The 114,060-nt window shown below is 53.0% G+C and carries 112 protein-coding genes, 1 tRNA gene and 1 other RNA gene (2 of these 114 running past the window's edge); 50 read left to right on the top strand and 64 right to left on the bottom strand.

Going from position 1 to position 114,060, the window contains the following annotated elements:
* The 18 genes from ACUVOF_RS08635 to ACUVOF_RS08550 form a co-directional block, all read right to left on the bottom strand.
* A protein-coding gene (locus tag ACUVOF_RS08635; RefSeq protein ID WP_447043962.1) for a major capsid protein crosses the window boundary here: on the bottom strand, nucleotides 1-552 show its 5' portion. Its footprint begins 495 nt before the window's first position; 552 of the gene's 1,047 nt are visible here — the first part of the coding sequence; the start codon lies at nucleotides 550-552; the stop codon falls past the left edge of the window.
* Between the two features lie 56 nt (nucleotides 553-608).
* Nucleotides 609-959, bottom strand: a complete 351-nt coding sequence (locus ACUVOF_RS08630; protein WP_447043961.1) for a head decoration protein — start codon at nucleotides 957-959, stop codon at nucleotides 609-611.
* Nucleotides 960-995: 36 nt separating this feature from the next.
* A complete protein-coding gene (locus ACUVOF_RS08625) occupies nucleotides 996-2,219 on the bottom strand; it encodes a S49 family peptidase (protein ID WP_447043960.1) in 1,224 nt (407 codons plus the stop codon).
* Between the two features lie 39 nt (nucleotides 2,220-2,258).
* Nucleotides 2,259-3,926, bottom strand: coding sequence for a phage portal protein (locus ACUVOF_RS08620; RefSeq protein ID WP_447043959.1), 1,668 nt, complete (start codon nucleotides 3,924-3,926; stop codon nucleotides 2,259-2,261).
* Between the two features lie 3 nt (nucleotides 3,927-3,929).
* On the bottom strand, nucleotides 3,930-4,151 hold the full coding sequence (locus ACUVOF_RS08615) for a hypothetical protein (protein ID WP_125748323.1): 222 nt from the start codon (nucleotides 4,149-4,151) through the stop codon (nucleotides 3,930-3,932).
* Nucleotides 4,148-6,070 (bottom strand): phage terminase large subunit family protein, encoded by a 1,923-nt coding sequence (locus ACUVOF_RS08610; RefSeq protein WP_447043958.1) that lies wholly within the window; start codon nucleotides 6,068-6,070, stop codon nucleotides 4,148-4,150. The genes ACUVOF_RS08615 and ACUVOF_RS08610 overlap by 4 nt, the downstream gene beginning before the upstream one ends.
* Before the next feature lie 22 nt (nucleotides 6,071-6,092).
* The gene (locus tag ACUVOF_RS08605; protein WP_447043957.1) at nucleotides 6,093-6,647 is read right to left on the bottom strand and encodes a hypothetical protein; all 555 of its coding nucleotides are present in this window, start codon (nucleotides 6,645-6,647) and stop codon (nucleotides 6,093-6,095) included.
* Nucleotides 6,648-6,763: 116 nt separating this feature from the next.
* A complete protein-coding gene (locus tag ACUVOF_RS08600; protein WP_227405042.1) occupies nucleotides 6,764-6,943 on the bottom strand; it encodes a hypothetical protein in 180 nt (59 codons plus the stop codon).
* The gene (locus ACUVOF_RS08595; RefSeq protein WP_447043956.1) at nucleotides 6,903-7,334 is read right to left on the bottom strand and encodes a hypothetical protein; all 432 of its coding nucleotides are present in this window, start codon (nucleotides 7,332-7,334) and stop codon (nucleotides 6,903-6,905) included. Before ACUVOF_RS08595 ends, ACUVOF_RS08600 begins: the two co-directional genes overlap by 41 nt.
* Complete coding sequence (locus ACUVOF_RS08590; protein WP_447043955.1) at nucleotides 7,331-7,654, bottom strand: phage holin, lambda family; 324 nt, start codon at nucleotides 7,652-7,654, stop codon at nucleotides 7,331-7,333. The genes ACUVOF_RS08595 and ACUVOF_RS08590 overlap by 4 nt, the downstream gene beginning before the upstream one ends.
* Before the next feature lie 35 nt (nucleotides 7,655-7,689).
* Nucleotides 7,690-8,268 carry an N-acetylmuramoyl-L-alanine amidase gene (locus ACUVOF_RS08585; protein WP_447043954.1) on the bottom strand — a complete coding sequence of 193 codons (579 nt, stop codon included), beginning with the start codon at nucleotides 8,266-8,268 and terminating at the stop codon, nucleotides 7,690-7,692.
* A gap of 258 nt (nucleotides 8,269-8,526) precedes the next feature.
* Nucleotides 8,527-8,904, bottom strand: coding sequence for a hypothetical protein (locus tag ACUVOF_RS08580; RefSeq protein ID WP_447043953.1), 378 nt, complete (start codon nucleotides 8,902-8,904; stop codon nucleotides 8,527-8,529).
* Nucleotides 8,905-8,956: 52 nt separating this feature from the next.
* Entirely contained in the window at nucleotides 8,957-9,289 is a 333-nt protein-coding gene (locus ACUVOF_RS08575; protein WP_447043952.1) for a hypothetical protein, read from the bottom strand.
* A gap of 319 nt (nucleotides 9,290-9,608) precedes the next feature.
* Entirely contained in the window at nucleotides 9,609-11,330 is a 1,722-nt protein-coding gene (locus ACUVOF_RS08570; RefSeq protein WP_447043951.1) for a DUF5906 domain-containing protein, read from the bottom strand.
* Nucleotides 11,330-12,355, bottom strand: coding sequence for a PriCT-2 domain-containing protein (locus tag ACUVOF_RS08565; RefSeq protein ID WP_447043950.1), 1,026 nt, complete (start codon nucleotides 12,353-12,355; stop codon nucleotides 11,330-11,332). The genes ACUVOF_RS08570 and ACUVOF_RS08565 overlap by 1 nt, the downstream gene beginning before the upstream one ends.
* Complete coding sequence (locus ACUVOF_RS08560; protein WP_447043949.1) at nucleotides 12,355-12,558, bottom strand: TraR/DksA family transcriptional regulator; 204 nt, start codon at nucleotides 12,556-12,558, stop codon at nucleotides 12,355-12,357. Before ACUVOF_RS08560 ends, ACUVOF_RS08565 begins: the two co-directional genes overlap by 1 nt.
* Nucleotides 12,551-13,060: a phage regulatory CII family protein gene (locus ACUVOF_RS08555; protein ID WP_447043948.1), complete on the bottom strand. Its 510-nt coding sequence runs from the start codon at nucleotides 13,058-13,060 to the stop codon at nucleotides 12,551-12,553. Before ACUVOF_RS08555 ends, ACUVOF_RS08560 begins: the two co-directional genes overlap by 8 nt.
* A gap of 202 nt (nucleotides 13,061-13,262) precedes the next feature.
* Entirely contained in the window at nucleotides 13,263-13,490 is a 228-nt protein-coding gene (locus ACUVOF_RS08550; protein ID WP_447043947.1) for a hypothetical protein, read from the bottom strand.
* A 20-nt stretch (nucleotides 13,491-13,510) separates the two neighbouring features.
* Between ACUVOF_RS08550 and ACUVOF_RS08545 the strand changes: the two genes are divergently transcribed.
* The 14 genes from ACUVOF_RS08545 (at nucleotide 13,511) to ACUVOF_RS08480 (ending at nucleotide 23,890) form a co-directional block, all read left to right on the top strand.
* Nucleotides 13,511-14,266: a S24 family peptidase gene (locus ACUVOF_RS08545; protein WP_447043946.1), complete on the top strand. Its 756-nt coding sequence runs from the start codon at nucleotides 13,511-13,513 to the stop codon at nucleotides 14,264-14,266.
* Between the two features lie 115 nt (nucleotides 14,267-14,381).
* Nucleotides 14,382-14,579 (top strand): hypothetical protein, encoded by a 198-nt coding sequence (locus ACUVOF_RS08540; RefSeq protein WP_447043945.1) that lies wholly within the window; start codon nucleotides 14,382-14,384, stop codon nucleotides 14,577-14,579.
* Complete coding sequence (locus tag ACUVOF_RS08535) at nucleotides 14,576-14,920, top strand: hypothetical protein (RefSeq protein ID WP_447043944.1); 345 nt, start codon at nucleotides 14,576-14,578, stop codon at nucleotides 14,918-14,920. Before ACUVOF_RS08540 ends, ACUVOF_RS08535 begins: the two co-directional genes overlap by 4 nt.
* Nucleotides 14,917-15,243, top strand: coding sequence for a phage antirepressor KilAC domain-containing protein (locus ACUVOF_RS08530; RefSeq protein WP_447043943.1), 327 nt, complete (start codon nucleotides 14,917-14,919; stop codon nucleotides 15,241-15,243). The genes ACUVOF_RS08535 and ACUVOF_RS08530 overlap by 4 nt, the downstream gene beginning before the upstream one ends.
* A 99-nt stretch (nucleotides 15,244-15,342) precedes the next feature.
* Nucleotides 15,343-15,702 (top strand): hypothetical protein, encoded by a 360-nt coding sequence (locus ACUVOF_RS08525; RefSeq protein ID WP_447043942.1) that lies wholly within the window; start codon nucleotides 15,343-15,345, stop codon nucleotides 15,700-15,702.
* A 58-nt stretch (nucleotides 15,703-15,760) separates the two neighbouring features.
* A complete protein-coding gene (locus ACUVOF_RS08520) occupies nucleotides 15,761-16,561 on the top strand; it encodes a DUF2303 family protein (protein WP_447043941.1) in 801 nt (266 codons plus the stop codon).
* A gap of 81 nt (nucleotides 16,562-16,642) precedes the next feature.
* Complete coding sequence (locus tag ACUVOF_RS08515) at nucleotides 16,643-17,299, top strand: hypothetical protein (protein WP_447043940.1); 657 nt, start codon at nucleotides 16,643-16,645, stop codon at nucleotides 17,297-17,299.
* Nucleotides 17,296-17,541 carry a hypothetical protein gene (locus ACUVOF_RS08510; protein WP_447043939.1) on the top strand — a complete coding sequence of 82 codons (246 nt, stop codon included), beginning with the start codon at nucleotides 17,296-17,298 and terminating at the stop codon, nucleotides 17,539-17,541. Before ACUVOF_RS08515 ends, ACUVOF_RS08510 begins: the two co-directional genes overlap by 4 nt.
* Nucleotides 17,538-18,107, top strand: coding sequence for a hypothetical protein (locus ACUVOF_RS08505; protein ID WP_447043938.1), 570 nt, complete (start codon nucleotides 17,538-17,540; stop codon nucleotides 18,105-18,107). The genes ACUVOF_RS08510 and ACUVOF_RS08505 overlap by 4 nt, the downstream gene beginning before the upstream one ends.
* Nucleotides 18,104-19,825 carry a DNA cytosine methyltransferase gene (locus ACUVOF_RS08500; RefSeq protein ID WP_447043937.1) on the top strand — a complete coding sequence of 574 codons (1,722 nt, stop codon included), beginning with the start codon at nucleotides 18,104-18,106 and terminating at the stop codon, nucleotides 19,823-19,825. The genes ACUVOF_RS08505 and ACUVOF_RS08500 overlap by 4 nt, the downstream gene beginning before the upstream one ends.
* 245 nt (nucleotides 19,826-20,070) lie before the next feature.
* Entirely contained in the window at nucleotides 20,071-21,228 is a 1,158-nt protein-coding gene (locus ACUVOF_RS08495; protein WP_447043936.1) for an Arm DNA-binding domain-containing protein, read from the top strand.
* Nucleotides 21,229-21,729: 501 nt separating this feature from the next.
* Nucleotides 21,730-21,918 carry a hypothetical protein gene (locus ACUVOF_RS08490; protein WP_447043935.1) on the top strand — a complete coding sequence of 63 codons (189 nt, stop codon included), beginning with the start codon at nucleotides 21,730-21,732 and terminating at the stop codon, nucleotides 21,916-21,918.
* Nucleotides 21,919-22,215: 297 nt separating this feature from the next.
* On the top strand, nucleotides 22,216-22,845 hold the full coding sequence (locus tag ACUVOF_RS08485; protein ID WP_447043934.1) for a hypothetical protein: 630 nt from the start codon (nucleotides 22,216-22,218) through the stop codon (nucleotides 22,843-22,845).
* Between the two features lie 58 nt (nucleotides 22,846-22,903).
* Nucleotides 22,904-23,890, top strand: a complete 987-nt coding sequence (locus ACUVOF_RS08480; RefSeq protein ID WP_447043933.1) for a hypothetical protein — start codon at nucleotides 22,904-22,906, stop codon at nucleotides 23,888-23,890.
* A 111-nt stretch (nucleotides 23,891-24,001) separates the two neighbouring features.
* On the opposite strand, the gene ACUVOF_RS08475 is transcribed toward ACUVOF_RS08480, so the two are convergent.
* Nucleotides 24,002-24,763 carry an SDR family oxidoreductase gene (locus ACUVOF_RS08475; protein ID WP_447043932.1) on the bottom strand — a complete coding sequence of 254 codons (762 nt, stop codon included), beginning with the start codon at nucleotides 24,761-24,763 and terminating at the stop codon, nucleotides 24,002-24,004.
* 181 nt (nucleotides 24,764-24,944) lie between these two features.
* On the opposite strand from ACUVOF_RS08475, the gene ACUVOF_RS08470 reads away from it, so the two are divergent.
* The 4 genes from ACUVOF_RS08470 to ACUVOF_RS08455 all read left to right on the top strand — a co-directional run bounded on the left by ACUVOF_RS08470 (nucleotide 24,945) and on the right by ACUVOF_RS08455 (nucleotide 28,616).
* Nucleotides 24,945-25,430 carry an FxsA family protein gene (locus ACUVOF_RS08470; protein ID WP_447043931.1) on the top strand — a complete coding sequence of 162 codons (486 nt, stop codon included), beginning with the start codon at nucleotides 24,945-24,947 and terminating at the stop codon, nucleotides 25,428-25,430.
* Between the two features lie 233 nt (nucleotides 25,431-25,663).
* Nucleotides 25,664-25,957: a co-chaperone GroES gene (locus ACUVOF_RS08465; protein ID WP_022523671.1), complete on the top strand. Its 294-nt coding sequence runs from the start codon at nucleotides 25,664-25,666 to the stop codon at nucleotides 25,955-25,957.
* Nucleotides 25,958-26,042: 85 nt separating this feature from the next.
* Nucleotides 26,043-27,686 (top strand): chaperonin GroEL, encoded by a 1,644-nt coding sequence (gene groL / locus ACUVOF_RS08460; RefSeq protein ID WP_113267987.1) that lies wholly within the window; start codon nucleotides 26,043-26,045, stop codon nucleotides 27,684-27,686.
* A gap of 195 nt (nucleotides 27,687-27,881) precedes the next feature.
* Nucleotides 27,882-28,616, top strand: a complete 735-nt coding sequence (locus tag ACUVOF_RS08455; protein WP_447043930.1) for an RNA methyltransferase — start codon at nucleotides 27,882-27,884, stop codon at nucleotides 28,614-28,616.
* A gap of 66 nt (nucleotides 28,617-28,682) precedes the next feature.
* On the opposite strand, the gene ACUVOF_RS08450 is transcribed toward ACUVOF_RS08455, so the two are convergent.
* Entirely contained in the window at nucleotides 28,683-30,026 is a 1,344-nt protein-coding gene (locus ACUVOF_RS08450) for a Na+/H+ antiporter family protein (protein ID WP_447043929.1), read from the bottom strand.
* Between the two features lie 199 nt (nucleotides 30,027-30,225).
* On the opposite strand from ACUVOF_RS08450, the gene ACUVOF_RS08445 reads away from it, so the two are divergent.
* The 5 genes from ACUVOF_RS08445 to ACUVOF_RS08425 all read left to right on the top strand — a co-directional run bounded on the left by ACUVOF_RS08445 (nucleotide 30,226) and on the right by ACUVOF_RS08425 (nucleotide 35,072).
* Nucleotides 30,226-31,620 (top strand): GntP family permease, encoded by a 1,395-nt coding sequence (locus ACUVOF_RS08445; RefSeq protein WP_447043928.1) that lies wholly within the window; start codon nucleotides 30,226-30,228, stop codon nucleotides 31,618-31,620.
* A gap of 54 nt (nucleotides 31,621-31,674) precedes the next feature.
* Nucleotides 31,675-32,883: an MFS transporter gene (locus ACUVOF_RS08440; RefSeq protein WP_447043927.1), complete on the top strand. Its 1,209-nt coding sequence runs from the start codon at nucleotides 31,675-31,677 to the stop codon at nucleotides 32,881-32,883.
* Nucleotides 32,884-33,158: 275 nt separating this feature from the next.
* The gene (locus ACUVOF_RS08435) at nucleotides 33,159-33,926 is read left to right on the top strand and encodes a DUF1538 family protein (RefSeq protein ID WP_447043926.1); all 768 of its coding nucleotides are present in this window, start codon (nucleotides 33,159-33,161) and stop codon (nucleotides 33,924-33,926) included.
* Entirely contained in the window at nucleotides 33,923-34,708 is a 786-nt protein-coding gene (gene umpB / locus ACUVOF_RS08430; RefSeq protein WP_447043925.1) for a Na,Li,K/H(+) antiporter subunit UmpB, read from the top strand. Before ACUVOF_RS08435 ends, umpB begins: the two co-directional genes overlap by 4 nt.
* A gap of 19 nt (nucleotides 34,709-34,727) precedes the next feature.
* Entirely contained in the window at nucleotides 34,728-35,072 is a 345-nt protein-coding gene (locus ACUVOF_RS08425; protein ID WP_447043924.1) for a P-II family nitrogen regulator, read from the top strand.
* Between the two features lie 18 nt (nucleotides 35,073-35,090).
* Here the strand turns inward: ACUVOF_RS08425 and ACUVOF_RS08420 are convergent, their stop codons facing one another.
* Genes ACUVOF_RS08420 through ACUVOF_RS08410 form a run of 3 tightly spaced genes read right to left on the bottom strand, consistent with a single transcriptional unit; the run spans nucleotide 35,091 to nucleotide 37,786 of the window.
* Nucleotides 35,091-36,014, bottom strand: coding sequence for a metal ABC transporter permease (locus ACUVOF_RS08420; RefSeq protein WP_447044348.1), 924 nt, complete (start codon nucleotides 36,012-36,014; stop codon nucleotides 35,091-35,093).
* A gap of 17 nt (nucleotides 36,015-36,031) precedes the next feature.
* Complete coding sequence (locus ACUVOF_RS08415; RefSeq protein WP_447043923.1) at nucleotides 36,032-36,859, bottom strand: metal ABC transporter ATP-binding protein; 828 nt, start codon at nucleotides 36,857-36,859, stop codon at nucleotides 36,032-36,034.
* A 6-nt stretch (nucleotides 36,860-36,865) separates the two neighbouring features.
* Entirely contained in the window at nucleotides 36,866-37,786 is a 921-nt protein-coding gene (locus ACUVOF_RS08410; protein WP_447043922.1) for a metal ABC transporter solute-binding protein, Zn/Mn family, read from the bottom strand.
* 170 nt (nucleotides 37,787-37,956) lie between these two features.
* Between ACUVOF_RS08410 and mntR the strand changes: the two genes are divergently transcribed.
* Nucleotides 37,957-38,430 (top strand): manganese-binding transcriptional regulator MntR, encoded by a 474-nt coding sequence (gene mntR, locus ACUVOF_RS08405; RefSeq protein ID WP_447043921.1) that lies wholly within the window; start codon nucleotides 37,957-37,959, stop codon nucleotides 38,428-38,430.
* 244 nt (nucleotides 38,431-38,674) lie between these two features.
* Nucleotides 38,675-39,454: an OBAP family protein gene (locus tag ACUVOF_RS08400; RefSeq protein WP_447043920.1), complete on the top strand. Its 780-nt coding sequence runs from the start codon at nucleotides 38,675-38,677 to the stop codon at nucleotides 39,452-39,454.
* 73 nt (nucleotides 39,455-39,527) lie between these two features.
* Here the strand turns inward: ACUVOF_RS08400 and ACUVOF_RS08395 are convergent, their stop codons facing one another.
* The 7 genes from ACUVOF_RS08395 to ACUVOF_RS08365 form a co-directional block, all read right to left on the bottom strand.
* A complete protein-coding gene (locus tag ACUVOF_RS08395) occupies nucleotides 39,528-40,529 on the bottom strand; it encodes a GGDEF domain-containing protein (RefSeq protein ID WP_447043919.1) in 1,002 nt (333 codons plus the stop codon).
* Nucleotides 40,530-40,580: 51 nt separating this feature from the next.
* Nucleotides 40,581-41,081: a hypothetical protein gene (locus ACUVOF_RS08390; protein ID WP_447043918.1), complete on the bottom strand. Its 501-nt coding sequence runs from the start codon at nucleotides 41,079-41,081 to the stop codon at nucleotides 40,581-40,583.
* A gap of 455 nt (nucleotides 41,082-41,536) precedes the next feature.
* Entirely contained in the window at nucleotides 41,537-42,643 is a 1,107-nt protein-coding gene (locus ACUVOF_RS08385; protein ID WP_447043917.1) for a hypothetical protein, read from the bottom strand.
* Between the two features lie 186 nt (nucleotides 42,644-42,829).
* On the bottom strand, nucleotides 42,830-43,639 hold the full coding sequence (locus tag ACUVOF_RS08380; protein ID WP_447043916.1) for a hypothetical protein: 810 nt from the start codon (nucleotides 43,637-43,639) through the stop codon (nucleotides 42,830-42,832).
* Nucleotides 43,640-43,671: 32 nt separating this feature from the next.
* Entirely contained in the window at nucleotides 43,672-44,379 is a 708-nt protein-coding gene (locus ACUVOF_RS08375) for a C39 family peptidase (RefSeq protein ID WP_447043915.1), read from the bottom strand.
* 78 nt (nucleotides 44,380-44,457) lie between these two features.
* A complete protein-coding gene (locus tag ACUVOF_RS08370) occupies nucleotides 44,458-45,351 on the bottom strand; it encodes a hypothetical protein (protein WP_447043914.1) in 894 nt (297 codons plus the stop codon).
* A gap of 54 nt (nucleotides 45,352-45,405) precedes the next feature.
* Nucleotides 45,406-46,167, bottom strand: coding sequence for a hypothetical protein (locus ACUVOF_RS08365; RefSeq protein ID WP_447043913.1), 762 nt, complete (start codon nucleotides 46,165-46,167; stop codon nucleotides 45,406-45,408).
* 951 nt (nucleotides 46,168-47,118) lie between these two features.
* On the opposite strand from ACUVOF_RS08365, the gene dsbG reads away from it, so the two are divergent.
* Nucleotides 47,119-47,901, top strand: a complete 783-nt coding sequence (gene dsbG, locus ACUVOF_RS08360; RefSeq protein WP_447043912.1) for a thiol:disulfide interchange protein DsbG — start codon at nucleotides 47,119-47,121, stop codon at nucleotides 47,899-47,901.
* Between the two features lie 206 nt (nucleotides 47,902-48,107).
* Here dsbG and ACUVOF_RS08355 read toward each other — a convergent pair whose 3' ends face one another.
* The 6 genes from ACUVOF_RS08355 to ACUVOF_RS08330 form a co-directional block, all read right to left on the bottom strand.
* Nucleotides 48,108-49,007 carry an MBL fold metallo-hydrolase gene (locus tag ACUVOF_RS08355; RefSeq protein WP_447043911.1) on the bottom strand — a complete coding sequence of 300 codons (900 nt, stop codon included), beginning with the start codon at nucleotides 49,005-49,007 and terminating at the stop codon, nucleotides 48,108-48,110.
* A 341-nt stretch (nucleotides 49,008-49,348) separates the two neighbouring features.
* Nucleotides 49,349-51,781: a glycoside hydrolase family 65 protein gene (locus tag ACUVOF_RS08350; RefSeq protein ID WP_447043910.1), complete on the bottom strand. Its 2,433-nt coding sequence runs from the start codon at nucleotides 51,779-51,781 to the stop codon at nucleotides 49,349-49,351.
* The gene (gene otsB / locus ACUVOF_RS08345; RefSeq protein ID WP_447043909.1) at nucleotides 51,778-53,358 is read right to left on the bottom strand and encodes a trehalose-phosphatase; all 1,581 of its coding nucleotides are present in this window, start codon (nucleotides 53,356-53,358) and stop codon (nucleotides 51,778-51,780) included. The genes ACUVOF_RS08350 and otsB overlap by 4 nt, the downstream gene beginning before the upstream one ends.
* Nucleotides 53,359-53,677: 319 nt before the next feature.
* An RNA gene (gene ffs, locus ACUVOF_RS08340) (signal recognition particle sRNA small type) lies at nucleotides 53,678-53,774 on the bottom strand.
* A gap of 52 nt (nucleotides 53,775-53,826) precedes the next feature.
* Nucleotides 53,827-53,903 (bottom strand) — tRNA-Met (locus ACUVOF_RS08335).
* Nucleotides 53,904-53,990: 87 nt separating this feature from the next.
* The gene (locus tag ACUVOF_RS08330; RefSeq protein ID WP_447043908.1) at nucleotides 53,991-54,926 is read right to left on the bottom strand and encodes a choline ABC transporter substrate-binding protein; all 936 of its coding nucleotides are present in this window, start codon (nucleotides 54,924-54,926) and stop codon (nucleotides 53,991-53,993) included.
* A 192-nt stretch (nucleotides 54,927-55,118) separates the two neighbouring features.
* On the opposite strand from ACUVOF_RS08330, the gene betI reads away from it, so the two are divergent.
* The 11 genes from betI (at nucleotide 55,119) to ACUVOF_RS08275 (ending at nucleotide 69,803) form a co-directional block, all read left to right on the top strand.
* Nucleotides 55,119-55,739, top strand: coding sequence for a transcriptional regulator BetI (gene betI, locus ACUVOF_RS08325; RefSeq protein WP_447043907.1), 621 nt, complete (start codon nucleotides 55,119-55,121; stop codon nucleotides 55,737-55,739).
* A 23-nt stretch (nucleotides 55,740-55,762) separates the two neighbouring features.
* Nucleotides 55,763-57,232: a betaine-aldehyde dehydrogenase gene (gene betB / locus ACUVOF_RS08320; protein ID WP_447043906.1), complete on the top strand. Its 1,470-nt coding sequence runs from the start codon at nucleotides 55,763-55,765 to the stop codon at nucleotides 57,230-57,232.
* Between the two features lie 9 nt (nucleotides 57,233-57,241).
* Nucleotides 57,242-58,915: a choline dehydrogenase gene (gene betA, locus ACUVOF_RS08315; protein ID WP_447043905.1), complete on the top strand. Its 1,674-nt coding sequence runs from the start codon at nucleotides 57,242-57,244 to the stop codon at nucleotides 58,913-58,915.
* 226 nt (nucleotides 58,916-59,141) lie between these two features.
* The gene (locus tag ACUVOF_RS08310; protein WP_447043904.1) at nucleotides 59,142-61,628 is read left to right on the top strand and encodes an acyl-CoA dehydrogenase; all 2,487 of its coding nucleotides are present in this window, start codon (nucleotides 59,142-59,144) and stop codon (nucleotides 61,626-61,628) included.
* Nucleotides 61,629-61,922: 294 nt separating this feature from the next.
* Entirely contained in the window at nucleotides 61,923-63,020 is a 1,098-nt protein-coding gene (locus ACUVOF_RS08305; protein WP_447043903.1) for an ABC transporter ATP-binding protein, read from the top strand.
* Nucleotides 63,013-64,113 carry an ABC transporter ATP-binding protein gene (locus tag ACUVOF_RS08300; RefSeq protein WP_447043902.1) on the top strand — a complete coding sequence of 367 codons (1,101 nt, stop codon included), beginning with the start codon at nucleotides 63,013-63,015 and terminating at the stop codon, nucleotides 64,111-64,113. Before ACUVOF_RS08305 ends, ACUVOF_RS08300 begins: the two co-directional genes overlap by 8 nt.
* A complete protein-coding gene (locus tag ACUVOF_RS08295; protein ID WP_447043901.1) occupies nucleotides 64,106-64,993 on the top strand; it encodes a carbohydrate ABC transporter permease in 888 nt (295 codons plus the stop codon). The genes ACUVOF_RS08300 and ACUVOF_RS08295 overlap by 8 nt, the downstream gene beginning before the upstream one ends.
* Before the next feature lies 1 nt (nucleotide 64,994).
* Nucleotides 64,995-65,891: a carbohydrate ABC transporter permease gene (locus ACUVOF_RS08290; protein ID WP_447043900.1), complete on the top strand. Its 897-nt coding sequence runs from the start codon at nucleotides 64,995-64,997 to the stop codon at nucleotides 65,889-65,891.
* Nucleotides 65,892-65,903: 12 nt separating this feature from the next.
* The gene (locus tag ACUVOF_RS08285; RefSeq protein WP_008956665.1) at nucleotides 65,904-66,176 is read left to right on the top strand and encodes a DUF2160 domain-containing protein; all 273 of its coding nucleotides are present in this window, start codon (nucleotides 65,904-65,906) and stop codon (nucleotides 66,174-66,176) included.
* Nucleotides 66,177-66,268: 92 nt separating this feature from the next.
* The gene (locus ACUVOF_RS08280; protein ID WP_447043899.1) at nucleotides 66,269-68,035 is read left to right on the top strand and encodes an ABC transporter substrate-binding protein; all 1,767 of its coding nucleotides are present in this window, start codon (nucleotides 66,269-66,271) and stop codon (nucleotides 68,033-68,035) included.
* Between the two features lie 124 nt (nucleotides 68,036-68,159).
* The gene (locus tag ACUVOF_RS08275) at nucleotides 68,160-69,803 is read left to right on the top strand and encodes a glycerol-3-phosphate dehydrogenase/oxidase (RefSeq protein WP_447043898.1); all 1,644 of its coding nucleotides are present in this window, start codon (nucleotides 68,160-68,162) and stop codon (nucleotides 69,801-69,803) included.
* A 93-nt stretch (nucleotides 69,804-69,896) separates the two neighbouring features.
* On the opposite strand, the gene ACUVOF_RS08270 is transcribed toward ACUVOF_RS08275, so the two are convergent.
* The 5 genes from ACUVOF_RS08270 to ACUVOF_RS08250 form a co-directional block, all read right to left on the bottom strand.
* Complete coding sequence (locus tag ACUVOF_RS08270; RefSeq protein WP_447043897.1) at nucleotides 69,897-70,121, bottom strand: hypothetical protein; 225 nt, start codon at nucleotides 70,119-70,121, stop codon at nucleotides 69,897-69,899.
* Between the two features lie 485 nt (nucleotides 70,122-70,606).
* The gene (glpK, locus tag ACUVOF_RS08265) at nucleotides 70,607-72,094 is read right to left on the bottom strand and encodes a glycerol kinase GlpK (RefSeq protein ID WP_447043896.1); all 1,488 of its coding nucleotides are present in this window, start codon (nucleotides 72,092-72,094) and stop codon (nucleotides 70,607-70,609) included.
* A 153-nt stretch (nucleotides 72,095-72,247) separates the two neighbouring features.
* Nucleotides 72,248-73,006, bottom strand: coding sequence for a DeoR/GlpR family transcriptional regulator (locus ACUVOF_RS08260; RefSeq protein WP_113268413.1), 759 nt, complete (start codon nucleotides 73,004-73,006; stop codon nucleotides 72,248-72,250).
* A gap of 125 nt (nucleotides 73,007-73,131) precedes the next feature.
* Entirely contained in the window at nucleotides 73,132-75,069 is a 1,938-nt protein-coding gene (locus ACUVOF_RS08255) for an SLC13 family permease (protein WP_447043895.1), read from the bottom strand.
* Nucleotides 75,070-75,314: 245 nt separating this feature from the next.
* The gene (locus ACUVOF_RS08250) at nucleotides 75,315-76,292 is read right to left on the bottom strand and encodes an NADPH:quinone reductase (RefSeq protein WP_447043894.1); all 978 of its coding nucleotides are present in this window, start codon (nucleotides 76,290-76,292) and stop codon (nucleotides 75,315-75,317) included.
* A 214-nt stretch (nucleotides 76,293-76,506) separates the two neighbouring features.
* On the opposite strand from ACUVOF_RS08250, the gene ACUVOF_RS08245 reads away from it, so the two are divergent.
* The 3 genes from ACUVOF_RS08245 to ACUVOF_RS08235 are packed head-to-tail and all read left to right on the top strand — an operon-like array spanning nucleotide 76,507 to nucleotide 79,600.
* Nucleotides 76,507-77,262, top strand: a complete 756-nt coding sequence (locus tag ACUVOF_RS08245) for a glycerophosphodiester phosphodiesterase family protein (protein ID WP_447043893.1) — start codon at nucleotides 76,507-76,509, stop codon at nucleotides 77,260-77,262.
* Nucleotides 77,263-77,312: 50 nt separating this feature from the next.
* Entirely contained in the window at nucleotides 77,313-78,188 is an 876-nt protein-coding gene (gene nfo / locus ACUVOF_RS08240; protein WP_447043892.1) for a deoxyribonuclease IV, read from the top strand.
* Complete coding sequence (locus ACUVOF_RS08235) at nucleotides 78,185-79,600, top strand: amidase (protein WP_447043891.1); 1,416 nt, start codon at nucleotides 78,185-78,187, stop codon at nucleotides 79,598-79,600. The genes nfo and ACUVOF_RS08235 overlap by 4 nt, the downstream gene beginning before the upstream one ends.
* A gap of 106 nt (nucleotides 79,601-79,706) precedes the next feature.
* Here ACUVOF_RS08235 and ACUVOF_RS08230 read toward each other — a convergent pair whose 3' ends face one another.
* Complete coding sequence (locus tag ACUVOF_RS08230) at nucleotides 79,707-80,141, bottom strand: hypothetical protein (protein ID WP_447043890.1); 435 nt, start codon at nucleotides 80,139-80,141, stop codon at nucleotides 79,707-79,709.
* Between the two features lie 302 nt (nucleotides 80,142-80,443).
* Between ACUVOF_RS08230 and ACUVOF_RS08225 the strand changes: the two genes are divergently transcribed.
* Nucleotides 80,444-82,162, top strand: coding sequence for a proline--tRNA ligase (locus tag ACUVOF_RS08225; protein ID WP_447043889.1), 1,719 nt, complete (start codon nucleotides 80,444-80,446; stop codon nucleotides 82,160-82,162).
* Between the two features lie 58 nt (nucleotides 82,163-82,220).
* Complete coding sequence (locus ACUVOF_RS08220) at nucleotides 82,221-82,778, top strand: lytic transglycosylase domain-containing protein (protein ID WP_447043888.1); 558 nt, start codon at nucleotides 82,221-82,223, stop codon at nucleotides 82,776-82,778.
* A 186-nt stretch (nucleotides 82,779-82,964) separates the two neighbouring features.
* Here the strand turns inward: ACUVOF_RS08220 and ccoM are convergent, their stop codons facing one another.
* Nucleotides 82,965-83,120 (bottom strand): cytochrome c oxidase subunit CcoM, encoded by a 156-nt coding sequence (gene ccoM / locus ACUVOF_RS08215; RefSeq protein ID WP_447043887.1) that lies wholly within the window; start codon nucleotides 83,118-83,120, stop codon nucleotides 82,965-82,967.
* Nucleotides 83,121-83,244: 124 nt separating this feature from the next.
* Nucleotides 83,245-83,763: an FKBP-type peptidyl-prolyl cis-trans isomerase gene (locus ACUVOF_RS08210; RefSeq protein WP_447043886.1), complete on the bottom strand. Its 519-nt coding sequence runs from the start codon at nucleotides 83,761-83,763 to the stop codon at nucleotides 83,245-83,247.
* 123 nt (nucleotides 83,764-83,886) lie between these two features.
* Here ACUVOF_RS08210 and ACUVOF_RS08205 point away from each other — a divergent pair, with 123 nt between their 5' ends.
* On the top strand, nucleotides 83,887-85,248 hold the full coding sequence (locus ACUVOF_RS08205) for an AmpG family muropeptide MFS transporter (RefSeq protein WP_447043885.1): 1,362 nt from the start codon (nucleotides 83,887-83,889) through the stop codon (nucleotides 85,246-85,248).
* 19 nt (nucleotides 85,249-85,267) lie between these two features.
* Here the strand turns inward: ACUVOF_RS08205 and ACUVOF_RS08200 are convergent, their stop codons facing one another.
* Both ACUVOF_RS08200 and ACUVOF_RS08195 read right to left on the bottom strand, forming a co-directional pair.
* Nucleotides 85,268-87,085, bottom strand: a complete 1,818-nt coding sequence (locus ACUVOF_RS08200) for an SEC-C metal-binding domain-containing protein (protein ID WP_447043884.1) — start codon at nucleotides 87,083-87,085, stop codon at nucleotides 85,268-85,270.
* Nucleotides 87,086-87,156: 71 nt separating this feature from the next.
* Nucleotides 87,157-88,404 (bottom strand): ABC1 kinase family protein, encoded by a 1,248-nt coding sequence (locus tag ACUVOF_RS08195; protein WP_447043883.1) that lies wholly within the window; start codon nucleotides 88,402-88,404, stop codon nucleotides 87,157-87,159.
* 210 nt (nucleotides 88,405-88,614) lie between these two features.
* On the opposite strand from ACUVOF_RS08195, the gene ACUVOF_RS08190 reads away from it, so the two are divergent.
* Nucleotides 88,615-90,540: a DNA topoisomerase III gene (locus tag ACUVOF_RS08190; RefSeq protein WP_447043882.1), complete on the top strand. Its 1,926-nt coding sequence runs from the start codon at nucleotides 88,615-88,617 to the stop codon at nucleotides 90,538-90,540.
* A gap of 102 nt (nucleotides 90,541-90,642) precedes the next feature.
* On the opposite strand, the gene ACUVOF_RS08185 is transcribed toward ACUVOF_RS08190, so the two are convergent.
* A complete protein-coding gene (locus ACUVOF_RS08185; protein WP_447043881.1) occupies nucleotides 90,643-91,158 on the bottom strand; it encodes an MgtC/SapB family protein in 516 nt (171 codons plus the stop codon).
* Nucleotides 91,159-91,332: 174 nt separating this feature from the next.
* Complete coding sequence (locus ACUVOF_RS08180) at nucleotides 91,333-92,238, bottom strand: LysR substrate-binding domain-containing protein (protein WP_447043880.1); 906 nt, start codon at nucleotides 92,236-92,238, stop codon at nucleotides 91,333-91,335.
* A gap of 119 nt (nucleotides 92,239-92,357) precedes the next feature.
* Here ACUVOF_RS08180 and ACUVOF_RS08175 point away from each other — a divergent pair, with 119 nt between their 5' ends.
* A complete protein-coding gene (locus ACUVOF_RS08175; protein ID WP_447043879.1) occupies nucleotides 92,358-93,059 on the top strand; it encodes an FMN-dependent NADH-azoreductase in 702 nt (233 codons plus the stop codon).
* 86 nt (nucleotides 93,060-93,145) lie between these two features.
* Here the strand turns inward: ACUVOF_RS08175 and ACUVOF_RS08170 are convergent, their stop codons facing one another.
* From ACUVOF_RS08170 to ACUVOF_RS08125, 10 genes are all read right to left on the bottom strand, one after another.
* Nucleotides 93,146-93,781 carry a LysE family translocator gene (locus tag ACUVOF_RS08170; protein ID WP_447043878.1) on the bottom strand — a complete coding sequence of 212 codons (636 nt, stop codon included), beginning with the start codon at nucleotides 93,779-93,781 and terminating at the stop codon, nucleotides 93,146-93,148.
* A 143-nt stretch (nucleotides 93,782-93,924) separates the two neighbouring features.
* The gene (locus ACUVOF_RS08165) at nucleotides 93,925-94,518 is read right to left on the bottom strand and encodes an O-methyltransferase (protein ID WP_447043877.1); all 594 of its coding nucleotides are present in this window, start codon (nucleotides 94,516-94,518) and stop codon (nucleotides 93,925-93,927) included.
* 69 nt (nucleotides 94,519-94,587) lie between these two features.
* On the bottom strand, nucleotides 94,588-94,827 hold the full coding sequence (locus tag ACUVOF_RS08160) for a hypothetical protein (RefSeq protein WP_447043876.1): 240 nt from the start codon (nucleotides 94,825-94,827) through the stop codon (nucleotides 94,588-94,590).
* 22 nt (nucleotides 94,828-94,849) lie between these two features.
* Entirely contained in the window at nucleotides 94,850-96,169 is a 1,320-nt protein-coding gene (locus tag ACUVOF_RS08155) for a S8 family serine peptidase (RefSeq protein WP_447043875.1), read from the bottom strand.
* 132 nt (nucleotides 96,170-96,301) lie between these two features.
* Nucleotides 96,302-97,081 (bottom strand): type I methionyl aminopeptidase, encoded by a 780-nt coding sequence (gene map, locus ACUVOF_RS08150; RefSeq protein WP_447043874.1) that lies wholly within the window; start codon nucleotides 97,079-97,081, stop codon nucleotides 96,302-96,304.
* Nucleotides 97,074-97,280, bottom strand: coding sequence for a ParD-like family protein (locus tag ACUVOF_RS08145; protein ID WP_113268040.1), 207 nt, complete (start codon nucleotides 97,278-97,280; stop codon nucleotides 97,074-97,076). Before ACUVOF_RS08145 ends, map begins: the two co-directional genes overlap by 8 nt.
* 80 nt (nucleotides 97,281-97,360) lie before the next feature.
* On the bottom strand, nucleotides 97,361-97,768 hold the full coding sequence (locus ACUVOF_RS08140; RefSeq protein ID WP_447043873.1) for a DUF2784 domain-containing protein: 408 nt from the start codon (nucleotides 97,766-97,768) through the stop codon (nucleotides 97,361-97,363).
* A 211-nt stretch (nucleotides 97,769-97,979) separates the two neighbouring features.
* The gene (gene nirK, locus ACUVOF_RS08135) at nucleotides 97,980-99,383 is read right to left on the bottom strand and encodes a copper-containing nitrite reductase (protein ID WP_447043872.1); all 1,404 of its coding nucleotides are present in this window, start codon (nucleotides 99,381-99,383) and stop codon (nucleotides 97,980-97,982) included.
* 210 nt (nucleotides 99,384-99,593) lie between these two features.
* A complete protein-coding gene (locus ACUVOF_RS08130; protein WP_447043871.1) occupies nucleotides 99,594-100,718 on the bottom strand; it encodes a putative sulfate/molybdate transporter in 1,125 nt (374 codons plus the stop codon).
* Nucleotides 100,719-101,225: 507 nt separating this feature from the next.
* Nucleotides 101,226-101,957, bottom strand: coding sequence for a hypothetical protein (locus ACUVOF_RS08125; RefSeq protein ID WP_447043870.1), 732 nt, complete (start codon nucleotides 101,955-101,957; stop codon nucleotides 101,226-101,228).
* A gap of 461 nt (nucleotides 101,958-102,418) precedes the next feature.
* Here ACUVOF_RS08125 and ACUVOF_RS08120 point away from each other — a divergent pair, with 461 nt between their 5' ends.
* Nucleotides 102,419-103,174, top strand: a complete 756-nt coding sequence (locus ACUVOF_RS08120; protein WP_447043869.1) for a phosphatase PAP2 family protein — start codon at nucleotides 102,419-102,421, stop codon at nucleotides 103,172-103,174.
* A gap of 288 nt (nucleotides 103,175-103,462) precedes the next feature.
* Entirely contained in the window at nucleotides 103,463-105,220 is a 1,758-nt protein-coding gene (locus tag ACUVOF_RS08115) for a sensor domain-containing phosphodiesterase (protein WP_447043868.1), read from the top strand.
* Between the two features lie 295 nt (nucleotides 105,221-105,515).
* Here ACUVOF_RS08115 and ACUVOF_RS08110 read toward each other — a convergent pair whose 3' ends face one another.
* Complete coding sequence (locus ACUVOF_RS08110) at nucleotides 105,516-105,866, bottom strand: DUF1622 domain-containing protein (protein WP_447043867.1); 351 nt, start codon at nucleotides 105,864-105,866, stop codon at nucleotides 105,516-105,518.
* A gap of 327 nt (nucleotides 105,867-106,193) precedes the next feature.
* On the opposite strand from ACUVOF_RS08110, the gene ACUVOF_RS08105 reads away from it, so the two are divergent.
* Nucleotides 106,194-106,922 carry a PRC-barrel domain-containing protein gene (locus ACUVOF_RS08105; protein ID WP_447043866.1) on the top strand — a complete coding sequence of 243 codons (729 nt, stop codon included), beginning with the start codon at nucleotides 106,194-106,196 and terminating at the stop codon, nucleotides 106,920-106,922.
* Between the two features lie 427 nt (nucleotides 106,923-107,349).
* Here ACUVOF_RS08105 and ACUVOF_RS08100 read toward each other — a convergent pair whose 3' ends face one another.
* On the bottom strand, nucleotides 107,350-108,324 hold the full coding sequence (locus ACUVOF_RS08100) for a calcium/sodium antiporter (RefSeq protein WP_447043865.1): 975 nt from the start codon (nucleotides 108,322-108,324) through the stop codon (nucleotides 107,350-107,352).
* 82 nt (nucleotides 108,325-108,406) lie between these two features.
* Nucleotides 108,407-109,444 carry a hypothetical protein gene (locus ACUVOF_RS08095; protein ID WP_447043864.1) on the bottom strand — a complete coding sequence of 346 codons (1,038 nt, stop codon included), beginning with the start codon at nucleotides 109,442-109,444 and terminating at the stop codon, nucleotides 108,407-108,409.
* 166 nt (nucleotides 109,445-109,610) lie between these two features.
* Here ACUVOF_RS08095 and ACUVOF_RS08090 point away from each other — a divergent pair, with 166 nt between their 5' ends.
* Nucleotides 109,611-110,144, top strand: a complete 534-nt coding sequence (locus ACUVOF_RS08090; RefSeq protein ID WP_447043863.1) for an invasion associated locus B family protein — start codon at nucleotides 109,611-109,613, stop codon at nucleotides 110,142-110,144.
* A gap of 600 nt (nucleotides 110,145-110,744) precedes the next feature.
* On the opposite strand, the gene ACUVOF_RS08085 is transcribed toward ACUVOF_RS08090, so the two are convergent.
* The gene (locus ACUVOF_RS08085; protein ID WP_447043862.1) at nucleotides 110,745-111,236 is read right to left on the bottom strand and encodes a hypothetical protein; all 492 of its coding nucleotides are present in this window, start codon (nucleotides 111,234-111,236) and stop codon (nucleotides 110,745-110,747) included.
* A 342-nt stretch (nucleotides 111,237-111,578) separates the two neighbouring features.
* A complete protein-coding gene (locus ACUVOF_RS08080; protein ID WP_447043861.1) occupies nucleotides 111,579-112,064 on the bottom strand; it encodes a hypothetical protein in 486 nt (161 codons plus the stop codon).
* 519 nt (nucleotides 112,065-112,583) lie between these two features.
* Here ACUVOF_RS08080 and ACUVOF_RS08075 point away from each other — a divergent pair.
* Complete coding sequence (locus tag ACUVOF_RS08075; protein ID WP_447043860.1) at nucleotides 112,584-113,510, top strand: ketopantoate reductase family protein; 927 nt, start codon at nucleotides 112,584-112,586, stop codon at nucleotides 113,508-113,510.
* Here the strand turns inward: ACUVOF_RS08075 and ACUVOF_RS08070 are convergent.
* Nucleotides 113,507-114,060 carry the 3' portion of a glutathione S-transferase family protein gene (locus ACUVOF_RS08070; RefSeq protein WP_447043859.1) on the bottom strand. Its footprint extends 73 nt past the window's final position, so only the last 554 of its 627 coding nucleotides appear in the window; its start codon lies beyond the right edge, outside the window; the stop codon is at nucleotides 113,507-113,509. The two genes, ACUVOF_RS08075 and ACUVOF_RS08070, sit on opposite strands and share 4 nt — an antisense overlap.

Genomic DNA, 114,060 nt, shown 5'->3' with positions numbered 1-114,060 from the left:
CCGCTTGTACTTGCGCAAATCAGCGATAGGGTCAGCGCCGGCGGCTGTCCAAAGCGTGGCTTCGGTCACCAAGTTTTCGGCATCCATCTGATAGTCAATGATGTCATTAACGCCATCACCGATCACATGCACCTGACCAGTAGTGAGTGCTCGGGCAATCATCCACTCTTCACGGCGACTGATACGATCATCCAGATCCTGCATATCACGACCCAGCTGATCGCCCGCACGATCCAGTGGTGTGCGTGTAGAGTAAACATTTTCCCCCGCCTGACGGGAAAGCAAGTGGCCCGCTCGCGTCGGCATTTTCGGCTTCACGTATGCAGGCTTGTAGCTACGCATTACTGAGCCGCCACGTTTCACCACTGAGCCCGGTCGGTTGGGCATGACAAAGGGCGCCATACGGCGATTACCCTTAATGATGTCAATATCGATATGCTCAGTCGGTGCCACAATCGGCTCAGCGCCAAAGAAGGTGGTCGTTAGGAAACGACGCGGGCGTGGCATACGCTCCACCGCCGCCAGCATCGTGCGTAGTTCAAATAAGTCCATGGGGTTCTCCCGGAGTAAATAAAAAGGGTTCCGCTAAGCGCTCGCTAGCCGCCCGCTTAGTGAACGAACAGCGACCAGGGGCGCAGTGCTTTGCGTACTGACGCGATGGTATGGCCTTCGCCAAGCGTTAGGGCGGCTGAGCGTAGGTCACCGGTTAGCATTACTTCCGCAGGCACCGGGCCATCGGTTGCGTCTACGTCTTCCCAGAGGACTACGCTTGGGGACTCGCTGCCATCAGTCGCGGTGGAAGCGCTCAGCTTGTACTCTTCGTCGGCGGTTACTTCGCCAAGTACGCTGCCTTCTTCCAATTTTTCGCCGGTGGCAATCATCACCGTGGCGAAGCGAACCGGGAAATCACCACCACGCAACTGACGTTGCCGGCGGGCTGTTTGCGTCATGCCAGGCATGGGCTTGCTCCTATCAGTAAAAGGTTATGCGCGGGCTTACTTGGCCCAACGCGCGGAAATGGCGTCTACGGCTTGGGCACGCTCTGTTTCAGCAGCATCGCCATCCTTAGGCGGCGTGGTGGTACCAGCTTCAGTGCTGTCGCCCTTAATGCTCTGTAGGCTAATGCCACGGTCTGTGGCTGCCTTGAACAGCGCTAAGCCGGTGGCTTCTACGCTGTCGCCATTGGCCAGGGCCGCCGCGACTTCCTTTTCAAAGCCTGGCATCGCCAAAGCCTGAATGCCGATGCAGCGCTGGCGTTCAGCTTCCGCCGCTTCAGTACGTAGCTTGTCGGTGTCTACGCTTTCAGCGGTGGCGACCTGGATAGTTTTCGGGTCGGTACCGGCCTCGATCGCTGCCTGCAGCTCTGCCGTGGTTTTCACGGTGGTCATAGTGATGCTCCTGGGTTGGGTACTGGCAGAGGAACCGGCCAGCTCGGTGATGAGGGATTCAAGGGAACCAAGGCGATCCGCCATGCCGGCTTCTATCGCCAGCGCGCCGGTCGCAATCCCACCTTGGCGGAAACGATCGTTGACCTGTTCCCGAGGGATACCGCGGTTGCGGGCCACCTTGTCGAGAAACACGTTGGCAAGCTCATCGGTTCGCGTCTGAAGTTGCGCCCGGCCCGCTTCCGTTTCCAGGTCGGGCCGCTTGTTGGGTGCGTTACTGGAAACAATTTCATAGCTCTTTTCGCCAGGGCGATCCTCACGCTTACGCAGGCTCAGCACCACGCCCACGCTGCCTAGTTGGGCGGTGTCATCCACCACCACTTCATCGGCGGCGCTGGCCAGCCAATAGCCCGCACTGGCGGCCATACCACTCACGTAAGCAATAATGGGCTTGCGGCCGCGCATGTTGAAGATCAGGTCCCCAAGCTCATTGATACCAGTGGCTTCACCACCGGGCGTATCGAATACAGGAATGATCGCTTTTATCGCGGGATCGTCGAACGCGGTCTGAAAGTCAGTCGCCAACACTTGGGTGCTGGTGGCACCGCTGATCTCAGTGAACAGGTTGGCATAGCGAAAGATCGGGCCGGTCACCGGGATCACTGCCACGCCATCGCGCACGGTGACACTGCGGGTGTTATCCAGTGATCGCCCTAGCCGTGTTTCCAGCGCTTCCACATCGCCCTGTCGATCAGCCACCGCCATCACGGTATCGAGCGCCTCGCTAGTCATCAGCCACGGGCGACCCGCCGCTAGCTCCAGTGCGGTTCTCATAATCATCTCCAAAAGGAAAACCCTGCTCAATGGCAGGGTTTAGGCGGTGTGCTGGTTAGGGTGTGAGTCTGTTTGGGCGTCGTCGTCATGAATCTTGCCGCCAATATAGAGCGGTACGCCATCCTCGTTTTTACGTTTGATCTCGCGGGCACGATCCTTGTGAACGTCTTCCCAGTCCTCACCGTGCAGCGCCATGGTTTCCAGGTGCTCATTACTGGTGCCGTTGGCGATGCGCTCCGTCGCGGCGCGGGCGTCAATCAGTTCGTTGAGTGAGCCCAGCGGCTCGCCAATCCACAGTGAACGGATATAAGCACGGCGCTTGGCCGGATCCCGATACCCTGGGAGCGTAATCATACCGTTCGCCACCATCTCATCAACGACCAGTTCATACGTAGGCTGGCACCATTGCACGGTTAAAAGGTGGCGGCGCTGCTTAACGAATTTGAATAGCTGATTGAAGGCGCCCCGAGCTGCCGTATAGCTGGTGGAGAAGTGCATTAAAATAACTTCAGCAGGCTGCTCTAGTGCCGCGCCTATCTGTTTTACGACTGCCATGAAGAAGGGATCAAATTCAGGGTTAGGCCGGTTGGAGCTAATTGGCACCGGCTTAGCGCCCTCTTCCAAATCCCAGACCGCGCCCTCGCCTAACGTCAGGTTGTCGCCTTCCGGTTCATGATCCCGGTTGCTCTGCACCACTGGCCGCGCTGGTTTGTTGGGATCGTTGCTCTGCTCATCCCACATCGTGGCACCGCCACCAATGCCTTGTTCCTCATCGGTGTCACCATGCGTAATGGCCACCGTGAACATCGCACTGATCACGGCGGCGGTTAGCTCTGCCTGGCTGAAGCGTTCTAATTTCTGCAATGCCTCCAGGATCGGTGCCAAGTAAGGAACGCCACGCACTTGGCTGGGGCGGTCCTTTTCGTTCATTAACTGCAGTATCCGCCGGCGGCCCGTTTCGGCCCCGAAAACAGGTACCCATTCCCAGTTATGCCGGGTTAGATGATCGTTTGGGTAACCGCTGCATAGCCGTACATGCGTCGGCCTGCCTAGCCGATCCACACGAATGCCATCTTGCTCGCGTTCCGTGTTTAGGATGTTGAAGGGGTTACCTACCCGCTCCGCTTCCACGAGCTGCAGCTTTAGGCCAAACAGCCCGCCTACTCGTTTATCAAACGGGGTAAAGCCAAACACATCACCGCTAGCCAGCGCGCTGACAAAGGCCAGCCGTTGCTGCATGTAGAAGTCCATCGTGGCTTCTGCATCGCATTCGTTTGGATCCTGTGCCCAAAGGGCGAAGCCGCGTGCTAACTGATCATTGAGGGCGTCGGTAGCGTCGTCATCCAGCCCCAGCACCTTGCCGTCTACATTGGGGCGAACGGTTAACCCCATGCCCACCACGTTGGTAGCGGCTCGGCTAATGGCTGCGCGGCCAAGCATGTGGTTGCGGTAGGCATCGCGGGAACGGGCAATCAGCGTTTCCCGCTCGCTGGTCGGTGTATCCTGCCGAGGGCTACCCAGGCCGGGAATCCAGCTCAACATGCTGCGAATCATGCGGCTTGCACCGCGGTGGCGAGTCTCGCTGCCTACGTTCGCTTGGCTACTGGGCTGGGTTGCCTTCAGGCGTTCAATTTCCTCCATCGCCTGCTGGGCCTGGGTCTCTGCCAGTTTGGCCCGGGCGCCGCCTAAATTCTTCAATAGGCCCATGGTTTAAAACCCCACATAGCGAATACGGTTACGGCCTCGGCCACGGGTGGCGGCTTGTTCTTTCGCAGCCAGCTTCGCGTAGTGAACTTCCATGCGCTGAAGGGTGCCCAGATCGGCGCGGGTATATTGCCGCTCTCCAAAGCGCCATGACTGCGAACCCGACAAAATCTTATCGATCGCTTCACGCACCAGGGCCAGGCGGTCGGTGTAGGTTTGTTGGGTCATACGCTTCTATTCCTCATGCGGCGACCACGCCGCTTGCTGGAGGCTTGCGGCGGCGGTACATCGGCCGGTGATTCAAACAGGTTGGTTTGGGTCAGTGTGGCTTCGAGCCGATCCCAATCGCTTGCCTTCAGCACATGGGTTCGGCAACTGCGCGCCGCGTGCAGGGCGTACACTTCGCAATCAAGCGCTTCGTTAGGCTTGCCCGCTTTCTTCTGCCAAACCTTTTTACGCGGGTTGCGCGGATGCGGCGCCTTGACCTCAGCCGTTAGCTGTTCCCAGTAGTCGGGACGTACATCTTGGTACCAATGCATACGGCCGGGGCCGGTGCCCTTAAGTCGTATGCGGGCGTCAATGAGATCCTTGGCTTTATGGGTACCGACGATAAACGGGCGTAGGCCGTACTTATCGGCCTTGGTGTTTTTGGTGTTCGTGTCGTCTGAGATTTTCGGACGGCTGAATATTTCCTTGTTCTCGCTATTGATAGAAGCGCCTTTACCCGCCATGACGCCGTGGCGTTGCCGCGCTCGAACATAGTCATAAACCGCGTCACTGGTGTGGCCGTCCGAGCTATCAATCGTCAATGCTGAAACGCGAAGTGTGGCACCGCTTTCATGCTCAAAGCCGGTGGTCAGCAGCTTATCCAGCTCAGCCCAAACCGGGTCTACCTTGTCCATCGTGTTGCCGTACATCTCGCCCCAGTAGATCAACCAGCTCTCTTCACCACGGCCCCAGGCGCGAATCACCACGGCTAAGCGGTCATGCTGTACATCGACGCCAGCCGTTACCAACAAGCCACCCCTGGGAATGGTTCTTTCTGCATACTCTTCAGCGCAATCTTTCAGCTCATCCACTTCCGGCGCATCGCCTTTGAACTGATAGGCCAAGCCCATGGAGCTGTTGGTGAATACAATCAGGTCGCTATAATCGCCCTGCTCTGCGGTGTGTTGAGCTGAAAGCCACTTCTCCATCAGCTTTGCAAAGCGTGAATCAGGAAACGTACTCAACAATTCGTTCATGTAGTAACCAGCCACGCCGCGAAACTCAGCGGTGGCCACCCAACGCCCTTTGCGCAGGTTGGCGTTCTTGTCCCGATCGTTCCACTCGCTACCGCAATGCGGGCATGCGTAAACGGTTTTCTCCGGCCTGAACGCGCCATAAATTGAATGCGGTTCTTCAGCCGTCGTCGGACATACCAGGTTATCGAAGCTCAGCTCGTGCGATTCGCCGCAATGGTGGCACGGCACCAAGCAGCGGCGTTTGTCGCTCAGCTGCATTTCCGCTTCGATCGAAGAGATACCCGCAATAGTGGGCGTGCCACCGATGATGTATTTCTTACGACCGCGGCCGTAGGTTTTGCCGCGTTCTTTCAACAGAAGGATCGAATCGCCCTGGCCTTTCAGGTTCAGGTTGCAGTCGTCAGGCTCTTCGACAAAGCCGCGGGGGCTAGGTGTCGATTTCACTGAAGATGGCGAGTTGGAGCCCACTAGTTTTAAGAAGCCACCCGGGAAGCGCTTGAACTGTTGGCGTTGCTGCAGCTTCCGCGAACGTAGGTCTATCTTGTTGCGCAGCCGTGGTGTCGCTTCCACCATCGGCTCGAATTTTTCGGCGACGTACTCTTTGGCGGCACCGTCTTTTGGGAACAAGCCGATGATCGGTGACGGGTCAATGTCGATCCAACGGCCAAGGGCGTTGCCCAGCACGCCGGATGTCCACGCGACCTGTGCTGATTTCTGACAGCACACCTCTTCTACATTGGGATCGTCGATCGCTTCGAGCGGTCCGCCGGGTAATGCCAACGCAGGGGTAACGTGAATGCTGTATTTGCCCGGCCTTGCTGTTTCAACCTCACTCATCCAGCGGTGTTTGTTCGCCCAATCAAGTGTGCTGATTCGCTCAGGGGGCGCCCATTTCTGTGCCAACGTCCGAGCCCAACGCGAGGCATTACGCTTCAATGCCCTCCGCATCTTCCGGTTCATATTGGCTGCTGGGTTCATAGCTACTCAATGTGGTTAACGCATCTTCGATGTGACGGCGGATGATCGACACATCCACCTCTTCGCCATGGATCGCCGTAAGCTCAGCCGATAATGCATCGGGCATGTTGAACAACAATTCAGCGCGGGCGGCCTCCACCATTGCGCCATACTCAACGTCTAGATCTTCGGGCATCACGAGCACGTCATCTTCTTTCAGCATCTCGCGTTCAAGCTGGTCACCGCGCAAACGGTCGAGGCGATCCTTGGCAGATTCACGGCTGGTATCGTTAGCGCGAACCAGCAGCCAGGCGAGAACTTCTGCCGGTGAATATTCATTGCTGGCACCACGGCCAGCCGACACCGACACCGGCATATCCTTTTGCTGCCAGTCCGTCAGGGACCGTTCGGACACTTCCAGCAATTCAGACAGCGCCCGCTTATTAACCGATGCAGGCAGGCCAGCCGCGTGCCAGTTAAGCAACGCCAGCTGACAAACGTTGATCAACTCAACTGACGTCATGCGGCTAACCTATTGATCAGATTAAAAGTAAGGAAGCCATGCGCACTTTTTAGCTGCACGAATTCCGCGGCTATGTTCCCCCGTATACCTTTGCACCTAGCCAGGAGGACCCACGGTTATTGCTCGCCTGCCGAACCCGGTTTAAGCAGCAGCTGATAGACCGATTCACGATCTGCATTGGCCCGCCGCCGCAGCGATTCATAGTCAGCAAGCAACTGAAGCAGGTCACGGTTGTGCGACACACGGCGCTGAGGTTCACTCAGTGGTGTCAGCAGGTGCGGCGGTACTTCCGGCATCACTAGCACCGGTACTGTCACCGTCTTCGGGGAGGTCGAGCACCCAGCTGCTAACAGCATCAGGCACAGGCTGCCCAGCCCAATCGCTAGTCGTCGCATCGTCTCTCTCCAGTTGCCGTGCCGTGTGGCGCATCATGTCCACCAGCTCATTGTCTCGCTGCAGCTGCTCATCACGCGTGGCCAGCACAGCACTCAGCGTCTCCATTTGTTCACGCTGCCAGCGCTGATGCTCCTGAAGGATTTCTACCTGATCATGCGCTCGGGCCAAACGAGACTCGGTTGCCGAAAGCTGCATCGCATAGTGGCGTGCCTGCATGCCGGCAAAGATCGTGATGCCTAAAAGCCCCGCAATCATCCAGCCCGATAAGTTACCCAGAATGCGCCTGATCATTTCAGCCACCTGCCAACTAGCTTCTCGTAGAGTTCATCTGCACGTTTACCGAACCACTCAGCACCCTTAAATGCGATCACTGCCCCAATAGCCACCGCCAGATTGATAGGCAATCCCCAGTAATGCAGAAGAGGAAACACCGCGAGCGTAAGGCAACCGCATAACGTTGCTTCAAGCCATGACTTACTCGCCTTGTTACCGGCGTGTAGCCCACGCACGAACGCCACGATGAACGACAAACCCGCCGCGTACAGCTGGGGCCAAGCGGTAGCGATGTAAGCAAGCAGTGCATGCCACAGGTTAGGGTCACGTCCCGGCATTGAATGACTCATTGTTGGATTAATAAAGGGGGGGGTCACACTGCCCGCGCTGCGTCCGAGATCACGTCCGCCACCACATCAACCAGCACCTGATAGTTATCTTTAAAGCGACGCAGATCATCAGCGTTGGATAAGAAGAACAACTCATGGATGATGCCACCGCCGTCACTCACAAATGCCAGGCGTTCGTGATAGCCCGCGTTCTCAGGCTTAGCCCCCCGGTTTGCTATGTTCAGCAGGTCAGACGTCACTCGACAAAGCTCAGTGCCTAGCGGTTTGTTATGAGCGCGGGATAACGTCTCAACGCCAGTGGCACCGGGGCCGCCACCATTGGTATGAAACTCAATGGCAATATCAGCAGCGGCAGCGATCGGTACCGCATCTCGCAACGGTAGGTTTTCACCGGGCTCGCCATCCAGTAAGTGACGAATGCCAAGATGCTTGAGCCGCACACTGACATCATCCCGGAACAGTTGAACGATATCGGCCTCTTTATAGCCGTTCGCCACGATCCCCGGCGCCGTGTCGCTATGCCCAGCGGAAAGCATGACCGTATGCCGCTGAGGTGGCCGTTGGGGCACCGCGTTTACTAGATCAATCCACCGCATGCCCATGGCCTACCTCCTAAAATAAAAATGCCCCGCACAGCCGAAGCTATGCGAGGCACCGCCCACCACGGACGGGAGCACTGGTTGTCTAGCGCCCAACAAAAAGCCCCAGCGGTTAGGCTGGGGCTTCTAGGTGGCACAATTACTAGACGGTAGCTGAATCTTGAACCTCGACTGCAATGGCATCAAGCGTCTTGTAATGCCAAACAAAAAAACTCTTTAATGCGTTAGGCATGGTTGGGCAAACGTCAAAATGATTAACGGTTAAGCCCTTTTAATCTTCCTGCAGCGGCTCCTCAGCACCTCCCTTAGCTCGATATGCAATCTGTCGAGGCGGTTATAATAAGTCCGTTCAGTCAGCCCCAGGCGCTGTGCTTTATGTTCGTTGTAGCCTTCCCAGTGGTAGTGCTCCCAAGCCAGCACCTGCAGCTCATTACTCAGGCAGCCAATGCCCTCATACACTTCCCAAGCCAGATCATCGATCACTCCATGCCCGAGTGGGTCGCGGCTGCCCTTGGGGCCGCCGTCAGGCATCACGCCCTTGAACTCCATCAGCTTGCCCAGCGGGCTGCATTGACGCATAGCACGGCACTTCCATTGATCGGCCCAATGCTTCAGTAGTTCATCCATTGCTTTAATCATTGGTTTGCTCCGTGGTGGGTCGGTTATAGCAAACGACTAATCACTCGATACCTCAGCTCATAAATGAAGCTCTGGTAAAGAGTGGTTCAACCATTCGCATCACATCCAAGTATTCGTTGGGATCGTCTCTCACCATGATTACCCAAGGTGAACTTAACCAAACATCATCTACCAAGAAGGCATAAGCGAATTCAGCAAGATGATCATTAGGTACAGGCTCAGCTCCAGGAGCAAACACGGTATATACCATGTCGATGTCTTCAACATTATCCCAGCCAGCTTTCTCAAAAAACGAATGCCCACCGTACTGCACAGTGTCGGCCAGCTTTTGCAACTGAGGGGTTACCTTAACCAGCTTCCCATTTTCAAAATGATAAAAAACCATCCTAATCTCCTCGATTTAGTAACAAACAAACCCTAGATCAAATCACCCCAACCCTAGACATACCCTAGACACTTAAATCTTTATTAATAACAGCTATTTATTAACTACTGTCTAGGGTGTCTAGGGTGTCTAGGGTTATTCCCTTATAGGGGAAAATTTAAAAGGTGTTGTGGATAACTGCATAGATAATCACGCACGTACACGCGCGCGGGCGCGTACAACCCTAGACACCCTAGACAGGCATACATAACCATTTGTTTTGTATTGGCTTTCATTGTCTACCCTTGGCAATATGTACCCTAGACATACCCTAGCAACCCTAGACATCATCAAGAGGAGACCCCCCATAAGGCTTGATCCAACCCTGGCACTTGTCCCAGCTCGCCGGGTTCCAGCCTGCCTCTAATGCCTGGTCTCTAAACGCCTTCACCAGCGCACCCAGCTTCCTACCATCGCCCAGGTCTACCCCATCAGGAGGGTTCGGGAGGAAGAAGATCGACCGCTTTCGAATGTTCTCCATGTCGTACCACCAATACTGCTTATCTGTCTTCGGCACCTGAGTGCTAACGAACAGCGAGAACTTCGTCTCGCTCATCGTGTGCTCACGGTTCTTACTGCACCACTCAAGGTAGAGATCGTGCACATCCTGCGTCCTGGCCACCGTAAAGGGAACCCCCAATATGCCCTCACGCCAAGCCACCAGGAAGTTCTCCCAGCTTGCCCGGCTCAATGCGACCAATCGCTCACGGGCAGGCGTCTTAGGTGGCCGCGTGCGTTCATCAAAGTCACCGGTGTCATAGTTCAGCAGGTAATGATAAAACGCCTCGATACCGCCGTTGACCAGCTCACGGCCTACGGCCTGGCTTGCTTCAGGGGGTAGCGTCTTTTCAGGCCAAATCACCAACATCCGCCGGTCATGCTCACTGATCGGCCACGGCATGATCTCATTGGAGAGGAACGCAGCGTTCATATAGTTGGCCTGTTCCCAACCGTTCATGAACTTAGCCTCCACGCGCATCGTCTTACCGGTGACCATGTGCTTGATCTTACCGACCTGGTTATAACGCTGGTCGCGGCTCACCACCTCCTCAAACACACCGTAAAGCTTACTTTCCTGCCACTGGTTCCAGTTCATCTCCAACTGCGCCTGGCCAACCGTCGCTGAGTACATCCCATAGATCGCACCCATCACATCGGAAAGCAGCAACGACTTACCCGAGCCCTCGATCGTAGAGTGGGCCAATACGGCAGTATCCAGTTTCGCACCCAAGTTCTGCAGCGGGTACGCCAGCCAGCAGGTCAGCCAATGCGTCGCCGCAGCGTCGTTACTGCACAACCACTGAATCAGGTACTGAATCGACTTGCACCGCTGAGGCTCAGCGACCGGCTCAAGCGGCAACCCCTCAAACGTATTGATGTACTCGCCGGGGCTTTGCGTCATTCGGGGGTCAAAGATCAGGCAATCATGGGGAATCTGGCGCCGTTCAGTCGAATTGATCCACAACGACCATGCATCGCCCAACGCCAACTGCACGGCCCTAGCCGGTAAGCGCTGCTTTAACTGCCGATCCCATATCTCCTGGGTACCGTCTAAATACACGTAACGGTCAGTAGGTGCCATGCCCAGCTTGCCTTGCCCAGCCTTCTGCTTACCCGCAAGCTTAGCTTCAGCCACCTGGTGGCGCGCCTGATCCGGGTCAATCAGCTTCTTATCGTGCCGATCTATCCACGCCTTAGCTAACGACTTACCAACGTACGCCTCAAATGCACCCCACTTGATCAGCCGGCGTTTAACTAAATCGAATACCTGCTTCTCACCTTCGAGCAATGCAAAGCGCCGATGTACAATTTCTTCGGTCCACTCTTGGCCCTCCCCCACGCCCCCCGGAGCTGCAGCAGCCATCGGCGGTACCGGGGGCTGCCATTCAGAGGGGGCCGGGGGGAGTTCTTCATCATTAGCAGCACACGCCAACTGCGCATTGATTTGTTCACGAACAGCCGAAAGGCCACGGGCAACGTGAAGATCATTCCAATCCGGCATCAGGCCACCTCGCCAAGCTCAGCGAATACTGCACGGCAACCGTATTCAAAAGCCACCGCCTCAGCTTTGGTTCTGCCGGGGTTACCCACGGTATCCACATCATCATCACCGCAGATCACTAACTCCGCATGCGGATAAAGATCCCGCAACTGGGGGACCACCCGCGCTATGTTGCCGTCATCCAGTGCCACTGCCACCGGCCACCCCATCGCCTCATGTACACTCGCACCCGTGGCGTAGCCTTCCACCACACCGATCATAGCGGGCTGCTCTTGCCAAGCGATGCGATGCCAGCAACCGCTCTTGCGTCCAAACTTAGGGAAAAGCTTCGTGCCTTTCGAATTAATCACCTGCAACGACCACAACACATCACCACCGTCATACAGAGGCAATACCGCATCACCTACGCGTAGCTGAAACAGATGCAGATGATCGGGGCGCGGGGTAGGTAGTTGATCAAAGAAATCCTTCACCTCACTACCGGCCCAAACGCTGGCGGCTTCAACCTTCGCATCAATGCTCACCAGCACCGCCCGCTTGACGAACATCACCCCATGGCTACCAACGCCCTTATCAGACAAATAAGGCGCAGTACCCTCACTGGTTAAATGTCGCTCCATGACCAGCTGGCACGCATGAGAAACCGCTTGCTGCATCTTCGCCAGTTTCGCCTGATCGGCTTCCACTTGTTCAGCGGCTTTACGGCGTCGCTCTTCCTGCTCAGCCTTCAAACGCTTCCGATCGGCGGTGCTCATTTCCTTACGCTCACGCTTCCAGCCGTTCGCGGAGGCTAGTTTAATGATGGTTCCCAAGCGCACATGGCCTGGCTGCAGGCTACGCCACACACTCTTAGCATCCGCCGCTTTGTAGCTAGCACCACCCTGACTCCACTCATCAAATGCAAAAAAGCCGTCATCACCGTATTCAGTTTTGACGGCATTGCCGATATTCACCCACATATCACGGTCATCGGCAGGGATATGAGTTAACGCCAGGCGCAGTTCGTCAATAGAAAGTAAATCCATCACCGCCCCTCCAATATCGACTGACACTCGACACACAACTGCACCCCCGGCAACGCCTTACGCCGCGCCGCCGGGATCGGGTCATCACACTCCTTGCAGATCGCACGGCTGGCCAGAGCAGAAGGCGGGTTCTGTTTACGCGCCTCCAACACCTGATCTAACCGCCACTCGATATAATCATTCGCGATATCGGCCTTATCCATTGTTAGCATCCCCATCAAACCGCTGAGCGCTCACCAGCAGCCCTTGCAGGGCGCTGATCAACTGGCCTTTCAGCTTCTTAAGCTCGGAAACCTCGCTAGGGGTATAAACCCCGTCTTTACGATGCTCGCTGATGCGGCTCAACAAATCAGAGACACGGCTCGACATTTCTGCCACCGACTCCATCAACTGCTGCTCGCTGCTGTCGTTGGTTGCTTCCTGGTACTCGAACCAATGAGCACCCGGTACCAAGGCCAGCAATGAATCCAAAATACGCGGGTCGCGGGTCGCTTCCAGCACGTACTCCAGATCGTCAACGGTCAGCTTGTGGGTATCTGCGTTAGGGTTTAGGCGATGCTGCAGCGTGGTGGCAGGCACCCCATAAACAGCAGCAATCGCCTTGCCGCCGCCGGGGTAATCACGTGCCGCGTGATACAACGATAAATTCAGGGGCAGGATTTCGCGCTCTGCGCGATCTCGTGATGTGGGCCAACGTTTAGACATGGCATTACTCCTGTTCCTATGCCATGCGCTAAAGCTCCCCAGTGGTGTATGATGGGAACTGTAGCGCACGGGGCTTTATTGGTTTGCTCTCGTGCGTTGCAAAAAGTCCAGTGAGGGCACTTGTCTGTGGTGGGCAGACCCTCTCTGGCAACCGCTGGGTAAGTTGCTTTCGAGCAGCTTATCCAGCACCTCTAACGAATCGTTAGGCGACCTCTAGCTCTTCCTTGCTTACTCCGTAATGCTGCAATACTTCCGACAGTGAAACAGAACCTTCACTGCCACGTGCCAGCGCACGCATAAATTTCAATGAAGCACCTCGGCTGCCACTGATCACATGCGCCCTTAGGTACTTAGTGGATGTGCCAACCCGCTCTGCAAACTTTTCAAGTTGGGCTTCATCTTGCTGCTTAAGGTAATCACGAAGCTGCATAGTGTTATCTCCGATGAGTCATGTCATTAAGAATGACACCTAGAGATTATAAAAGCAACACCTTAATGGTTATCGCAACCTTTGCGGTTATAAAGAAGAATAACCTCATGAATATACACGCCTTGCGATTAGAGCTGCTCCATAAAGTAATGGAACAGCGACACATGAATCTGCAGAAATTATCTGACGCACTGGACAGACATCCCAGCCAGTGCAGCAGCTTTGCGGGCAAAAATCCCAGCAAGAATATTGGAGAACGGCTTGCACGACATATCGAAGAGAAGCTAAATCTGCCTACCAATTATCTGGATGACGTTAGAAACCTCATTCACGGCGTCAGAGATAATCAAGCGGAATATAATCCAGATGATGCCAGCGTTCTGCATCCCGTTGGACATATGCTGCCTGTCATTGCAATGGCCACAGCAGGCGCCCTCAAAGAGTCATTCGAGGAAGCTGACATCGAAGAATATGTACCCGCCCCAGGCAACTGCAGCCAGTTTGCTTTCGTCTTGATACTTGATGGCATATCAATGCTGCCAGACTTTCACCCTAGAGATCGCATAGTCATTGACCCCAAGGCAGAATGGTTATCTGGTGATGTGGTATATGCACGATGCACTCAAACTGACCAAGGAACATTTAAAGAAATACGCTACGAAGATGGCGACTACTACCTATGTGCCAGAAATCCCAAGTGGGAGCCTCAATACATGAAGATGGGTGATTCTTGGGAAGTGGTTGGCAAGGGGCTTTACTTGGTCAAAAAGCTTTAATTCACCTTTGCCGGAAAAATATAACCTCAAAGATTATTAACCTTAACGGTTGACAAAACTGTTTTGGTGAACAAAACTCGTTGTCATAGCCGCCCACCACGGAGTTATGACAACGATGCAAACCAATGCCCAACCATGCCGGGTGTACATGCACCCGGCTGCAGGTAACAGCCACATCGCCATCCAGGCCATGCAACACGTCACAGGACGCGTTGCCGCACGCCTGGCTGGCAAACAATCCCGCACTATCTTTCTACTCACCCCTGAAGAAGCGGCTCGCTATCAGCGCACACCGCAAGGTGGTGCAGTATGAGCACCGTCACACCTATCCAATCGGCAGCAGCGCTTACCCAGGCACACCGTGATGTTATGGCCTACATACAAGACCTGGCCATCACTGTCAGCCTGCAAGGCGAACACGCCATAAATGCCCAGTACATTGGCCATACCCATGAGTTTGAAGTGCACGCTTATCGGCGCAATCAGCTTAAAGCGAAGAATTTCCAGGCTGACAGACGCTTCGGTATTCAGTTGCCTGGAATGCCCGTTGAGCATTGGCATGAAGACTACTCACACTCATTGATAGAGCTGCAAACCGTGGCACGCGAGCTTGAAGCCCTCCTAACCCCACCTACAGGAGACGATGCCGCATGATTCCTACCCGCTTTGAATCCCAACAGCCCGCACGCTCACTCGGCAAGCGCTACACGCTGAAAGAAGCCGCGGCGCTACTTGGCACCGGCCACATCACCCTATGCAAGCAGCTGCGCACGATCGGCATGCTGGACGCCAACAACCTCGGCACCCGCCCGCACACGAGTACGGGTCGCCTCTTCGTTGAGCTGAAAGCCTTCAAGCATGAAGGCCTAGGCACCGAAAAGCCCTACGGCAAAACCCTGGTAACAGAGCGCGGACTGCTCTACATCGCCAACCGCTTAGGTATTCGCATCCAGCGCGACGCGGCGAACGACGAATAAAGCGATGCCCGCAAGCATCACCCCGTTTCGCGATGTGGCCACCGCCACGCCGAAAACCACGGCCTAACGGCCACACCACCACGCAAGAGGAAACCAATCATGTCCACTCAATCCACCAGCACCGATATCAACGCCCTGCTAGACGACCTAGACGCCGGCATCTTCCGCGAAAAGCTAGCCCGCGCCCTAAGCGACGCCGCCCATGGTTGCGTGGCCCACGGCAAAGCCGCTGACGTCACCATCAAGTTCAGCCTCAAGCAGATCGCGGACAGCTCGCAAGTCGATTGCGCCCACAAGCTGACCTATGTGGTACCCACCGCCAAAGGCAAGCGCTCTGAGGAGAACACCACCAAGACCCCGCTATATGTCGGCAAAGGCGGCAAGCTCACGCTGTTCCCCGAGAACCAGGGCAAATTCGACTTCCAGCCGGATGCCCAAGGCACCACCCAGCGCGCTTAACCAGCGCATAGACACACCGAAAACCCACCAACGCAAACCAATGCATTAAGGAATCACCATGGATCACCAAGCCATCGACCGTATTCAATCCCTTGTCCACGCCGCGATGATCGGCAACCCAGGCACCGACGTGCCCACGCTGCTGGTACCGGAAGGCTACGCGCTGGAGTCGCTGGAGAAATACCAAGAAAACCCATCCCGCTTTCGCGGCACGTTCTCGACTGAATCAATCGAGGACTATGGCAACTACGTTAACGCGGAAGATGAAGCCCGCGTGTTTGTTGATGTGGATGCCATGCGCGCAGCCGCCTTTTTTGACCTAGGTAACCCAGGCTCACCCGGCCACGGCGAACACCGCGCCTACCTCAAGCTAGAAGCCACCGGTGCTTATGTCGCCTGCTTACAAGCCAACGGCAACAGCTTCGCCCAAAAAGAGCTAGCCCACTGGATCGAGGACTGGCACCACTGCATCACCGGGATCGACAGCAACGGCGAAGACCTCACCGCTAAACAGCTCGCCAACGCCGTGCGCAAAATCGAAATCAAAGCGACTTCTGAGCGCAGCCATGAAGAAGGCGACTGGAACACTAAACGCTCAGGCATGGACGCACTGGATGCCACCGCAGGCGATGCCACGCCGGATATCATCCGCTTCCACTGCCTGCCGTATGAGGGCCTTACCTACCGCACGTTTGAAATGCGCGTCTCGATCCTGACTGACGACATCAAGCCAAAGCTGAAACTACGCATCATCGGCCTGGAAACGGCGCAGGAAGAGATGGCGAAAGAGTTCAAGCACGTGCTCGCCAATGAGCTTGGCGCGAACACAACACTACTGCTGGGCTCATTCAGCAAGTAAGCACTAAAGCAATAGCACCCGCACGACGACCCCGCCGCTGCCCACCACTAGCGGCGGGGTTCCACCACCAGGAGCAAACCAATGCATCAACTACTTACACACCCACTATTTGAAGAACGCGAGCCCTGGGAAATTCTGCAGCCGTTCGGCTTTGAATCGAATGTTCATAGCACTGAATTACCGGACGAAGTAGAAAACCCAGAGGAGTTTGCCCAGTTTGCTCAAGATGCCAAAGCTTACATCAAAGGCTTGGATCACACGCCACCACCTGGCTTTTCCGAAATTGCCCGCTTTGAAACCGAAGATGCCGATATCGTATTCGTTTCTGTGCGCCCCAAAACACTCTTCGCGATGTCTCTGTTATGCGCCGATCCCCTCTATAGAAGCGCCAATAACATCTGCAACCCAGCCTATATCGCGGTTTACCAAGAAAGAATGAGGCAGCTTTCAGTTGAAGGTTTTATTCGGGAGGATGACGACCAGCATGAACCAGGCACCTTAGCAGTAGCCGGTACTTCTTATGCCATTAACGCAGCGGACGCTCTACAGGCTGAATCACCAGAAAGTGGTAAGGATGCCCCGGCAGCAGTCTGGCCATTCCATAAGCAATGGTGGAAACCAAGTCCTGATCCCCGCCGCAACCTAATCAAAGCAGGCGCCCTAATCCTCGCAGAAATCGAACGCCTAGACCGCACCGCCGCCAAGGCTAAAGGTAAAGCTGGGGAGGACGCGGCATGACAACCTCTCGCGAGCAGAACCAAGCTGGCCCCCAGTACCCACAATACCGCTTTGTCGAGTTCAGCAAAGTACGCCAACTCCGTGGTGCCGAAGCGGCTCGCATCGAGATCATCTACGCGCATGGCGACCATGACGAACTATGGATGTCCGCTGGCGACCTACACGGCAACATACGCCAGTTCGGCGAACATGAAGCGTTGACCGAAGCCCTAAAAGCCTACAGGCAAGGGGGCCGGGGATGAACTACGAAGCCTGGCGTATCTCTTTTCAAGACCCCGAGCAGGCTGCGAAAGCGGCCTATGAAGAAGCCCAGCGATATAAGCGAATGTTCAACATGGCAATCAACAGCATCGTTGAACTGACTGAAGCCGCTGGCATCCCCAAAGAAAATCAACTCACAGGCGGAAATTTCCAGGCGCTCAACGCGATTGAGAAGCTCAAAGAACGCCGCGAGAAATGGAAAGCCCGGGCGCTGGAAGCTGAGCAAGCCGTTCGTGAGATGGTAGTCAATGGAGAGGATATTGGGGCGGCCCATTCTGAGCACCTCGAAGTCACCGCCTGCAATGAAACGCTCAGCATCAAGGTAGGCATCGAAATCCTCTGCTATGCCGTCACAATAGGCAGGCCCTACGGAAATGGCGACATAAAAATTACCGACCGCGATAAATTTACCGAAGGGCTTGTTAGCGAACTGCAAAGCGAGTCAGAAAATGGCACTACGCCAGTCCACACAATGCTTGATGAAGCGGTAAACATGATGCTGGAGAACGGCGAAGAGGGTGTAGATTTCGAGGATGACGACTTATGAAACGACAGCCTCCCCACTGGCGCACCCAATTCGCACTCGATTACCAGGGTGAAATCAACGTAGATCTATTTGCCGGCGGCGGCGGTGCCAGCACCGGTTTAGAGATGGGCCTAAAGCGGCCCGTGCACGTGGCGATCAACCACGATCCCGACGCCATCAGCATGCACACCGCCAACCATCCCGGTGCCGAACACTACCAAAGCGATGTCTACGAAGTAGATCCAAACGCAGCCACACGCGGCCGCCCGGTAGGATGGTTACACGCCAGCCCAGACTGCACCCATCACAGCCAAGCCCGGGGCGGCCAGCCGCGCAAACGCGCTATCCGCTCACTTAGTTGGGTAGTCCACAAATGGGCAGGCCTGGTGCGCCCCCGTGTTATCTCACTGGAGAACGTCGAGCAAATACTGCAGTGGGGTCCACTCGTCGCTAAACGCTGCAAAGAAACCGGCCGTGTTAATAAAATCAACGGCACCGTAGCCGCGCCAGGTGAACAAACGCCGATCAATGAACAATTCCTGGTACCGGATAAGAAACGCCGCAGCCAAAACTGGCGGCACTTCATCGGTGGCTTGCGCGCCCTAGGCTATGAAGTCGAGTGGCGCACCATCGCCGCCTGCGACTTCGGCGCACCCACCACACGTAAACGCTTGTACCTAATCGCCCGCCGCGATGGCCAGCCCATCGTATGGCCTGCACCTACCCACGCCCGCAAACCCGCCAAAGGCCAAAAGCGCTATGCTTCGGCGGCATCGTGCATTGACTGGTCGGATCTCGGCAAGAGCATTTTCAACCGCCCGCGCCCACTCGCAGAGAACACGCTGAAACGGATCGCCAAGGGCATTGATAAGTTCGTCATCAATGCAGCTCAACCATTCATAGTACCGATCGCCAACTACGGTACTGGTGAAGTGGTGCAGCCCATTAGCGAACCCCTACGCACAATTACCGCATGGCCGAAAGGCGGCAGCTTTGCCGTGGCATCACCCTGCTTGGTCCAGCTAGCCCACGGCCAGGGTAAACCTGGTGGCGTACAACGCTGGGGAATCGGCAGCCGCGAAATTGAAGAACCCATGAACACGATCACCGCTAGCAGCGGCATGGCGGTGGCCACCGCCTACATGGCGCAAATGAATGGCGGCTTCTACGAAGGCGCCGGTCGTGCAGCGGATGACCCGTTAAGCACCATCACCGGCCGCGGTACCCAACAGCAGATCGTTACGGCCCACCTGATGGTACAACGCCAAAACCAACACGGCGCTGATGTGACGCAGCCGCTCCAGACAATTACTGCAGGCGGCCTTCATCATGGCTTGGTGCACTGCACACTTTCGCAGCAGGTAGAAGAAAACGCCCTGCAGGTGGCAGCGTTCCTTATGCGCTACCACAGTACCGGTGGGCAATGGGCGGACCTTAATGAGCCGATGACAACAGTGACGACGAAAGACCGCCTAGCGCTGGTCACCGTCTATATCAAAGGCACCCCTTATGTCATCGTGGATATTTGCCTGCGAATGCTCAAACCCCGCGAGCTCTACCGCGCCCAAGGTTTTCCCGATAGCTACATCATCGATCGCGGCCACGAAGGCAAACCCTTCACGATCACCGCGCAAACCCGCATGTGCGGCAATAGCGTCAGCCCCCTGCCCATGGCAGCACTCGCCGCCGCTAATGATCACCAAGTAGTAGAGCTCAATCACATGGAGGGCGTGTCATGAAAAAATATAGTGTTGGCATTAAGCCAGAAACGATGCCAAGCCAAGGGGCGCCTGCTGCCTGCACACTAACAGGAGGCGACCATGCTACCGATTGATCACGTCACCATTGAACGCTTCAGCGAGCTCACGGGCTACAGCGAGTTCGCTATTAGATCAAAGATCAAGCGCGGCGATTGGCGCCAAGGTGAACAGTTTTTCAAAGCCCCTGATGGGCGAATACTAATGTCACTAGAAGGGTATGCGAAGTGGGTAACCAAGGGAGCAACTACGAAGGCGTCCGTGCTGCGTCCAGCAGTAGTATCGAAATCGACTTCTACTACGAGGGCACGCGCTGCCGCGAACGACTCAAGCTTGAGCCCACCCCCGCTAACATGAAAAAAGCGGCGCGCCATCGCGCCGCGGTTATTTCCTCGATCGAAGCCGGCACGTTCGATTATCAGGTCACCTTCCCTCGCAGTAAGAATGCCCGAAAGTTCATGCGTCAGGATCGGCTAGATCACTACCTACGCCAATGGCTAAACAGCAAGCGCCCCGCACTAAAGGCTTCAACGATCAAAACCTACGACACGATCATTGAACGCCTGCTTATTCCAGAGATGGGGCATTTACTGCTAGCGGAAGTAACACGCCCCCAAGTGCGCAACTGGCTAGCGACCCTAAGCTGTGGCAATAAGCGGCTATCGAACATACTAATGGTGCTACGCTCAGCACTCAGTGACGCCATGCACGATGAGCTGCTCGATACTAACCCACTGCAGGGCTGGCACTATCGCTTGAAGGAAACACCAGGACCACGGAAAGGCCCCGATCCGTTCACACGTGAGGAACAGGCAGCGATCCTAGCGGCCGCACGCGAAAACGTACGCCCGCTGCTTCAATTTGCGTTCTGGACTGGCTTGCGCCCTAGCGAATATATCGCGCTTGAATGGGGGGATATTGATTGGCACCGCATGGAAATCACCGTAAACAAATCCATCACCGCCGCAGCCAAGGGTGAAGCAGAAGATACCAAGACCACTGCAGGCAGGCGTACCGTTGCTTTATTACCTCCCGCAGCTCAGGCGCTAAAAGCACAGATGCAATACACCAGACTTCACCCCAGCGGCCGCATCTTCCTGTGGCCACGCAGCCAGAAGCCGCTCAGCGGCGACAACGATATAAGGGAAAAGCTTTGGCGACCAGCTGTGATCCGCTCAGGCGTTAGGTACCGCACCCTTTACCAGACACGGCACACGTATGGCTCCATGATGCTATCAGCGGGAGAACCGTTAGCATGGGTGAGTAAGCAGATGGGGCATAGGGATGTGGTGTTTACGGCGAGAACGTATGCTCAATGGATACCGAACACTTCACCAGAGCTGGGATTGCGTGCAGTCGAGATGTTTGGTGATGGTCAGCTTTGAGTCAGCAATAAAGGTTAAGTGATTGATTTGGTGTGGTTGCTAGGATGTTCGAGTCTCCCCATCCGCACCAAATTCAATGCTTTAGATTGCTCTATATAGTCTGAAGCCAAGCAGATCAAGCGTATTACGCACCCTTCTTTGGTCTGCTTTCACCTGAACTGCCCCTTTTAGTGTTCGTTTTTATGTATGCCCTCTTGTATGCTTAAATCTTTGTATACAGAAAGCAATCATGCATGAAAAGCAATCACCCCAAGCTTGTTAATTTCAGAATTTACTGCATTACCATATTATTGCTCGTTGAAATGCCGCCTAGGTCGTACTGTACTGGTATAAGCTGCGCCATCGAGAGATGGTTTGTTGCTGAAGAAGCAAACCAGCAGGAACGGAGGGTAGCATGGCGCGTCTAATAACGTTACCAGTACTAGCCAATCCTGAATGGTTAGGCTATAGGCTTAGGGGTAAGACGCAATACACCTCTCAACAAGGAATCAGGAGGTTCGCATGAGAAAGTGGATTATGATGGCAGCTGCAAATTGGTTGCGTAAGCCTGAAAACCGACAGAAAGCCAAATCCGCCTGGAGCAAGTTTCGTAATCGCGATTCTGGAAAGCGTCCACCGCAACAGCCGCAAGCTACGCCGCGCCATACGACAGAGCGACGGCCTAACGACAATGGCGACAATCGTCCTTAATCCCCAAAGCACTCGATCGTTTGGGCCATTCACATAGAAATGTGCTGCATACTCAATCGTTGTTACTAAGAAGCCCCGCTGGAAGACGAACCAGCGGGGCTTTCATGTTTGGCGGTTACTTAACAACACAGCGCCACATAATGATAATAGCTCGATCTAACTGACTTGCCCCCGCTTTTCCGTTAGGCTCTGTCTGAAATACTCGCTATATTTTCCGGCAATGACTAGCTTCAAAGACTGTCTCAATGGGCGGTCTCAAAGAGCTGCCCCAAAAGACTATGAGAAGGATCTCGTGTAATGGAATGGCTTAACGATAACGCTCAAGCAATTTCCGCAGTGGCCAGCATTTGCACCCTCTTTGTCTGGGTGTTTTATGCCCAGTTGCTTTATAACGGCTATGTACGCCAGCGTCGCCCGCGTGTGATTATTAATCGCGGCAAAGGCATTGGTGTGGAGGCGATCTGCCTAATCAGCAATATGAGCAGTGAAGCCATCTATGTACAACATTTGATAACGGTGCTGCATACTCAAAAACGCAGTTATTCCCTAGACGTTGTCGAGTATCAACAGCGCGGCGGCGAACAGGAAGAAAATAGCTACCACACCTTTCAAGGCCCGCTTGCTTCTGGTGGCTATTTGAATATTCAATCCTTTGGCGACATTGTGAGCCAGATCAAAGCCTACTGGGAAATTGATGATAATTTGCTGCATGACCAAAATATCCAACTTGAAATTCGTGTCATCGCTATTTATGGTTCTGAAGATATGCCCACTGGCGCGACGCGCACCTTTAACCTTGATTTAGATGCATCGCCTAACCACCAGCTTATTCCGGTAAACGTCGATACAGATCGACTTAATAGCCGCAGTCAGCGAAAGCGTGTATTAGAATGGGCGAAAGAGATTGAGACCCATAAAGCACGCTGATCCAACACCTTCGTCACGCTGTTTTTGGACAACAAGAACCCTAGATTGAGACGCCTCGATGCATAAATTCCTAACCTTCTGCTGGCTCGGCATAATGACTACGTTAGCGGCTAACGCTTATGCTGAAGAGGAGGATAGTGACCTACCTGATTGGGCGGAAGAACGCGTTGAGCCATTTCGCGAAAGCGTAGGCAACTGGGTAGATAACACCTCGCGCCGTATTGATGGGTTCTTTGGCACAGACGACCATATGCAGGCGAAGAATGAGTCTTACCTAAGGTTTGGTCAAGAAATTGACTGGATGGAGGGAGATGGCACTAGCGGCGACACTACGCTTCGTTACCGTATTGATCTGCCCACTTCAGAAGAACGCTTGCGCTTGGTCATCGAGAGTGACCCGGAAGAGTCGCAAGGCACCCTTGAGGAGCAAGGCTCAGGACGACTTGCTAATGACCAGCGTGATCGACGCAGCTCTACGTTAGGCTTAGATTGGTTAGAAAGCCGCGACAAGCGTGAAAACTGGAGCAACCGTGTAGGTGCGGGGATTCGCCTACGTCTTCCCCTCGATCCTTACGTACGCTTTACCAGCGAGCGTCTATGGCAGCTTGGCGAAGGGCCTTGGCAGCTTGAGTCGAACAATCGTGTTTCTTGGTTTAATAATGAAGGATACTCTGCCCGAACGCGCTGGGATGTTGGGCGTCCTTTAAGTGAGCGCCGCCATTTACGGTTTATTACCAACGTTCAGTGGCGCGAAGAAGAAGACAAGCTGGAATACAGTGAGATTGCTGAAATTAATCACCGTATTAACCGACGCAGCGCCTTACGTTATTCCGCTATTGCTATCGGTGAAAGCGCGTCAAATCCACGCATGACCAATTACTACTTACAAACGCGCTATCGCCGCGACATTCACAAAGGTATTTTATTTGCCGATGTCATTCCTGAGTTACACTTTCAACGCGAGGTTAGCTACTACCCACGCTGGGCGATGACCCTGCGCCTTGAGATGTACTTTCAGCGCAAAATTAACCACGACTACTTTTAAGCTTTATGTTCAGATGACTGAATTCACGCGCTCATCTACATAAGCAACGCGGGCGGCCTTTTAGAGCCGCCCATCTATGCAGCACGCCTTTATCTTACCACGGCACAGAAACTACAGTCGTAAACCGCCGTCACACTCAATTATACGCCCAGTGAAGTAGTCGTTCTCCATAATAAAGGCAACGCTTTGAGCAATATTATCGGGCTCACCCAAATGCTTTAACGGCACGCTCGACGAAATACGCTCCAACATATCAGGGCGCATTGCAGCGGTCATTTCGGTAGCCACAAACCCAGGCGCTACGGTACCGGTACGAATACCATAGCGCGCCAACTCTTGACTCCAAGTGACTGTCAACGCATGCACACCCGCTTTTGCGGCAGCGTAGTTGCTTTGCCCCATATTACCCGCCCGGGAAATACTGGAGATATTGACGATCACACCTTCATGTCCGGCTTCAATCATCTGAGTGGCGGCTTCGCGGCCACATAGGAAAACGCCGGTTAAATTGACATTAATAACGTTTTGCCAAGCATCAAAGGACATGCGTTTTTCCACTTTCCCCTCTTTGGCCTTTACCAGCAGCGCATCCTGGGTAATACCCGCATTATTGATACAACCGCTGATCGGCCCCATTCGTTGGCCGATATCAGCAAACGCCTGAGTCACGGAAGCCTCTTCGGCAACATTGACCACAAACGCCTGGGCATCGACACCTTCAGCAGAAAGTTGCGATATCGCCTGATCAAGCGCTTCAGCGCTCATATCCAATAGCGCCATGCGCACACCCTGCTTGCCCAAGCGCAGCGCCATGGCATAACCCAACCCACGCGCCCCACCCGTGACTGCAATTACTTTATCGTTAAGTACCATTCGTGACTCCCAACAATAGATTAAACCAGCTCTCATTGTGCATTGCAGCATAGAAGAATTATTGACATAAATCGAGCGACATCACCGCTGGAACACGCCATGTTAGCTGCTTGCTATTTATATTTATGTCACCATATTACGCAATTAAGACTGTTATCGAGTCGTTTTTCTGGAGTCAGCCATGCCTATTCTTATTTTTATATCGCTCTTTACTCTTCTTGATTTTGTGGTTCTGTTTTCGATTGGCAGCCAGATCGGCTTACTCACCACCCTACTCTTAGTGCTCGGCACAGGCTTTGTCGGGCTACACTTGATTCGCAAAGAGGGTATGTCCACTTTTGCGCGGGCGTGTCAGCGTATGCAAGCGGGTGAAATGCCCTCCAGTGAGCTCCTCACTGGTGCGGCGCTGATTTTTGGCGGTGCCTTGTTAATGGCCCCAGGCTTTTTGTCGGATGCATTAGGCTTGGCATGCTTGATCCCCAGCGCGCGGCAGCTGATGTTCAAAGCACTTACCTGGCTTGGGCTTAAAAAAGTTGCTGGGCAACAGCAAGATCCCAGCGCATCATCAGCTCGGCCTAGGGAACATCAAAACAGCCAGTCCTCACAACAGGATGGCCCGATCGAGGGGGATTTTATTAGTCGAGATGAGCCCCCGCGCCGTCGTTGAGGTTTTCTTCGGAAGAAAAACAGCGAAAAAGCAATTTTTTATTACCCGCCCCCTTGAAAGGCTATCCGCAGCCCCCATTTTTCAACCAGCATACAAATTCGGCAGCGATCTAAATGGTAGCTGCCTTTAACAATGAAGACCGTCAGGCCTTCACTTCTCGCGGGGCACTCCCTCGGGAACACTTTTAGCTAACCGCCCTCATCGGGGCTTCAACCCTACTCAGGAGAACGTGAATGAATATCCGTCCTTTGCACGATCGTGTCATCGTCCGTCGCGTTGAAGAAGAGCAGAAAACCGCAGGCGGCATCGTGCTTCCGGGCAATGCACAAGAAAAACCGACGCGTGGTGAAATTCTTGCTGTCGGTAATGGCCGCATTCTGGAAAATGGCGATGTCCGTCCGCTAGACGTCAAAGTTGGCGATAACGTGATCTTTAAAGATGGCTACGGTGTCGAGAAGCAAAAAATCGACGGCGAAGAAGTCTTGATCATGAGTGAAGCCGATATTCTTGCGGTTGTTGAAGGCTAACCATCGTCGCAGCTCATCTTTTCTTTAATGAGCGCCTCGATTAATTACTTTCACGTTTTTGCATTCAATTTAGGAAGTAGAAGATATGTCAGCTAAACAAGTTAAATTTTCAGATGATGCACGTAAGCGCATGGCGCGCGGTGTTGACGTTCTCGCCAACGCTGTAAAAGTTACCCTCGGCCCGAAAGGCCGTAACGTGGTGCTGGAAAAATCTTTCGGTTCACCGACCGTCACTAAAGACGGTGTTTCCGTTGCTAAAGAGATCGAACTGAAAGACAAGTTTGAAAACATGGGCGCCCAGATGGTTAAAGAAGTCGCTTCACAGACTTCTGACGCTGCTGGTGACGGCACCACGACTGCTACTGTACTGGCTCAGGCAATTATTGCGGAAGGCCTGAAGGGCGTGACTGCGGGCATGAACCCGATGGACCTTAAGCGCGGCATCGACCAAGCCGTTGCAGCTGCGGTTAAAGAAATCCAAGCAATGTCTGTCCCCTGCACCGATACCAAGTCGATTGCTCAGGTAGGTACCATCTCTGCTAATGGTGACAAGCGCATCGGTGAAATTATTGCCGAAGCGATGGAAAAAGTCGGCAAAGAAGGCGTCATCACCGTTGATGAAGGTCGTGGCTTTGAAGACGAGCTGGAAGTTGTTGAAGGTATGCAGTTCGATCGCGGCTACCTCTCGCCCTACTTCGTCACCAACCAAGACACCATGACGGTTGAACTGGAAGATCCTTACATCCTGTTAGTGGACAAAAAGATCTCCAACATCCGTGAATTGCTACCGGTGCTGGAAGCCGTTGCCAAACAAGGCAAGCCGCTGGCTATTATCGCTGAAGATATCGAAGGCGAAGCACTGGCAACATTGGTCGTCAACAATATGCGCGGTATTGTTAAAGTAGCCGCTGCTAAAGCGCCTGGCTTTGGCGATCGTCGCAAGTCCATGCTGCAGGATATCGCTATCCTGACTAACGGCACGGTCATCTCTGAAGAAGTCGGCCTGACGCTTGAGCAAGCGAACCTGGATCATCTGGGTACTGCTAAGCGCATGACGATGTCGAAAGAGAACACCACTATCATCGATGGTGCTGGTGCAGAAGGCGATATCGAAGCACGCGTTAATCAGATCCGCACGCAAATCGAAGACACCTCTTCTGACTACGACAAAGAGAAGCTGCAAGAGCGCGTTGCCAAGCTGGCAGGCGGTGTTGCTGTTATCCGCGTCGGTGCTGCCACCGAAGTGGAAATGAAAGAGAAGAAAGCCCGCGTCGAAGACGCGTTGCACTCTACTCGTGCCGCTGTTGAAGAAGGCGTCGTACCTGGTGGTGGTACTGCCCTGGTTCGCGTCATGGCCAAAGTACAAGGCTTGACCGGCGAAAACGAAGATCAGAACCACGGTATTAATATGGCGCTGCGTGCTATGCAGTCACCGCTGCGTCAGATCGTTTCTAACGCCGGTGAAGAGCCCGCCGTTGTTATTAACCGCGTAAAAGATGGCGAAGGCAACTTCGGCTACAACGCACAGACTGGCGAGTACGGCGACCTGTTCGAAATGGGTGTTCTGGACCCGGCTAAAGTAACCCGTACTGCGCTGCAGTCCGCTGGTTCTGTTGCTGGTCTGATGATCACCACCGAGTGCATGATCGCTGAAGACCCGGAAGAGAAAGACGCTGCCCCTGATATGGGTGGCATGGGCGGAATGGGTGGCATGGGCGGCATGATGTAATGCATCCCTGAGCTCTCTGCTCTCTCGATTGCTTAACGTATAGCAATCACCAACAACCCCACCTTGTGTGGGGTTGTTGCGTTTTGGATGTTTGATTAATCGCAGACTCTGTTAGCTACCTTACCGCCCATTACACTGGGCGAACGTGCTACTATCAGCGCGATTTTTATTAGGCTATAGGGCGGGAATCAGCGCATGTTGCAGCATATCCGTATCGTACTCGTTCAGACGTTTCATCCAGGCAATATCGGTGCTGCGGCACGCGCAATGAAAACCATGGGCTTAACCGAGCTGGTACTGGTTAATCCACGCATGTTCCCTGACGAAGAAGCGACTCGTCTAGCGGCAGGCGCCACTGATGTACTGGAGAGCGCACGCGTGGTTAGCTCGCTGGAGGAAGCCGCTAACGATTGCGTTCAGGTCGTCGGGGCCAGTGCACGCTTACGTAGCCTGCCGTTGCCGCACTTCGACGAGCCCGATGAGATGGCGGAAGATGTCATTCAAAACGCTCAAACGGCACCGGTCGCGCTGGTGTTTGGCCGTGAGCGTTCGGGACTCACTAACGATGAGATTCGCTGCTGCACGCACCAAGTCAGCATTCCCGCCAATCCTGATTACGGCATTCTGAATTTATCCCAAGCGGTGCAAATTCTTGCGTATGAAGTACATCGCGCTTGGCGTAAGGGTGACGATAGCGGCTTCAGTTACCAGCGTCCACTGGAGGCAACGCCACCCAGCCGCGAGCAGTTTCTACACTTCCAAGCGCATCTGGGCCGGTTAATGCAAGAGAGCGGGTTTTTAACTCAGCCGCACGCCCGCACTGAAGAACAACTACAGGCGCTTTTTGCCCGCGCCCAGCCCAGTCGTAAAGAACTTTCGTTACTGCGCGGTCTGTTGAGTGCTTTTGAAAGTCATCTACCTGAAAAGTAATGGGCTAACTGATAGAAAAAAAGAGCAACCAAGGGCTGCTCTTTTGCTTTTCAGGCCACCGAATGTTTACAGCATCATTGCCGCTAGCCACCCAAAGCCTACTAACGGAATGTTGTAGTGCAGAAACGTCGGCACCACGCTATCCCACATGTGATCATGCTGGCGATCCACATTAAGGCCTGAGGTCGGGCCCAAAGTAGAATCAGACGCGGGAGAGCCGGCATCTCCCAACGCCGCCGCGGTGCCAACAAGCACGACAGTTGCCATTGGCGAGAACCCAAACTGGACGGCTAACGGAACAAAAATGGCGGCAATAATGGGAATAGTAGAGAAAGACGAGCCGATACCCAAGGTAATAAATAGTCCTACCAACAGCATTACCAGGGCAGCCAGCCCGCGATTATCGCCGAATAACGCAAACGCACCTGATACCAATGCATCAATTTCACCGGTGGTTTTCATCACTTCAGCGAAGCCCGCCGCGGAAATCATGATAAAGCCGATCAGCGCCATCATGCGCATACCGCTGGTAAACAGGTCATCTGCTTCACGCCATTTGAATATTCCGCCCATGGATAGCAGACCAATACCGACCAACCCGCCCAATATCATTGAGCCACTATAAAGCTGGAGGCCCAATGCCGCGACAATGGCCACCCCTGACATCACAAGACCCAACATATGCGGCTTTGCCGGCGTACTCGCTTCGGCCACGTTGGCAGCAATGTCTTGCGCCTGGTACTCACGAGCTCCCCGGTAACTCCAGAACAGTGCCACGATAAGCCCTAACGCCATGCCACCGACAGGAATAGCCATTGCCATCGGCACCATGCCCCGGGTGATCTCCAGCCCCAGCGGCTCCCCTGCACTGTTGAGATTAGCCAACAGTATGTCGTTCAAGAAGATTGCCCCAAACCCTACCGGCAACAGCATATAGGGAGCCGTTAAACCAAAGGTGAGCGCACACGCCACCGCACGGCGATCTAACTTCAGGCGGTTCATCACCGTTAATAGCGGCGGGATCAGTACCGGTATAAACGCAATATGCACGGGGATGGCATTTTGCGAAGAGATCGCCACTAGCAACACCGCTGTTAGCAGCAACACCTTGACACGTGCCTGATGCTTGGCAGTGGTCTCTTTACCTAGCAGGGTTATCAGGCGATTCGCCAACATATCTGGCAGTCCAGAGCGGGAAATGGCAACCGCAAACGCCCCTAGCGTCGCGTAGGCCAACGCAACCTGTGCACCACCCCCCACGCCTTCATTGAAGGCCGCTAATGTTTGATCAAGGGATAAACCACCGACTAGACCACCGACTAAAGCGCCCACGACCAGCGCAAATACCACCGAGACACGCGCCAATGACAGTGCCACCATCACCAGCACCGCAAGAATTACTGCATTCATGAAAATCCCTAGAGCTATTGAGAGGTTATTAACGGCAAAGGGAGCGAATGTTAGCAGATTAAAAGTACAAACCTAAGTCTGGGATACTTATCTAAAGACCTGCCACTTTAGTCGACAATCTATTGCTGCAGTGCATCATGCTGCCTACCATCTTTTCTTTTCCTAAATTAAGCCACGCAAAATCTTCCTAGGAGCTCAAATGAGCATACTTGCCATTGTCATTTCTCTGCTTTTATTGATGTTCCTGGCTTACCGAGGTATCTCAGTCTTGTTGCTGGCACCTCTTATGGCATGTTTAGCAGTACTTCTTTCAGGCGATATGGCTTTTTTATTGCCTATCTATACCGATACCTTTATGCGTGCGCTGGGGAATTATGTGATTCAGTTCTTCCCGCTGTTTCTGTTAGGCGCTCTATTTGGGCAGTTAATGGCAGACTCGGGCGCAGCTCAATCGATTGCTAACGGAATTGTCAAAAAACTGGGCACACATCACGTGGTACTCACTGTGGTGATGGCCTGTGCGGTACTTACTTATGGTGGTGTATCACTGTTTGTGGTCGCCTTTGCGATTTACCCTATCAGCCGCGAACTGTTCCGCAGTGCTAATGTCCCCAAGCGTCTTATTCCCGCTTCGATTGCGCTTGGCTCTTTTACGTTTACGATGACTGCGCTGCCAGGCACCCCAGCGATTCAAAATGCGATTCCTATTCCTTATTTTGAAACCAACAGTTTTGCTGCCCCGGGTTTAGGGATCATCGCCGGACTTATCATGCTCAGCTTGGGAACGTTTTATCTACAATCGCGCGTCAACAAAGCAGCGTCTAAAGGTGAAGGCTATGGCCATCATACCGAACGCGAAGTGACCACCGGTGAAGATGATACGCCTACTGTGCCGATGCCTCTTGCGCTAGCGCTGATACCACTAGTCATGGTGATTGGGTTAAATGCATTGTTTACTTACGGTGTGTTTCCCGCGATGGATTTAAGTTTTATCAGCGATTCGTTTGAGAATGTTTCCCCCTCGGGCCAAACCGGACTGTGGGCTATCTTAATCGCACTACTGAGTGCGTCGGCTTGGCTGATCATTACCCGCTGGAAGCAATGGCAGGACCTAAAAGCTACCGTTAACCAAGGCTGTTTGGGCTCCCTATTACCCATTTTTAATACCGCTTCTGAAGTCGGTTACGGCGCAGTCATTGCAGGTCTTGCGGGGTTTGCAATTATCCGCGATACAGTACTCTCCGCGTCGCCCGGAAATCCTTTAATTTCTGAAGCAATGGCGATGAGTGTACTAGCAGGGATTACCGGTTCTTCCTCCGGCGGGTTGTCTATTGCACTAGAAACCCTGGGCAGCGAATACCTGGCCATGGCACAGGAAGCAGGTATTGACCCGGAACTGATGCACCGGGTCGCAACACTAGCGGCAGGTGGCATGGATACCCTTCCCCACTCGGGTGCAGTGATTACATTGCTGGCTATTTGCGGTTTAACCCACCGCCAGTCTTATGCGAATGTCGCCATCGTGACCATCGCATTACCGATTGTGGCATTGATCAGTGTCATTACCCTAGGCACCTTATTTGGCAGCTTCTAAAACCTTGCAACGCATGCGATAGTCAACTATCCGCCTGCCAATAAAGAGAACACCATGGCTCTCATCCGTCGCCATTCATTGCTATTGATTATTTTGGGAAGTTTGGTTATTTCCACTGCCATGGGATTACGCCATGGCTTTGGGCTCTTTATGGAACCTCTCAGCAGTGAGCTAGGCTGGGGACGTGGCGTGTTTGCCTTTGCGCTGGCTTTACAGAATCTCGTTTGGGGCCTATCGCAACCTTTCACAGGCGCACTGGCAGATCGTTTCGGGGCCGCGAGGATTATCGTGGTGGGCGGCTTGCTATATGCCTTGGGGTTGCTATTTATGAGCCTCTCGACCTCGGCACTAGGCATGACGGTTAGCGCCGGGCTATTGATTGGCCTTGGCCTTTCCGGCACGACATTCTCAGTCATTTTGGGCGCCGTTGGCCGCGCAGTAGCGCCTGAAAAACGCAGTATGGCCATGGGCATTGTTAGCGCAGCGGGTTCGTTCGGGCAATTCGCCATGCTGCCCGGAACGCTTGGCTTGCTAGAGTGGCTTGGCTGGGCAGCGGCGCTGATGGCAATGGCAGCTATTGCAACCATCATCATTCCCCTGGGGGCAATGCTGAGCGATAAGCCCTCCGCCAAAAAGGCATCCGATTTAAGCCTGAAAGAGGCGCTCAACGAAGCAGCAGGCCAAAGAGGCTTCTGGCTACTCTGTTTAGGCTTTTTTGTCTGCGGCTTTCAGGTGGTTTTCATCGCCGTCCACCTCCCCGGCTACTTATTCGATAATGGCTTAGCGGTGCAGGTAGGAACAACAGTATTGGCGCTTGTGGGGCTGTTTAACATTGTCGGCACCTATACCGCAGGCTGGATGGGCGGCATCTGGTCTAAACCCAAGCTACTGACGTGGCTCTACTTGATTCGTGGCGTAGTGATTACAGCGTTTGTATATTTACCGCTTAGCCCCATGAGTGCTTATATTTTTGGGATTGCTATGGGACTGCTATGGCTCTCTACTGTGCCGCTGACGAATGGCATTGTGGCGTCTGTATTTGGTGTACGCCATCTTTCCATGCTCGGAGGCATCGTGTTTCTGTTTCACCAGCTAGGGTCTTTTATGGGCGTTTGGTTGGGCGGCTACCTTTACGACCTGACGGGGCATTACAATACGGTATGGCAAATAGCCATCGTACTTTCTGTCGTGGCCGCCGCATTACACTGGTTTATCAATGAAAAGCCGCTTGAGCGCAGTGTATTAACCGAGATAACCCCATGAACATCACCCTCGTTTTCAGCTCCCTATTATTAGCAGCTGCCTTGATAGGCGGTTTGGCATTAGCATGGTGGGGCTGGCAAAACCTCGACGCCTCGTTATTGATGTTTGGTAGTCGCCTCTGCTAAAACCTACGGCTTAAGACAGCTACCAGGGGTGGATAGGGCTTATCTTGAGCGGCGTCATTTTTTTGTATGCCACGCCTCTGTACACTCATATCTCAAATAGATAACGCCTGAGCGTTACTTTTTATGCCCCCCTGACATGCGGAAGCTCCAATGGAACTTGTGGCATCGCTTGCCCGTCAATTCAAAGATAGCCTGCGCGATCTTGCGCCGGTTGTATTGGTAATAGCTTTTTTTCAATTAGTGGTTATACGCCAACCACTCCCTGACACCCTTGCCTTGATTGATCTTGGACTCGGTCTGGTATTCGTTCTCGTGGGTCTCACACTATTTATTAAAGGCCTTGAGCTGGGACTTTTTCCCGTCGGTGAGAACTTAGCGCGCGCTTTTGTAAAAAAAGGCTCTGGCACTTGGTTATTGATGTTTGCTTTCGCTCTGGGATTTGGTTCCACAGTAGCCGAGCCTGCACTCATTGCCATTGCCTCGCGAGCAGCTGAAGTCGTTGCGCAAGGCGGCCTCATTGTTGACACCAGCAGTTCACAAAATGCCTTCGCGCTTGCGCTACGTATGGTGGTCGCTGTTTCTGTTGGCACTGCAGTCGTAGTAGGTGTGGTTCGTATTTTTAAAGGCTGGCCGCTGCACTTAATTATAATTGCTGGCTACGTAGTAGTGTTGCTGCTGACCCTCATTGCCCCGACTGAAATGGTAGGCATTGCATATGATTCTGGTGGCGTAACCACCTCGACCATTACCGTCCCCCTGGTAACGGCGCTGGGTGTTGGGTTGGCCTCCTCAATCAAAGGCCGCAGCCCTATGCTTGATGGCTTTGGATTAATAGCGCTTGCTTCTGTCATGCCGATTATTTTTGTGCTGCTGTTTGGCATTATTGGCCTTCACTTCGTGCCCGGAGTCGCTCCATGACCCTTATTGCTACTTTCTGGGGAACGCTACTCGATATCCTACCCATTGCCGCGATTATTTTCGGCTTTCAGTACCTGGTGATTCGCCGACCCGTAAAACGCCTGCCCCAAGTATTGGCTGGCTTTTTCATGGTATGGATTGGACTCTCATTTTTCCTGGTTGGTTTGGAACAAGCGTTGTTTCCCATGGGTGAGTTAATGGCTACCCAACTTACCAGCCAAGCGTTTTTACCAGCTCTAGCAGCAGGAGCAGAGCGCCACTGGAGCGACTACTACTGGGTATATATCTTTGCATTTGCTATTGGGGCCAGTACTACTATTGCCGAACCCTCGCTGATTGCGGTGTCGTTAAAGGCAGGCGAAATTTCCGGCGGCACGATCGACCCCCTAATGTTACGCATTGCCGTTGCCCTGGGCATGGCTTTTGGTATTACGCTGGGAAGCTGGCGCATAGTAATGGGCTGGCCTTTACAGTGGTTCGTATGCGCCGCTTACGTACTGGTCATAATTCAAACCCTGCGTTCGCCCCGCGCCATCATACCGTTGGCGTTCGACTCGGGGGGCGTCACAACGTCGACAATCACCGTTCCTATTATTGCTGCATTAGGCTTAGGGCTGGCATCAGAAATTCCCGGCCGAAGCCCCATAATGGATGGCTTCGGTATGATCGCTCTCGCCTGCCTATTCCCGATAATCACCGTGATGGGTTACGCCCAACTTGCTCAATGGCGAGCTACGCGAAAACGCTCCGCTAATAACTTAACGACTCAGAACAGCAACTAATTAGGAAAAGGAGATCACGATGCGCTTTAAACTAATTGTCGCGATGGTTGAAGACACACTAACGGACGCCATTCTTGAGGCGGCTCGCCAAGCTGGCTCTACCGGCGCCACGGTGATCAATAATGCTCGCGGCGAAGGGCTTAATAAAGCGCACGGCATTTTTGGCATGGAGATTACCGCGCAGCGGGATATGCTGCTGTTCCTGGCCGAGGAGCACCGCAGCCGCCATATTCTCGAGGCGATTGCCCAGGTAGGCGAATTTGATGAAACTCCCGGCACAGGGATCGCCTTTCAGTTGGATGTCGAAGACGCTGTAGGTATAAAAAATCAGATCAGATCGCTTTCGGGTTCAGCGGATCTATAGGTTCGCTAGCCTGGGGCTTCAACCCATAGACCTGCGACGCCACTGACGCACCAGCACACCTTGCTTGGGCGAGAACAGCAGCGCCATAAAGAACCAACTTGTCGCCATCAATACAATGGAGCCACCAGAAGCAACGTCTAACATCACAGAAAGCCACAGCCCTATGACTGCCGAGCTAACCCCCACCCCCACTGATATCAGCATCATGGTTTTAAAGCGATCAGTGAGTAGATGTGCCGTTGCACCTGGGGTTATCAGCATCGCCACCACTAAAATGATACCCACCGTTTCCAAACTCGCCACGATGGTAAGGGTTAACAGTAGGATCAATCCGTAGTGAATGATGCTGGTATTGAAGCCCAGTGCCTGAGCCTGCAGAGGGTCAAAGGCATAAAGCAGCAATGGCCGATAGGCGAGCCACACCACCAACAGGGCAATCATGCTGGCCACCAATGTCAGCAGCAACGCCGAGGGTTGAACACCCAACACGTTGCCAAACAGGATATGCATTAGATGAGTGCTAGAGGCTATTTTGCTGATAATCACAATACCCAGCGCAAAGGCGCTAGTGAACATCAAGCCCATGGCCGCGTCAGATTTAATGCGTGTATGACGCTCAATCGCACCAATGCCTACCGAGGTCAGCGCACCGGTAATAAATGCGCCGATAAAAAACGGCCAGCCTAATAAGTAGGCAACCGCAACACCAGGCAATACCGCATGTGAGATAGCATCGCCTAGAAGCGACCAACGCTTGAGGACCACGTAACAGGATAAAATGCCGCAAATGGCCCCTACCAGTACCGAGGTCAATAAGGCGCGCTGCATAAAAGCGTATTGAAATGAATCCGAAACACTATCGGGCAATAGATTGACCAATACCATCAGTGCCGAGGTGAGCCAAGCTATCAAGGCATCGCCGAACAGGCCAAGTGCCATCATTAGTTCTGCCACGTTGTTTACCCCTGGGCTGCCTTATAAACTGATGCGTTAACGATAGGCACATCATTCGCTGACTGCTCGGTTGAACTCACTGCCAGCTCGGCCAATTTGCCATCGCTGAGCATCTCCTTCGGCGTTCCCACCCCGCGGATAAAGCGATTGATCAACACGACGTGATCAACGTGACGACGGGCGCCGGGCATATCATGAGTTACCATTATCACCGTGCGCCCCGCCTCCCGCTCACGGGCAAGCACGTCTAAAATTAATTGTTCGCTGGGTGGATCTACGCCCGCCAATGGTTCATCAAGGAGTAAAATATTGGCCTGCTGGGCAAGCGTACGAGCCAGTAGTACGCGTTTTTTCTGCCCCCCGGAAAGCGCGCCAATCGGGCGTTCAGCCAGTCCCAGCATATCCACGGACTGCAACGCTTTATAGACGGCCTCGCCATGTCGGCGGTCGTACCAACGCGAAGGAAGCAAACGGCGCCACAAGAGATCATGGCGCATATGCCCATAGCGGCCGCCCATCACGGTTTCCCACACCGAAACAGGAAAATCCCATTCAATCGCTTCACGCTGGGCCATATAGGCGATATGCCCCGCTTTACGGTGCGTCGAAATTGGCTCACCAAATGCCTGCACCTTGCCGCGCAGTGCTTTCATACTGCCGGTAAGCACATGAAACAGTGTTGATTTCCCTGCCCCATTCGGGCCCACAATGGCCGTCCATTTATTGGCGGGAAACTGAAGATTAATATTTTCCAGCACGGGTTGGCGCTGGTAGGCCGCATACAGGCCCTTGATGTCTATCGCCACAGGGGCATCGCCTAATGTCGTTGCCATGATCGTTTACTCGGTTGCCAAGGTTTGGCGTAACAGCTCAACGTTATGACGCATCATGGTGAAATAATCACCTGCTTCGCCACTGGGCTCACTGAGTGAGTCCACATACAAGGGCCCTGCCACCTTCACGCCTGTATCGCGTGCCAAACTGGTCACGTGGCGGTCAGAAATAGTGCTCTCCCAGAACAGCGCCGCCGGTTGGCGTTCATTAATCATATCCACCACACGCATAAGCTGGCGGGGGGAGCCTTCAGTTTCGGCATTGGTGCCCCAGATACCATCGTGCTCAAAGTGATAAGCATCGGAGAAATATAAAAAAGCGGCTTCACTACTAAGCAGTACACGACGCTCTTCGGGTATCACCTCTAAGCGCTCTTGAAGTTCCACATGAAGGGCATCAAGCTCATCAGTAAGAACGCTGGCACGCTCCTGAAAATCTTCGCTTTCCTGAGGCAAAGCCCTGGCTAACTCATCAGCAATAACGCTGATATACGCCGAGACTGCCCGTGGATCCATCCACAAATGCGGGTCGGTATCGCCAGCCAAGTCGCCAGTGACAATAGACTGAGTGGTGTAACCGGAAGCTTCCGCCACCGCCACTAGCGGCACACCTTCAAGCAATGTGGCTTCTACTTGCGGCATCCACTGTTCTAACTGGTAGCCGTTGTAAAACACTATATCCGCCGTTTCCAACGCCGCGAAGTTACTCGGGGTCAATTCCCATTCGTGCACTTCTGCACCGATTGGGGTTAATACAGATACATTGGCATCATCCCCTGCGACGCGTGAGACTAAATCACCTAGTACCGAAAAGGTCACGGCAACATTCAGAGGAGACGATGCACTCTCTTCCGTCTCAGCACTAGCCATTACGGTGCTCAGCAATAGCGGTAAGCTTAACGCGATACCCAAATTGCGCTTATTCATTGTCGCTCCCTTATGCCCTACCTAGTAAGTAGACTGTAGCTCAATAATACAGCTCTAGGCAAACAATTTAGCCTTGGCTAACAATGTTGCGCAAAAACACGTTACTATTCCAACGACTATCTCAAGAACTATCCAATGATTGTTGCCACTGTCTCCGATATAATTTGCCAATGACTGATTCTAATCCGAACGATTCGTTGACCGCCTCAAGCATTCCAAGTGATGCCCTGCCTCCCGTGGAGCAGCATGCCCAGCAGTATGCAACGGTACGCAATGCGCATGAAACAGAGCTGATTGAAGACTATGTTGAACTCATTGGTGACCTGTTAAAGCACCGCGGCGAAGCGCGAGCAGCAGACATTGCCAATCGTATGGCAGTCAGTCAGGCGACGGTTTCGAAAATGATTCGTCGATTAAATGAGTTGGAATTAGTTACCAGCAAACCCTACCGCTCTTTGTTTCTGACCGAAGCAGGCCAAAAAATGGCGGAAACCTCACGCACTCGCCATGATATCGTGCTGCATTTTTTACGGGCTCTTGGGGTTAAAGACGCCACGGCGCGTATTGATGCCGAAGGCATGGAGCACCATGTCAGTGATGAAACGCTGGCCATCATGCAGCGTTTTACTGAGCAGCAGAAATAGCAGCGTTGAAACCGATAGCATTAACGTCAGCGTCTCCTTTGACACTACCGATATATAGAATCCAAGAGACAGTAAAACTGTTGGTGTTAACGCTAGGCCGTACGAGATAAAGTTCGGCCATGTGATACCGATTACGGACCAAGTCTGCTTGCTTAATGAGCGTAGCACTGAGTTGAAAACCTTTTTAATTGGGCTAATCTCATAATATAAAAAATATTTTTACAACCAATTCCCAAGAGGTTGTATGCTCAAAAACATTCATTTCAATTATGCTGCGCTTGCCACATCGATGCTTGCTCTGGCTGGCTGCACCGGCATGGGAGAAACGCATTCGAGCGTCGAGGTGCCTGGTAAACCTGAGAGCGCAAAAGCCCAACTATTAGAAGCAGGCGCAAGCGTGATGCAGACAGACACGCCTCCATCGCAACTCGATGTTTACCTGGTAGGTTTTCATCCGCTAAAAAAAGACCCACTACATCAATTTGAAGCCCACCATTTCTGTGATCAGGTAAATGATGACTTCTTGCAATGCGCTCTTTATGACGGCAATACGGAGGATGCAAAGCTAAATGGTATTGAATATATCATTTCTGAAGAACTTTTCGAGCAGCTTCCTGAGGAAGAGAAACAGTTCTGGCATCCTCATAACGGAGAAATCCTTTCAGGACAGTTAGTAGCTCCTAATTTACCTGTTGCTGCCGAACATGAACTGATGAAAAGTAAGATTAACAGCTATGGTAAAACATGGCATACGTGGGATGGCGCGCAGAGCGAAGGAGGCGAAGCGTCATTGCCCCTTGGAGAGCCATCTCTGGCATGGTCATTCAATCGTGATGGTGAAGCGAATCCAGACCTGATCGAGGAACGCGACCAGCGTATGGGCATCGACACAGAACAGCGCCGTAGGGCACGGCAAGATTTAGTACCACTCGCCAAACCACAGTCTGGCATAGATACCTTGCAAGGCGAATTTCCAAGACCAACGCAGCCAATACCAGGCGTCGAGGCTAAATCTTCTAATTAAGATTATAAAAATCAACACCCGATTGCGTTTGGCCACGCCCTGCTTTCAGACTCGCATCTTGCTCTCCCAGCCTTTAATTTATGAGCGTCAGGGAAGCACTTTCGATGCGGTTACGGCCATTGCGCTTAGCATTTAATAACAATCGATCGGCACGGTTAATCAAATCATCAATCATTTGGTCATTACTTTCCAGTGTAGTGAGGCCGACGCTGACGGATAGATTAGCGTCTTTTAGCTTGCTACTTAGCCGCTCAGCAATCGCGCGAGCACCTTGGATACCCGTTTCGGGAAACACGATGATAAATTCATCACCACCATAACGACCGAGTAGATCACAATCACGAATCGTCTCTCGCATTGCGCGCGCTACCGTTTTCAGCGCTTGGTCGCCTGCGGTGTGTCCTTGTTCATCGTTAAGTGATTTGAAGTGGTCAATATCAAGCATTAACAGGCCGAGCGATAGGCCATAGCGCGAAGCCCGCTTGAACTCAGTCGTCGCCAGTTCAAGGAGGTGACGGCGATTGTACGCGTCAGTTAGCCAATCATGTGTGGCTAGGTAACTTAATTGCCGATTGATGGAAGTTAATTCGTTGGTGCGCTCCATCACCCGACGCTCTAATTCCTGTTCAGAATAGTTAACGTTTTCCGAACAGCCGCTTATGCTAGAGTGATGGACAATGCAGAGCAAATGGGTCGCTATTCCTTGATAATTATTGATCGGCATTAAAAGGACCTGACAATCGCTTTGATAACGCTCGCTATTAACGCAACCACCCGCTATTTCATGCCGAACGGGCACCTTTTTTTTCATACAGCGAGCACAATTTGCAATTAGTTCAGCACGAAACGATGCTGGAAACATATCAGCAAGGTGATTGCCCACATAAACGTGTAGACCGCTCAACGCAGCCTGCTGAGAGGGATTGATAGCCTCAACAACGAAATTATCCTGCCCTTCAAAGCGCACAACCATCATTGGGGTAGGAAAAAAATCCCAGAGAATCTGCAACATTGAACCTGCATCATCGCTAAAATAACTTAAGAAATCTGGGTTGTGACGCATAGGCATGATCATAGACACCCTCTCCTGCAAGGAGTATTGACCAGTAAAAAGGTATAATTTTTCTTAAGAAGCAAAACTTAGCTCAGAAAAATTCGCCTTCCACTGCTCACGGCACTCCTGAAGTACACGATATTCGCTGTTTTTCTGCGTTACAAAGGTGGCCAACAATTGATGTAACTCAGGCGTGGTATTCGTTTCCAGCAACCAACTAAAGAATATGTACGTCGCTTCAGCGGCTTCCTCAGCATTTACAAGAAGCTGTCTACCCATATTTTCATCTACTACAAAAAAATGTTGACTGTTTTTATTAAAAAATGGCGTTTCTTTTAGCTGGCTAACATTAGTCAGCACTTCAAGCCTCATCCGACCAGCGACTGCTTGTAAACTATGAAGTCTATGTTCGCACTCCATACCGATTGCATTCATCAAACGACTAACAGAAGGATCGAAAGGCAGAAAGCTCAACGACAAGCCCCGATAGCGATTCAACTCTTTCGCTTCTTGTAAGCAGGCTAAATTTAACTGTTCCTGAGGTAAAAGATTATGTTCTTTTAAGGTGACCATAAATAAAGCCCTTTAGAGCTATAAACAGAATCCACTATTTAGTGGTTGCATGAAGGGCAATCCTAGGGCGAAGCAAAGCTCACTTACTATAATGTATGTTAGCTATTCGACAGCCATTACAAAGTTAATCTATATTAAAACCATTATTACACTTTAAAATTAATTTCAATGCTAACTGAAAATATTTTTATTATTGTAAACACTAAAAACACCATCAATTATTATTGATAAAAAGCAATAATCTACAAACCATGGAACTAAAAAAATAATCTAAAAATACCCAAAGGAACTGAATGGTGGTACAAAAGCAGATAAGTCAGGGTGAGTACCAGTGAGCCGTTGCGGAAGGCGCAAATGCTCAAGCGTATTGCATCTGCTTCGGCTACCCCCATTGCCTAGTCAGGCGCAGGGGGCTTTGTGAAAAGCTAGTTTTAAATAGACTAGATGTGGAAAGACTAGATTTGGAAAGGCATACGGAAATCAAGGGTTAAGTCGGGGGCATCGTCAGTCAATCCAATACCGACACTCGTAACAATCGACGTGGTGTCCGATAGGCCATAGGTAGCACCAAAATTGACGGAGGCCGCATTGGCACTGCTACCGATAACAGTCTGTTCAGGCCCACCATCGGTGGTGACTTTTGTTTCGAAAGCGTGCTGATGCGTAAACGACATGGACAGACTGAAGCGCTCATTCAAGGCAAAAGCGGTACCAAAGCCCAGACGAATACTGTCGCCAAGATTCACCTCACCTGGTACATCTTCTTCGCTTGAGCCTATATCGTCAAAGCTTCGCTTGATGTTATGAGTATAACCAATATTGGCGAAAATAATGGCTGGGTCCACGGTTTTGAGGAACGACAAGCCAGAGCTCACGCCCCATACACCATTTCCCGTTGGAAGGCTGGTCGGTACTGTCAAATTCTCAAACCCACCCTCACCATCATCTACAATCCTGCTATTCGTTCTAATATCGTAAGGGTGCTTGCCGGTCGGTGCCCGAACGGAGAAATTCCAGACAATATCGGGCCTAACTTCAGCTTCGGGTAAAAGTCGATAATATATGCCAGCACTGATGTCTCCAAGGTCGCCCTGGCTAACGTTTTCTTCGACTAGCCCACCCGTAGACGCACCGGCACCAATAGTCTCGTACTGGCTGCTACGGTAGACATAGGGAATTATCAGCTCTACTTCCAGCCGATTTGTTATCCCGTAGCGGGTGCTTAAATCGAAAGTGGTAGTATGGCTCTCTACGGTATCGACATTTATATTGCCCAGAAAGATCGCATCCAGCGCAAGAAATCCACTCAAGGCTAGATTGCTGCGGTCTGAATAGGAGTAGCTGATGCCAGGCTCGATCGTCAAGCGATCTGAGAACAGCGCATGCTCCTCACGTAAAACGTTCTGGACACTTTGACTGGGCTGGGCTTCTCGAACCACCTCATCGTTTGCTCCTTGAGCCATAGCCTCTGGTGAGACATACACCGCAGCGAGAAAAAGTAGCGACATCGACACTGGGTAGCCGGCAGTCTGCACCTGTTTCTTCGTTTTGTTATACAGCATTATTGATTCCCTTAAATGTAAACTCGGTACGACCATTTCGCCTTCACTTCTTCGCCCAAGAAGGATGGCGTAACTTATTGATACCCTCCGTCAATCCATCAAGCAATAGTGTTGGCAATATAAGCATGAAAAAGGCCGACAATTATCGGCCTGTTACCGCATGAAGCAGGGTTAACTGGTAAATCATTAAAGCCGTTCCAGCGAACGAGTCGATTTCAACAAATTTGCGAAGTCACTATTTATATCAGCGCTTAGGCTTTTCCCAAGCTGGACATTTAAGCGCGTTATGTTGCTGATCTGCTGATGATTACTGGTGAGCTGGATAGACTGATGCAGTCCTTGCCTTGAGCGTATTTCCTGGCTTACCACGCCTGCGCCGGGTACGGATAGCGACATCCCCAGCCCCCCGGTGTGCTTACCAATGGTTACCTGGGCACCGCCCGGTGTGGTCTCTGTTAATTTATTATTAGCTGGCTGAACGTTGCCCCTTCCCACTTCGTGCCCCACATCAACCCAGAAAGCGTTGCTGGCGCTATTGAAATTGCCACCCGCCTGTACCAGTTGCACGACCCCCCCGGCATTTAAACCGCCAGTGTTAATGACCGGCGCTGTATCGCTCATTGCCTGCTGATAGGCAGCATACTCCGCATGCGTAGTGGCGGTAATATGCGTAGAGAACTGAGGAGATGGCTGACCTCCCCTTAAGTCGATGCCTAGATTGGCCCGCGCATGAAGGTCTTCCCCTGTCGAGGTTTGCCAACGCGTTGACATTTCTACGCCGAAAAAGAGTATTTCCCGGCTGTTGACCGCCTTGCCGCGCAGCTGCGCTAGCTCATGATCCGCCAACTGTCTGCCCTGCTGGAATGTCGGATCGCTGAAGTCAGTCGCCACAGTTGCCCCCTGCGCCCGCGGTGAGACTACTACTATTATGGAGACAACCATCAGCGATAAGGTAAACACATTAAACCAATATTGTTTTTTTGCATGCCCGTTCATGCTTTTATCCTTTTAATTATTGCGACAAACGGTTAGAACACTTCTGCATGGCGGAACCCAAAATCCAGTAGTTGCTGCTTGGGTACCGGGGAAAAGACATCCGTTAGCCGGTGTGCCGTCAACGGCTGAGACGGGTCGAGCAGGACTGTATGCGTATCAAAATCCTCACCGATGACAGCAAAGATGATATTGTTCCATGCTTCCATAAAATCGGAACGCGGCATGATAGTGTTGCCCAGAGAGGGATCGCCGATATAGACGCGGTCTCCCACGACCTTCTTCATCACGACGAAGTGCTGGTAACCGGCTAGGTTGAGTAACACAATGACAGGAATAGACACGGCATCCAGGGCGTCCTCCTCTATTTCGTACCCCCTGGCCCGCATGCCAATGGATTCCACATAGTTACGTAAGTCGAGCAGGGAAAACCCCATGCGCTGCGCTACGTCAGGGTCACTAACGGCAAACATTCCCTCAAGCACATCCACCTCGGTCACATCTGACCAGCCGTAGGCATACTTGAGAATGGTTGCCAGGGATGCTGCGCCACAGGAGAAATCTGTTTCCTGCGCGATGAGGTTCTCAAAGCGAAGCTCACGAATCGACTGCACTTCTTTGGTTACCAAGGTGCCAGGCACGACATTGCCCAGCCGAATCGGCGAAGCTTCCGCCCGTTTTGTGGGTAGAGTGGTACCAGCTATCAAGGCCAAGCTGAGCAGCGATATCGCCACGGTTTTCATATATATTCTCCTGCAAAGCATGCAGACTTGAAAAAACCCGGCCCGCTAAGCGGACCGGGTTAAACCACCCGATACCGCTTACTGTGCGCGAGCGATGGACAGGGTGTTGCTTTGCATATTGCCGTTACCAGAGGCGATGTTAACGCCCACGTTACCGCTGGCATTTGCCAGTGAATTATTCAATGCGGCAGTATTTGTGTTGCCTGTTAGCTCAACCGACCACCAGTTAGCGGATTCTACAACAAGGTCATTATCAGACATGTTGTTATAGGACACCTGAACGCCTCCAGTGGTGGCTTCGGCAGAGCTGCCCTGACCAACGGCCAACGTCATGGCATTGTTCTGAATATTACCTGCCCCAGCGGCAACGTTAGCGCCGATGTTACCGGACACATTGTTTAGAGAGTTGCTCATAACAGCGTTGCTCTCAGTGCCATCGTTATAGTAGCGGTTGTTTGAGGAAGACTGAATTGAGTAGGTGGCCGCCTTGGCAAAGACCATGGAGGCATCATCATCCGGGGAGCCATGACCGGGAGTCCACCAGAACATGGCAGAAGCTCCCTGACCATTGCTGCCAGAGCTGGATTCGCCGCTAGCAATGGCTGTATCGTTGGCCTGCTTGTTAAGATCACCGGATGCGACGTTGATACCGATATTACCGGTCGCGCCGTTTCCTGAGCCATCGACGGAGGAAGAGTTAGTACTTAACTCTGATTTCACAGCATTATCATCGGTGAACTGCTTACGATCGATGGTAGCCGCGGCGAAATGATCTGCTTCATCGGCATCCATTTCAAAATCAACCTCTACCTCGATTGAGTTAGTGACACTATGCTCAAGTGAGACAGCGATATTATTTTCAACATCTACGTCTAGATAGGCGTCGGTGTCGAAATCATTGGCCAGCGCATAGGGAGCCGCTAGAAGAGCAGCGATAGCCACTGCAAGAGGTGCTTTTGCGAATGTTTTCATTGTCTTTCTCCTGAATGGAACTACGAGCCTTGCTATTAGTTTACAAAGGCGCTGCTACCTAAAAGCCCCGGATGTCATGCGGATACCGACATGGTTCCCTGTAGCATTGCCCACTCCAGCCGACTGATTCACTTGGATGACACCACGTGCCCCAGCAAAGGCCGATTCTTCAATCTCGACCCGCCGCGACTGAGCATTACCCTCAGAATCTTCCATCGACTCCTGCTTGTTGGACAGGACTTGGCTCAGCGATTCGCTGGTCAGAGAGCTGCCCCTTATGCCCAAAGCGACACTCAGCGTGTTGCTCTGTACATTCGATTGCCCCGCCGCCTGATTGACGGATATCCAGCCCACCGCTTGGCTCAGTGCCTGATCTTTAATCACGGCATTGGCCAGTTCGGGCTCGAGGCGATTGTTTGAAGTGGCGATCTGCACCACGATGTTATTGGCCAAGGCGTTTTCTCCCATGGCAATAACGCCAGAATTGCTCTGCAGATTGCCGTGACCTGAGGCCATATTAATGTTGATGGCCCCCTGCACATGGCTGAGGGAGTACCCATCTATGAGGGATGAGGCCTGGTAGGTAGTGGTGAAAACCCGATGATAACTGTCATCCGAGGAGCTTTCTTGAGCCCAGACACTGGCAATGAAACTCGTCATGACCAGAGCCAACACTCCCTTTGCTAGCCGGGACGCCGTCTTTAGCACCCATTTGCATTTGGTGCGTTTAGCCGGGCATGCATGGCTCTTAAATCCAAGACAACCACCAATCTCTTGATCACGCTTCAGCTTGGCAGTTACCTGTTTCGCAATCATCGCTATTTACCTGCAGCCCGAATATTTACTGTTACACAATGGATACTATCAATAACCTAAAAACACTATCAGAAATGCAATGAAACTTGTTTTAACAATACTAAGAAGATAACAGAAAATTGGACACCTGAAATTCGCCGAAACGCTAGGTGGTTTTGATCATGCAGAAAAAGAGGAAAAGAGATGAAGCGGCACTACTGCGCTAGCATTATTCATTTAATTTAGAAATTTAAAAAACTAAATAAACATTAAAGTGTCAAAGATTAGTATTAATGAGAACTAGATATAAGCTCGCTAACGATTAAGATGAACGAACTGGCGAGCGTCATCGAAACATACCCGCTTAGCACCTCACACCCATAATGATCATTTATCATCAATTGCATGGACATTAATATATTTTTATTTTAGCTACAGTAAAGAGAGCACATTTAATCGAATGACTAATAAATTCTTAATACCAAAGCTGATTACTTAAGAGGCTATTTAGTCAGCTCTATATAATTAATCATTGTTAAAACAGCATTATCTTGTGTAGACCGGTAGCATGAGCGCTATCACAACGGTGCATTTACTTTAAATCGTCAAGCCAGTTATTTTGATAAAATCGTGCTCACTGACTATTCAACAATAGTTAAACAGCTAACATTTTTGTTACCCCTTCTGCCTGACCAGCCTCGCTAGTTGCGACATAACGCCCTACATGGGCTACAGATAATCTTCAAATAATATTGTGCAGTCATGATAGCGGCACGACATTCTCGGGGGATAAATTTTTATGTGGCAACAACGTAATGCCTTTGGCCCGATGGTCAACTGATCAGTACGTACGTTGGTGAGCTTCCCAGCGCCAACTTGGAACGTCGCCTGAAACGTTTGTACTGCCCCGTACGCTTATCATTTACCCTTTATAAGCTAATTGGCAAAGTTCCACTTAAACAGGATGTAGTAATGCGCTTGAATCGATACGCTTTTATTAGCAGTTCTCTCCTACTGACGGGGCTTGTGGGCATTTCAACTGGCTACGCCGATGACTTGCCCGCCCCGGTGCAAGCCCTCGCCGACCAAGGGTTAGAAATTCACGGACAGTTTGATGCCCCTGGCGGGCTAAGCGGCTATGGCGCCAGTGCCCAAGGCCGTGACATGGCGATCTACCTAACGCCGGATAAAGAGCATGCCATTATCGGCACATTAATGGATAGCCAAGGCAATGATCTTACTGAAGCGCAGCTGGATGAGCACCTACGAGCGCCCTTGGAAGCTGAAACCTGGCAGACATTAGAGGCCAGCCATTGGATTCAAGATGGCGACGTGGATGCACCGCGTACCATCTATACCTTTACGGATCCAAACTGCCCCTACTGTCGCCAGCTCTGGCATGCCGCTCGTCCTTGGGTCGAAGCCGGTGAAGTACAGCTACGCCATATCATGGTGGGTATTTTAGCCCCTGACAGCCCCGGCAAAGCAGCCGCTCTCTTAGGTGCCGATGATCCTTCTGCAACGTTACATGCACATGAAAGCGGCGAACAAGAGATAGAGGCCAGCGCTCAATCGCGTGAGATCGAAGAGCAGGTGTATGCCAATAACCAGTTATTTGAAGAGTTGGGGTTATACGCTACGCCGACAAGCGCTTTTCAACGCGAGACAGACAACGGCACTCTTCGAATCGACCAAATAGAAGGCATGCCCAGCGAATCACGGTTAATAGAAATGATGGGCAGTGAAGCGCCCTAACGCGTCAGTTGAAACCTCCACCGCATACTAATTTAGCTCTGCGGTGGAGTAGAGCCAGTATCAATCCTCGCTTAAATTCTCAAACCTTGGCATGCCTACGTTCCATGGCTGTGCGTCGCCTTTAAGGCTATCGAGGTTGCAAGAAAGCCGGACAAATCTTCTTGTCGCATGAGCTCCCTTTCCTCATTTGCCGTTCAACGGAGCGGTTAATCCCATGCGGTGTCAGTCAGTGCATTGAGTGGGATTTTTAGATAACGCTGGCCGTTATCCTCCGGCTTAGGCAATGCACCACCATTGATATTGATCTGCAACGATGGGAGAAGCAGCTTAGGCATGGGTAATCCCGCATCCCGTTCGTTGCGCATAGAAACGTAGTTCTCGACTGTCTGGCCATTACCAAGATGGGTATTGGTTTCACGCTGTTGACGTACGGTGCTTTCCCACTCCGGATCGCGCCCATCGGGCCTATAGTCATGACCGGTAAAGAGCCGGGACTCATCCGGTAAAGATAAAATCGCTTGAATAGAATCCCAAAGGCTATGGGCATTACCGCCGGGGAAGTCGGCGCGAGCAGTGCCGCCATCCGGTTGGAATAGAGTGTCGTGGACGAAAGCCGCGTCGCCGATGACATAAGTGACTGAGGCCGGCGTATGTCCAGGAGAGAACATGACGCGGCCTTCTATCTCTCCAATCCGAAGCGGATCACCTTCGGCAAAAAGGTGATCCCACTGACGGCCATCAGCCGGGAAGTCCGGCCAATTGTATATCTCCTTCCATAGCGCCTGCACTTTCGTAATGTACGCTCCTATGGCCGTTGGGGCCCCTGTCTTCTCCTTAAGATACTGCGCTGCCGAAAAATGATCGGCGTGTGGATGCGTATCAAGAATCCAGTCAACAATGAGCCCCTCCCGTGCGACGTAATCTAATAACTCATCGGCATGGTGGGTGGCAGTCGTCCCCGACTTCTCATCAAAGTCTAAGACAGGGTCAAGGATGGCACAGCGGCGTGTTGCAGGGTCGCTAATGACATATTGAACGCTTGAGGTTCTTGGATCATAAAAGCCGGCTACGTCCGGCCTGCCTGGTGAGTGTCGAAAATTAGACATAGCTTCCTTGCCCTCCATTTCAGTTACAAGCCTATTCCTTATTGGAATAAAAAGAAAACAATGAAACATACACCGATAAACATCAAGTAAAAATCTGCCGATGCTTCGTTCGTGATGTTTCCGCACCAGGCATTACTAATGTTCTTCACTGACCTTTTAAGCGATAACCTCGAATAAACGCCCTATGATCGAAGTTAAGACTATTACAAGTGCCTAAAAACATCATTGATCATCATTTGCTGGGCGACTTGGTGCGCTAACTCAGGCGTAAGACCTCGCCTTTCGTAGATAGCAGCGAGCTCCTCCAACTCAGCACCAGTAACATACAAAACCTGATAGCTTCATCTATCCCTTAACTGAGGCTGCCAGCATCGATCCTTAGCAGAATAATGCAATTCCAACCGTTGCCCCTTACCAAATGGATAAATCTCATCGCGAAACATGATTCGCTCTGGCCCTGCCCAGCCCTCGGGCGCCGTCAGCGTCAGGTGTTCATCTTGAACGTCGAGGTCAAGCCAACATCCTCGATAGCGTAACCGCAAGCGCAAACCACTCAATTCCTCAGGTAGGCAAGGATTGAGCCGCAGCAACCCATCACGGACTTCCAGCCCTGTATGACCGCGCTGGATAATATCAACGCTTCCCGCCATTGCCCCCAAATGAATGCCCTCTTGGGTCGTGCCGCCCTGGCTATCCTCGATATCGCTTTGCAATACTTGCTGGAATAATTGCCAGGCTTGGAGACGATCCGAGCGTGCTAACACCCAGGATGTTACAACCCGACTGAGTGTCGAACCGTGGGAAGTACGTTGCTGATAGTATTCGATAGTGCGGGGAATTAGTTCGCCTGAGAATGGATACCCGAGTTGGGCAAAGATGTCGCCCAATTCCTCGGTCGAGAAGAGATAGAACAGCATTAATACATCAGCCTGCTTCGAGGCCTTGTAGCGATTGACGGTATCTCCTTCCGCATCGAGTATTCGGTCGAGACGATGGATGTCCCCATAACGTTCACGGTAACCAGCCCAGTCGAACTCCAATAGATGTTCGTAGCCCTCAAACTGGCTAGGGATACCTTCCTCATTGAACGGCACAAACAATTTTTGCCCAATACTAATCCAGTCGCGGACATCATCATCAGAGAGACTCAGCGATTCGGCCAGCTCCTGTCTGCGTCGTTTACCTATTAATTCATAAGCATTCGCCGCTCGCTCCAGCACCCAGGCAGCCATGACATTGGTATAGGTATTGTTGTCGAGTCCCGGTGCCGCCGCGTCGGGATAACGATCATGAAACTCATCAGGCCCCATTACACCCCGTATGTCGTAACGCTTGCGCTGTTCATTCCAGCTTGCAGCGCTCGCCCAAAAACGTGCGATTTCGAAAAGCACCTCAGCGCCATAATAGGCCAGGAATTCACGGTCCTCGGTCACCTCGTAGTAGCGCCATACGTTATAGGCCACCGCAGCATTGACGTGTCGCTGCAACGAACTATTGTCGGGAATCCAATGACCAGACTTCGGATTGAGATGAACCTGTTGACTCTCTTCTCGCCCATCACTCCCACTCTGCCAAGGGTACATAGCACCTCGATAACCGGCCTCACGTGCTGAATAGCGGGCTTCGTCCAGACGCCTGTAGCGATAGCAAAGCAGCGCCCGGGTAATCTCTGGTATTCGATAGTTCAAGAATGGAAAGATGAACAGCTCATCCCAGAAAATGTGACCTCGGTAAGCCTCACCGTGCAGCCCCCGAGCAGGAACGCCGACGTCCAAGTCGACGCTATGCGGCGAGACTGTCTGTAGCAAGTGGAAAATGTGAAGTCGCAGGATCATCTGGGTACGCCCACCTCCCTTGAGTTCAACATCACAGCGTTGCCAGAGATGTGACCAGACCCGACGATGACTTTCCAGTAATTCACTGAACGTTCCTGCCCGAGCCACCGACTGGCTGGCAGCGAGCCCAGGTTCGGCAATCGCCTTGTCACGTGAGGTATGTAGCGCAACGATCTTCTCAACCACAATCTCAGCACCTGCCGTAATATCTAGTGTCATCTCCTGAGCGATGTAGCCCCGCTCTTCGATGACCTGTCGCTCCCCCTGGATGTCTCGCCCTGCAACACGCAGGTGTGTACGCGCTGCTTGGGCGATATGTACTTTTGATTGACTGGTCTTGACCTGGAGTCCAATGGTGTCCTCGTTCAGCACCTCTGTGGCTAGCGGTACCAGATGAGTACTGGCAAGTTGACGGTATCTTTCAACCCCCGCATTAATAACTCGGCCATCCAGGGCCGAGCGAATGATGATACGCCCCGACCAGTTCTCGGGTCGGATGCGCCACTCAATGGCACCCAGGTGGGGATACGCCATGTGCACTAGCCGCTGGGTCATTAATGTTGTTTCGCGCCCCTGGCGGTCACGAAAAAGAAGTTGCCGCTTTAGCACACCAGCCTTAATATCCAAGGACTGGTGGTAGTCGAGTAGTTCAACTGCCATGAGGTTTAACCAGTCCCCTCCTTCAGGCCGAAACGTGAGACATAGCCAATTGGGCAAGTTGACCAGATCCTCGTTCTCGATTACTCGTCCGGCAATGTGAGTTGATAGGCGATTGTAGCCTCCCGCAAGGTAGGTTCCCGGGTAGTGAACCTCACCCGCTTCCACCTCACTCGCGGCTCCCCGGGTTGCAAAGTAACCGTTACCCAGCGTGCACAACGCCTCCCGCAATCCCTCTTGAGCAGGATCGAAGTCTTGATATTCCAGCATCCAGTCACTCATAAATCGTCTTCCAGCATGTCGGCAAGATGGCTGAGAAGGCGACCGACAGCATCCGTGTCGCTTAGACGATAGCTAGCAGCCGTGGCCTGCGAGGCGCCGCCGACGAAAATTCCCAGCCCGCCCCGACTACGCAGCGCCGTAAAGGCATCCTCGTCGGTTTCGTCGTCGCCTATGTAGATGGGCACAACTGCCTCGTTCGCCTCTAGACCGAGAGCGCTGAGCAGCCAGACGACAGCTTTACCTTTGTCCCAGGAGAATTGAGGACGCAATTCAAAAATTTTCTTGCCACCAGTACGCCTGAGTTGCGGATGCTCGCGCGCCACAGCGTCGACAGCGGCTTCAATCTGGTCCATGTCTCTCTCTGCGACTAGCCGATAATGTACGGCGAGTGCGAAGCGCTTACGCTCAACGAGCACGCCAGGCACTTCGGCCAAGCGAACCTGTAGCTGTAGCTCAGCCTCATCAAGTGCCGGTAGAAACTCCTCAGCGCGCTCGTGCTGCATTTGCAGACCATCCGGACCAGCGATATCGAAACCATGACTACCGGCATAGACAAGGTTATCGATTCCCACTAGCCCCGCGACATTGGCCCGGTCACGTCCACTGACGATGGCCACGGTGCAACGCTTAGCCAGCCTTTCAAGGAGGTAACGCATGGAGCTATCAAGCACTGCCAGTTCTGGGCGGTCGACAATGGGAGTCAGGGTCCCATCATAATCCAAAAACACCGCCGGCGGCCGATGATCTAGCTGCGCGATGAGTTGGTCAAAGTCCTCCAGCGCATCCGGCAGCAACTGCTCTCGTGCCGTAACATCGCCGCCCAGCAGTTCGGCTAGGTCATCAACAACAATGTCAGCACCATGTGCCAGCAGTTCGTCACGTTGCCGGGCACGGTCAATGCCTATCACTAGCCCACAGCCTGCATCATCGGCAGCTTTGACCCCGGAGAGCGCATCTTCGACCGCAAAAGCTTCGCCTGGTGGGACTGAAAGCAAGCTGGCTGCATAGCAAAATATATCGGGATGCGGCTTACCGTGAAGTTCTAAGCGCTCTGCTTCAATGCCGTCGACCACCACATCGAACAAGTGATCAAGCCCAGTTCTGACAAGGATGTCTTGGGCATTCCTGCTCGACGAAACCAATGCCGTCTTCAGGCCAGCACTGCGTAACGATTCAATCAATGCCACCGAAGACGTAAAGACATCAACCTCCTCCGTTGCCAATAGCTGTTCAAAATAATGCTGCTTGCGATTGCCTAATCCGCAGATAGTCTCCTCATCGGTTGCATCTTGGGGGGTACCAAACGGCAAACTTATTCCACGCGACTTCAGAAAGCTGCTGACGCCGTCATAACGGGGTTTGCCATCGACGTAACGGCGATAGTCTTGCTGAGGATCGAATGCCCTGAAGGGCTCACCGCAGCGTGCGGCACGCTCGGCCAAGTAACCATCAAAGAGCGCTCGCCATGCTTGGCAATGAACGCGTGCTGTATTGGTCACCACACCATCCAGGTCAAAGATGCCGGCCCGATAGTCCAACAGGTTTATTTCCTGTGAAGAGAAGCTTGGTTGTTGCATCGTCTCCCCCCTGCTGCAGTCCGTCCACGGAGTCGTACCGATAGTATAGCTGGCTGTATCAATGTTGAGCTTTGATAAGCCGCCACAAGGCACCGAAAAGGAATCCGCTAACGCTTTTTTCGAGGAAGATTAACAGGTTGGAGGGAAAGCATAGGCGACCCAGCATCGAGATGCATAGGCTCGACAGCTAGATGTTACGAGAGAAATCACCTTTCAAAAAATATGACCCAAGAAGCTTGCGCCACGCTAAAGAATAATTTATGAAAAGTGGCTCGGATGTTAAGCCAAACAGAAGGGAAAACAGCAGAAATGGAGGCGGCCCCAAAAGCCACATCCCGGCACACGCAGCCACCACTACCGTTGCTCCCTTCCGGGCCTGGCGGGGTTCGCAGTTTAGCGTTGCGGGAGGACCTAAGGGGCCACCATAACGGCACACTCGGTTATTAAGTAAGTGTGCTAGTGCTGATGTGGTGGCTACGCCCTGATTTGAACAGGGGACCCCATCATTATGAGTGATGTGCTCTAACCAGCTGAGCTACGTAGCCTTTGCCTCATCAACGGGTGCAGATTATGCCTATCTTAATGACGAAAGGCAAGCCGGAACCCGGTTTGCCTTTCGCGTCAAAATAGCTTTATTGGATAGCGGCGCGTACAGCCTCTGCACCAGGCTCACCGTCGCGTGTGGTCACCCCTTCTAACCACTCGTCCAGCACATCATCATGGGCCTTCAGGTAGTCACGAGCCGCGTCACGGGGCGCTTCACCATCATCCATGATCGAACTCATGAGTTGGTTTTCCATTTCCAATGTAAACGTCATATTGCGCAATAACGTCCCCACATTCGGGCACTCTTCCACGAATCCCGCACGGGTGTTGGTGTGCACCGTCGCACCGCCCAAATCGGGGCCAAAATAGTCATCAGCATCAGAGAGATAAGCCATCTCGAAGTTGGAATTCATGGGGTGCGGCTCCCAGCCCAAAAATACCATCCACTGTTCGTTGGGCACCCGGGCGCGCAGCTCTGCCAGCATTCCTGCTTCGCTTGAGTCAATCACCTGCCAATCGCCTAATCCATAGGCATCGTCATCGATCATTTGCTCGATTAGCTCATTACCGTCATTGCCTGCCTCAATGCCGTGCACGCTGCGCTCGAACTGATCCGCATGCTCGGCCAGATCATTAACCGAGGTCACGCCCGCATCGTAAACGTATTGGGGCACTGCCAGGGTGTATTTTGCCCCCTCCAAATTGGCCACCAAGCGCTCGACCTCTCCACGCTCAATATAAGGGTCGCTAATAGAAGCCATTGAAGGCATCCAGTTACCCAGGAACACATCAAAATCATTGTTCTTCATACCAGCATAGGCAATCGGCACGGAAACCGTGTCCACGCTGGGCTCGTAACCAAGCCCTTCGAGTACTTCACTGGCCAGTGCTGTCGTCGCGGTAATATCGGTCCAACCCACTTCGGCAAAGCGCACCGTGCTGCACTCATCGGCATAAACCGCCGTGGGTAAACCAGCCGCTAACAATAAAGCACCCGCGTAACGCGTAGAAATTCTGCTCATGATCATGCTCCCCTTAAAGCGTCCGCTGCGAACACTCCGCTGCTGTAGTGGTCGCAAGCAGTGGAAATAATCGGCGCCTTTTTATTGATTGAACGTTCAATAAAAAAATGCCATCATGGATAGGTAACCATGCCTACGCCTGGGTTTCAAGCATCTACCCACGCATGGCATTCAACGGATTAGGAGAACGCTGTGCCAAAGGTGGGAATGGAACCGATACGCCGCCAGCAGTTAATTAGCGCAACGATGGTAGCAATTGATGAAGTCGGCCTAGCCGAAACCACGGTTATGCGCATTGCGCGCCATGCGGGTGTTTCAGCAGGCATTATCAGTCACTATTTTGGCGGCAAAGATGGCCTGCTTGAGGCCACTATGCGGCAGATCCTGACTGACCTTACGGATGCTGTTGCGGTGCGCCGCCAAGCGTTGGAAGACGACTCTCCCCGTGCGCATATCGGTGCCATTATCGAGGGCAACTTTGACCGCACGCAGGTCACCGGGCCTGCCGCCAAAACCTGGCTAGCATTTTGGGCCAGCAGTATGCATAAACCCATGCTGCAACGGCTGCAAAACGTCAATGACCGACGCCTCTATGCCAATTTATGCCACCAATTCCGGCGAGTAATGCCTCGCGCCGAGGCACGCAATGCCGCCCGAGGATTAGCCGCCATGATCGATGGCCTATGGCTACGCGGCGCGTTAACGCCAGAAGGCCTTAACGCGGAAGAAGCGCGCCATCTTGCACACACCTATCTCGATCAACTTTTTGCTCATTATGGATGCACCCAGACAGCATCCAACACGCACCGTTAATTTACGTATTCATGGAGACTGACATGGCCGCTCAAGATATACAGCCGCTTTATATTGATGGTCGCCAGGTGAACGCCACGTCAGGCGAAACCTTTACCGTTACCAACCCGTTTGATGGCAGCTTGCTGGCCACCATTGGCCAAGCCAGCCAAGCGGATATCGACACCGCCGTCGACACCGCACAACGGGGCCAGCGTGAATGGGCCGCCATGACCGGCATGGAGCGTTCGCGCATTTTATTGCGCGCCGTGGCGCTGTTAAGAGAGCGTAATGATGAACTCGCTGAGCTTGAAACCCGCAATACCGGAAAGCCGATCAGTGAAACCGCCAGCGTCGATATTGTCACCGGCGCTGATGCGCTGGAGTACTACGCGGGTTTGGCACCTGCCATTGAGGGAAGCCAGATACCCCTGCGCGATAGCTCTTTTGTGTATACCCGCCGCGAGCCATTAGGCGTGATTGGTGCGATTGGTGCGTGGAACTACCCCATTCAAATTGCCTGTTGGAAAGCCGCGCCAGCGCTAGCCGCAGGAAACGCAGTGGTGTTCAAGCCCAGCGAAGTGACCCCGCTCACCGTAATGAAACTGGCAGAGATCTTAACCGAGGCAGGCTTGCCTAACGGCGTCTTTAATGTTGTGCAAGGTGATGGCAGCGTGGGTGCCATGCTCACCGAGCATCCCGGTATCGCCAAGGTGTCGTTCACAGGGGAAGCAGGCACTGGCAAAAAAGTCATGGCTGCGGCGGCCAGCTCTACCTTAAAAGACGTCACCATGGAACTGGGCGGCAAATCGCCACTGCTGGTTTTCGCGGATGCCGATCTCGACCGTGCCGCCGACGCCGCCATGATGGCCAACTTCTACTCCAGCGGCCAAATCTGTACCAATGGCACACGGGTGTTTGTTGAACGCAGCGTAAAAGATGACTTTGAAGCCAAACTGGTCGAACGCGTCAAGCGTATCAAGGCGGGCGACCCCATGGACCCTAGCGTTAACTTTGGTCCACTGGTCAGTTTTGAACATCAAGAAAAAGTGCTCGCCTATATTGCCCTGGGCAAAGAGCAAGGCGCTCGCTTGCTAGTGGGTGGCGACAATTGGGACAGCGGCAGCTTTGCAGAAGGTGCATGGGCCGCCCCCACCGTGTTTACCGACTGCACCGACGATATGCGTATCGTGCGCGAAGAGATCTTCGGCCCAGTGATGTCGGTACTTGCTTTTGATGACGAGGCGGAAGCGATTCGTCGCGCAAATGATACAAACTATGGCTTGGCTGCCGGCGTCTTCAGCGAAAGCCTGAACCGTGCCCATCGCGTGATGCATCAGTTGGAAGCAGGTATCTGTTGGATCAACACCTGGGGTGAATCACCCTCCGAGATGCCGGTAGGTGGCTATAAAGAGTCGGGCATTGGGCGCGAGAACGGTATCGAGACACTCAATCACTATACCCAGACTAAGTCGGTACAGATCGAGATGGGGCCGTTTGAGTCGGTGTTTTAAGGAGTTTTCATGTCTCAACCACGTGAATTTGATTACATCATTATCGGCGCAGGCTCGGCGGGTAATGTGCTCGCTACCCGCCTCACCGAAGATAGTAGCGTCAACGTACTGCTGTTAGAAGCGGGCGGGCCAGACTATCGCTTTGATTTCCGCACTCAAATGCCCGCTGCTTTGGCCTACCCGCTGCAGGGTAAGCGCTACAACTGGGCATTTGAAACCGATCCCGAACCCCACATGGATGGCCGTAGGATGGAGTGTGGTCGCGGCAAAGGGCTAGGCGGCTCCTCACTGATTAACGGCATGTGCTACATCCGCGGCAATGCCCTGGATTACGACAACTGGGCCAAACAGCCTGGCCTCGAAGATTGGGATTATCTGAGCTGCCTGCCCTACTTCAAAAAGAGCGAGAGCCGTGATATTGGTGCCAACAGTTACCACGGCGGTGACGGCCCGGTCAGCGTGACCACGCCGAAAAACAGCAACAACCCGCTATATCGCACCTTTATCGAAGCTGGCAAGCAGGCAGGCTACCCGGAAACCAAAGACGTCAATGGCTACCAGCAAGAGGGCTTCGGCCCTATGGACCGCTTCGTCACGCCCAAGGGACGCCGGTCTTCTACTGCCCGTGGTTATCTGGATATCGCCAAGAAGCGTCATAACCTGACCATCGAAACTCATGCCGTTACCGACATTATTGAGTTTGAAGGGAAGCGTGCCGTGGGTGTTCGTTATGAACAGAGAGGCGAAAAACAGCAGGCCTACGCACGTCGTGAAGTACTTTTGTGCGGTGGTGCCATCGCCTCCCCGCAGATTCTTCAACGCTCAGGTATCGGTAATCCTGAGCTGCTTAAAGAGCTCGACATTGAGCCGGTACATGCCCTGCCCGGCGTGGGTGAAAACCTCCAGGATCACCTGGAGATGTATATTCAATACGAGTGCAAAGAGCCTATCTCACTCTACCCGGCGCTGAAGTGGTTCAATCAGCCGAAAATTGGTGCTGAATGGCTGTTCAATGGTACCGGCGTAGGCGCCAGCAACCAGTTTGAATCATGTGGCTTTATTCGCAGCGGCGATGAGGAAGCGTGGCCTAACCTGCAATACCACTTTCTGCCCATCGCGATTAGCTATAATGGTAAAAGCGCAGTGCAGGCCCATGGCTTCCAGGCCCACGTTGGGTCTATGCGTTCAGAAAGCCGTGGCCGTATTCGGCTAACCTCGAAGGATCCCCACGCCGCGCCTAGCATTCTGTTTAACTACATGGCCAAAGAGAAAGATTGGCAAGAGTTCCGCGATGCCATTCGGCTCACTCGCGATATCATCGCCCAGCCGGCATTTGATAAGTATCGCGGCCGTGAGATAGCCCCAGGGCCCGACGTACAGTCGGATGCTGAACTCGATGCCTTCGTCAAAGAGCATGCCGAAACTGCCTACCACCCCTGCGGTAGTTGCCGCATGGGAAATGATAAAATGGCGGTCACCGATGGCCAGGGTCGTGTTCATGGCATTGAGGGTCTACGCGTCGTCGATGCCTCGCTCTTCCCGGTGATTCCCACCGGCAACCTGAACGCACCCACCATTATGCTGGCGGAAAAAATCGCTGATCGTATCAAAGGTCATGAGCCGCTTCCCCGCGCCAGCGTCGACTACTACGTTGCTAACGGTGCGCCGGCAAAATGCGCCTGAACATTTAGTCGCTTTGTCACTCCAAACGCCATGGCTTATCGCCATGGCGTTTTTTTTGGCGCTAACAACATCGAGCTGTCTCAAACACACCTAAAAACTTGCGCGAGGCGACCCCCATCTGCCAATATTCAAACAAGTGTTCGACTGTCTTTCCAACAGCGATTTTAGAAACGCGTTACCAACAACAGCTGGGCAGTTATAAAGGCCCGCAACAGAGAGAGATATTATGCTCACCCTACTCCTGATCGTGCTCGCCATTGCCGGCTTACTCGTGGTTATGCGTCGCGAAGCAGGCGCACCCGCGGCGCTAGCAGTGCTTGGCGTACTGGGCCTTGTTGGCCTGCTGCTTGACGCCGAAGTGATCGGCGTACTACTGCTGATTGGCGCGGCCGCCGTTGCGGTGACTGGTTTGCCCGCTCTACGCAGCAAATGGTTAACGCCGCGCCTATTCGCCACTTTTAAAAAAGTGGCCCCAAAAGTGTCGGCTACCGAGCGCACGGCACTGGAAGCCGGCAGTGTTTCCTGGGATGGCGAACTATTTTCAGGCAAACCCCAGTGGGAAAAACTGCTCGCCTTTAAAGACGATGGCCTACGCGACGATGAGAAAGCCTTCTTGGCCAATCAGTGTGCGAAAGCAGCGGGTATGTGCAACGCCTGGGACATTGCCCAGGAACGCGCTGACCTCCCCCAGCAGCTTTGGGACTATCTAAAAAAAGAAGGCTTCTTCGGCATGATCATTCCGAAGGAGTACGGCGGTCTTGGCTTCTCAGCCAAAGCTCAGTCAATGGTGCTGCAAAAGCTCTCCGCCAATGAAACTTTGATGGTCACCGTGGGCGTGCCTAACTCGCTCGGCCCTGGCGAGCTACTGTTGAAATACGGTACCCAAGAGCAGAAAGATCACTATCTACCGCGCTTATCCGATGGTCGCGAGATCCCCTGCTTTGGCCTGACCGGCCCCCGCGCGGGTTCTGATGCCACTTCACTGCCCGATACCGGCGTAGTGTGCAAACAGACCATTAACGGCGAAGAAGTGCTTGGCCTGCGCCTTAACTTCGAAAAACGTTGGATCACCCTGGCGCCCATCGCCACTGTGGTGGGTCTTGCCTTCCGTCTGTTTGACCCGGAAAAACTGCTGGGTGACGAAGAAGACCGTGGCATTACCCTGGCGCTGATTCCCCGTGACACCGACGGCATGGAAATCGGCCGTCGCCATCACCCGATCGGCAGCCCGTTTATGAACGGCCCGATTATCGGTAAAGATGTCTTTGTACCGCTGGATACTATCATCGGCGGCCCGGACATGATCGGTCAGGGCTGGCGGATGCTGGTGGAGTGCCTGTCGATTGGTCGCTGCATCACGCTACCGTCTGGCGCTACCGGCACCGCGCGTTACGCCCTGGGCTGGAGCGGCGGCTTCACCCGCGTTCGCCGCCAGTTCAACGTGCCGGTGGCCGAAATGGAAGGCGTGCAAGAGCCCCTCGCCCGCATGGCGGCGCTGGCCTATATTTCCCAGGCCACTGTGTATCAAACCGCCAATATGATCGACCACGGTGAAAAACCTGCGGTGCCCTCGGCCATCCTGAAAAGCCAGTTGACCGAATTCCAGCGCGTGCTGCTCAGCGATGCCATGGATGTTCACGGCGGCAAAGCGGTGACCCTCGGGCCCAGCAATTACCTGGGTATCGGCTATAGCGCCAACCCGGTGGCGATCACCGTGGAAGGCGCCAACATCATGACCCGCAACCTGATGATCTTTGGTCAGGGCGCTATTCGCTGCCACCCATACGTGCTTGAAGAGCTGGCTGCCAAAGACGCCAACGACATGAAGGCGTTCGATAAAGCCTTCTTCGGTCACGCGGGCTTAATCTTCGGTAACGCGGCCCGTGCCTTTACTCTCGGCTTTGGCATCGGTAAAGCCAGCGTGCCTTTTGATGGCCCCGCCACCGCTTACGCCCAGGACATTGCTCGCCTCTCGGCTGGCTTTGGCCTGTGCGCCGACGCCGCCATGGCGAGCCTAGGTTCTGCGCTTAAGAAGCGTGAAATGGTCTCGGCGCGGTTAGGGGATGTACTCTCCAACCTCTACCTTGCCTCCATGGTACTCAAGCAGTGGCAAGCAGGCAGCAAGGTAGAAGGTGAAGAAGCGCTGCTGCACTACAGCTGCCGTTTCTTGCTCCAGCGTGCCGAGCAGGCGTTTGTGGAAATTTTCGACAATCTTCCCAACCGCGCCCTTGGCAAAACGCTTAATGCCTTCGTAATGCCCACCGGTCGTCGCTGGAACAAGCCCCACGACGACCTGGCACGCGATATTGCCAAGCGTATTTCCACTCATAGCGCCCTACGTTCGAAGCTACTGGAAAATACCTGGGATGCGGACGATGGCGAACAACGCAACCCGCTGGCGCGCTATAACGCCCTGCTGGTGGATTATGACCGCGCTGAAGCGATCTACCGTACGCTGAATAAAGCCTATGCCAAAGGCGAGCTACCGCAAACGGCACTACACCCCGAAGCACGCGTTGAGGCTGGCTTAGAAAAAGGCCTGATCAGCGAAGAGGATGCCGCATTCATGCGCACCTTTGAAGCCGAGGTTCTGGAAATGCTCACCGTGGATGATTTCGCCTACGATGCATTCGCCAAGAACAAGTCCACACTAATCGACCATAACGGCAAAGCAACAGCGTCGCCGAAGCAGGAAGAAGCAAACATTAAATAACCATTGCTTTGCAGGTCATCAGCCGGCTCCTGTTTATCAGGGGCCGGTTTTTTTTATAGTTGGCAATTGATTTTTATAGTTGCCAATTGATAGTTGGCAATTTTTCGACCTTCACTTTCTACGCCTAAAAGCGTAGATCGACAATGAAAATACGCGTTGCAAGTTCGCAAACGATCAACTAGCCTTTCGTAAACGAAAGCGATCAGTTTTAATTATTCATATTTCCAACAGCATTACCCAATCGCTATTTCCAATAAAGCTATTTCCAATAACAATGACGCTAGCGAGATCGGCATGTCCTTACATCTGCAAAATATCGATCACATCGTTAACGGTGTGCCTCATATCAGTGGGATAGACCTTGCGCTTGAACCGGGCTCTTTTAATGTACTGCTTGGGCGTACGCTGGCCGGGAAAACCACTCTCATGCGTCTGATGGCAGGGCTTGAGCCCCCTACCCGCGGCAAAATCATCATGGATGGTAAAGACGTCACCAACGTCTCCGTGCGTAAACGCAATGTCTCGATGGTTTATCAGCAGTTTATCAATTACCCCAGTCTCACTGTTTACGACAATATTGCGTCACCTTTGAAACTGGCCAAGCACCCCAAAAGTGACATTGATAGACGCGTTGGCGAAATTGCCGAAATGCTGCATATCGAGCATTTGCTGAAACGCTACCCTCAAGAATTATCGGGCGGTCAACAGCAGCGCACCGCTATGGGCCGTGCATTGATCAAAGATGCCGACTTAATCTTGTTTGATGAGCCGCTAGTCAACTTGGATTACAAACTCCGCGAAGAGCTACGCGATGAGCTGCGGGACCTGTTTAAAGCGCGTAACTGCATTGCCGTTTATGCCACGACGGAACCTAATGAGGCGTTAGCACTGGGCGGCAATACAGCAGTACTTCATGAGGGCAAGTTGCTTCAGTACGGCCCTACCGAACAGGTTTATCGGGAACCTAACGGTCGCTTCAGCGCTGAAATGTTTTCCGAACCGCCCATTAATATCGTTCCAGGCCAGCTGACCGACACCGAGATCACCTTCGATCAAACGCTGCACTTCCCCTGCGACGAAAAGCTAAAACGCTTGGAACCGGGAGACTATGACTTCGGCGTACGGGCATCGCATCTAACACTGCAGCCGCAACAGGCCGATGATTTGGCGCTGGATGTCCATGTGGACGTGGCAGAAATTAGCGGCTCTGAAACCTTTCTGCATGTCCACCATGAGCGCTTTCCGCTAGTGCTACATTTAGCCGGCATTCACCAGTTTAATGTTAACGAACCTTTGAAAGTTTACTTCCCCACCCATCAACTTTACGCCTTCGACAAGCAGGGACATACGGTACATATTCCTGCCCGTCAGGGAGGAGCTGCCCATGGCTGAGATCACTTTAAAGGGCCTGGCGCACTCCTATGAAAAGACACCCAAGGGTGCAGCAGATTACGCCATTCGCCAGATGGACCACGTGTGGCACCAGGGCGGCGCCTATGCGTTATTAGGTCCATCGGGATGTGGTAAATCGACCCTTCTGAATATTATTTCCGGCCTGCTTGAACCCTCGGAAGGTGACGTACTTTTTGACGGCCACCGCGTTAACGAGCTACCGCCTGAAGAACGCAATATTGCCCAGGTTTTTCAGTTTCCGGTGATCTACGACACCATGACGGTGTTCGACAACCTAGCCTTCCCGCTACGCAATATGAACACCCCCGAGTACCGGGTAAAGCCCAAGGTACTCGAAGTTGCCGACATTCTTGAGCTAACCCCGCTATTAGACCGCAAAGCGAAAAACCTCACCGCCGATGAGAAGCAGAAAGTCTCCATGGGGCGTGGCCTGGTACGCGATGACGTAACGGCCATCCTATTTGATGAACCACTGACCGTTATCGATCCGCAGCTCAAGTGGAAATTGCGCCGTAAGCTCAAAGAGATCCACGAGCGCTTCAACATCACCATGATCTACGTGACTCACGATCAGCTGGAGGCCTCTACCTTCGCGGATAAAATTGCCGTGATGTATGACGGTCAAGTGGTTCAATTCGGCACGCCTAGGGAGCTGTTCGAACGGCCTGCGCATACCTTTGTGGGTTACTTTATTGGCAGCCCCGGTATGAATTTTATGGCTGTGGAGCACCAAGCCAATCAGGTAATGTTCGGTGCCCAGCCCCTACCGATTAACGCTCAGCTAAGAAGAGCGGTTGCTACAGCGACGTCCAGCAATATTAAGCTGGGCATCCGCCCGGAATTTATTGCGATCTCCACGAGCCCGACTGCCGAAAGCGTGCCGATCCAGGTCGTCAGCGTGCAAGACCTAGGCACCTACTCCCTGGTGACTTTCTCACTTAATGGACAAACCTTTAAGGCTCGACTCCCTGAGGGACATCCGCCCTTGGGCGAAGCGGCATTTGCTGAGTTCGATAATGCAAAGTTAGCGCTCTATATCGATGAATATTTAGTGGAGACCAGCCATGAATAACAAAGTACCCAACAACAGAGCGTGGCTGCTGGTGCTTCCCATGCTGATATTGGTGGCTTTCTCTGCCGTTATCCCATTAATGACAGTGGTCAACTATTCAGTGCAGGACGTACTCGGTCCCAACGCTAGCTTTTTTACCGGTACCGAGTGGTTTAAAACCATGCTCAACGATGAGGCGCTGCAAGCAGCGTTTCTACGCCAAATTTCGTTCTCGCTGATTATTCTCGCTATCCAGATTCCGCTGGGAATCGGTATTGCGCTGATCATGCCCAAACGTGGCTGGCAGGCCTCGGCGGTGCTGATATTAATCACACTGCCGCTGCTGATTCCGTGGAACGTCGTCGGCAGTATCTGGCAAATCTTTACCCGTGGCGATATCGGCTTAATGGGCTGGGGACTACGCGAGTTAGGCATTGATTACAATATCACAGGCAATGCCAGCGACGCCTGGGTAACGATCGTACTCATGGATGTGTGGCACTGGACACCGCTGGTCGCAATGCTTTGTTACAGCGGATTGCGCTCGATCCCTGAAGCTTACTATCAGGCTGCGCGTATCGATCGTGCCTCAAAGTGGGCAGTGTTTCGCTATATCCAATTGCCCAAGCTTACCAACGTACTCGTTATCGCCGTACTCCTGCGCTTTATGCACTCCTTTATGATCTACGCCGAGCCCTTTGTACTGACCGGCGGCGGACCCGGCAGCTCTACGACCTTTTTAAGTCAATCGCTGGCCACCATGGCGATCGGCCAGCAGGATTTAGGCCCTTCTGCAGCGTTTTCGCTTATCTACTTCCTCGTCATTTTGCTGGTGAGCTGGGTGTTCTATACCACCATCATGAACATGCAGAAAGACAAGCCCCCGCACGGAGGTGCCTAACATGAGCTATCAACTCGAAAACACCCAGCGTGGCGAGAAATACAATACGATTTTTAGCAAAATTTCTCCCGCTAAACGGCGCAACCGCACTGCCCGTGCCCACTGGCGCTCGCGCATCCTGCTTGGCCTTTATCTGGCGCTAATGATTCTGCCCATTTACTGGCTGATCAATATGTCGTTACAAACCAATAGCGAAATTCTAGGTTCCATGACGCTGTGGCCCCAGAACCTTACTTTTGATAACTACATCGGCATCTTCACCAATTCAAGTTGGTACATGGGCTACGTCAATTCGATGCTTTACGTGGCCATGAATATGCTGATTACTATCTGCGTGGCGTTACCGGCCGCGTACGCCTTCAGCCGCTATACCTTTATCGGCGACAAGCACCTGTTCTTCTGGCTGCTGACCAACTTAATGGCCCCCCCCGCCGTCTTTTTGCTGCCCTACTTTCAGCTCTACTACTCGGTAGGTCTTTTCGATACCCACATTGCCGTCGCGCTGGCTCACTGCCTGTTCAATATTCCGCTGGCGATTTGGATTTTGGAAGGCTTCATGAGCAGCGTCCCCAAAGAAATTGATGAAACGGCCTATATCGACGGCTATAGCTTTCCGCGCTTTTTCGTCAAGATTTTCATCCCGATGATCCGCTCCGGGATCGGCGTCACGTTATTCTTCCTGTTCATGTTCTCGTGGGTGGAGCTACTACTGGCCCGCACCCTGACCGCGACCGATGCCCAACCTATCGGCATGATCATGACCCGCACTTCGACGGCTTCTGGGATTGATTGGGGTACCTTAGCCGCCGCCGGTGTACTGACCATTATTCCCGGCATCCTGGTGGTTTATTTCGTTCGTAACCATATCGCCAAGGGCTTTGCCCTGGGCCGTACCTGAGGAGAGCACACTATGTCTTGGATGGTATGGACAATGCCCACCGCCATATTCTTTTCATCCATTGCCGCCATGCTGGCAGGTATGACGATATGGGAGATTTTGTCGCCCACCATTGAGCGCAAAGGGTTTTTACCCATTGCCACCACCCGCGGAGATCGGCTGTTTATCGGCCTACTCTCGGCGGCCTTTATCCACCTGGGAGTGATTGGTTTCACTTCATTATCCATTTGGATAGCACTAGCGGTATCAGCCGTATGGCTGCTGGTTTTAATGCGCTGGGGCTAGCTCGTAAGGGGCTTTAAAAAATCTCACCAGCGGTTAATCGGTATCAAGGACGGCCAAGCCATCATGGAAGAACACAACAAAACGAGGTCACCATGCAAAAGCACGACAATAAAGCCAAACTGATTAAATTCAAACTGACAACCCTCGCCGCCGGCTTGTTGCTGGCATCGGGTACGCTGTCAGCGCAGGAGCAGGACACCCGAGCCATCGCTGAACGGCTGGTCGACGAGCACTTCCAAAACTCCACCCTGAGCCGCGAAGAGCAGATCGAAGAGCTGATGTGGTTTGCCAAGGCCGCCGAGCCCTTTCGAGGTATGGATATCCAAACCGTTGCCGAAGGCTTAACGACTCACGTGTATGAAAGTGAAGTGCTGGCGGAAGCCTTCAGTGAGCTTACCGGTATCAACCTGACCCACAACATCATTGGTGAAGGCGATGTCGTGGACACCATGCAAAACCAGATGCAGTCGGGCAACAGTATCTACGACGGTTTCGTCAACGATACCGACGCCATCGGCACGCATATCCGTTATGGCACTACAATCAACCTTTCCGAGGCGATGGAGAACGAATGGGCCGACTACACATTGCCCACTCTCGATTTGGATGACTTTATCGGCCTGCAATACGGCACCGGGCCGGATGGCAGCATCTATCAATTGCCCACCCAGCAATTCGCTAACCTTTACTGGTTCCGCCATGACTGGTTCCAGCGCGAAGACCTCCAGGAACAGTTCCGTGAAATTTACGGCTACGACCTAGGAGTTCCCACAAACTGGACGGCGTATGAAGATATCGCCGAGTTCTTCACCGAGCACGTGGGTGAAATCGACGGTACCAAGGTATACGGCCATATGGATTACGGGCGCCGTGACCCTTCGTTGGGTTGGCGCTTCCATGACTCCTGGCTCTCTATGGCGGGCATGGGTAGCCAAGGCGTCCCCTCCGGCAACCCGGTGGATGATTGGGGTATTCGCGTTAACGAAGACAGCCAGCCGGTAGGCGCTAGCGTTAGCCGTGGCGGTGCCACTAACTCTCCAGCCTCTGTGTTTGCGATGCAAAAAGCAGTGGATTGGCTAAGCAACTACGCACCTGAAGAAGCCCAGGGCATGACCTTTGGTGAAGCAGGCCCTGTGCCCGCGCAAGGCCATATCGCTCAACAAATCTTCTGGTACACCGCCTTTACCGCTGACATGACCGACCCCGCCGTTGCAGTGACCGACGATGAAGGCAATCCGCTCTGGCGCATGGCGCCTTCGCCCACCGGCCCTTACTGGGAAGAAGGCATGAAAGTTGGCTACCAGGACGTAGGGGCATGGACATTCTTTGACTCGACGCCGGAAGATCGTCGCACCGCGGCATGGCTGTTCGGTCAGTTCACCGTGTCTAAAACGGTATCACTGGAAAAACTAATGCACGGTCTAACGCCAATTCGTGAGTCTGACATCTTCTCAGAACAAATGACCGAAATGGCACCTAAGCTTGGCGGTTTAGTAGAGTTCTATCGCAGCCCCAACGAGTCTAACTGGACCCCCACCGGCACCAACGTACCTGATTACCCACGCATGGCCCCCTTGTGGTGGCAGAACCTGGCACCGGTCATGAGTGGTGAAGTATCGCCACAAGAGGGTCTCGATAAGCTGGCGGCAGACTTAGACAGCACGATGAATCGTCTGGCCCGTGCCAACGTCTTCGATAGTTACGCTCCAGTACTTAACGAAGAGCGCGACCCTCAGTATTGGCTGGACCAGGAAGGCGCGCCAAAAGCCAAACTGGATAACGAAATGCCGCAAGGCACTACCGTTCCTTACGATGAAATGATGAAAGCCTGGATGGAAGCTGGTTCGCGCCAAGAGTAACCAATAGACAAGCTTGCAGGGCGGGCAACCGCCTGCCCTGCCAAGGGTTTCATTGGCGGTATGCCAGAGCAAAAAAGACAACACCCACTGCAGCCGGGCTATTTATTGGTTAATTGGATCCGCTATGAAACTGCGAAATCGAAACATTGAAAAACTACCTACCGATACCTTTGATGCGCTTATTATCGGGGGCGGCATTAATGGCGCAGCCACAGCAGCGGCATTGGCAGGAAAAGGCGCAAAAGTCGCATTGATTGATCGTGGCGACTTCGCTGGCAGCACTAGCATGCACTCCTCTAACCTGGTGTGGGGAGGCATTAAATACATGGAAAGCAAGGATTTTTCACTGGTTCGCAAGCTCTGTAAAAGCCGCAATCACCTGATAAAGAGTTACCCTTCAACGGTACAGGAAATTCGCTTCCTGACCACTATTTCAAAAGGTTTCCGCCATTCGCCACGTTACCTGTGGGCGGGCACCTGGCTTTACTGGCTGATGGGCAACGGCTTCACCAAGCTACCGCGTTTGCTCTCGCCGTTAAAAATCAAGCAAGAAGAACCGATTATTGATGTTGAGGGGGCCGTCGGCGGTTTCGAGTATTCTGATGCCTATCTCCACGATAATGACGCACGTTTTGTATTTAACTTTGTTCGCCAAGCGCTTAACTATGGGGCAATTGCCGCTAACTACGTCGAATCGCTCGGCGCTGAGCGCAAGGGTGACTTATGGGTAACCAAGGCACGCAACGTGATGGACGGCAGTACTTTCGATATCAAAGCCAAGGTACTTATCAATGCTGCGGGGCCTTGGGTCGATCAACATAATGAGCTAACCGGCCAAAAAACCACCCATCATCATCTTTATTCCAAAGGCATTCACCTCATCGTCCCTCAACTAACTGACTCTCAGCGGGTGCTGGCATTTTTTGCCGACGATGGCCGTCTGTTTTTTGTTATACCCATGGGTAATCGTACCTGCATCGGCACCACCGATACCCATATGGAGAACCCCGAGGTCGACGTTACCGCCGATGATATCGCCTTTGTACTGGAGAACATCAATAAACGACTGACATTGGATAAACCACTCACTCAGGGGGACATTATTTCAACCCGTTGCGGCGTACGTCCGTTAGCGATCAAAGATGACCAGGGCAATGACCGCGACTTTCTTCAGCTCTCGCGCAAGCACGTGGTCGATACCAATACCGAAAGTGCCCATATCAGCATCTTTGGCGGCAAGCTAACCGACTGTTTGAATGTTGGCGATGAGATTGCTGAAGAAGTTAGCCGTCTGGGCGTTACCCTATCAGATCCCAATTTTCACTGGTACGGAGAACCTGCTAAGCCCGTGAAACAGCAGTTTATGGATCAAGCCAAGCGTATGAACCTGGATGCCATGACAGCCTCTACCTCATCGGAGCTGCTTTCCACCCGGCTGTGGCGGCGCTACGCCGATCAAGCCTTACCGATGCTTGAGAAAATACGCCAGGACCCTGCGCAAGGCGAAATTTTAATTGAAGGCACCGAATATATTCGCTGCGAGCTTGAGCATGCCCGCGACCATGAGATGATCACCCAGCTTGAAGACTTTCTACGCCGCCGTGCCAAAGTCTCGTTGGTGGTTCATCATGAGCAGTTACGCCAATCAAATGGCTTGAAAGAGGCTTGTCGAGTGTTATTTGGCGACGATGCGGATGAGCACTTTAACAATTACTTTAAACAAAACAGGGACACATCACAGCCTTTTACGCCAGTGGCAAATGCTTAATCGTTTATTAAACTAAAAAGCCCCCTCAACTCAACGAGGGGGCTAATAGTGGTTTCATACATTAACTAGTTTCTAATTAACCAATTTCTTGCTCTATTCTTCGTCTTCAATGCGTAGCTGAGAATCCCCAGCCAGTACTTCGTCCCAAGCTTCTTCCAATGTGTAGCCTGAGCGGCTATCCACGGTATCGATAACTTCGACAGCATGTTGTAGCGACTCACGGTTACCTTTCAGCGCCACCACTAGTCTGGCGAGATCTTGCTTGCTGAAAGAGCTGGCAATACTGTCGGCTTGTTGGCTCAGTTCGATGCAGTTCATTAGTAATACCTCATGGTATGGCCATCCGCTGCCCAACCGACCATCGGTTTTAAAGCAGCCATCTTAATTAACGACGAATGGTGACGTTGCTACTCATGCTGGGCCGGATAAGTGCCCAGTTCGGTAACTGCGAAACGGTCACAAGCGTTACAAGACCTTCGCCTTTAGCACTTGGGTAATACTGGAGTGCTAGGGTTCTGTAGCAGGGATCAGTTCAGTGGCTCGGGATAACGAAACACCCTCCTGATCCATGACTTCACTATGGGTCACAGCGGGAAAGCTCACAATGCGTCATTGGCAGCACGGGTGGTTGTAACTCGACTACATAAGCGCTTATTAAGCACTAAAGATGTTAAAGACTTTCATAAGGGGCGCTAAAAGCGCAAATATGGCGACCAATCGTTAATTGGCCGCCATAGAGTAAGAAGAAGTTGCGTAACTTACTAGTGGGCTAAAGTCGATTAACCTGGTTGTGTACGAAAAACCTAGGGGTGGGAACGGACTCTGGAAACCGCATCCAACCAGCCCTGATAAAGCTGCTCACGAGTGGCTTCCTCCATTGCTGGTATAAAGCTTTTCTCACAGCGCCACAGTTGTTCGATCTCTTCCAGGGTTTGATACCAACCTAAACGCAGCCCCGCCAGATAGGCAGCGCCCAGCGCAGTGGTTTCCAAAATGGTGGGCCGATCTACCTGCACACCTAGCATGTCGGCAAGAAACTGTATCAACCAGCTGTTTTTCACCATACCACCGTCGACCCGCAAATTACCCGGCGGCGCTTCCATATCATCGTTCATACAGTGCTGCAGATCGCGGGTTTGGTAGCACACCGCCTGCAGTCCAGCCGCGACTATTTCCGCAATACCCGTATCGCGGGTTAAACCAAAAATAGCGCCACGTGCTTTCGGATCCCAGTGCGGCGCGCCTAAGCCAGTAAAGGCGGGTACGAGATAAACACTGTGGCCGCTGCGCGTTTCCTGGGCTAACGCTTCGGTTTCTGACGCATCGGCAAACAGGTTTAAACCATCGCGCAACCACTGTACTGTCGCCCCCGCCACGAAAATGCTGCCTTCCATTGCGTAGGTTGGCTTGCCGTTTAGCCGGTAACCAATCGTGGTCAGTAATCGATTTCGCGAGAGCGACGGCGTTTCACCGGTGTTCACGATCATAAAGCAGCCGGTGCCGTAGGTGCTCTTACCCATTCCCGGCTGAAAACACGCCTGTCCGACTAACGCGGCCTGCTGATCCCCGGCTACCCCAGCAATCGGCAACGCAGCGCCCAGCCAGTGTGCTTCGGTGGTACCAAAATCATCGCTGGAGTCTTTCACCTCGGGCAGCAGGTTCGCGGGTATGTTAAAAAGCGTCAGTAACTCTTCATCCCACTCTTGAGTATGGATATTGAACAGCGCCGTACGAGACGCATTGGTCGCATCAGTCACGTGCTGCTGGCTACCGGTTAACCGCCAGATTAAAAAGCTATCTACCGTGCCGAAAGCGAGTTCGCCTTGTTCGGCTCGCTCTCGTGCGCCCGGTACGTTCTCTAACATCCAGGCAAGCTTAGTCGCCGAGAAATAGGGGTCAATCAGCAGGCCTGTTTTTGCTTGAACAGTATCGGTATGCCCCTCGTCTCTCAGCGCTTGGCACAAATCCGACGTGCGACGATCCTGCCAGACGATGGCGTTATAGAGTGGCTTCCCCGTTTTTCTATCCCACAGAAGCGTGGTTTCACGCTGGTTGGTGATACCAATACCAGCAATTTGATCAGCGCTAATTTCAGCTTTATGCATGACGTCCCGACAGGTCGCCACCACCGTTTCCCAAATATCCTCTGGGTCGTGTTCAATCCAGCCATCGTGGGGGAAATGCTGGGTAAATTCTTGCTGGGCTACCGCAGTAACCTGGCCTTGGCGGTTAAAGAGAATGGCCCGCGAGCTGGTGGTACCTTGATCAACGGCGAGTATAAAAGAGGACATAACAAGTTCGCTTTGTTGTTTGAGCTTTCGGTTTTATATACTTGCTTTCGCTTTATTATGATCCAAGGCTACTCCAGCTGCCCACAATGCTCAAGGATGAAACTGCTACCCAACCTATTGAGGGCTTGGCTGAGATATTGAACGACAGTGAGACTAGGCAATATAGAGCGCCACATCGTGCTGATTGAGCAAGCGCTGAATCGCTTCTGGAGGTTTGCGATCGGTAAATAGCGCATCCAACTGTTCCAGATTGCCTTGCCGGACGACGGGATTACGGTGGAACTTAGAATAGTCGGCTGCCAAATAAATGCGCCGCGAATTAGCAATAATCGCTTGGGCGACGCGTACTTCCTGGTAATCGAACTCCAGCAGCGACCCATCCTCGTCAATACCGCTGATACCGATAATGCCATAATCCACTTTAAACTGGTTGATAAAGTCGATAGTGGCTTCCCCTATGATCCCCCCGTCACGAGAGCGCACCTGACCACCAGCGATGATCACCGTAAAGTCCTCTTTATGCTGCAAGATGGCCGCAACATTAAGGTTATTAGTAATGATCTCAAGGCCCTGGTGTTCTAATAACGCCTGGGCAATCACTTCATTACTGGTACCGATGTTAATAAACAGCGAGGAGTGGTTAGGTATGTGCTGAGCCAAACAGCGGGCAATGCGTTCTTTCTCTTCCAAATGGAGCGACTTGCGCGTGCTGTAGGCAGTATTCACCGTACTCGACTCAATCCCCACACCGCCATGCACCCGGCGAACCCGCCCTTCATCGGCCAAGGTGTTCAAATCGCGACGAATGGTTTGGGGAGTTACCGCAAAATGATCGGTGAGCTGCTCGATGCTCATATAGCCATGCTGACGGACTAGCTCGACAATGGCATCCTGACGAAATTGTTGATTCATAAGCACGGCCTGTTCGATTTTCATTGATATCTCAACATAATCTAGCAAAATTTTCGAAACCTAATAGCACTTATCAACTAATACGTCAGATATCAAACGCACAGGCCAAGCCGTGTCATTCTGCTTTAAAGCGGCCATACCGTAAGAATGAGAGGGATAGCGACAGCTAGCACCACTAGTGAAAGCGGCAGTCCCAACTTCCAATAATCGCCGAACCGATAACCACCAGGCCCTAATACCAGCGTATTCGATTGGTGACCGATTGGGGTTAAAAACGCACAAGAAGCGCTAACAGCGACCACCATCAAGAACGGATCAAGCGAGACATCAAAACCATTGGCTAAGCTTGACGCAATAGGCGCCATTAGCAGCGCCGCCGCTGCGTTGTTGACCACGTTAGAAAGCAGCATGGAAAGTAGAAACAGCCCGACCATGGTGACCACCACTGGCCAGTCGCTGCCAAACCGTAGCAGCACATCGGCGATCAAATCCGCACCGCCGCTCGTTTCCAGCGCCTCACCGACGGGTATCATCGCAGCTAACAGCACAAGCACTGGGCCATCAATGGCTTGATAACCTTCGCGCAATGGCAACACGCCAATCAGTAGCGAAATCAATGCGGCGGTGCTCATAGCCACTGCGGCCGGGAGTAAATCAAACAGCATGGCCATGATCGCTAATGCAAAAATGGCGATGGACAACACCAGTTTACGCGGCTGTCCCAGATGCAACTCACGGTTAGCCAGCGGTAGACACCCCAGTGAGGCCAAACTCTCTGAAATTTCTTTTTCATTGCCCTGAAGCAACAAAACGTCACCATTTTTAAAGCGGATATCGCGCAAGCGTTGTTTCAAACGTCCACCATCCCGGGCAACCGCTACCAAGTGCAGCCCAAACTGATGGTTTAAGCGTAATTGTCGCACGCTGCGGTTGATCATCATGGAATCATTACGAACCACAGCCTCTATCAGTTGCAGGCCCTCAGTATCCACCGGCTGGTGATCTTGTGCGGCACCTTCCTTTTTCGCCTTATCGGCGTCGTCACGGACGGGGTTTTCGACATCATCCGGCGCTTCTTCTAATTCTGCAACTGCGCTAAGCCCCACTTTGTCTTCCAGCATTTGCAGCTCGTCGGGTCCTGCTTCTAACAGCAGTATATCGCCCTCTTCCAAGGCCCCGTGGAAGTTATAGCCAGCGCGACGGTTGTCATCGCGCACGACCGCTAATACGGGAATCGTTTCGTCCAGCTCATCGCGCAGTTGCTGAAGCGTCAAGCCTTTGGCTTTCGACTCTTCACCCACTTTCAATTCGACTAAATAGTTGGCGGTATCGAACATTTCGTCAGTCGATGCTTGGCCGCTTCGCTTTGGCGTGAAGCGCCAGCCCACCAGCACAATAAACGCCAATCCCGCCAGCGCTACCGCAATGCCGACCGGAGCAAAGCTAAACATGCTAAATGCTTCATCGGTCACATCACGGCGATAACTGGAAATAATGATATTGGGTGGGGTACCTATTAAGGTCGTCAAACCACCCAGCAAGGAGCCAAATGCTAGTGGCATTAGCAGTAAAGAAGGCGAGGTGTTATGTTCACGGGCAAGCCGCATGGCCACCGGCAGCAGCAACGCCAAAGCCCCGACATTGTTCATAATACCCGAGAGCAATACGACGGTACCCACCAACACTAGTAACTGAAGCAGCAGGTTCTCACCCACTTTGAGTACTTGTTTGGCGATAATATCGACCACACCGGAACGCTCAAAGCCACGGCTGAGTACCAGTACTGCGGCAACGGTAATCACCGCCGGGTGGCCAAAACCGGTGAAGGCCTCTTCGGCTGGCACCAGCCCCAACATGACTGATCCCAGAAGCGCTGACAAAGCGACTAAATCGTAGCGAAACCTGCCCCAGACAAAGGCGACGAGTGTTAATCCAAGCACAATAAACACTAATGTACTTGGTGTTAGCGCCAACCATCCGAGATCTATCGTTTCGATATTCAGTGTCTCAACACCTGTACCATCGGCGCCTGAACTTTCAACACTTAAGTCCTCAGCAGACATCCTTTTCCTACTCCCTGGCCGCCGCTTGATAGGGGCAACATATTATTGGTGCACAACACGCTCACAGCATGATCATCGCCCTGCACATTAGGCGATTACTATACACACGTATAGCCCCTGAATACCCTTAGCCCCTGTATGCCCTTAAACTCTATATTTCTATAGACTTTACCAACAAAAAGCCCGGCATTGCCGAGCTATTAAAGAGCCTAAGCGAGTGAGAAATTTCGGATACAACCCACTGACTATGGCAAGAGAATGGTGGAGCCGGTGGTTTTGCGGCTTTGCACGGCGTCTTGAGCTTTGCCTGCTTCTGCTAACGGGTACCGATTGGCGATATCTATTTTGATTTTGCCGCTTTCAAGCATGGCGAAAAAGTCATTACTCATCATTTCCAAGCGCTCGCGGGTATCAGCGTAGCCGTTAAGGCTGGGGCGGGTTACAAAAAGAGAGCCTTTCTGGTTGAGAATGCCGATATTGACGCCCTCGACCGGTCCAGAGGCGTTACCAAAGCTCACCATAAGCCCGCGGGTCTTTAGGCAATCCAGCGACATTTCCCAGGTGTCTTTACCTACTGAGTCATACACGACATCGCACATTTCGCCGTTAGTTAGCTCACGCACACGCTCGACCACGCTCTCTTCGCTGTAGTTGATCGTTGCCCAAGCGCCGTTAGCCATCGCAAGGTCTGCTTTCTCCTGCGAACTAACGGTACCAATCAGCTTAACGCCCAACGACTTCGCCCACTGACAGGCAATCGATCCCACCCCACCCGCAGCTGCGTGAAACAGAATGGTTTCTCCGCCTTTCAGTTCATAAGTTTGGCGCAGCAGATACTGCACGGTCAGGCCCTTGAGCATACTGGCCGCCGCCGTCTCGAAATCGACGAAATCAGGGAGCTTGACCACTTTAGCCGCAGGCAGTGTGTGAAGTGCTGCATAGGCACCCAACGGTCCTTGGGCATAGGCCACACGATCACCAACGTTTAAGTGCGTGACACCCGCACCAACGGCATCGACCACCCCGGCGCCTTCGGTGCCTAGCCCGGAAGGCATAGAGGGCGCAGGATAAAGCCCGGTACGGACATAAATATCAATAAAATTAAGGCCAACGGCCTGATTGGCAATACGCACCTCACCCTGGCCGGGTTCAGCGGGCGTAACGTCGACCAGTTCGAGAACATCAGAACCGCCGGTACGAGCAAACTGGATACGCTGAGACATTAAGGTTTCCTTTCTTTATTCGGCTTGTTAATGATAGCCATGACAATAGGTGCTGCTATACAAGCGCGTCAGGGGCTATAAATCAAGCTAGCACGCTAGCGTCTGTTGCTGGACTTGAATATTGGTCTTAGGACCAGGAGTGGATGAAATCCCGCTGTCATGCACCCATGCTAGAATTATGTCTCTTTTATCGTCTAGGGCTTAGAGATTTGTCATGACGCATCCCGCTATTCAAGTTCCTGCGCTGATCGCCCACCGCGGCTACTCTGCCGCTGCCCCTGAAAACACCTTGGCAGCGGTGCGCACCGCCCACCAAGCGGGAGCCACATGGGTAGAATTGGATGTACAACTACTGGGTGACGGCACACCGGTCATTTGGCACGACGCCGATGTGGCGCGTTGTTCAAACGGGCGAGGCAATCTCGCTTCCCTGAATTGGGCGACGGCAAAAACGCTGGATGCAGGCAGCTGGTTTGGCGATAGCTTTGCGGGTGAAAAAATGCCCAGCTTAGAGGCCATGCTAGCGCTGCTTAACGAGTTGGAAATGGGCGTCAACATGGAGATCAAAGTCAACAAAGGCCGCGACCCTATTGCGTTGGTTGAGCGCGCCCTGCCAGAGATGCTGGATACGCTGCCTCCCGAGCGGCTGATTATCTCCTCCTTCAATGCCAGCGCTCTTGCCCACTGCCGTCAGTTTGCAAGCAAAGAGCGCTTGGCACTAGGGGTACTGTTTGGCAGCGTACCCAAAAACTGGCGAGCGCAGTGTGAAGCCATTGAGGCTTTCAGCGTGCACCCCGACTGGCCACGTTTGAAACGTGCTCAAGCGGATGCCATGCAGCGCGATGGTTACCAAATATTGTGCTACACCGCCAATGACCCGAGCGCATTTCACAGCCGCTGGGCGTGGGGCATCGCCAGTGTGATCACAGACGAGCCCGCCGCGTTCAAACGCTTTTTAGATAGCCATTGATCGATGCAAATGCTCAATATGTTCAAATAAATGACAAGGAATAATCTACCGTGAAGTACCTAGGAGCCCATGTGAGCACTGCGGGTGGCGCAGACCAAGCCGTTCAAAGGGCGGTAGAAATTGGCGCCAATGCCTTTGCACTGTTCACCAAAAATCAGCGCCAGTGGCAGGGTAAACCACTCACCGATGAGGCTATTCAAGCGTTTCGTGACGCCTGTGCTGAGCGTAACTTCGCGCCGGAGCAGATCCTGCCCCACGATAGTTATCTGATCAACCTTGGCCACCCTGAACAGGAAGGCCTGCACAAGTCTCGGGCGGCATTTCTTGATGAAATGCAGCGCTGCGAGCAGCTTGGCCTGACTCTGCTCAACTTTCACCCTGGTAGCCACCTAAACAAAATCAGCGAAAGCGACTGCCTGAAACGTATTGCCGAGTCCGTTAATGAAGCGCTTGTGCATACCAGTGGTGTTACCGCAGTGATTGAGAATACCGCTGGGCAAGGCACTAACCTAGGCTGGCGCTTCGAGCATTTGGCCGAGATCATTGAGCACGTAGACGATAAAACCCGCGTTGGCGTATGCATTGATACCTGCCACGCCTTTGCAGCAGGCTATGACCTGCGCAGCGCCCACGTTACACAAGCAACGCTAGATGAATTCGCTAATGTGGTGGGGTTTGAGTACTTACGCGGCATGCACTTAAATGACGCCAAGAGCGACTTTGCCAGCCGGGTTGATCGCCATCATAGCCTAGGGAAAGGCAACATCGGCCTGCCTGCTTTTACTACTATCATGCAAGATGCGCGGATTAGCGGCATTCCCATGATTTTAGAAACGATCGAACCCGACATATGGGCTGAGGAAATTAGCTGGCTGCGCGCTCAAGCGACCGAAGCAGATCCCACCCACCTAAGGAGTGTGCAATGAGCGATACCGATCTCGGTAGTTTGGATGCCCAGTCCTTAGCTCGCTTGTTTAAAAGCCGAGGCACCTCCCCAATTGAAGCAACCCGCGCAGCGCTGGAGCGAATTGCGCGTTTCAATCCAGCGGTTAATGCCTATGTCTATGTAGATGCTGACGGCGCAGAGGCAGCGGCAAGCGCTTCAACCCGGCGCTGGAGCGAAGGAAAACCGCTCAGTCCCATCGATGGCATTCCGGTATCACTTAAAGATTTGACCCAAGTGGCGGGCATGCCCTGTCGCGAAGGGTCGCTTACTTCGTCTGACGCGTTATGCGATACCGATGCGCCCCCAGCACGTATGCTACGCGAAGCAGGTGCAGTGATACTGGGCAAAACCAACACGCCCGAATTCGGCTGGAAAGCGGTCACCGATAACCGCCTCTTTGGCGCTACGGCCAACCCCTGGGATACGCGCTTAACGTCGGGTGGTTCTTCAGGCGGTGCCGCTGTGGCTGCAGCGCTCAATATGGGAGTGCTACACCAGGGAGGCGACTCAGGTGGTTCCATTCGCATTCCTGCCGCTTTCACCGGGGTATTTGGCTTTAAGCCGACCTACGGCTGGACACCCCAGTGGCCGCCCGCGAAAGAACCCAGCCTTTCACATCTAGGGCCATTAACCCGCACCGTGCGCGATGCCGTCAGCATGCTGAACGTGATAGGCCGCTACGATTACCGTGACCCCTACGCCACGCGCGGGCAGCCGGATTGCTGGGGAGTGGACCTCGATAAAGGTCTAGCCGGATTAAGGATTGGTTACTCCGCTGATCTTGGTTATGCCAAGGTAGATCCGCAGATCGCTGAACGCGTGCGCGAAGCGGCAGGTAGGCTAGAGGCATTGGGCGCTGAAGTGATCGAAGTGAGCCCAGGTTTTTTGTCCCCGCTGGAGACTTTCCGCAAGCTTTGGTTTACCGCCTCGTTAGAGCAGTGGTCACAAATGAATCAACATCAGCGCACACTTCTGGACCCAGGCATGGTCACCAATGCCCGAGAAGCGGAACCCTGGAAAGCGGTTGAGCTGTTTCGTGCCTGGGCCGATCGTGCAGAATTAACGCAGCGCCTGGAGCATTTCAACCAAGAGTATCATTTGCTAATGACCCCCTCGGTGGCTATCTCACCGTTTGAAATTAACCACGAAGTTCCCCCAGGCAGCAACATGCGGGATTGGGAAGAGTGGGCACCCTTTAGCTACCCCTTTAACCTTAGCCAGCAACCCGCCGCATCGGTGCCCTGTGGATTCACCGAAAACGGTTTACCGGTGGGCTTTCAGCTCGCAGGTGGTAAGTACGATGATGTTCGTGTTCTGCGCGCCTGTCATGCCTATATGGAAGCGCACCCACCGCGGTTTCCCAGTGCACCTAATGCCGCCCAGCCTGCTTAATGCTTGCTCAGGATGGAAAAAACCAGCCAAGCTTTACGCTTGGCTGGTTTTTTGTGATCAGTACTGTTTTTTGAGAACGATGCTATTTTTGCAATTAATACCGGTATTACATTGCTGAAAGCTTCTCTTCATCCCATATGCCCGACATACGCACCATGGCAAGCGCTTCATCGAGATTGTCCATTTCTTCGATCATGACCAATTCGCTTTCTAGGCTCACCGGTTGACCGGCCTTCTCAGATAACAGTTTTTCCAGGGAAGCTACATCCATAGCGTCGTCTAATTGGTGAGCATCTATTGAGGCGCTATTACGACCGGGTAAATAGATAGTGCCATTAGAGAAATCCACGGCGTAGGCGATCACGCCAGGTACAATAAAAAACAGCAACCCCACCCCGTTGGCGATTGCGATAACCGGATCGATATCACCGCTCAATTGGCCTTTGCGCTCAGGATAAAAAAGCGTACCGCAACCACTCAGTGACACAATGGAGACGCCCACTACGGCGCCTGTCAACCAGCGACGAACGGCTTGATGCATGAAGGTTCCCTCAAGATGTAAAGAAACGGTAGTCAGTCTATTTTTTTGTCCCGACCAATCCTGGTACCGACTAACGCGCCTTAAAGCTCACTCAGTTTAACACAGTCATCTGAAAGCGCAGGTAGTTTACAAACCACTCTATTTTGCCGCTTTAACCACGAGGCCGTACAATGGCATCATTCAACGCTACGGGGCATCGCCCTGATGGTAAGCATCGCTATTTAGCTATGATTTAAAAACGATTTCAAAAAACGATTCTTAAAAACTTATTTAACAAACACGCACCCAGGAATACTCGTCCCATGCGCGCCAGCCAATTATTGATTGCCACTCTGAAAGAAACCCCGGCCGACGCCGAAGTCATTAGCCATCAGCTAATGCTCCGCGCCGGGATGATCCGTCGTTTAACATCAGGGCTTTACACGTGGCTGCCGCTTGGCCTGCGCACATTGCGCAAAGTAGAAGCCATTGTGCGCGAAGAAATGAACCGTGCCGGCGCGCAAGAAGTATTGATGCCTGCTGTGCAGCCGGCTGAGCTTTGGCAGGAGTCTGGCCGTTGGGAGCAGTACGGCCCTGAGCTTTTGCGCTTAACAGATCGCCACGACCGCGATTACTGTGTCGGCCCGACCCACGAAGAAGTCATTACCGATCTTGTTCGCAAAGAGATCGCCAGTTACAAGCAATTACCGGTCAATTTCTATCAGATTCAGACGAAATTTCGCGACGAAATTCGCCCGCGTTTTGGGGTCATGCGTTCACGTGAGTTCATTATGAAGGACGCTTACTCCTTCCACCTTGATGAAGCCTCGCTGAAACAGACTTACCAAGATATGTATGACGCCTACACGCGCATTTTCACGCGTTTAGGACTCGACTTTCGCCCGGTTATCGCCGACAACGGCTCCATCGGCGGCACCGGCTCACATGAATTCCACGTGCTTGCGGATTCGGGCGAAGACGATATTGTGTTCTCCACCTCTTCGGGCTACGCGGCCAATATGGAAAAAGCCGAGGCGTTGCCTGCTCCGCTGGGCAGCGACGTACAGCGCGAAGCGCCTACCCAAGAGATGCATTTGGTAGATACACCTAACGCTAAAACTATTGCTACTCTGGTTGAGCAGTTTGATCTAACGATTGAGAAAACGGTGAAGACCTTGATCGTGCGTGCCGCCGAGGGTGGCCTGATTGCTCTATTGGTACGCGGCGATCATGAGCTGAACGAGGTAAAAGCTGAGAACCTTCCGCAAGTGGCGGCCCCGCTGACCATGGGTAGCGAAGAGGAAATTCGCGCAGCAACCGGTGCAGGCTTTGGCTCGCTTGGTCCGGTGAACCTTGATATGCCCATTATTGCCGACCGCAGCGTTGCCCTGATGAGCGACTTTGGCGCGGGTGCCAATATTGAAGGCAAGCACTATTTCGGCATTAACTGGGAGCGTGATGTGGCCCTGCCCGAAGTGGCCGACCTGCGCAATGTCGTTGAAGGTGATCCGTCCCCAGATGGCCAAGGCACGCTCTCTATCAAGCGGGGAATCGAAGTCGGTCACGTTTTCCAGCTTGGCCAAAAATATTCTCAAGCCATGAACGCCAACGTGCTGGGCGACAACGGCAAGACCAGCCACCCGTGGATGGGCTGCTATGGCATCGGTGTGACCCGTGTGGTTGCCGCCGCCATTGAGCAGAATCACGACGAATCGGGCATTATCTGGCCCAACGCTATTGCGCCATTCCAAGTGGCCCTGGTACCCATGAATGCGCATAAATCCCAGCGTGTTCGCGAAGAGTCTGAGCGTCTTTACCAAGCGCTAACCGCCGCTGGCTTAGACGTATTGCTGGATGACCGAGACACCCGGCCCGGCGTTAAGTTTGCCGACTTGGAGCTAATGGGCGTTCCTCATCGCCTAGTGATAGGCGACCGGGGCCTGGACAACGGTGAGCTGGAATACAAAGGTCGCCGGGATAGCGAAGCGACGATGGTGTCTGCAGATCAAATTATCGACTTCCTACTTGAGAAGGCCCGCTAAACTCGCCAAGGCAGCCGCTGAGTCTATTGTTATAGCGCGGCGGTGGCTAAGCGTTGCAATGACGCTTAACATGCTCTTGCTGGGACACGCAGGGCTGGCAGTAGCACAACCGCTACCGCCGGGCCTGCGCCCTACCCTAGAAGCCGTTAATCAGCAGCATCAAACGGCTCAACAGCAATGGCTAGCGCACCAATGGCGTTTACGCATGGACACAGCGCTAGCGCTTTTTATGGATAACGCTGCAGAGCGCCAGACGCTACTGACGCACCTCTACCAAGAAGCCAGGCTGGCAGGTTTACCTCCCGAATTGATACTAGCCTTAATTCAAGTGGAAAGTGCCTTTAAAGCAGATGCGATTTCCTCGGCAGGCGCTGTCGGCTTAATGCAAATCATGCCCTTCTGGGTCAGCGAGTTAGGGCTGCCAATAGACGACTTAACCCATCCACCGCGCAATTTGCGCTATGGCTGTACGATTTTGGCGCACTACCTCGCGATCGAAAACGGCGACTTTACCCGTGCATTAGCGCGTTATAACGGCAGCTTGGGGGAAACGTGGTACCCGGAGCGAGTCATGCGGGCCTGGCGAGATACCTGGCGCCAACCAACGCTGCGTTAAGCGCTAAAGTCCAACACAGTTCCTATCGATAGGCATTATTTATCAAGCTTATCGCAGGATAGGAGCGGTAATGCCGTTACGCTCTAACAAAAAAAGCCAGCCCCAAATGGGCTGGCAACTGGAGGCTTACTGGTCGAGCAAACCCCCTCCCCTGACAACGTTGACGCAAGATGAGTTGGCTATTTCTTACTTCTTACGCTCACCTTTACGTAAATGATCGCGAATCACCCAGCCTACCCAGCCCACCATAAAAGCGATGAGCAGGGCGACAGTAACCAAGCTAAAAATAACGGTGTCATCCCAGTACATGGTGCTTCCCCCCGCCGTGATGTATGCGTTCATACTAGTCACAAAAGCGCAGTCGAAAGCTGACCCAGATCAAGTTACGAGTGGCGGGAAAAGGCGGTTACTTAGAAAATTGATATCGGTCAATTTTTATCGATTATCAGCGTGGCTAGCGCACGCATTAAAGCACCTTACGATCTTCGACCTTACTATGCTCGGTGCCCGGCGGCAGCGGATGACCTTTTGCCAATTCGGCGCGGGTGGCGTCACGCACGTCTAGAATCGTTACTTGGTAATTAAGTGTTCGCCCAGCAAGGGGATGGTTGGTATCAACGGTGACACGGTCACCATCCACTTCCAGTACCGTCACGATTTGTGGCCCGGCTTCGCCTTCGGTTTGAAAGCGACTGCCTGGCGCCAACTCAGCGTTGCCAAACGATCCGCGGCTCACTTCTTGGACCAGCGCCTCGTTGCGTACACCGTAGGCATCGGCGGGCATTAGTTGAACACTTAGCTCGGCCCCGGTCGTTTGGCCCGCAAGTGCACGCTCTAGCCCCGGCACGATATTGTCGTGCCCGTGAAGATACTCCAATGGCTTGTTACGTGCATGGGAATCATCGAGTACTTGCTTGCTGCCATCGTTGAGCACGTCGCTGAGGACATAGTGCAAGGTAACTACCTGATGCGCCGTAATCGACATGGAAAACTCCTCTCCGGTAAGCTGTCGGTTTTGTGATAGAACTTTGTGATAGAACTTTGTAATAGAACATCTCCTCAGCTTATCACTTGGCCATCGCTAACGTCTTTCCAGGAGTCTTGCTTAATGCCCAGCCCCACCCCCCAGCGCAGTTGGCTTGCTGCACTGGCGATTTATTGTCGTGCGCCCGTTATCACCATGCTTTTTTTGGGGTTTTCCGCAGGCCTGCCATTTCTACTGGTATTTTCAACCCTCTCAGCTTGGCTGCGCAGCGATGGGGTGGAAGTCGCGGCGATTGGCTTTTTTGCCTGGATTGGAATGCTCTATTCGATCAAGTTTTTCTGGGCGCCGGTGGTTGACCGATTAGCACTACCACTGCTGACCCGCGCCTTTGGCCAACGCCGCGGCTGGATGCTGTTAGCGCAAGGGACGATTGCCGCTGGGTTGGTAGGGCTGGCGGGCTTAAGCCCCGTCGGGAATCTTGGCTGGGTGGCCCTGTTTGCACTGCTCGTGGCCTTTGGTTCAGCGACGCAAGATATTGCTATCGACGCTTATCGCATCGAGTCCGCTGATGACAACGTCCAGGCCGCTATGGCTTCCACTTATATCATTGGCTATCGCGGTGGCTTGCTTGCTGCCGGCGCTGGGGCGCTGTATATCGCGGCATCCGCCTCTTGGGATATAGCTTATCTCTGCATGGCGACGTTAATGAGCGTTGGTGTACTTACCGTCCTGCTGCGTCCGGAACCCAAGCGTGCATCACTCTCCATTCAACTGATTCACGAACCCAAGGTGCGTGCCTTTATACGTGCCAGCCGAGGTAAACCCAAAATTTTACGCCGTTTGGGTGCCTGGAGCATTGGCGCACTGGTGTGCCCGTTTACCGATTTCTTTCGCCGTTTCGGGGTCAAGGCGCTATGGATTTTGGTCTTTATTGCAGTGTTTAGAATTAGCGACCTGGCCATGGCTTCCATGGCCAATCCGCTGTATATCGACCTGGGATTTTCGCTGGCAGAAATAGCTAACGTGACCAATATATTTGGCATCGCAATGAGCATTGCGGGGGGAATCTTAGGTGGGCTGTTAGTGGCGCGTTACGGTATCGGCCCTTTGCTCATCTTCGGTGCAGGGTTGGTGATGGTGACCAACCTGCTGTTTGCGGCCCTTGCCGTCATGGGCAACCAGCTTCCCATGCTGGTGGTCACGATTATTGGTGACAACCTCGCCAATGGCTTAGCCAGCGCGGTGTTTATCGCCTTTCTTTCCAGCCTTACGTCAAGGGCTTATACCGCGACGCAGTACGCGCTGTTTTCGTCGCTAATGACGCTACCGGGAAAATTTTTGAGCGGCTTTGGCGGGTTGGTGGTTACAGCCCAGGGCTATCCGAGCTTTTTTGTCATTGCGACGCTGCTGGGCATCCCCGCCATTGTCTTAGCCATCTGGATCAGCCGAGACCAGCAGTTAGTACCGACCCCCAAGCCTGCTTAAGCAAGCTTGAAGGGGTAACTTAGCGATGAGCTTCTAACCAGTCCAGGGCCCCTGGCGTCGTACGCCACTGGTCGCGCATCAACGTGCGGTACTGCCACGCTTCAGCCCGGGAGCCGGGGTCTACCTGACCATCGGGATGGGGCATGGAGGGCCTTGGGTTCTCGGCACAAATCAGCTCCAACGCGTAGCGATTATGACCAACTGCATCGCCTAGCGCCGTTTCAGCAGCCTCATGCTGTTCTAACCGATAGAGCGCTAGGGTTTTGCCCATTAACAACCCAAGCACCAGCGAACCGTCGTCGTCATTCTCTTCGACCAAGGCGAGCGCTTCTTCATTACGGTCGTCCCGCAGCAGTTGGTCCAACACCAGCTCGCGAAGCCCCAAGCTGTCTTCCTGATCGATCAACAGCAACTCTTCGGCCAACTCGCGGGAGTGCTGACGCGCGCCTCGCTCCATGCCCACCACTAGCGCCAAGCCGGTGCGTAGCAATATGGCGTTATCAGCATCGTCCCAGCAAAGGTTGCCATCGCCTTCAGCGCGGGCCTGTTCCAACCAGCGTGAAAGGCGTAATGCCAGCGGCTCCAGCAGGCTGGGTGCCATCCACGGCAAGCTACCAAAGCGGCTAGTAAGCGCCAATGTTAAATCTTGCACTACCTGCGGGGCATCCAGCCACTCAGGATGCGCGCAGAGCGCCGACATCCATTCAATCGCGTTGCCCCAAGGATCATCGCGAAACCCCAGCGCTACGTCTTCGTCAACCAATACCTGAAACTGCTCATGCCAGGCGGCAAAGAGCGTCGCTTCACGCGCACTGGTGTTATAAAGCAGCCGGCCACTGTCAGGATCGGCTTGAATATTGATTTTGGGGGCAATAGGCAACGCGGCCAGTAGCGCCTGAAGCGACACCAGCGGTGTGGCCAGGTCCTCCTCCGCACTGAGCAGTTGATCGGCAAGCGTTGCGCCGGGGTTTTCCGCCAGGGCAGCTAAGAAATCGAGTTGGTCTTCGTCCAGTTCTCCTTGACGAACCAAGCGGCGATACCAGAAGTTGGCGCGCTCTTTAGCTTCCTGCTCATGGCCTTCATGAAGCAGCAACATGGCCTCGATATAAGCTAAGGTGGGCGAGTCAGGCAGCGCCTGCTGAGCTTTTACAAAGGCACCGCGGGCGCTATCCAAGTCATCATTATCAAGATGCATCAAGCACAGGCGTTCAAGAGCGACGCCGCGCAAAAACATCGGCCCGCGCTCCATAACATCGTCAAGCAGGTCGGCGCGCTTGCGGGTAAAACCACGCTCTTGGTAAATATCCAGCAGAATTTCAAAAGCTGGCTCGGCCTGTTCGGGCAATCGTGACCAATCGCTGCCGTCAAACAGCGATTCAAGGATTTGCATAGCACGCCCCGTCTGGCCACTCTCAGCCGCGATTAAGCCAGCTTCCAACAATGCTTGCGGCGGCGCTTGCTGACTATCCAGGGCAGCTTTCAGGGTGGCACCCTTCCACTCACGCAGCGAGAGCATCCACATCATCTGGTCGGGAATGTCGGTGGGAAACTCAACCTTATAGCAGCACTGCTTAAATTTACGCCCCGAGTCACACCAGCATGGCTCATTACGCCCCGGCGTTGCCAGCGGCTCACAGGCAAAACTTAGCCGTTCCAGCGGCGTTTGTGACCACAGCACCGGCGCCAGCGCCTGGGCCATTGCCACATCACCTTCGAATGCGTCTGCGCCTTTGGCGCGCACCCAGGTCATGAAGTCCGGATAATGTTCTTGCTGCCTGATTGCCGAGAGTGCCCCGGAGGCAAATCCCAGCAGCTGATCGACCCATACCGCTAGCATTGCCGTCTCCACTGTGTTTAAAGGCGACATAGTTTATCACGAAGGCCGACAACACCGCAGTGGCAATCAATTTATCGTTTATGTGCCCACTGAAGCAGTGGTAGCGTGCGCTTATGCATATCGAGTCGTGCCCCCAAACGCACCAGATTCCAATAATGGCCATTCAACGCCCGCGAGAGTAGCAGTGTATCCGCTGGCGGCTGCAAACGGTCCATCGCTGCCCACACTTTAGGGGTTAGTTCGCGTAACCGGCGGTGCACCCGCACATCACTGAAATCCTGCTCACCTGGCGCAAACAGCGGCGCGATACACTCAGCCGATTCGCGATACAACGCCAATGGCGCGCCCTGGCCCTGGCGACCGCCCATTTGCATCAGTGCTTCATCCATCCCCATGGCATCGTGTTTTAACGTCGCATCGAGCAATTGCATCATGGAGTTAATACGTCCCTCCGGCACAATGATGACCGCCCCTAAATCGTAAATCACCAGCCGCCCTTCGGCATCGGCGGCGAAGTTGCCCGCATGGGGGTCGGCGTGCAGTTCACCGTAAGTAAATAACTCTTCCGTAATCCAGTCCGCCAATGCCTGAGCGATTCCCTGACGCGTCGCATCATCAGCATCGGCTAACTCACGCAGCGGCGTACCGGCGACATAGCGCATGGCCAACACATGCTGGCCGGAAAGCGCGGGCAGCGGCTCGGGGATCACCAGCCGCGGGTCATCCTGATAACGTTCACGATAGCGCGCAAGCGCAGCGGCCTCGGCGTGATAATCCAACTCCCCACGCAGGCTTTCGGCAAGCTCCTCAAATAGCGCATCCAGCCGTGCTTGCGGCACTTTAAACCAGCGACCCAGGCGCATGATGCGATACACCTGTATCAGGTCGCTTTCTAACACGTCGGCAAGGCCTGGGTACTGCACCTTGAGAACGATCGTTTCACCTTCGTGGGTCGTCGCCCGGTGAACTTGGCCCATGGAGGCGCTGGCGAATGGGCGCTCTTCAATCTGACTAAAATAGTGGTCAATGTCGCCATACTGTAATTCCAACGCTTCACGTATACGCGGCCAGGGCATAGGCTCGGCCTGGCGCTGCAGGCGGGCAAGCTCTTCGGCAAGATCGGGAGGCAGCAAGTCATCCCACTGCGACATGATCTGCGCCAGTTTCATAGCAGGGCCTTTTAGCTCTGAAAGCCCTTCGAATAACGCTTCGCCAAGCGCACGCCAATCCGCCTGCCCGCCTAGCCGTGTTTTCAGCATCGCACCACCGGTGCGTGCGCCCAAACCCATTAAACGCCGTGTTCTGCCTCGATCGCGCATTGTAGACGCCCCTTAACTAGCAACGCGTTTATCAAGCACATGGCTATCAAACCGGCTGCTATCAATAAAATATTTATACATAATCTATACAAAATAACAGCAATAGCCACTTATCGCATCACTCTATTGCGCTGCTCCCGCTGGCGCCAATGCTAGGCGCCGTCTGCTACCATAGGCGCCATCAAAGGATACGATAAAGGCTTCGCTGCTATGCGCCTGATAATTGCCGAAAAACCCAGCCTCGCTCAAGCCATTGCCGAGGCATTACCGGGCTATAGCAAACGCCAGGATGGCGCTATGGTTTGTGGCGACACCACGGTTACCTGGTGCCTCGGCCACTTACTGGAGCAAGCGCCGCCGGAGGCTTACGACCCCGCCGATAAACAGTGGCGGTTGGACCGACTGCCCATCGTGCCGCAGCAGTGGAAGCTGATGCCACGCCCCAAGGCGCGGGGCCAGCTAGCGGTGATTCGCAAGCTGATAAAACAAGCCACCGATGTGGTGCACGCAGGTGACCCTGACCGCGAAGGCCAACTGCTGGTGCAGGAAGTGATCGAATACATGAAGTATCGCGGCCCGGTGCAGCGGCTACTGATTAGCGATCTCAACAAGCCTGCGGTCAGCCGGGCACTGGCAAAACTGCACCCCAACGCCGACTATCAGCCGCTTTTTCAGGCGGCCCAGGCGCGCTCGCGCGCTGACTGGTTGTACGGCATTAACTTAACTCGCGCCTGGACGCTCACCGGCCGCCAGGCAGGTCACGACGGCGTGCTTTCTGTGGGCCGCGTGCAAACGCCAGTACTCGGGCTGATCGTACGGCGCGACAACGCCATCCGAGATTTCAAGCCGCATCCCTTCTACCCGCTATGGGTGGACCTTAAGGTAGCCCAGGGCCAACTGCGCGCCTGGTGGGCGCCCAAAGAGCACCAACGCCTCGATGATCAAGGGCGTTTGATTGACCGCACCCCTGCCGACGTTCTAGCGGCTCAATTGTCTGGCGCTTCAGGTCACCTAACCAAGCTCGACCAGCAGGAAAAACGCCAGGCGCCGCCGCTGCCCTACTCGCTTTCCGCACTTCAGGTAGATGCGGCCCGCCGCCACGGGCTTTCCGCGCAGATGGTGCTGGATATTTGCCAGCGGCTCTACGAGCGCCACAAGTTGATCACCTACCCGCGTTCAGACTGCCGCTACCTGCCCGAAGAGCACCTTCAACTAGCCCAACGCAGCTTAACCGGTGCCTGCGAAAACGATGCAACGCTGCAACAATGGTTGAAGGGCGCAGATTTCACTCTACGATCCAAGGCATGGAACGATAAGCAGGTGGGTGCCCACCATGCGATCGCCCCCACCGGCAAGCCCGCAGACTTTGGTCAGCTTTCCGACACCGAAGGGCATGTGTTTCGCTTAATCGTGCGCAACGTCATGGCGCAGTTTTACCGCCCGCTGCGAACCTTCGAGGTCAAAGCGGAGTTTACGCTGCTAAACGAAGTCTTCCGCGCCCGTGGCCAAAGCATTCTCGACCCCGGCTGGAAGCCACTCTTCACCACCAAGGAAGAAGCCCCGCCGCTACCGCCGCTCACCCAAGGGGAGCCCTGCCAAGCATTAGGCGCAGGCGTTGAAGAGAAGGAAACCCGCCCGCCGGAACCCTTCACCGATGCCAGCCTGATCAAAGCCATGATGAACATTGGCCGCTACGTAGACGACCCGGAAGTGCGCCGCACCCTGCGCGACACCGACGGCCTGGGCACCGAAGCCACCCGGGCAGGCATTATCGAAACCCTGGTACAGCGCGGTTACTTAGTGCGCCAGCAGAAAGCCCTACGCGCCACCAAACTCGGTAGCGCCCTGATTACCGCCCTGCCCAGCGCCGTCAGCACGCCGGAACGAACTGCCCTATGGGAACAACGCCTACGGGCGATTTCCGAACAGCAGGACGACCCCGGTGCTTTTCAGCAAGCGCTGCTGGACGACTTACGCGGCCTGCTCACCCATAGCGATGCAGCTAAGCTCCGGCAGAGTTTGCAGACCGCCCAAGGCGAAGCCGGTGGCCATATAAAAAAAGAGGGTAAGACAAGAAAGCGGTACAGCAAGCCGAAAAGCAGCGGGGGAAGAAGGAAGACAGCTAGCAAAGATTGAACCTCTTCACTTGACTACTTAAAGGATGTCGAAAAAGACTCATCTATAACCTTGAGTTAAGCCTTCACTCCATTGCGCCATTTAATATTTTGCAAGTGGAAATCAACTGTCGGTGATATCGTCATCATCCTCTGAGTGCGAAGCCTTTTTCTTACTGATAGGGCGTGAAAAGAAAGGCACTAAATAAAGCACCATCCAGGCCAGCACCGTACACAGTACAGCTGTCTGTTCACGCCCTAGACCAACGGCTATTCCAATAGCAGCCGTTAACCAAACCCCCGCCGCCGTGGTCAGCCCTGACGCACCTTTTTCATCTTTACGGGTAATGATAGTGCCAGCACACAGAAAACCGATGCCCGCAATGACACCTTGAATAACCCGACTCATCTCTGAATCAGAAATACCTGTTTGCTCGGGAATAAAGATAAAAACAGCGGCGCCCATGCAGACCAGCATGTGGGTTCGTATCCCGGCCGCCTTACCTCGCTGCTCTCGTTCGAGCCCCAACAGCCCCCCTAAAATAGCCGCCAGCAGTAATCGAATCACCACAACGACGAACTCACTTAAATCGTTAAAATCCGAAAACTCGGCGACGAGAACATCTTTGACCACTTCCATTGCACCGTTCCTGTAGATGTATTGATAAAAAGCTCTCGCTGCCAAGGCTGGGCAGCCTTCCCTGCCTATGACCACCTTTTGTCACCACAAGCTCGCTCTGTGCGGGGCTGGTGGCATGAAGTTATCTGGCCATAGCGACACATAAGATAACGGTATAAACACTATTCCAATTTATCATTGTGATAATGGACCCAAGCCACCCGGCACCGCCAGCACCCACTCACGAATGGCCAGAATTGTTGGATCATGCCGGCGGCTTTCCGGATAGACCAAAAAGAATGGCTTACCTTCCAATTCGGGGCCAAAAGGTTGTACCAAGCGCCCCTCCTCCAGCTCATCCTTAATCAACTGGCGGCTCATCAGCGCTACCCCCTGCTCACCAATGGCGGCCGAAATGGCGTGGGTCTCGTCAGAAAACACCAATCCGGCACTCACATCGAGTCCAGGGACCTTTGCCCATTGCTGCCAAACAGCCCAATCCAGAGGCGAAGAGACAGCCCCTTGATTGCGGAAGTGGATCAGCGGATGCATAGGCAACTGGGTTGCATCGTGCAATCCAAGGCGAGGGCTGCAGGTGGGAATAAACGTGTTATCGAATAATTTCTCTACTGCCAATTCGGGCCAGCGGCCATCGCCATAACGGATGGCCACGTCTGCTGCTATCCCGTCCAATGCTACCGGCTCATGAGAGGCATGAATGCGCAGATCGATATCGGGATGAGAGTCTCGCAGCATACACACCCATGGCAGCAACCAGCGCACCGCGACAGCCGGCGTTGTGGAGAGCGTAACGGTTTGACGAACAGGGAGAACACTTAGCCGTTCGACGACGTCGCTGATGTTATTAAAGGCTGTTTCCAACACCTGCTGTAGCTCGCGGCCCTGTGGTGTCAGCTCCAATTGACGAGGTCTACGCAAAAAAAGCGACACGCCCAGCGCCTCTTCGAGACCTCGAATTTGATGGCTAATCGCAGTGGCAGTAACCGACAGCTCTTGTGCGGCCAGCTTAGCACTTTCATGGCGGGCAGCCGCTTCAAAGGCACGAAGTGCAGAAAGTGAAGGTAATCGTCGCGTGCTCATGGGTGAATTTTACTCATCTATAACAGCAAGAAAAGATCGGTTGTTCTGCCTATCAACACAGCCCTACGCTAAGTCTGTTGGTAATCATAGATGAGTTTATTTCAGAACGGGAGTTCACCATGTCACATATTCTGCATGTAGACGCTAGCGCCCGCCCCGGTATTGCCGGAGTCGACAACCACGGTTCGCACAGCCGCCACCTAACCCATCAGTTTGCCAGCCAGTGGCGAGCACGCCGACCGCAAGACACGCTCACCTATCGCGATATTGGCCAACACCCGCCTTCCTTCATCAACCACGACTGGATTGCGTCATCGTTTACGCCAGAAGCTCAACGAGAAGGTTGGATGAAGGAAATGCTGACGGAAAGCGACCAATTGATTGATGAGTTGATCGCCGCTGATATTGTGGTGATCGGCACGCCACTCTACAACTTCGGAATGCCAGCCGCCCTCAAAGCGTGGATCGACCAAATAGTGCGCCCCGGCCGAACAGTGGAGTTCGATGGCAGCAACCCGATTGACCCATACGTTCCTATGCTTACAGACCGAGAAAGGCATGCCGTTGTACTCACAGCTCGAGGCGGGGTGAATATGGCGCCAGGGGAAGAAATGGCCCATATGAACCACCTGGAACCACACTTGGCCACGGCACTGGCATTTATCGGCATCACTCGCATTTACTACATCGCAATAGAGGGTCAGGAAGTGGGTGGCGAGGTGCTGACCAAGTCAATTACTGAAGCGATAAGAAAAGTCGATCTTCTTATTGATGAATTACAGGCGACGCTGGATGTAACGCCCATCCGTGAGCCAGCGTAATACATAGAGAAGAGAAACCTTTTACCACCATAATCTCTCGTATTGAGTGCGGAAATCGCTACTTCAGGATATCCGCACCTTTAGATCTACTTGGCACTAGCAGCGAGCCGTGCACCTAAAGCAATAAACAGGGCGCCAAGGGACCTATCCATCCATAAGCCAACGCGTGGCTTTGTCTTAAGGAGAGCGCCTAGCGTTGCACCTGCCATCACCAAGGGAGGCTCTATAACGGCGGCCACGACAATAATCAGGCTACCATGCAATAAAAGCTGTGCTTCGGCAGGTCCAGCACCTTCCACGACAAACTGCGGTAAGAAAGCCAGGAAGAATATTGCCACCTTGGGGTTGAGCGCTGATACCAATACCCCCTGCCAATAAACACAGGATAGGTTCTTGTTTACCTGCTTTTCCACAGAGATGAATTGATCTCCGCGTGACAAAAGCATTTTGATACCGAGCCATATTAGATAGACCGCGCCAACCCATTTAACAATCGAAAAAGCGATCGCCGACGTGGCTAGAATAGCGGAAAGACCTACAGCTGCCATTACCACATGCAGCGCAGCACCCGTCCAAATCCCAAACATGGCGGCGAAACCATGTCTTCGCCCACTGCGTAACGTTTGTCCCAATATGTAGGCAATATCTGGCCCCGGCGACAAGTTCAGAAACACAGCCGTAGAGAGAAACGTCATCCAGTGAAACAGGGGATATTCAAACACAGCTATTCCTCTTTATTTCTCAGTCGCCAGAAAGAAATGAAGCATTAACCATTAGCCCAGGGAGTTAAAATGATATGCAATGGGCGCAATAGCCAGAACGCCTTGAACTTTTGAGTGCAACATTTAATCTATGGTACACGAGGCTACCACTGGGGGCTCTGTGTAGCCATGAATTGACCTTTCCCCACCGGTACAGTGCAGGTTGTAAAACCTTGATCTGCCGATACCCGCGATATGAAAGGCGCCATTTCGCTGGCGTGCGAAATGGCATTATCCACGACAAGGAGCCCGCCCTTTCGAAGGACACGCTTAAGGGTGGGCCACCACTGCAGATACTCGGAGCGTTTAGAGTCGAGGAAAAGAAGATCGAAATTGCCGTTTGGCATATCTTGTAGCAGGCCACCCGCCTCCCCACGAAGCTGTGTGATGAATTCAGGAAACCCCGAGCGCTCAAAATTTCTGGCGGCTAGCTCAAGCTTGAGTTCAGATTGCTCAATCGTCGTGACATGCCCATTAACCTGCTGTGCTGCCTGGGCAAGCCATAAAGTGGAATAGCCATTGGAGGTGCCAATTTCCAGCACACGCTGGGCATTGGTCGCCTGGATAAGCACTAAAAGAAACTCCCCCGTATCGCGTGTGATATTTAACATGCGTCGTGGGCGGTCAGAAATGGCAGCATCATTTTCCTGGCCAAACGTCTCTAGCTCGGTTAGCAATGCTTGTAACGATTCGCTCACCCTCCACTCCTCCTAACCAACAGAATAGCTTAGCCCTGAATCGCCCTTTTGATTGTTTTTTCGGCCCAATTACCAGGTTTCTTCGGCGCCTGGCGGTCCTATATCAATCTGCCAATCAGGCGAAATATCCACCACACCGTTGACCTTTTTCAGCCGCTCCGCCGTGTCATCATCTGCCGATCCGGTGATGCAGCCAATCTCCTCAAGCACATCTCTGATGGTTAACCCTTCGGCACTAAGGCGCGTGGCGATGTCATTGATCGATTGATCGCCGGAAATCGTAATGACCCATAGCGCAATATTCGGCATTGATGTTACCTCCTAGCATGCCCTAAGGTGCCTGTACCAGCCCCGCCCCAACGCGGGATTCAGGCGATGGTAGCCCTTGCGCTGACGCCACCAGTTGTTGCCACAATTTCATTCCACGCAAAGAGGCGTCAGATTCCGCCCAAAGAGCAGCGCAGCCTGCCACGTGCGGCGCCGCCATACTGGTGCCGCTAATCGATTTGTAATGAGTCGGCCGAGGCCATGACGAAAAGACATCGCGCCCGGGCGCTGCAATATCAACTTTACCAAAGTTCGAAAAACGAGAGGGTTTCAAGTTCGCATCAAGAGAAGCAACGGATATAATGGTTGGCGAGTTGGCGGGAGCCCCCGTGTTCAACGATGCATTTCCTGCGGCGGCGATAATGAGGCACCCATTACGCAGGGCCGCAGCGCCAGCATGGGTGTAAGCTGCTTGCGCAGGGCTCTGACTACCCAGCGACATCGAGATAACCTCGCATCGATTGGCGATAGCCCAGTTCAACCCGGCGAGCACGCCCGCCCCTGTACTGCTGCCTGAATTTGTCAGCACCTTCCCCGCGAATACGTGAGAGCCAAACGCGATGCCGTAGCGCGAAGTGCTGCCGATAGGCGCCTTTGGGCCACAGGCCGTGCCAATACAATGGGTACCGTGCCCGTTGAGGTCTTGAACCGGCTCGCCTACGAATGAGCGCGTCTCAAATTGCCGATCGGTGAAATCCGGGTGTCCAAGGTCCATCCCGGTATCCAACACGGCCACCTTAATACCAGCACCACTCCATCTGCTTTGCGGAACCTTGCATCGGGCTAATCCCCACGTCACCCCTAGAACGTCAGCGTCAGTATCCTTTTCCTCCTCGCTAATGCCGCAGTCAGCGCCTAGATCGTGAGCTATCGTGCTCGCAGCCCGCAAAAAGCCCCGTAGGTACTCCGAGCTTTCTGCGAATGCAAAATACTCAGGCTCAATGATCTCTATCGGGCTGTCCGCGGAGATAGCGCCTTTAACGCTCATTCCATGCTGCTGTAGAGCGTCGCCGCCAACGAGAGCGACACCAAGTTCGGGAAATACCATCGCCTCAGCATCCCCGGCGTCTTCCAGACTGACGGCCTGATCGGTAAAGTCTCGTGCATCGGCGACCCGAAAGTTCTGGGCTTTTAACGACTTGATGCCCTCTTCTACCCGCCCTTCACGATAGCTGATAAGAAAACGCCCTGTTTCCAGGCAACTGCCACCCCGCGCCAAGGCCGCCAGCAAAAGCTTTTCGATACCGCACGAAACGGTGGCAAGCGTTTCATTTCCACCAGAAGATGTGTTGCCGCTTCCGCTACCTGTCGGTTTTTTAGCCATCGTTGGCCTCCTTTCGACTGGTTTTCAAGCGTTCCTGCTCAAGCGCTTAACCATAGAAAAGCCAAGTGTCTTCAGGCAGAAACGTGTGTTTTCAGCTTAACGCACCTAATGATCTTCGCCAGACGAATTGAATTAAGCGGGAATACGCTCATCTTCACGGAGCGTGAGAACGTCGAAACCGGAAGATGTAACAGCCACCGTATGCTCCCACTGCGCCGACAGTTTCTTATCACTCGTTACGACCGTCCAGCCATCCCGCTTGGTTTTAATTTTGGCCCTACCCTGGTTAATCATGGGCTCAATGGTGAACACCATGCCCTCTTGTAAAACCAGTCCCCTTCCTTTCTGGCCATAATGCAACACCTGAGGCTCTTCGTGCATTTCCCGGCCAATCCCGTGGCCACAGTACTCACGAACCACCGAGTAGCCATGCTGTTCAGCATATTGCTGGATCGCATAACCAACATCCCCCAGCGTTGCGCCGGGCTTAACCGCTTGTATCCCTTGCCACATGGCTTCGTAGGTTTTATCGACCAGCCGTTTTGCATAAGCATTAACATCACCTAGCAGGTACATCTTGCTAGAGTCAGCAATAAAACCGTTTTTCTCCAGGGTAATATCGACATTCACGATATCGCCTGACTTAAGCGTTTGCTTTTCGGATGGAACGCCATGACACACCACATGGTTCACAGACGCATTTAGCACATACTGATAATCATATTGTCCCTTACTGGCCGGGCGAGCCTGCAACTGATCGACGATGTAATGCTCGGCCCAATTATTAACCTCCATGGTGGATACGCCCGGCACTATTTGCTTATCGAGATGCTGGAAAACTAATGCGAGTAGCCGCCCGGCTTCACGCATTACGCTCAACTCCGCTGCGCTTTTCAGTATTACCTTAGCCACCAATCACCTTCCTGACATCAACGTCGGCTTGCTTCATTTGCTCGCGCATAATGTCAGAGAAGGTCATGCTCGGATTGGCCTCAGCCAGCATGCCTATCTTTATCCAATACTCCGCCTGGGCATTGATTGAGCGCACCATCACCGAGCTCGCCTTGCGGATATCTTCATGTAACTGATCATCGATTTTCACTATACCCATCACGGCACCTGATATATGAAACGAATATAATATATATACGGATCATATATCGAACATATACTGACAGCAAGGCTAGCCTATTACGTTAAGCTGCCACGTCGACGAGGCTTCACCACAAACCAACTGGCCAGCACTAAGCTGCCAAACAGGGTATAAACCACCACAAACACCCAATCTGGCAAAGTGAAATAGAGCAGGCTATGTAGCCAGTGTTGTATAAACGAGCCCGAATAGGTGTCCGCACCCGCCTCAGCCCGCAACGCCATTTCCCAAGTGGTTAGCGGGCAGACGACCCCCAACCAAGCTTGCACCACCACATAACCAATGGCGCATAGATGAATAATCCGAAAGGCGCGGTTACGAACCCAACGCCAGTTTAAAAAATAGCCCAAGTACACAGCGAATAGACCCAGCACCACGAAGGCCACAAACAGCACGTGGATGATCAGAATGGCGTCGGCGAACAGGCGTAGCAGCGTGGAGGACATCGGACATTATTTCCTGCCGATAAAGTAAGAGTGACCCTGCTTCGACAGCAAGTATGGGCGCGTACGTGATAGAAGAAAACGCCCCCATCGAAGGCATTAAAAAAGTTATTCGAAGAAGCTGCTAACGTAAAGGGCATTAGGATAAAACCAGAAAAGCGTGAGTCCCGTTCGGTACGGGACTCACGCGTTGGGTGCTGCCTATATGAACCGATTAGTGGCCAGAGTTGGGGTCGTGGGCCTCTTCGGTGTGGAAAACATCGGCGTTCGCCTCGCCGTTAACATGGAGGAAGCCGGCCAGCCCCTTCTCCAGACGCGATAGCGCATGGTCCACCACGATGTACTTGCCGGGGTAATCGACCTCGAACTCAACCATGGTCGCACCGCCAGGCGGTACCAAGGTGGTTTGCACATCGGTCAATGGCGGGCTGGTCAACGAGGCCTGATCATAGACCTTGTCGAAGATCTCGCCGATCACGTGGAAGCTGGAGGTGGCATTAGGGCCGCCCACACCGAAGAAGATACGGACGTCGTCGCCTACATCGGCTTCCATCTTGTACGTCTGGGTCAGGGCATCCATATTACCGTTGAACATGAAGTGTTCGGCTTGCTCATCGAGCAGCTTGTCGAGCGAGAACTCCTGCAGGCCCTGACTACCGTGACGCTCGGCGGTATAAAGCTCACCCTGCATGATGTAGAACTCGCGCTCCACCGGCGAGAGCCCACCTTCGGGTTCGACCAGGATCATGCCGTACATACCGTTGGAGATGTGCTGGGCGACCATCGGCGTAGCGCAGTGGTAGACGTAGAGCCCTGGCGACAGCGCCTTGAAGGAGAAGCTCTTGGTATGGCCAGGCGCTACCTGGGTCACCGCGGCACCACCGCCGGGGCCGGTCACGGCGTGAAAATCGATGGAGTGGATGTGCGCGCTATCCTCGGCATTGCTCAGGTTAACGGTGACGGTATCACCTACGCGGACCCGTACGAGGGGGCCAGGCACCGTGTTGTTGAAGGTCCAGTACTTGTAGCTGGAGCCGTCCGCCAGGTAGCCTTCCACTTCAGTGCTCTCGAGATCGACAGTGACTTCCTGCGGGCCACGATCGCCGACCGGCTCGCCCACGTCATGGGGGTCTTTAGCCAGATCCTGGGCGGCTTCAGCCTGCTCTTCCGGCTCGGGGTCGCCGACGATGAAATTACCCACCATGCCGGCCGCCTTGTGCCCGGGAAGGCTACACAGGTACTCGAAGTTACCTTCTTCATCGACCCGGAAGGCCACGGCGGTGGCCGAACCCTGGCCGCCGATATCGTCGGAGTCGACCGCGAACTCGGGCAGCGCGATATCATGCAGAGCGCCGTCGCCATTGATCAGGTTGATCTGTACCACGGCACCGACCGGCGCGTGCAGGTCGGGGTTGACGACATCCTTGATCCTGCCCTTGTCGCCAATGAACACCAGTTTGCCCTCCTGTACAGCTGTACGCAGTGTATAAGTCACGTCCGGCGTGATCTCGGCAGGGCTGAGTACTTCGCCGTGTGCTGCCATGACAGGGGTGGAGAGTGCTGCGCTGGAGATCAGAGCCGCAGCGGTCTTGAGAAAAATGCTACCTTTAGCCTTCATCTTTGTATCCCCTCGTGAGGATTAACGTTTTCCCTTGCTTACAAGGAAAAAGTAGCATTTAGAATGAATATTTTAATTGACCCCAGTCAAGAAGTTGCTCAACAGAAGAATTAACAAAACTGTATCGCTACCGCCAAATTCCGATAGCCCAGCCCGTACGCATTATGTTGCGGACATTTGCTACGATAAGAATGCGGGCACAGCTCCACCCTAGGCCGTTCGTTGCTTACGCACCCACGCCGCTCGAATCGCTTCAGCCACCATCCCGGCTAGCAAGCCCCAAAAAGCATCCACCCAGAAAGTTACTAGCGCGGTTATGCCGATGACAGGCCAACATGACGGTTTGGCAGTCTTAAGGCGTTTCGTAAAGGCTAGCTCAGCTGCGGCCACTAGCAGCAAAGCGCCAAGGCCAGCCGCTGGAATGGCAGCTATCAATGAAATCCCGCCCGGCAATACCGCTATCAGCACCAACCCACTTCCAAGCAAAATGGGCGCTAATCCCGTGCGTGCCCCAAACCGATAGTGAGCCGCTAAACCACCCGCCCCGTGGCACATTGGTAAAGCGCCCAGCGGCACCAGTACGAGATTAGCAAGACCGGAGCTCAGTGAAAGCCGAGCAGGCGTAACGCGGCGCGATTGTTCACCGAAATAATCGCCGGCCATTAACGCGGTAAGCAATATGGCGTTGGTTAATGTCAGGGCTAACTGAGGCAACACCAGCGTTGTAAAGCCCTGCTGCCAAGCGCTCACATCCGGAAGCTCGGGCCACGAAAAGGAAAACGAATGCTCAATATTTAGCGCTAGACCAGGCGACCCAACCATCCCCCCAACGATGACTGATATGCACAGCCCCACTAGTGCTGCCGGAAAATGCGGTACCGTCCGCAGGATGATAGCCAGTACAACCAATGTGAGGAGCCCCACCATCAAGGAAGTGAAGATCAACTCAAGACTCATGCTGGCAAGCATCAACCCCAAGCCCAATTGAAGACCACTTAATACCGACCTTGGTACAAGGCGAGACAGCCAATTAACCCACCCCGTTAAGCCCAATAGCAACAATATCGCGCCGATCATTACGCCGCTCGCCACGAGACTCCCGGCGCTCACCTGCGTCGTCAGCAAAACAGCGGTCACCGCTTTCATCGGCTGCACTGGTATTGGAAGACGATAATAAAACCCCGTGGCGAGATAGAACACGGCAAACCCAAGCAGCACCGGTATAGGGGCCAAACCTGCCACCCCAATCGCCCCTAGGCTGAGGGGCAACAGCGTCCCTAAATCGCCCAGCGATCCGCTGGCATCCTTCAATAGGCGATGTGGAGATGAAGGCATAAGGACTCCGCCGGTGATACCTGAATGTTTAACGAGGTAATAAAAAACATGAAGCTGATTTATTAGATGCAAATTACATGTGTTGAAACCGCTTAGTTAGATTTGTCTCTTAGACACGAGACTCACATTGTTTTAATTATGTATATAACTGCATTTTTTACGCTTTTAGATAAGTTCCACACTTATATGCACATAATGCTAACAATCAGCAGATAAATACAGAGTTTGTTGACGAAAAAAGTCACTTAAACGTTTCTAAAGAAGGGGGAACGAGGCGGCGCCTCAGGCCAAAAAGAACCACTCTGCGTTGTGCTATGACTCGCAGAGGCTAGCCTCAGGCTATCAAACAGGCATTTCATTAGGTGTATTCATTAGACGGGTCATTTTCGAACAACCACTTTAAAGCGCAGATAAAAAAGGTGAACTGCAGAGATAGATACCCTAGATGATCTCCCCGTCAGTAGCAGGGAGATACATCTAGATCAATGCGTTGCGAGGTGACATTCGTTAAGGCGTTTGTGCTTCGTTGCGCATCACTCTGAGCGCGGTGATTTCAATAGTGAGCGCTTCACGCGTTTCTTCTAACGCCCTTACCTCTTCAACGACCGCGTCAAGTTGGCTACTGGCCTCATCACGTTGGTTATTGACTTCATCAAGCTGGTTATTGGCCTCGCCAAGGTCAGCGTTTAGCGCTTCAAGCTCTGATTCGGCCTGGTTCCGGGCCTCTTCTGCCTCTTGGCGCGACTGTTGAGCGGCATCGCGAGCGGCTTCAGCCTCTTCTTTCTCTTCTTCTACCTCGGCGTATGTCTCATTCAGTTCCTCAAGGAGGTTCTGTCTTTCCTCTATCTGCTCGTTGAGCGCCTCTATTTCTTCTTCGCGGGTTTCACGCTCCCCCCGTAAAGCGGTCAACTCTTGCTCGGCATTGGCAATGTCGGCTCGCGTTGAAGCAAGCTCAGCTTCAGCTTCGCTTTGCTCAACCTCAAGGTCGCTCATTCGCTGTTGCAGGGTTGCTAAGTCAAGCTCTGCTGCCTCAACTTCAGACATCTGCGCCTGAATCTGTTGATGCTCACGTTCAGTTTCAGCTAATCGCGCCTCAAGCGCTTCCATAGTATCTTCTCGTGAGTCGGCAATAATGTGCGCCACCACAGCCCAGACCACTGCAATAAGCGCGATGACCAAGAGTACCTTTACCCGGTTATCGCCCAAAAATGTCGTTGATGGTTTATTTGTCCCTGTCATTGGTGCAATCCTCTCGCTTAAGCGCTATCGCTAATATAGTAGCTAACATATGGTCATCAACGGGTCCTCATCTGACCCCTTGTTAATATGGAGGAAAGTTCTTGGTTCGGCTAGGAGCGCTTATTTAACACATGCCATATAGCATTTGAATTAACCGGCCATGCGGTTTAGCGTCATCGTTCTCGGGATATTAGAAGGAGATAACTTCGTCGAGAGATTGTGTGTTCAGGGATAGCATAGAGGGTGTCAGAGCCGCGCTGCTCGATGGCAAGAGGGCGGCAACTCATTGGATGGCTGAGCAAGACTTCGGCGAAAATGGCTGACCATTCTGGCCAACGTCCCCTGCCAAGACGTCAACAGGCCCTAGAAGTAAGCGGTTTTCCGCGCTATTGATAACATAGGCGCAATAGGACTGCCTGAACCGACGTTGTATGTGACTTATCAAAGCAAAGGAGTTGCAAATGAAGCACTATAAAAAAATTGGACACGTTGGACGCCACAGCTTTTCTCTGCTGGCTCGACTCGGCCGCTACGAACTAACGATGTTGTTATGCGTTGCGGTACTTTCCGGCGGGATTTGGGGGTTCGTCGCGCTGGCCGACGAAGTCACTGAGGGGGATACCCAGAGCGTCGATGAGAGCCTGCTGCTCGCCCTTCGCAACCCCGCCGACCTTAGCGACCCGCTCGGACCGGGCTGGGTCGAGGAAATGGGGCGGGACTTTACCGCACTTGGCGGTGTCGGCGTGTTGGTACTCATCACATTGGGCGCCCTGGGTTACCTGTTACTCGCCAGCCGCTATCGCGCGGCTCTCTTTGCCTCGATCGCAGTGCCCGGCGGCATACTACTCAGCACCGTGATGAAGATGGGTTTTGATCGCCCTCGCCCCGACCTCGTGCCTCACGAAGCCATGGTCTACACCGCGAGCTTTCCCAGCGGGCATTCAATGATGTCTGCAGTGACCTACCTCACCCTGGCCGCGCTACTCATTCGCGTTCAGCCTGCGCTGAGGCTGAAGGCTTACTTGCTGATACTGGCGATATTACTGACCGTGCTGGTGGGCATAAGCCGCGTCTATCTCGGGGTGCATTGGCCGACCGATGTGCTTGCCGGCTGGACAGCCGGAGCAAGCTGGGCAGCGCTGTGTTGGATAGTGATGCGCTGGATGCAGCGGCGCGGGCAGGTAGAACCGGAAGAGAACTTGTCGGGCACAGAATAATTTTCTCAAGCAGAGCTGGGCAACACCAATAGGTGCTGCCCTACTGTTCCAGAATTTAGCTGACTACCCTCTCATGTCCTCGCGTAACCACTCCTGCATAGGATGTGCAAGATTTCTTTTAATCCAGTTCAAGGGGTGAATTTTGCACCTGTCAATATCGGAGCCATGAATATCCATTTCATGCAAAAAGCATACGAAAGCGTAGTTTATTAATTAATAACACCCATTTTTGACTAGTATAATCATTATCCAAGGATCAATATTCTCCACAGGGTCGTGCAACACATAATGAATACCCAAGAACAAGACCGTTTGTTCGCGCTCCGTCAGCTAAACTTACTGGATACCTCTCCCAGTGAAAGCTTTGACCGGATCACACGGATGGCCAGTCAGCTTTTCGGTTTGCCAATCGCAGCCGTGTCGCTTACTGATGAGAACCGCCAGTGGTTTAAGTCTAGGGTAGGTGTTGATCATTGGGAGATACCTCGTGAAACCGCGCCCTGCGCGGATGTCTGCGATTCCTCTCAAATCCTTGTCATCCCGGATCTTCTCGCCTCGGACTGCTACCGGAATAGCTATTTAGCGAATTCGGGTATTCGTTTCTACGCGGGCGCACCGCTAGTGACCCGAGAGGGCTATACCTTGGGCGCGATGTGCGTTCTGGGCACTCAACCACGTGAGGTGTCTGAACAAGAGCAGGCGACGCTTTACGATCTGGCTGCCATGGTAATGGCACAGATTGAATTGCAGCATGCTTTCGGCCGGATCGACCCGTTGACGGGCCTTTCCAACCGCCATCAGTTTGCCGAAGACTTGCAAGACATGGGGCGAGACACACCGAACGGACGGCGAGTTGCCTTATTTACCGAGGTGGTCCATGCCAGTGAGTTAAGTACGCTTCACCGCACCATGGGACCCGCTTTTCTTGATGAGTTGGCACGGGTTACTGCTCATTGCTTGCAGCAGGCCATCGGCTCGAAATCGAAGCTCTATCACCTGGGCGGATGCCAATATGTGCATCTGGTGAACCAAACGAGTGATGCCGATCTGCTGGAAGAAGCGATTCGTTTACGCCAAGCGCTGCTCATGCTTGAATCCACCCGAGCCGTACCCGTATTGATACGCCCCACCATGGGCATCGCTCCATTTTGCCTGAGCGACGTCACGGCCGAAGATGTCTTGCGAACCGCTCATGCCGCGTGCCTGGATGCTCGTCAGGCAGGCAAAGTTGCCGGGCTCTTTTCATTGGACCTTGATGCCCATTACCAACGTCGCTTTACCCTACTGGGCGATATCAGCCAAGCACTTGAAAACGAGAACGAGCTTTATCTAGTTTTCCAGCCACGCGTCTCCCTGACGAACGGAGAGTGTTTGGGGGCGGAAGCGTTATTGCGCTGGCAACACCCAACCCTGGGTGACGTATCGCCTGGCGAATTTATTCCATTGATCGAAAATACGCCCATGGCAAAACCGCTAACGCAGTGGGTGTTGCGTCATGCCGTTCGACAAGCGGCAGCTTGGCATCGGCAGGGAAAAACACTTCAGATTTCGGTCAATGTATCAGCAACCAATCTTGAGGAGGAGGATTTTGCCATACGCCTCTTGGATGAAATGGCGCATGCGGCACTACCGAGCACCGCTATAGAAGTGGAACTTACCGAAAGCGCTCTGATTGGCCAGGGGGAAGTGGCGGCTAACCAGCTTAAGGCGCTAATCGCGGCAGGCCTGCGAATCGCTATCGACGATTTTGGTACCGGTTATAGCAGCCTCTCCTATCTGCATGAGATTCCTGCCCATACCGTAAAAATAGACCGCCGCTTTATCACCGAGCTTGGTCAGGACGCGCGCACCGAGACGCTGGTTAATTCCATGATCTCAATGGCCCATGACCTAGGCTACCAAGTGGTGGCCGAAGGAATAGAAAACGATATCTCCTACCGCCGCCTCATGGAACTAGGCTGCGACGAGGCCCAGGGATATTTTATCGCTAAGCCACTATTGCCCCAGGTATTCGAAGAATGGCTGCATGACAGAACAGTTCAATAATGCTAATTACCTGAATCTCTCCAGTGGATTTGGGCTAGCTCATGTATCTTCGTTATTGCTGCGGTTCCCTCTTCAAGCGGCCTGCCCAACAGTGAAACCGCTGCCAGCTGCGGCACGATGCCCAAGGTCGAACCTGTCATATAGTCGCGAAACTTGATGTTTGAGGCGATGCGGGCTGAGCGTTAGACGTATCGTCTTACCATGGTGTTAGTTTTGGGGGAAAGGTCACTTTCAATCCGGCCACCGGCGTGCACCTCATTGTTGGTAGCACTCCGCTCCTACACAGAAAAACCAGTTATTCTTTTTTCTGCCAAGGCCACCGCCCAGACAGCTCAACTTCCAGTGTGAAGCTAAGAAAGGTGCGTATTAGGACAACAATTGCCAATACACCAACCGTTTTAAATGTTAGTTCAACTGCAACAGTATGAACGATGTCTGCCGCAACGAGAAACTCTAAGCCGAGTAGAATTCCACGCCCGAGACTTTGACGGATCTGGCGAAATATTGGTTCATTTTTATTTTTTCTTAAAAAAATTATCGGCTCAATAATTAAAGCATAAAATGCGAACCCGATTATAACGAAAATACCAAGCAACTCCAGTATTGCCACTACCAATTCCGCAACTGGCTTTATAAGTTCTATCACATTTCCTCCAACATAGTATGAACCTCCTAAACAACATTCATATCACCCTAGAAACCGTTCTTTGAGGGGTAAAGCGCTATCACGTATCTTTAATCTTTATTATGCCAGGGGTAACTGTTCCTCACGAAACAATAGCTAGCAGGAGCTGTTGACATTTTGTAAGTACCTAGACAGTAAGTACTTAGGCATAGAAGGTACGCCAACATTCCTAGTAACATATTGTTTTTATTTATTTAAAACGTTTAGCTGCAGCCCCCAATACGCCTCCTTTACAACTAGGGGGTTAGCTTCTAACTTGCAGATAAGTAAAAAGTGAAGAGATTTGACATGTTAATCAAACGTAATATTTATGTCAGCACGCTAGCCATCGCCACTACTACTGTGGGGCTTCAAGCCCACGCGCAAGATAAAGAAATAACGCCATTGAGCGACTGGAATTATGAAGATATTTATGAAGCTGGTGGCATAAGAGCTGATAAATTAATGGATGCCGAGGTCTTTGGAGATAATGAGGAAGAAATCGGTAGCGTCGAAAATGTGCTTCTTACCCAGGACAATAATATAGCTGCCATCATCGCCCAGGTAGGCGGGCTCTGGGATATTGGGGACACGCATGTCCTGGTTCCCTGGGAAAACATTGAACTGCATGAAGGCGGTGTAAAGCTTCCTGTAACAGAAGACAATGTCGATGAATACGGCCTCTTTGCTTCTGATGAATACATTACCGAACAAAGTCTCAGCCAGACCCAGCAAGTTGCGGATGACATCGACACTGGCTCGGATATTTGGAAGCTCACCGATGTGCTCGACGACTATGCATCGGTTGGAGAAGGTGTCGGCTATGGTTATATCGACAATATATTGTTCTCGCGTAATGGAGAGATTCAAGGCGTAGTCGTCGATACTGATAGCCGTGGACCTTATGCTTTTCCCTTTTACGGTTATGGGCATGGATGGGCCCCCAGCTACGCCACTTACGCCTTGCAATATGATGAAGATGAAATTGGCGAAATGCAGCCCTTCGACTACGAAAGATACGAGAGCCTTATTGAGTAACAAGAGGTGTCAGTTGCTGGCCTAAAAATTAAGAAAGATCTTATATAACAGTGGCAATGGATGCTCATTTAGGCCATAAGATGAAAACGTAAGCTACTTATAGTAATAGAAGCGCACCTCAAATCGATTAAGAATCTTACCTGTAAATAGTAAGGGTATAAGGGGTACTGCGAAAATTATCATGGCGTCGTAATCAAACATCGATATGCCCGACGCATTTATCGGTGAGACGACGGAGGCTAGCCCTAATGCCCATGAAGCCTTGGTTTTATTTACATACTAACAAGCAACCCCAAGGCGCCTAAGCACGAAAGGCGTATACGTAAGCTTCGGCGGTACCTCCCTTTCTGTACGACCGCGAAACGGCGGGAGGCGGCATTGCCACCATCAATAGAACCAGGCTCACCATAACGGGTATTCGCCTTAATCATACTGCCAGCACAGCGTTGACCAGCCAGCCGTTGTAGATTACTAAAGCCAGCAGTAGCACGCTTGCCTCAATGCGATTGATGCGCCCCTCGCCGCGGAACCCGTAGCCCATGAAGAATAGGCCCAGAACCATGGCCATCATCACCGGCCAGTCCCGGCGCATAATCTCCGCGGAAAGCGCCTCCATCGGTGCGATAATGCCTGCAATACCTACCACCGCTAATAGGTTGAACATACAGGAGCCAACGACATTGCCAATGGCAATATCGTGCTCCCCCTTGCGTACCGCGGCGATTGAAGATGCCAACTCTGGCAGCGAGGTACCCAGAGCCACGATCGTGAGTCCGATGATGAGATCGCTTACACCCAAGGCACTTGCCACGGACACAGCACCCCAGACCAGCATCCGCGAACTCACCAACAGCAGCGTCAACCCAACCAAGAGCCAAAAGATGGCTCTGCCAAGCGTCATGGCAGGCGAGGAAAGCTCTTGTTCAGTCTCTTCGGCTGACGGATCTCCCTTGCCACGCAGCGCTGCCCAGGTCGTCCAGCCCATCAAGCCGAAGAACCCCAGCAGTAGCATCAGCGACTCCCATCGGCCAAGTTGGTCGTTCCAGAAGAATCCCCCTGCCAAGGCTCCAAACAGCAATAACAGCGGCAACTCACGGCGGATGATCTTCGAATGCACCGCGATCGGCACGATCAGAGCCGTCACTCCGATGATTAGGCCAATATTGTAAATATTGGATCCCAGCGCATTGCCGAGAGCCAGTTCGGGATTTCCGTCCAGGGCCGCCATGATGGACACGACGATCTCCGGGGCTGAGGTGCCGAACCCGACGATGACCATGCCAATCACCAGAGAGGGTAACCCGATGTGCACGGCCACTGCCGAGGCACCATCGATGAAGCGGTCAGCGCTCCACAGAAGCAGAACAAACCCCAGCATGATGGCCAGAATCGGTAAGAGCACGATGTCTCCTCAATAGCTGCGAGCGGCACTTGATCAATCGGTGTAACAGGAAGCGCAAGCGCATGAATGGGATGGCATGGAGTCAGGAGACCTGCAACAAGGTATAGGGCGCCTCGCAGGCGTGCCGTTCGTCGCGCTCGTCGACGCTACCCAGCCCGAGGTGGCGATCGTTGTCGTAAGCAACAAACAGTCGATCATGATCCAGCACGGCAAGGCCCTCTGCCTTGTGCTCAAATTCCAGCGGCAGCCCCGATGGAGTGGTCACCAGCGCTGGACTGCTTCCCGCATGGAAATCGCCCAGGCTGACTTCCCAGAGATAGCCCCCGATGCGTTCCTCACCCGCTTCTTCAACCTCGAAGCTGTTTAGCAAGTAAAGGCGCCCATGGTAAGGGTCATACTCCAGACTCGACAGGCCACAATCGTAACGAACCGCCGGGTGATTGCCCGGATCGAAGGCATAGTGCTCGCGCATTTTATCGATGAACACCAGGTTGCCACTTTCACTAATTTCGTAATGGGCGCCCACGATACGGCTTACATAGGTGAAGTCATCATGGGCCTGCCCCTGCTCGCGAATACCGAACAGTAACAAGCCATCGCCGCGCTCTCCAGGTACCGCGGCAAGCCCCTCAACTTTGTAGTAAGGGTAGCCAACAGCTTCATCGAGCTTAGTGCGTAGCTCCAAGGAGCCCTCAACACCATCGCGTGGATCGGGATCTACTACCTGCACTTTTTCGGGCTCGCCCAGCGGCCAAATCAGCAAATGGTTGTAGTCGTTCAGGGCATGGCTTTTGCTGTCGATTCGATCAAAGCCGGTGGTCGCCAATACATAACGACCATCCGCCGTGAGGGAAAGGTCCTCGTACTTGACGGCTTGTTTGATGAGCGGCGTTGTGAAGTACTCCAACTGGCTGTCATCCGGCCCCTGCTCAGTCATCGGCATGGCAAACACCGCCGAGCGGCCCTCACCAGGGACCGGCTTGTCACTGGCCAAGATAAGTCGCTTGCCGTCATAGAGCACCGCGGACACCTCGGCATTGACCAGTTTTCCTTGCTCATCGCGTAACCCAGCGGGAAAGCAGTGAATAGTTCCTTGCTGCAGAATTCTCGCGTGTGTCATGGTGGTAGATCCTCACGACTGCCAAAAATAAAACAAAGCTTACTAGACCTTAGCGTCCAGCGTCGAACAGAGGTCTGCCCTTTCAACGGGGCTCGACCTCAGGCGAACAAGCAGGCATGGTAGGTATTGTTATCCACCATTAGCGAAACAACAGGAGGTTACGCCAATGCCGCATTATCTTACTAAAACCCTATGCACGATGGGGCTATTATCGATCTTGATATTTTCACCCAACGCCTTCAGTCAACAACAACCGGGGGCAGCTTCCGGTGAGGGCGTCACCACCGAGTCGTTCCAGGACTGGGAGGTCCGTTGCCAGCGTAATGCCGAGGGCCCGACCCCTTGTGCGATGGTACAAATGGTCACTCAACCTGACAGCGACCAGCCCTTGATGCAGGTAATTCTCGACTACCCGCCCCAGATCGATGACCCGGTGATGAGCTTCTTCGTGCCGCTGGGGGTGCGTCTGGCCGCGGGCCTGCAATTGAGTGTGGATAACGGTGAACCAGTCCAGTTCCCCTATCAGGTCTGCCTGGAGCAAGGGTGCCGTGCTGACGTCCCCATTGAGCCGTCGATGTTGCAGCAACTCCGCAGTGGCAGTACAGCAACCCTCAGCATGATTGGTCCACGCGGTGACCGCATAGACCTGGATATTTCGCTGATTGGCTTTACCGACGCCAGTACCCGCATCGCTCCCTAGTCTCAGGGACCTTCCCCCGACTATGCCGGCCCACAAGGGCCGGCAACGTCGATATGATTGGCGCGCTGACCAGTGACGCGCATCCAGCCAACGAAAGGCTAAGAGCCGACGAGGGTACCAACCTGGTTGCAGCTGACGTAGGGCGTAGATAGTAACGCCATGGATGCGCTCGACGATCTCCTATGAGCGATCATAGTTCCGTGTATGCAAGCTGGATAGCTAGAAGCCCCCGTTGAGGCTGAAAGACATTTGGGCCACACGTTCAGCTACAGCTTGTCAGCATTTGTCTCTTCAGGTCGTATTAGTCAATTCGTCGCACTGCCTCCTCTGACGATTTATTGGCCACAGAGCTTACGTTCCATATTGCTTTTGGCAATATGTGTGGCGCTCAGACTTCGGTTATTTTTCGACGCCAGATGTCGGCCAAAAGCGGTCTTTTAGGCGGAAATAATATAATGCTGCTAGCACGTGCAGCTTTTTAGTAGAGGCAAAACCGCCATAGTGCCTGAACTTGTTATACACTCAGTCGGCTCTCTATATGCGCCGCCCAAGATTCGATATCTATTGGACATAACATCTAGAGTCAATTAATCTAAAACATTAGCCAAATGGTGATGAAAATATTGAATTAAGTTTGTCCTCGTATAACTTCATATTTTGGCGAATAACTTTTTCTTGATTAGAGTCTTCTACACCTTCTAACTTACCTTTCTCCGCTTGCCACATAAACTGGAGTATTTCAGCACGAAGCTGATTACCTAAAGTCTGCAACTGCCTATATTGAACACCTTCTTGAAGCTCTAAAAAACGTGCTTGGGATGCCAAGATCGTTGTTTGCTTGTACAGCAGCTCTGCTGTTATAGATACCTCTTTGCGTGTCGCATCAATCTCTTTCATTTGAAGCAACAAAGTCGACACAACCCCAGCAAATGCCAAGCCAGCAAAAAGAGCGTTAACAGCCCCAAACAAACTTCCAAACTGTCCAAGCACAGCCCAATCTTGGAAATAAAAGTAAGCCGCGAAGGATACTGCAGCCCAAAGCGCCAAGACGACAATGAATATCAGAAAAATGTTTACAACCGATAATTTCATTACAATCTCCTAAAGCTCGATGGAAATTATTTTTAACCTCATCCATACCTAAGACCAATATACGCAACTTCCCGTTTTTTTCTAAAATCAATATATTGATATAACCCATAAATATTTATCAAAGTCTTAAAACCTAAGATCGGTAGACAGGCAATAAACTTCCAGGAAGAACATAAGAATCATGAACTATAACCACCATTGGTCAGCATAGACCTAACCTCCGTTTCCGGCCAATAGCAATCTTTTAGCGTAAGCTGATATAATGTCCACAGCAGCGCCATTATGAAGTAACGAAAGAAAGGAAAAATGACCGGTTGACTGCGCATGTTTAATGGGGAGGTTCTATTTTTTAGGCGCTTCTTTAGGTTGAATGGGAGGTAATGTCATGTTTATAAATATTTTATTCCTGTCTACGGATTCACCTGAAAGCCCCAGCGCATGGACTAAATCTAACCCCGCTTGAAGGCGATTGGCATACGTCCAATTATTATCGTGTTTCTTGCGATAATTAATTTCGTCTTCTATACCTTTAAACACGTTACTCTCAGACTGTAGCTTTCTTGCTATTCCCTTAGCCTCTCCCATAACTTGGCCAGGATTTGGATCATACCAACTCTGTGAAGTAAAGAAATTACGAATTCCTAAATCTAGCTGCTGCACAATATCTACCTCACTATCTTTATTTAACTTGAGATCTTCTCTTTTTACAGGTTTATCCACAACACCGCGAGCAGCAAATCCTGCTGCGAATGCGGCGACTATCGTGCTAAGAAACCAGATGATTGGACTATTCTTAATAGATTCTATAATTATATTAATTTCATCCATATTTAACCTCTATGTCAAAACTGTTCAGCATTCTATCAGCACGAATAAATGCACCAACTGCATTTATCGGAAGATCCACTTGGGGCCGTCATCTGCCCCACTATTAGGATAGGGCGAGATTCTTAATTCGGCCATGAGCGGATGTTCATATCATCTTGGTCAGCAGGGCCCGTAAGCGCTTCTTTTACAGGCCCTGGCCGTGTGAAAACAGAAAAAAGCTGGCCTACTCAAGAATCTTCACCCTCAGCTTTCTGTTGAGTCCATACAAGCCTCTGCCAATGCAGGCTCTGCGTGATCGGCTGCATCCAGCAGTCCCAGGTATCGCGAGCAAGGCCAAGGAGACAAGGGCAAGGGCAAGGGCAAGGGCAAACCAGATTTCGATAGTCATGGGGCGCTAGCCTAGGGGAGTTAAATGCTAAGTAAGCATAAGGCGCAGAAAGATTAAGTATTTTGCTATTGGCTTAATAACGTTATCTGTCATCCTGAATTTCTGCTTTCACCACCATCAAAGTATTCACTATGTCTTCACATTGGATTATCGGCCCTGGGGCCATTGGCCGCCTGCTGGCCCACTCGCTATCGCCTTTCACTGCCACTGCGTTAATCGGTCGCCGAGCCCTGCCTGAGCAGCAAATATTCACCTCTCCCCAAGGCGAGCAACAAACGCGTCTTCTTCATGTACCAACGGTTGATCAGCTAGTTGCTGAAACGCATGGGCCGCCCGGCTTTGTGCATATCACTACCAAAGCGATGGCCACTGAAGCAGCACTTGCAAGCATCGCGAATGTGATTCCCCCCACTACCCCGCTGGTGCTATGGCAAAACGGCTTTTTGGCGCAGCCGAGGATTACCCAGGCGTGGCCGGGGCCAGTGCTTTGCGCTACCACAACGGAAGGTGCTTATTTGACGGACGATGATGGCGTGATGCATGCCGGGCGTGGGCATACTTTTGTGGGAGACTTGCATAACCAGCACGCTGAATTAGCGGAACAACTGGCGCAGACATTAACCCAGGCGGGGCTTACCGCTACGGCAGTTGATGATATTCACCAACGCTTGTGGCAGAAGCTGGCGGTGAATGCTGCGATTAATCCGTTGGTGGCTTTGAATGGCATACGTAATGGTGAGTTGCGTGATGAGGCGTACGCACGCCGGGTCGAAAGTACAGTGAAGGAAGTCGCGGCGATTATGCGGGCAGAAGGTATTGCCTCGCCAGTGGGTGAGCAAGGCGAAAAAGCCTGGCTGGCATTAGTGTGGAAAGTGGTGGAGAACACTGCGAACAATAAGGCGTCGATGCTGCAAGATATTGAGGCCAAACGCCCCACCGAACGCGGAGCGATTTTGGGGCCACTGGTTGAAAGCGCCCAGCGCCATGGGTTAACGAGTGAGGTGTTGCAAGCGCTGGATGCAGAGATAGCGGAACTGGAAGCGGCGTATGGTCGTTAGGTAACGGGGATCATCACCACTTTTTGAAAGCTGGGCAGTTCGGTGAGTTGTTGGTACCAGCGTTCAAGATTGGGGTGGGCTTTCCAGGTTAGGCCGCTGTTGAACAAGTTATATACGAAGGGTGCAATGGCGATGTCACCCAAGCCAAAGGCTGCACCGGAGAACCAGCGCTGCTTTGTCAGCGCGTTATCCATTATTACAAATAGCGCTTCGCACTCCTGCACAGCCGTATCAATCGCGGCGTTATCGCGTTTTTCTGCTGGGGTTCTGACATAGCCCATCAGGATCGCCCGATGCTTGGGCGATAGCGTACTGTTCGACCAATCCATCCATTTTTCCACTTGCGCCCGCTCGGCCGGTGCATCAATCCAGAGTTCGCTCTGCCCATACTGCGCAGCCAGGTAACGAATAATGGTATTAGATTCCCACAGTACGCTATTGGTAGCGTCATCTTTGAGTAGCGGCACCAGCCCGTTGGGGTTCATGGCCAGGTATTCCGGCGTGTTATTGACCCCATGCTGAAGGCCAGCCGGGATTTGTTCAAAAGGCA

The sequence above is a fragment of the Vreelandella sp. H-I2 genome (genome assembly GCF_052959335.1).
This window is presented reverse-complemented; position numbering and strand designations above follow the sequence as displayed.

Coding starts and splice junctions, on each gene's coding strand:
- ACUVOF_RS08630 (WP_447043961.1), bottom strand. CDS start 959: ATGCCTGGCATGACGCAAACAGCCCGCCGGCAACGTCAGTTGCGTGGT.
- ACUVOF_RS08625 (WP_447043960.1), bottom strand. CDS start 2,219: ATGAGAACCGCACTGGAGCTAGCGGCGGGTCGCCCGTGGCTGATGACT.
- ACUVOF_RS08620 (WP_447043959.1), bottom strand. CDS start 3,926: ATGGGCCTATTGAAGAATTTAGGCGGCGCCCGGGCCAAACTGGCAGAG.
- ACUVOF_RS08615 (WP_125748323.1), bottom strand. CDS start 4,151: ATGACCCAACAAACCTACACCGACCGCCTGGCCCTGGTGCGTGAAGCG.
- ACUVOF_RS08605 (WP_447043957.1), bottom strand. CDS start 6,647: ATGACGTCAGTTGAGTTGATCAACGTTTGTCAGCTGGCGTTGCTTAAC.
- ACUVOF_RS08600 (WP_227405042.1), bottom strand. CDS start 6,943: ATGCCGGAAGTACCGCCGCACCTGCTGACACCACTGAGTGAACCTCAG.
- ACUVOF_RS08595 (WP_447043956.1), bottom strand. CDS start 7,334: ATGATCAGGCGCATTCTGGGTAACTTATCGGGCTGGATGATTGCGGGG.
- ACUVOF_RS08590 (WP_447043955.1), bottom strand. CDS start 7,654: ATGCCGGGACGTGACCCTAACCTGTGGCATGCACTGCTTGCTTACATC.
- ACUVOF_RS08585 (WP_447043954.1), bottom strand. CDS start 8,268: ATGGGCATGCGGTGGATTGATCTAGTAAACGCGGTGCCCCAACGGCCA.
- ACUVOF_RS08580 (WP_447043953.1), bottom strand. CDS start 8,904: ATGATTAAAGCAATGGATGAACTACTGAAGCATTGGGCCGATCAATGG.
- ACUVOF_RS08575 (WP_447043952.1), bottom strand. CDS start 9,289: ATGGTTTTTTATCATTTTGAAAATGGGAAGCTGGTTAAGGTAACCCCT.
- ACUVOF_RS08570 (WP_447043951.1), bottom strand. CDS start 11,330: ATGCCGGATTGGAATGATCTTCACGTTGCCCGTGGCCTTTCGGCTGTT.
- ACUVOF_RS08565 (WP_447043950.1), bottom strand. CDS start 12,355: ATGGATTTACTTTCTATTGACGAACTGCGCCTGGCGTTAACTCATATC.
- ACUVOF_RS08560 (WP_447043949.1), bottom strand. CDS start 12,558: ATGGATAAGGCCGATATCGCGAATGATTATATCGAGTGGCGGTTAGAT.
- ACUVOF_RS08555 (WP_447043948.1), bottom strand. CDS start 13,060: ATGTCTAAACGTTGGCCCACATCACGAGATCGCGCAGAGCGCGAAATC.
- ACUVOF_RS08550 (WP_447043947.1), bottom strand. CDS start 13,490: ATGCAGCTTCGTGATTACCTTAAGCAGCAAGATGAAGCCCAACTTGAA.
- ACUVOF_RS08545 (WP_447043946.1), top strand. CDS start 13,511: ATGTCATTAAGAATGACACCTAGAGATTATAAAAGCAACACCTTAATG.
- ACUVOF_RS08540 (WP_447043945.1), top strand. CDS start 14,382: ATGCAAACCAATGCCCAACCATGCCGGGTGTACATGCACCCGGCTGCA.
- ACUVOF_RS08535 (WP_447043944.1), top strand. CDS start 14,576: ATGAGCACCGTCACACCTATCCAATCGGCAGCAGCGCTTACCCAGGCA.
- ACUVOF_RS08530 (WP_447043943.1), top strand. CDS start 14,917: ATGATTCCTACCCGCTTTGAATCCCAACAGCCCGCACGCTCACTCGGC.
- ACUVOF_RS08525 (WP_447043942.1), top strand. CDS start 15,343: ATGTCCACTCAATCCACCAGCACCGATATCAACGCCCTGCTAGACGAC.
- ACUVOF_RS08520 (WP_447043941.1), top strand. CDS start 15,761: ATGGATCACCAAGCCATCGACCGTATTCAATCCCTTGTCCACGCCGCG.
- ACUVOF_RS08515 (WP_447043940.1), top strand. CDS start 16,643: ATGCATCAACTACTTACACACCCACTATTTGAAGAACGCGAGCCCTGG.
- ACUVOF_RS08510 (WP_447043939.1), top strand. CDS start 17,296: ATGACAACCTCTCGCGAGCAGAACCAAGCTGGCCCCCAGTACCCACAA.
- ACUVOF_RS08505 (WP_447043938.1), top strand. CDS start 17,538: ATGAACTACGAAGCCTGGCGTATCTCTTTTCAAGACCCCGAGCAGGCT.
- ACUVOF_RS08500 (WP_447043937.1), top strand. CDS start 18,104: ATGAAACGACAGCCTCCCCACTGGCGCACCCAATTCGCACTCGATTAC.
- ACUVOF_RS08490 (WP_447043935.1), top strand. CDS start 21,730: ATGAGAAAGTGGATTATGATGGCAGCTGCAAATTGGTTGCGTAAGCCT.
- ACUVOF_RS08485 (WP_447043934.1), top strand. CDS start 22,216: ATGGAATGGCTTAACGATAACGCTCAAGCAATTTCCGCAGTGGCCAGC.
- ACUVOF_RS08480 (WP_447043933.1), top strand. CDS start 22,904: ATGCATAAATTCCTAACCTTCTGCTGGCTCGGCATAATGACTACGTTA.
- ACUVOF_RS08475 (WP_447043932.1), bottom strand. CDS start 24,763: ATGGTACTTAACGATAAAGTAATTGCAGTCACGGGTGGGGCGCGTGGG.
- ACUVOF_RS08470 (WP_447043931.1), top strand. CDS start 24,945: ATGCCTATTCTTATTTTTATATCGCTCTTTACTCTTCTTGATTTTGTG.
- ACUVOF_RS08465 (WP_022523671.1), top strand. CDS start 25,664: ATGAATATCCGTCCTTTGCACGATCGTGTCATCGTCCGTCGCGTTGAA.
- groL (WP_113267987.1), top strand. CDS start 26,043: ATGTCAGCTAAACAAGTTAAATTTTCAGATGATGCACGTAAGCGCATG.
- ACUVOF_RS08455 (WP_447043930.1), top strand. CDS start 27,882: ATGTTGCAGCATATCCGTATCGTACTCGTTCAGACGTTTCATCCAGGC.
- ACUVOF_RS08450 (WP_447043929.1), bottom strand. CDS start 30,026: ATGAATGCAGTAATTCTTGCGGTGCTGGTGATGGTGGCACTGTCATTG.
- ACUVOF_RS08445 (WP_447043928.1), top strand. CDS start 30,226: ATGAGCATACTTGCCATTGTCATTTCTCTGCTTTTATTGATGTTCCTG.
- ACUVOF_RS08440 (WP_447043927.1), top strand. CDS start 31,675: ATGGCTCTCATCCGTCGCCATTCATTGCTATTGATTATTTTGGGAAGT.
- ACUVOF_RS08435 (WP_447043926.1), top strand. CDS start 33,159: ATGGAACTTGTGGCATCGCTTGCCCGTCAATTCAAAGATAGCCTGCGC.
- umpB (WP_447043925.1), top strand. CDS start 33,923: ATGACCCTTATTGCTACTTTCTGGGGAACGCTACTCGATATCCTACCC.
- ACUVOF_RS08425 (WP_447043924.1), top strand. CDS start 34,728: ATGCGCTTTAAACTAATTGTCGCGATGGTTGAAGACACACTAACGGAC.
- ACUVOF_RS08420 (WP_447044348.1), bottom strand. CDS start 36,014: ATGATGGCACTTGGCCTGTTCGGCGATGCCTTGATAGCTTGGCTCACC.
- ACUVOF_RS08415 (WP_447043923.1), bottom strand. CDS start 36,859: ATGGCAACGACATTAGGCGATGCCCCTGTGGCGATAGACATCAAGGGC.
- ACUVOF_RS08410 (WP_447043922.1), bottom strand. CDS start 37,786: ATGAATAAGCGCAATTTGGGTATCGCGTTAAGCTTACCGCTATTGCTG.
- mntR (WP_447043921.1), top strand. CDS start 37,957: ATGACTGATTCTAATCCGAACGATTCGTTGACCGCCTCAAGCATTCCA.
- ACUVOF_RS08400 (WP_447043920.1), top strand. CDS start 38,675: ATGCTCAAAAACATTCATTTCAATTATGCTGCGCTTGCCACATCGATG.
- ACUVOF_RS08395 (WP_447043919.1), bottom strand. CDS start 40,529: ATGATCATGCCTATGCGTCACAACCCAGATTTCTTAAGTTATTTTAGC.
- ACUVOF_RS08390 (WP_447043918.1), bottom strand. CDS start 41,081: ATGGTCACCTTAAAAGAACATAATCTTTTACCTCAGGAACAGTTAAAT.
- ACUVOF_RS08385 (WP_447043917.1), bottom strand. CDS start 42,643: ATGCTGTATAACAAAACGAAGAAACAGGTGCAGACTGCCGGCTACCCA.
- ACUVOF_RS08380 (WP_447043916.1), bottom strand. CDS start 43,639: ATGAACGGGCATGCAAAAAAACAATATTGGTTTAATGTGTTTACCTTA.
- ACUVOF_RS08375 (WP_447043915.1), bottom strand. CDS start 44,379: ATGAAAACCGTGGCGATATCGCTGCTCAGCTTGGCCTTGATAGCTGGT.
- ACUVOF_RS08370 (WP_447043914.1), bottom strand. CDS start 45,351: ATGAAAACATTCGCAAAAGCACCTCTTGCAGTGGCTATCGCTGCTCTT.
- ACUVOF_RS08365 (WP_447043913.1), bottom strand. CDS start 46,167: ATGATTGCGAAACAGGTAACTGCCAAGCTGAAGCGTGATCAAGAGATT.
- dsbG (WP_447043912.1), top strand. CDS start 47,119: ATGCGCTTGAATCGATACGCTTTTATTAGCAGTTCTCTCCTACTGACG.
- ACUVOF_RS08355 (WP_447043911.1), bottom strand. CDS start 49,007: ATGTCTAATTTTCGACACTCACCAGGCAGGCCGGACGTAGCCGGCTTT.
- ACUVOF_RS08350 (WP_447043910.1), bottom strand. CDS start 51,781: ATGAGTGACTGGATGCTGGAATATCAAGACTTCGATCCTGCTCAAGAG.
- otsB (WP_447043909.1), bottom strand. CDS start 53,358: ATGCAACAACCAAGCTTCTCTTCACAGGAAATAAACCTGTTGGACTAT.
- ACUVOF_RS08330 (WP_447043908.1), bottom strand. CDS start 54,926: ATGAGCAGAATTTCTACGCGTTACGCGGGTGCTTTATTGTTAGCGGCT.
- betB (WP_447043906.1), top strand. CDS start 55,763: ATGGCCGCTCAAGATATACAGCCGCTTTATATTGATGGTCGCCAGGTG.
- betA (WP_447043905.1), top strand. CDS start 57,242: ATGTCTCAACCACGTGAATTTGATTACATCATTATCGGCGCAGGCTCG.
- ACUVOF_RS08310 (WP_447043904.1), top strand. CDS start 59,142: ATGCTCACCCTACTCCTGATCGTGCTCGCCATTGCCGGCTTACTCGTG.
- ACUVOF_RS08305 (WP_447043903.1), top strand. CDS start 61,923: ATGTCCTTACATCTGCAAAATATCGATCACATCGTTAACGGTGTGCCT.
- ACUVOF_RS08300 (WP_447043902.1), top strand. CDS start 63,013: ATGGCTGAGATCACTTTAAAGGGCCTGGCGCACTCCTATGAAAAGACA.
- ACUVOF_RS08295 (WP_447043901.1), top strand. CDS start 64,106: ATGAATAACAAAGTACCCAACAACAGAGCGTGGCTGCTGGTGCTTCCC.
- ACUVOF_RS08290 (WP_447043900.1), top strand. CDS start 64,995: ATGAGCTATCAACTCGAAAACACCCAGCGTGGCGAGAAATACAATACG.
- ACUVOF_RS08285 (WP_008956665.1), top strand. CDS start 65,904: ATGTCTTGGATGGTATGGACAATGCCCACCGCCATATTCTTTTCATCC.
- ACUVOF_RS08280 (WP_447043899.1), top strand. CDS start 66,269: ATGCAAAAGCACGACAATAAAGCCAAACTGATTAAATTCAAACTGACA.
- ACUVOF_RS08275 (WP_447043898.1), top strand. CDS start 68,160: ATGAAACTGCGAAATCGAAACATTGAAAAACTACCTACCGATACCTTT.
- ACUVOF_RS08270 (WP_447043897.1), bottom strand. CDS start 70,121: ATGAACTGCATCGAACTGAGCCAACAAGCCGACAGTATTGCCAGCTCT.
- glpK (WP_447043896.1), bottom strand. CDS start 72,094: ATGTCCTCTTTTATACTCGCCGTTGATCAAGGTACCACCAGCTCGCGG.
- ACUVOF_RS08260 (WP_113268413.1), bottom strand. CDS start 73,006: ATGAATCAACAATTTCGTCAGGATGCCATTGTCGAGCTAGTCCGTCAG.
- ACUVOF_RS08255 (WP_447043895.1), bottom strand. CDS start 75,069: ATGTCTGCTGAGGACTTAAGTGTTGAAAGTTCAGGCGCCGATGGTACA.
- ACUVOF_RS08250 (WP_447043894.1), bottom strand. CDS start 76,292: ATGTCTCAGCGTATCCAGTTTGCTCGTACCGGCGGTTCTGATGTTCTC.
- ACUVOF_RS08245 (WP_447043893.1), top strand. CDS start 76,507: ATGACGCATCCCGCTATTCAAGTTCCTGCGCTGATCGCCCACCGCGGC.
- ACUVOF_RS08235 (WP_447043891.1), top strand. CDS start 78,185: ATGAGCGATACCGATCTCGGTAGTTTGGATGCCCAGTCCTTAGCTCGC.
- ACUVOF_RS08230 (WP_447043890.1), bottom strand. CDS start 80,141: ATGCATCAAGCCGTTCGTCGCTGGTTGACAGGCGCCGTAGTGGGCGTC.
- ACUVOF_RS08225 (WP_447043889.1), top strand. CDS start 80,444: ATGCGCGCCAGCCAATTATTGATTGCCACTCTGAAAGAAACCCCGGCC.
- ACUVOF_RS08220 (WP_447043888.1), top strand. CDS start 82,221: ATGACGCTTAACATGCTCTTGCTGGGACACGCAGGGCTGGCAGTAGCA.
- ccoM (WP_447043887.1), bottom strand. CDS start 83,120: ATGAACGCATACATCACGGCGGGGGGAAGCACCATGTACTGGGATGAC.
- ACUVOF_RS08210 (WP_447043886.1), bottom strand. CDS start 83,763: ATGTCGATTACGGCGCATCAGGTAGTTACCTTGCACTATGTCCTCAGC.
- ACUVOF_RS08205 (WP_447043885.1), top strand. CDS start 83,887: ATGCCCAGCCCCACCCCCCAGCGCAGTTGGCTTGCTGCACTGGCGATT.
- ACUVOF_RS08200 (WP_447043884.1), bottom strand. CDS start 87,085: ATGCTAGCGGTATGGGTCGATCAGCTGCTGGGATTTGCCTCCGGGGCA.
- ACUVOF_RS08195 (WP_447043883.1), bottom strand. CDS start 88,404: ATGCGCGATCGAGGCAGAACACGGCGTTTAATGGGTTTGGGCGCACGC.
- ACUVOF_RS08190 (WP_447043882.1), top strand. CDS start 88,615: ATGCGCCTGATAATTGCCGAAAAACCCAGCCTCGCTCAAGCCATTGCC.
- ACUVOF_RS08185 (WP_447043881.1), bottom strand. CDS start 91,158: ATGGAAGTGGTCAAAGATGTTCTCGTCGCCGAGTTTTCGGATTTTAAC.
- ACUVOF_RS08180 (WP_447043880.1), bottom strand. CDS start 92,238: ATGAGCACGCGACGATTACCTTCACTTTCTGCACTTCGTGCCTTTGAA.
- ACUVOF_RS08175 (WP_447043879.1), top strand. CDS start 92,358: ATGTCACATATTCTGCATGTAGACGCTAGCGCCCGCCCCGGTATTGCC.
- ACUVOF_RS08160 (WP_447043876.1), bottom strand. CDS start 94,827: ATGCCGAATATTGCGCTATGGGTCATTACGATTTCCGGCGATCAATCG.
- ACUVOF_RS08155 (WP_447043875.1), bottom strand. CDS start 96,169: ATGGCTAAAAAACCGACAGGTAGCGGAAGCGGCAACACATCTTCTGGT.
- ACUVOF_RS08145 (WP_113268040.1), bottom strand. CDS start 97,280: ATGGGTATAGTGAAAATCGATGATCAGTTACATGAAGATATCCGCAAG.
- ACUVOF_RS08140 (WP_447043873.1), bottom strand. CDS start 97,768: ATGTCCTCCACGCTGCTACGCCTGTTCGCCGACGCCATTCTGATCATC.
- nirK (WP_447043872.1), bottom strand. CDS start 99,383: ATGAAGGCTAAAGGTAGCATTTTTCTCAAGACCGCTGCGGCTCTGATC.
- ACUVOF_RS08130 (WP_447043871.1), bottom strand. CDS start 100,718: ATGCCTTCATCTCCACATCGCCTATTGAAGGATGCCAGCGGATCGCTG.
- ACUVOF_RS08125 (WP_447043870.1), bottom strand. CDS start 101,957: ATGACAGGGACAAATAAACCATCAACGACATTTTTGGGCGATAACCGG.
- ACUVOF_RS08120 (WP_447043869.1), top strand. CDS start 102,419: ATGAAGCACTATAAAAAAATTGGACACGTTGGACGCCACAGCTTTTCT.
- ACUVOF_RS08115 (WP_447043868.1), top strand. CDS start 103,463: ATGAATACCCAAGAACAAGACCGTTTGTTCGCGCTCCGTCAGCTAAAC.
- ACUVOF_RS08105 (WP_447043866.1), top strand. CDS start 106,194: ATGTTAATCAAACGTAATATTTATGTCAGCACGCTAGCCATCGCCACT.
- ACUVOF_RS08095 (WP_447043864.1), bottom strand. CDS start 109,444: ATGACACACGCGAGAATTCTGCAGCAAGGAACTATTCACTGCTTTCCC.
- ACUVOF_RS08090 (WP_447043863.1), top strand. CDS start 109,611: ATGCCGCATTATCTTACTAAAACCCTATGCACGATGGGGCTATTATCG.
- ACUVOF_RS08085 (WP_447043862.1), bottom strand. CDS start 111,236: ATGAAATTATCGGTTGTAAACATTTTTCTGATATTCATTGTCGTCTTG.
- ACUVOF_RS08080 (WP_447043861.1), bottom strand. CDS start 112,064: ATGGATGAAATTAATATAATTATAGAATCTATTAAGAATAGTCCAATC.
- ACUVOF_RS08075 (WP_447043860.1), top strand. CDS start 112,584: ATGTCTTCACATTGGATTATCGGCCCTGGGGCCATTGGCCGCCTGCTG.